Here is a 103,459-nt window from a genome sequence, read left to right on the forward strand (position 1 = left end):
GCCCGCTGGGTATCCCGACGATAGCCGATCGCATCGGGCAGACCGTGGTCAAGGAGCGGCTTGAACGGATTGTTGAGGGTATCTTCCATCCGGACAGCTACGGCTACCGTCCTGGCAAGTCAGCGCACGAGGCGCTGGCCAGCGCCCGTGTGCGGTGCTGGAAGTGGGATTGGGTCATCGACCTTGACATCAAGGGATTCTTCGACAACATCCCCCACGGGCTGCTGATGAAGGCCGTCAGGAAACATTGCACGGATGGCTGGATGCTACTGTACATCGAACGGTGGCTGAAAGCACCGCTCCACAAGGCTGATGGTACCATCGAGGGGAGGGACAAAGGGGTTCCGCAGGGTTCGGTCATCGGGCCCGTGCTGTCGAACCTTTACCTTCACTATTGCATGGACAGCTGGCTGGAGCGGCACTACCCGCAGAGTCCTTTCGAACGCTACGCGGATGATGCCATCATACACTGCCACAGCGAGCTGGAGGCAAAGGGATTGCTGTCGAGCCTAACGGTACGGATGCGGGAATGCGGCCTTGAGCTGCATGGGCAGAAGACCAAGGTGGTTTACTGCAAGGACAGTAACCGGAGGATGAACCACGCGAACGTGAGCTTCGACTTCCTGGGTTACACCTTCAAGCCACGCGAAGCGCAGAATAGCAAGCGAAAGGAGACGTTCACGAACTTCCTGCCTGCGGTGAGCCAGAAGGCGATGACCGCGATGACCGGGAAGATGAAGGGGTGGAGCATACTCCGGTGCAGTGATGCCACGCTACAGGACATAGCAGGGCAAATCAACCCTATCCTTCAAGGATGGATCAACTACTACGGTAGATTTTACAGAACGAAACTTAGGAACTTTATGCACATCGTAAACGTAAAGCTCGCCAAATGGGCGAGAAGCAAGTACAAGCACCTGCGTTCAAGCGAAATGAAGGCGATAAGGTGGCTTCACGGCATCAGCCGTGCAAATCCGGGATTGTTGTCACACTGGAGGTTGAATGCAGTCCCAACGGTTAATTAACAAAAGGTTAGATAATAAGAGCCGTGTAAACGGAGACGTTTACGCACGGTTCTGTGAGAATCTCGGGCTGAAATGCCCGGGTTTACTTGACAACAGGCCTCATAAACAAGACTGCATAGACCGGATGGGTTAAAACAAAAAATCCTGAAGCGGGGAGCTTCAGGATTTTTACTAACTAACCAATTATTAACCTTAATTATGAATTACAACTATAACGGCTGATTACATCATTTAGTTTATAAAGATCATGTGTTTAACAAATCTTAACAATTTCCATGACCGAGAGCGGTTTTTGTCAAGGTTTTCCTTCAGGAAAAGGTTGGAGCCTGTCGCGGCAAGCGACGGAAAGGCTGTGGGCAGGGCAAAGCGGTGATGATTTATGTAAACATTGGATCTCGCACGACCTTTCCGCCCCTAAAGCCGGGGCAGGGTTTTCTTTTGTCCTCTATGCAGTGATGGTCTTTCTTATTCGGTTTGTCCCTCGCACGACCTTTCCGCCCCTAAGCCCGGGGCAGGGGCGTTACTTTTGCTACCAAAAGTAACCAAAAGTCGTCGCTGGGGATCTTATGCATCCTTAGTAGCCTGTGCCAAGGCAAATTTCTACAGACGCAACGGTCCCAAGGCGACATTTTTCTGTTAAGGAAGGGTTGTTGCAAAGAGATGTAGATGAGCGGTTTTAAATTTTCTGTTAAGGATGGGTTGTTGCCAGGAAGCGTAAGAAAAATGGTCTGCTATCGTTTATTTTTCGTTCGCTAAGATGGCCTTGGTTTCGACTGCGTAGCGAGCCGTCGTCAATCGCCGTTAAGAACCATCCCCTGTTCGAACGGAGTGAGTTTGGGATGGTTTAGGCGATGACAGGCGAGGTAGCACCAAGAAACCTAGCCTTGAATCTTTAGTTCTTTGTTTTCAAGAAGAAAGAACAAGCCCTGTCGCGGCAAGCGACGGAAAGGCTGTGGGTAGGGCAAAGCGGTGATGATTTATGTAAACTGGCGACATTCTGTTAATCTAGGGAACTGCAAAGAGGTGTAAATAAGCGGTTTTAAATTTCCTGTTAAGGATGGTTGTTGCTCCATAATCGAGAGCGGTTTTTGTCAAGGTTTTCCTTCAGGAAAAGGTTAGAGACTGTCGCGGCAAGCGACGGAAAAGCGGAAGTCGGGAAATGTCTTTATCTGCTGTAGGCTATACATACGGAACTTCGGGTCGATACCCGGAATACGCCCCCTGCATGGTTGTCGTGCAGAAAGGCGCTAACAAAAAAAGCCCGCAACAAGCGGACTCCTTTTTCCAATATAGCCATGTACATCATTTTAGTCTGTACCTATTCCTCTTATTTCTCGGGGTAGCTTGTTACGACCTTACTCACCTTCCAGCCATCTTCCGTTTGATCTAACGTGATATAATCTACGCGGGTAAAGTTGGCGAACTTCATCGTTGCTTTGGCTACACAAGCCTGACCACTTTGGTCCAATATCTCGTAGGCCGTTTCGCAGTCGAAGGTTATTCCCTTGTGTGCCTTTAGGAATTTGGTGTATTCTTTCTTCCCGAACGTGTCCCCATTGGCTGTGTTGCGGTATTCAAAGTCCTCGGAAAACAAAAATTTGTTCATGTCTACACTGCCCAATGTCGTGGCTTCTAGATAGGTGGTTATGATCTTAGCCGATTCCACATTCTTCAAGGGGTTTGCTTTTTCTGCAGCAAATGCGTTCAAGGATGTGATCATGATGAGTGCTGCGGCGATGGATGTTACGATCTTTTTCATGGTTGTTGTAATTTTAATGTTTTTAATATTGTTAATTTCTTTTCTGCTGTTTTGATGACTCAAAGGTAGGGTAGGTTCGGCACCTACCGAATAGCAATTAGACGGATGAACCTATATTTTCGGCGAATCCAGAGAATAACTCGGCGAAAAGTGCAGATCGTTGTTGTTGTTGACCACCATGACCGTGGTGATCTGTTTTATGGTTTTGTTGCAAGGAAACGTAAGACAACGGTCTGCTATCGTTTATCCTCTGTTCGCTAAGATGGCCTTGGTTTCGACTGCGTAGCGAGCCGTCGTCAATCGCCGTTAAGAACCATCCCCTGTTCGAACGGAGTGAGTTTGGGATGGTTTAGGCGATGACAGGCGAGGTAGCACCAAGAAACCTAGCCTTGAATCTTTGGTTCTTTCTTTTCAAGAAGAAAGAACAAGCCCTGTCGCGGCAAGCGACGGAAAGGCTGTGGGGGGGCAAAGCGGTGGTGATTTATGTAAACATTGGATCTCGCACGACCTTTCCGCCCCTAAGCCCGGGGCAGGGGCGTTACTTTTGCTACCAAAAGTAACCAAAAGTCGTCGCTGGGGATCTTTTGCATCCTTAGTAGCCTGTGCAATGGCAAGTTCCTGCAGACGCAACGATCCCAAGGCGACATTTTCTGTTAATTTGGTGGGGTGCAAGGAAGCGTAAGATAACGGTCTGCTATCGTTTATTTTTCGTTCGCTAAGACGGCCTTGGTTTCGACTGCGTAGCGAGCCGTCGTCAATCGCCGTTAAGAACCATCCCCTGTTCGAACGGAGTGAGTTTGGAATGGTTTAGGCGATGACAGGCGAGGTAGCATCAAGAAACCTAGCCTTGAATCTTTGGTTCTTTCTTTTCAAGAAGAAAGAACAAGCCCTGTCGCGGCAAGCGACGGAAAGGCTGTGGGCAGGGCAAAGCGGTGATGATTTATGGAAACTGGCGACCTGTCCTCCGTTAATCCCTTTCCATAATCTTGCTTTTCCAAGACGAAAGCCCGATGAGAATATCGTAAATTTATCGTATGAAAAATGCAGAACGCAAAAAAGGATTTGTCTTTAAGCAATATGAACAGCCATTTCAGACACCCTTTGATAAATTATTTGACATTTTTAAAGAACTCATTACCCATACCTCGGGCGATTTTGATGAAGCCATCGACTGGCTGCGTCAGCTCGACCGGGAATTTCACCTGACCACCCCCGAATACAGCATCGATGATTTCATCGAGGATCTGAAGAACAAAGGCTACATCGTCGAGCGTCTTGCTCCGAATGGCAATGGAGGCGTTGATATCACCTCCAAGATGGAAAAAGCCCTGCGGCAAAATGCCCTCGAACAGATCTTCGGGAAGATGGAAAAAGGACGGTCCGGCAACCATAAAACCAAGTACAGTGGTCGCAGCGACGAGAGCACCGGCGACCTCCGCGCCTATCAATTTGGCGACAACCTCGACAAGATCGCCATGACCGAGAGCCTCAAAAACGCACAAGTCAACCACGGTATTGGCGATTTCAGCCTTTCCGAAAGCGACATCGTGATCGAAGATACCCAGTTTAAGTCGCAGATGAGCACCGTGCTGATGATCGATATCAGCCACAGTATGATTCTCTATGGCGAAGACCGGATTACCCCGGCCAAAAAAGTCGCCATGGCCCTCTCCGAGCTCATCTTGACACGCTACCCCAAAGATTCCTTGGACGTCATTGTTTTTGGCAACGATGCGTGGCCCATCGCCATTAAGGATTTGCCCTACCTGCAGGTAGGCCCCTTTCATACCAATACCGTAGCCGGAGTACAGCTGGCGCTCGACATCCTTCGGCGGAAGCGCCATGCCAACAAGCAAATCTTTATGATTACCGATGGGAAGCCAAGCTGTCTGCGTATGCCCGATGGTACCTATTACAAAAATCCCATGGGTCTCGACCCTTACATCACCAGTAGGTGTTACAGCATGGCGGCGCAAGCCCGCAAGCTCGGGATACCGATCACCACCTTTATGATCACGACCGATCCCTACCTCCAAGAGTTTGTCGACGAATTTACCGCCGCCAACAGAGGAAAGGCGTATTACACCGGACTGGACGGACTTGGAGAGATGATTTTTGAAGACTACGAAGAGAACCGTAAGAAACGCATACGCTAGCGGCGTACAACAAACAACAACAACAGGATGTAAAACCACGCCCCGTTCAATGGCAAGCAGATGAGCTGTTTGCGGCACAACAAGGGCACATAAAACGATAAAAACACTATATGGATTATACAACGATTAACACCTTTGGCGCATTAAAAGCAGCAGGTTACACCCCCAAAAGCATCAAGGAGGAGCTCCGTCAGAACCTCATCGAGAAGATACGTAGCGGCGAGACCGTTTTCGAGGGGGTGCACGGTTATGAAGACACCGTGATCCCTGAACTCGAGCGCGCCATCCTTTCGAAGCACAACATCAACCTGCTGGGCTTGCGCGGACAGGCTAAGACACGATTGGCACGGCTGATGGTCAACCTGCTGGATGAATATATTCCCGTGGTGGAAGGCTCCGAAATCAATGACGATCCGTTTCACCCGATATCCCGGTATGCCATCGAACGATTGACAGAACAAGGAGATAATACCCCCATCAGTTGGCTACACCGGAGCGAACGCTTTTCCGAGAAATTGGCCACGCCCGATGTGACCGTGGCCGACCTGATCGGCGATATCGACCCGATCAAGGCCGCCAATCTACGGCTTAGCTATGCCGACGACCGCGTCATCCACTTCGGGATGATCCCTCGTGCCAACCGGTCTATTTTCGTCATCAACGAACTGCCCGATCTACAAGCTCGTATTCAGGTGGCCCTCTTTAATATCCTGCAGGAAGGCGATATACAGATCCGCGGCTTCAAGTTGCGCTTGCCGCTCGACCTGCAGTTCGTCTTCACGGCCAATCCGGAAGACTATACCAATCGTGGAAGCATCGTTACTCCGCTCAAAGACCGTATCGGATCGCAGATCCTGACACACTACCCGCAGACGGTAGCCGTCGCCAAAACCATTACGCAGCAGGAAGCCGCGCTGGAAGCTGGACAGAAAGCTCAAATTTATGTACCCGAACTTGCCCGCGATATCCTCGAACAGATCAGTTTCGAAGCCCGCGATAGCGAATACATCGATGCCAAGAGCGGCGTGAGCGCGCGAATGGGCATCACCGCCTTCCAGAACTTGCTGAGTACTGCCGAACTGCGTATGCTGCGCAATGGCGATACGACGACGCGTGTCCGCTTGAGCGATTTTATGGGCATTATCCCAGCCATCACGGGTAAGGTGGAACTCGTGTACGAAGGAGAGCAGGAGGGAGCGCCGGCAGTAGCGATGCACCTCATCGAACGCGCCATCAAAACCCTTTTTCCGGCCCTCTTTCCAAAAATCGAAAAGCTCGAACGAGAAAATGAGCAATATCCGTACGACGACATTGTGCGTTGGTTCCTCGATTCCGAAGGTATCCAATTGCCGGACGAACTGACCGATGCCGAGTACGAGCAGGCGCTTGATCAAGTCGATGCCATACGGCAGCTGATTGACAAGTACCAGCCCGATACCCCAAAAGAAGATATCTATTTCCTTAGTGAGTTCGTCCTATGGGGGCTAACGCTAAACAACAAGCTCAGTAAGTATCGCGTAGGCAATGGGCTACAATTTCAGGACAACTTTCAAGGCTACCTGAGGGACAATTTATAACCACCGGCACACAAGCGGCAACACTGCGTTGCCGCTTGTATCGCGACGGACTTCCCATGTCGGTACCGATCACCGGACTGTTGAAGAACCTATACCAGTTTATCCGCCATGTGTTTGGCCGCAATGACCGCCCCTTCCATATAGCCGGGGTACGCTGTCGCTGTTTCCGTTGCGGCAAAAAATAATTTATCGTGTAGGTAGCCCCGTTGCAATAGTGGATGTCCATGGTGTTGGTGCGGGTGCTGTATAGCCGGATTGCCAGCGCCAATACCATCGCCAGTCCAGACCTTGTCGAAATACGCCGTAGGTGTCTGAGCCTGTGTACCAAATAAATTACCCAGCTGCCCGAGCACCAGTTCCCGTCTTATTTCCCTCGAATAGGCTGCTGCACCCGTCTGAAGAAAGCCTGTAAAACCAAATTTGCGTTTTTCTGCATCGGTTACAGGTGGAAGACACAGACCGGGCAAAAGCTGCTGCAGTCTACCAACGGTACAAAGCACCGTTTTTGGAAACAATCCCGGGTGCCACATCCAAGGAACTATTGATACGGGCGGAAGATGTACAAGTTTTACACAGTTTCGCGCGTATAGAAGATGCGCAGAACTACCTTTCCAGCGCACTGTTCAACCAGGATGTGGTCGTCGCTCTGACCCCCTATGTAAAGGACAGTCCCGAAATCCGGATCTATACCACAGCCTAGGAATCGGCCAGTCCATGCAGGCGCCCTCGGTATCGGTCGCGATAGGACGCCCGCTTTTACGGCCTGTACGTACCCGTAATGTTCCGTATAGCCTCTTGTTGTGCACGGCACAATGCGCGAGTTGGATGACTACCCTTATTACACCTATGGTAAAAGCATATTTAGAAATTACCCTTACGGTAGACGGAATAGACCGGGCGGGAGCAACGGCAGTCTACGCACTTTATAAAGAAGCGTTCCTGCACACCGTCCAAGGAGCTATATCCAAAGAGCTGTTGACTCACCCCGACGATGTTCTTGTCCTGCACGGTTTTGACAGTCTCGAACACGCTCAGGAATACCTGATGAGCGATCTTTTTAATCGCGATGTGCTTACTTCCCTGAAGCCTTACCTTCAGGGGCAGCCGAACATCAAGATTTACCGCGTGGTGTGACGGTGTATGGTTATGAGAAGGAGGGAGGAGCGCGGTAGACGCCGTTTAGACCGTTACCAAAATCAGGTATACATCAAGGATGTTACTTGGACGTTTAATCAAATAAGGCTACTTTAGCCACATGGACAACAGGACGATGACCAATATAGGTAGGAGGGGAAGACGGTACTTTTTGGTGCTGGCGGCCCTGCTATTGGTAGCGCTCACGTCCTGTCCCATCAAAAACGGCATCAAAAACTTGGCCGGTATACCCGCAAACACCGAGCAGGGTCCGGGCAAGAACACGGCTAGCGTCCAGGTGCATACCGCCGAACGCTGTGCGCAAATCGACCTTACCGATGTACAGCGCCTGGATTGGGGAGCCAATCAGGCATACAGTATATTGCCTGCGCTTCTTTTTACGGCTACCTTTCTGTTTTTAGCGCACTTTCGTCCGCGAAACCAAGGCAGCACGCATCCCCATTATAACGACAGTGCGAAAATCCGAAGTGCGATTCCACTCTTTTTGGAATACCGAAAACTGATCGTCCACTTTGCCCATTAACATCCTTTCCTTATCCGCCGGCATTTCAGTCGGTTAGGTTTCCACGAATTTCATGTAAGCTGATCGAAGTGATCTACTTTGATCCAAAATAGTAGAATACGATGATACAATCCATACTGGCACCCGCACTACTGTGGTTGGCCATGCTTGCTGTCTGTCCGCTCTATGCGCAGCAAGCCGAAGAACAGAACCTGGGCAGCCTATGGCCGAGGGTCGAAGAATATTACCCCGGTGTCGCCGCAAAGACATCGGCTATTGATGCCGCCGCCTACCACCAACAGGCGGTTCAGGGACGTATGCTCCCGCACGTGTATGCACAGGCACAGAACACCTACGGTACCTATGCAGGCAGCGCCGGTGCATTTTTTCCGCAGGCCGGCTTTTTCAATGTCAGCGGCTTAACCCAACCGTTGGCCGGCAGTACGACGGCCGCCAATACCTTTGCCTCTGCGCTGGTCCAGTGGGAGGTGTTCTCCTTTGGAAAGCTCCGGAAGGAACGCGAGGCCGCAGGAGCGTTGTTTCACCAATCCGTGAGCGACAAAGAAACATACCTGCTCCAGCTGAAAAAGATCTTGTCTGAACGGTATATTTCCCTGCTATACAACCACGCCAAATGGGCATGGACAGCGAAGAATGCCGAGCGTCTTGACGATATCCGTCACATCACGGCCACCTTGTCCGCCTCCGGTTTACGCCCCGCGGCAGATAGCCTACTGGCTTCTTCTTCGTATGTGCAAGCCCTGGGCGAGCACGATAAATGGAGCGGCCTTAGACAGGCCGCCTACATCCACTTAGCGGAACTCCATGGCACCGATACGGTCGATTATACGGCCTCTGCACAGCGATTTGGAAATCCCGCGGAAATGCCATCCCATCCGATGATACCCCGCAATGCACACCACCCCATGTTGGAAGTCCTGAACCAGCAGCAAGCCTATTACAAGGCGAGCGGCGAAGCGCAAAAAAGAGCATCCCTGCCGTCGATCCACCTGTTGGGAGGGTATGCTTACCGCGGTACGGGTATTGGCCCCAATGGAACCGTGTCGGGAGCGTGGGCAGACGGGTTCAGCCATACGACCAACAACGTGCTGGCCGGTATCGGTATCACCTGGAACCTGACCAACCTGCATATTAATCGTCTCCAAGGAGCACAGCGGTTCAAGGAGGCCGAACGTATCCAGTTTATGCATGCCCGGTACGAACGGGCATTGCAGGCGGATCTTTCAGCTTCCCAGGCCAAGATCCGGCAGCAGTACAAGCAGCTTCAGAAAACGAGCCGCGGAGTGCAGCAGGCGCAAGACGCCTACCGCATGTACCTCGCCCGGTACAAAAGCGGTTTGATCACCCTGAGCGAACTCCTGCAGATCCGTCTGCTGCTGGAGCAGGCCGAAAACACCCATATCGAGGCTTCCCGGGATTACTGGATGCTCCGTGCGGATGAAGCCGAACAAACGGCCGATTTTGAGTTTTTGTTTAACAACCTGTAATGAATCGTATATGAACATGATCAGATTTGCGTTGCGAAAGCCGATTGCGATTATGGTTGTCGTCCTGGCGATCGCTTTCTTTTCCTATACTACCGTAAAAAAAATAAACGTCGATATATTTCCCGAGGTGGAATTGCCGGCCATGTATGTCGCCATGCCTTACGGAGGTCTGTCCCCCGCCTATATGGACGGGTTTATGGCCAACGAGTTCCAAAAGGTGCTCCTGTTTGTCAGTGGCGTAAAAAACATCGATTTCAAAAGTGTACAGGGGTTGACCCTGATGAAGCTGACCTTTTATCCCGGAACCGATATGTCGCAGGCCGCCGGAGAAGTAGCCACGTCGGTCTCACGAGCCATGGGCTTCCTGCCCCCCGGAGCTGTTCCTCCGATGGTGGTACGGTTCGACGGCAGTTCGCTGCCAGTAGGCAACCTCGTGTTGGAGAGCGACCAGCGTTCCGTCAATGAAATACAGACATTGGCACTGACCAAAATCAGGCCCATGTTCGTGCAAATTCCCGGGATCACTTCTCCTGCACCTTTTGGTGGAAATATCCGTTCCATCGTCATCAAGATTGACCCCGAAGCCATGCAGGCGAACGGATTGAGTCCCGAGGATATTACCGTTGCCGTTACCAAGAACAGTCTTCCATCGCCTGCCGGAAATATCCGTATCGGCGATGAAAACCTGATGGCTCCCGTGAACTCCATCGTCAAAGGGCCAGACGAGTTATTGAAGACTCCTGTAAAAACACGTGAAAACCGTACCGTATATGTGGGCGATGTTGCCCGTGTGGAAGACGGCGCAGACCAAACCGTAGGTTACGCGTTGATAAACGGCAAACGTTCGGTTTATCTGCCTATTATCAAAAAAGCGGATGCTTCTACATTGGATGCGGTGGAGAGCCTGAAACAGGCCATTCCGATGCTGAAAGATCAATTGCCCGAAGATGTAACGATCAGCTATGAATTTGACCAATCCACCTATATCGAGCGGGCGCTGTCCACGCTGATCCACGAGGGGCTCCTCGGAGCGGTATTCACCGGATTGGTTATCCTGCTCTTTTTGGGCGATACACGGGGCGCGATCATCGTCGTATGTACCATTCCGATTGCCATTCTTTCGGCCGTTACGACATTGCACCTATTTGGGCAAACCATCAACATCATGACCCTGAGCGGTCTTGCCCTGTCCATTGGTATCCTCGTGGATGAAGCTACGGTAACGATCGAGAATATACACCAGCACATGGAAATGGGCAAACCCAAGCAACGGGCCATTCTGGACGCCCTGCTTGAAATCTCTGTCCCCAAGTTGCTGATACTGCTCTGCATTTTGGCCGTACTGACCCCTGCTTTTATTATGACCGGCCTTCCGAAAGATATGTTTATGCCGTTGTCCATGGCGGTGGCCTTTGCGATGGTGGCTTCCTTTTTGGCTTCGCAGACCTTTGTGCCCATCCTCGCCAACTGGATGATGAAGAGCAAGCAGCACACAGCAGCCAGTACACCCCGAAAACGGGCGTTCTTTGAAAAATTCCGTGTCCATTATTCCTACCGGATGCGTACCTGGTCAACCAAAGCCGTACCGCTTTTTGCGGTGTATCTGCTGCTGGCCGGTACAATCGTAGGTGTACTGTTGACCGTCGTGGGTACCGATGTGATGCCCGTTTCCAACAACGGCGATTTTCAGCTACGTATACAGGCTCCGCCGGGAAGCAGGCTCGAAAAGACAGAACAGATCGTCAAAGAGATAACTGGAGAGATAAAAGCAGCGCTGCCTGAGAACGGATTGCATATGACTGCTGCGTTTGTCGGGATGCACCCCGCAGGGTCGCCTATCAATCCGATATTCCTTTTCAGTACGGCTTCCCACGAAGCGGTATTGCAACTATCCGTCAATCAAGAGGTGTACGGGGGATCAATGGAAGACTTCAAAGAGAAGATCCGCCATACGATTATAGAGAAGCACCCCGACGTCGTATTCAATTTCGAGCCGATGGAGCTGACCGAAAAGATTATGGGACAGGGCGCCATGACCCCTATTGAAGTCAAAGTAGGCGCGAGTCAGGTAAAAGGTGCTTTTGCGCACGCATCAAAAATCGAAGCCAACCTGAAAAAGGTACCGTACCTGCGGGATGTCCGCATTGCCGAATCCATCGCCTATCCGAATATGGAAATCGAAGTAAACCGCGACCTTGCCGGACAGTTCGGGCTGACCATGCAGGATATCACCCGTAGCCTGGTTACGGCCACCTCATCCACCCGTTTCACCGACAAAAATTTATGGATTGACCCGAAATCGGGATTGGTCTTCCAAACGCAGGTACAAATACCCGAGGGCATGATGTCGGAAGAACGGTTGCGGTCGCTGCCCTTGAAAGCGGGGAGTATTCGCCCGGTACTGGAAGATGTGGCAACCATACGCCGTGTGACCGCCCCCGCACAGGTTAACCGTAAAGGACCGAACCGGTATGTGACCATCATTGCCAATGTGTACGGTAAAGATTTAGGTACGGCGTCCCGGGCTGTTGAGCAGGCTATTCAAGATGCCGGTGAGCCGCCCCGCGGTACCATCATTTGGACAGAGGGCATGTTGCAGTTGTTGGATGACACATTAGGAAGCCTTTTGGCTGGTTTGGGCGTCGCCATTATGGCCATATTCCTGATGCTTTCGGCGTATTACCAATCGTTCAAGGTGCCTTTGATTATTCTTTCGGTATTGCCTGCCGTGCTCGCAGGGAGCCTGACCCTCCTTTTTCTCACAGGCAGCACACTCAACCTGCAATCCTATATGGGTATTATTATGTCGCTCGGGGTGTCGGTGTCCAATGCCGTGTTGCTGGTGAATCAAGCGGAGTATTACCGTAAAACAGTCCTGCTGAAGCCTGCCAACGCTTCGAGGCTTGCCGCGTCATCCCGGCTAAGACCTGTACTCATGACTGCCGCAGCCATGCTGGCCGGCATGTTGCCCATGGCCATGGGCCTGGGGGATGGCGCAGAACAGGTCGCACCTTTGGGCAGGGCAGTAATCGGTGGACTAATTGCCTCCACCATCACCATCCTGTTGTTGGTGCCACATTTCTTTTCGTCCCTGATGTCAAGGACAAAAGTGGTTAGCCCGTCACTAGACCCTGATGATCGCGAGAGCCGGTATTATGCCGGACAATCCGGTAAACAAACCATAGCATAAACGTTAAAAATTAACAGAACCATGTATCATCGTATTTCCATCCATAGAAAATCAATCCCCCTACTGGTCTTGGCCACATTGCTGGTCGGGGTGCTTTCGGCTTGTTCCCAAAACGAACAGGATAAAGGGCAAGCGCAACAGGCGCAGCCAAAAACCGTGCATGATAAGACCGCCCCTGTACAGGTCATTCAACCCGTATACGAACTATCTGTTCCGGCAGAACTGAAACCCTTCGAGCAGGTTGCGGTATACGCAAAAGTTACGGGCTTTGTAAAGCAACTGTATGTCGATCGTGGCGACCGGGTGCGTAAAGGCCAGCTTTTGGCCGTGCTGGAAGCCCCTGAAATGCAGCAGCAGTACCTTTCCGACAAGTCGACAGAACAACAGGTACATAGTGCTTATGTATACGCGAAGCAGGCATATGACCGGTTAGTTGACGCCTCCAAAACACCGGGAGCGGTAGCCGATATGGAATTGGATAGGGCAAAAAGTGCCATGGAAAGTGCGAAATCTGCGTACGATGCTTCCAAAGCCGGCACCGCCCACGCGTCCCAATTGCAGCAATACCTACGCATCACCGCCCCCTTCGACGGCGTGATTACCCAGCGCAATGTATCCGTAGGTGCCCTGACCGGAGGGGCAGGCAATACACCCCTATTCACGATGGGCCAGCGCGACAGACTCCGCCTTACGCTCTCCTTACCGGAAAAACATGCCTCTTCGGTGCAGCCCGGGATGCACGCGACGTTTACGGTCAGCTCGCAGCCCGGCAAGACATTCGAGGCCACACTATCCCGTACCTCCGGCATGCTCGAGCCCCAAGACCGTTCCCTGACCTTAGAGTTCGACGTGCACAACGTCTCCGGCGAACTGCAAGGGGGCGACTACGCACAAGTCGAGCTTCAGTTAAAGCGTAAAAATCCTTCCCATTGGGTGCCCGCGACAAGCCTATTGCACACCCAGTCCGGCACATTCGTCCTGACGTGGGACAACCACGAGGTAAGACGGGTCGCTGTACAGGAGGGCATCCGTCTCGATACGTTAATCGAAGTATACGGTAACCTCGCTGCGTCTGACCGGATCCTGCTCAAACCGTCGGAAGAAATCCAGACCGGCAAGACCGGATCGGCTGCTGCTTTCAAAACAACACGCTAAGACAATACCCCATGACGAAACACGTTACATACATGAACATGATGAAAATAAGATGGATTAGAAAACCGGTGCGCAGGGCACTAGTTATGCTCGCCGGAGGCCTGCTGTGGGCAGGCTGTCAGCAACAGGAAAAACAAAACAGCACGCATGCCACCGATCTTCCGGCGCAGGCCGTGCCTGCCCATGAAGCGATGGCCCCGACCGACACCCGCGCCGATATCCTTTTCAAGGATACAAACGGAAAAACGCTATCGCTGCGTTCCTTAACCGGCAAGGTGGTATTTATCAATTTTTGGGCAACATGGTGCCCACCCTGCATACAGGAAATGCCTTCCATTCATCAGTTGAAGCAATCCTTCAACGACACGGCGGATGTGGTCTTCCTGATGGTCGACGTGGACAACAACATCGAAAAATCGAGCGCATTTATGAAAAAGAAGAAGTATGACCTGCCCGTATATGTGCCCGCCAGCGATATTCCACCCGACTACCTGGGCGGCGCCATCCCCACGACGGTAATCCTCGATAAAAAAGGCGAGGTGGTCGCACGCATGGAAGGAGGGCGGGACTACGCCCGTCCGGAAGTACAAAAAGCGTTACGCGACCTGGTAGAAGAAGACTATGGGTTTTAAGCGTCGACTTTTGGTTGCATCGCACAGATCTAAAAGCGCCTGCATATCGGCAGGCGCATAGATGTTTTCTTTGCCACGGAAACTGCACATAACCAAGACGGTGAAGCGGGATGAAGCTATTTAAATTTCAAAAAATATGTATATATTCGTGTAGCTCGCGGAGGAATAAAGCACGTGCGGATAGCTCCTAATCACTCATTTTTGGTAATGACATACTGATTTAATTTTATGCTGATTGTTAGAATGCTGGTACTGTTTGCCGCATCCATAACGTGGATGTCCGCCGGCTTGGTATATGGGCAAGACCGTATCCGCTTTACGATCAACCTCCACGGCATGGACAAAGAAAAATTAGTCGTGCATTTTGACGACGGTGTTGTGTTGAATGTGCTTGATCTGAGCCAAACCGATTCCGTTTTGCTGGTTGATCAACCCATTTATACGCCTTATCCTGCACTCTTCGCTATTTATGATGGGAAAAGTAGTGATAAATATCTCATAGAAAAGGACGGTGCGGTCTTGAACCTATTTTACGATGCAAGCCGTAGCAAAACCCCCGTTTATTCCAACAACAACACACGAGTCAGAGCAATTGATGATACCGTTTCAAACAGCCTTTACTGAGATCTGAGGAGGTTGCTACGGGACGACTTGCACCAACTGAACAACCTGTTTACCAAGCATGGGGCAGAGATTCGGACGAACGATTCGGTGCGTCATGCGCTTGATCAGGCCTGTAGATCCGCGAACGCGAAGTCCATGACCTTTCTGGCCAAGCACCCGAACGATTTTTTCTCTTTTTATTATTTCAAAGACCAGGTTTTGGGTTTGACAGACTTTTTTGTTGGCGATGATCCGGAATATGCTGCAGAACAGTTGGCGTATTACCGCGAGACATTTCCGGAAGCGTTCAGATCGACCGGTCAAGGAAAACAGATCGATGCGGGATTGGTACGTAAAATCTCTCCGGTAGTACTAAAAGAGCAAGCCATGATGCCCGAGGTAAAGTTCAACACTATCGACGGACATAGCATCGCTTTAAAAAATCAAAAAGAGCGCTTTATCCTGTTAGATTTCTGGGCGAGCTGGTGTACGCCCTGTATACAGCAACTGCCCGATCTGAAAGCGTTGCGCGACGAGTTCTCGGCAGACAGCTTGAAAATCGTCAGCATTTCCATTGATCGTGATTCCAGCAAATTTGTGGAGGGCATGAAGTTGCACGACATGAACTGGACACACGGACTAGATCGGGGTGGTGTGGAGCAGTAATTTGGGGATCACGTCGATCCCCAGGGTCCTGGTACTAGACCAAACGGGCAAGATTGTCTACTATAAAACGGGGGGCAGGCTTGATCTGGATCGGATACGTGCGATCCTACGGGATAGCGAATAATTCAATGCGTTTCTCCATCTTCATTTTCCGATGTCCGCCACCGCACACCCACTGTCCGTAATCGAACAGATTAAGGGTTGTGGATGTAGGTAAAATACTGATACACATATTGTTGTAAAAATGGCATCATCTTGTCTGCGCAATGCGTATAGGAATACGCCGCAAAGCGGAACACGTGGAATAACAGAGCCAATATGATTAGACAACATATCAAATACGCCATTCGATCCTTGAAAAAAGATAAAAAATCATCGATTTTTTTAATTTCGGGATTATCGATCAGCTTAGTTGCTGTCCTGCTGATAGCCCTCTGGGTGACGGATGAACTGACCTTCAACCGGATGTTTAGCAAATCCGGCCGGACCTATCAGCTCGTGGCTTCCTTTGACAGCCAGTCCGATCAGTTTATCCATTCCACACCCGCACCTATTGCTACCGTTGCCGCGGCAGAGATTCCAGCGATCGAAGCGGTATGCAGGACACAGCGCAGCAGGATGACCACTTTTGTCCGGGGAACAAGCCAGTTCGATGAAAACGGCCTGTTTGCCGATCCGTCCTTCCTGCAGGTATTCGATCTGCCCGCAACCTATCTGCATAACGACACCCCCTTTTCCCAAGTTCAGTCCATCGTGCTGACCAAGACGTTCGCTTCAAAATTTTTCCCCGAGGGAAATGCCCTGGGTCAAACCATTGAACTGGAGTTGGATTGGATCGTCCGATCGGGAAAAGAACCGTTTGTGGTTTCTGCCATTGTGGACGACTTTCCGGAGAACAGTTCGCTGAAAGGTAGCTTTATCCTGCCATATACCTTACTGAAACGGATAAAAGGCGAAAATTATGAGGCGGAGTGGGGCAACTTTCAGAATGACATTTTTATCGTATTGAAAGACGGTCACAACCCATCTACGGTTGCCCGGCAATTCACCGATATCCAACAACAGCAATTCGGTCCGGCGGAAGAACCGGGACAGAATGGGCTCTATGCCGATTTCGCCTATTACCTGCAAAACATCGAAACCCTTCACCTGTACAATCCGAAAGGCAAGCAGCAAGGCATGCTATTGGTATACTCCGTTTTGGGATTGGGTTTGGTCATACTGGCCATTTCCTGCTCCAATTACGTCAGCTTGGTTACGGCGAAGGCTACCAAACGCGGGAAAGAGATCAGCTTGCGGAAGATCGTGGGTGCCTCGAAAAAACACCTGTTTATACAGTATCTCCTGGAATCGGGCCTGATCTTTGGCGTGGCTTTGCTCTGCGCGATGGTATTGACCTACCTGACCCTGCCGTTCTTCAATGAACTGACTGAAAAAAACCTGAAAATCGATGTCCGGTCGTATGAAGTATACCTGATCGGTGCGGTCACGTTCCTTTCCACGCTGCTTTTGGCCGGTATGTATCCGGCCCTGCTATTTTCCAGCAATAAGCTGGTACAGTTGATCAAGTCGGGCAGAGACCCGCACAGCGCTTCGCAAAAAGTCAGAAAAGCATTGGTCATTGTACAATTTACCAGTACGATTATCCTTATCACAGGGACGCTGGTTTTTCAGAAACAGATTCAGTTTATGCGGCAAAAGGACCTCGGCTATTCGAAAGAAAATGTATTCCTGTTTGAGCAAAAGAACTTTCTCCCGCATTATGACGCGGTGCGGAGCGAACTCGAACGGCAGCCCGGTATCGCCGGCGTCACCGCGGCCAGCAGCGATGTGACTGATTTTGGCTCCGAAACGGCCGATATCGATTGGAAAGGGAAGTCCAGCAAGCAGTCAAATTTCTTTATTACACAAGTAGGAGTAGACCGAAATTTCACGCAGGTATTAGGCATCTCCTTGGCTTCGGGAGAAGGATTCTCGGGAACAGCAGCCGATAGCAGTAAGATACTACTCAATGAACAAGCCATTCAGGAGATGGGCTTGGCCGACCCTGTGGGACAAACCATTACGTTCCGTGGCAAAACCATGACCATTGCCGGCGTCATGAAAAATTTTAACTTCAAGGATCTGAAAACAGAAATCAAGCCCTGTGCGTTCTTCCTGGGCAACGGGTTTGCGCTGGGAGGGATGTACGTGAAAGCCCAGCCTAACAAGATCGACGAAGCCTTGGTCGCTGTGCAAACCCTGTGGCGGAAGTATAACCCGGAACATCCCCTGCGGTATCATTTCTTAGACGAGGCCTTTGCGATCATCTACAAAGAAGATCTGCTCAGCGCAAAACTTATTTCCATATTCTCCCTATTGGCTATCGTCCTGTCCTGCACCGGCCTGGCGAGTTTAATCCTATTTTCTACCGAACTGAAAGTTAAGGAAATCGGTATTCGCAAAACATTGGGCGCTTCTGTCCAAAGCATCATTCTACTGCTCACCAAGGAGTACATGCGTCTGATCGTGCTATCCATCGTCGTAGCATTTCCTATCGCCTGGCTGCTGGCCAATAGATGGCTCGAGAACTATGTTTATCGGACGACACTGGATTGGTGGATCTTCCTGCTCTCCGGTGCGGCCATCATAGCGCTTGCGCTATTGTCCGCAACGAAGATAGCTATCCAAGCTGCGCGGGCAAACCCTGTCCATGCCTTAAAAAACGACGATTAACAGGTCGCCGGGACAAGGAGGAAAAATGCGTATCTAAAAGCGTCGGTATACGGCGGGAAGCGTATTCATTGCTTCTAAAAATAACGTCTTGGCATTTATACGGGGCGCGAGGAGAAATCTAAAAGCCATACTGGTGGGGGCGTTTTAGGTTTCTCTTTTCCGTTCAAAGAGACGGTGTCAACACATTTCAAAAATACATCCCTGACATCTAATACATATAGATATTCCTCTTATCTGAAAATGTAGATCGACAGTTCAATGTAAATAGATGGCGATATTGTCATTCTTTATTAGTAGAACAGCAGAAAGGCGATATTAAAAGTCAAATGGCTTCGGTGGTACGGCATCCGCCGAGATATTATCAGTACACAAGTCTTGGAACATACAACGCTTTGCTTTCGTTTTTTTATATTTTGGCAGAAGAAGTTAATTTCGATTTGGGATTGTTAAGCCTGTTACCCGATGCACAGGGCGAGGATTATGGGGAAGAACGGTTTGCCAATCGGATGAAGAAAAAAAGAAAGGAAGGAAATTGTATTGATACGCTAACCACATCTTTAGCAGCAATATTTCATGAGCCAACGTTATTATGTTTAAATTTGCCCTATAAATTTTCTACCGTGAGCAAAGTTTTAATCATCGATGACGAAGAAAAAATAAGAACCCTGCTTTCCAAAATCATTACGTTGGAAGGGTTTGATGTGTTGCAGGCTGGCGACATCCAAAGCGGTTTAAAAAAACTGGAAACAGCTGATGTTGATGTCGTGATATGCGATGTAAAACTACCGGACGGAAGCGGTGTTGAAGCCATCAAAAATATCAAAGAGAAATATCCTTCCGTAGAAATCATATTGCTCACCGCCTACGGAAACATCTCAGATGGCGTTCAGGCAATGAAAAACGGAGCTTTTGATTATATTACCAAAGGCGATGATAACAACAAAATCATTCCCCTGCTCTATAAAGCAACCGAAAAAGTGACACTCGCCAAACGGCTAATGCAATTGGAAAAGCAGTTGGGCAATAAATATTCTTTTGATAACATCATCGGGAAATCCAAAACGCTTGGTGCTTCCATTGATGCAGCCAAAAAAGTGGCGGACAGTGAAACAACCGTTTTGCTTACCGGAGAAACCGGAACAGGGAAAGAGGTTTTTGCACAAGCCATTCACAATGCAAGCAACAGGAGTAAACAAAATTTTGTAGCCATAAACTGTTCTGCCTTTAGTAAAGAATTGTTAGAAAATGAATTATTCGGACATAAAGCAGGTGCGTTTACAGGTGCGTTGAAAGACAGTAAAGGAATTTTTGAGGAAGCGAATAACGGTACGATTTTCTTAGATGAAATTGGCGAAATGCCTTTAGATTTACAGGCAAAGCTGTTACGGGTGTTGGAAACGGGCGAATTTTTAAAAGTCGGCGACAGCAAATCAACCCGGGTAAATGTACGCATTGTAGCCGCCACCAACAGAAATTTACAACAGGAAGTAGAAGCAGGTAATTTCCGTGAAGATTTATTTTATCGTATTGCCATTTTCCAGATTGCATTACCTCCACTTCGGGAAAGAATTGTGGATATAGAAGAATTGGCGGCATTGTTCTTACGGACATTCACCAGTAAGACCAACAAAAAAATCAGTGTAATTTCAAAAGGCTATCTGGAAGCACTGAAACAGCACTCATGGAAAGGCAACATCAGAGAACTAAAAAACGTTATCGAACGCAGCGTAATCCTTACCGATAGCACCGAATTAACAGAAAGTAGTTTGCCTGCCGAATTACAACCATTCAACTCGGTAGGAACCCGGGAAAAAACACTGTCCGCATTCGACCTTGCCAGTGCCGAAAAAATACATATTCAAAAGGTATTAAATTACACAGGCGGCAATAAAACAGAAACTGCGAAGCTCCTGAATATTGCCTTAACAACATTGTATCGCAAGATGGACGAATACCAGATAAAATAATCCTTTCAAAACGATAGTATCCACCCTTTCAAAATGAAAGGGTTTTTTATTTTCCTTTTTTAACAAAAACGGTTTAATTGCTTATAATACAGCTGTTTAATATCGTTCCCAATTCTATTGGAATAGGGATTGTCTATCTCATGGCATAACAAAATAAATAATTGATTATGCTTACAGTCATTTTACTCCTTACCGGGCTTTTGTGCTTTGCCCTCTTTTTTTCACTCATTAAACTCTTTGAAAAGATATGATTGTGTTATTCATCATCGCCATGGCTGTATTTTTCTATATGTGCTATGTGCTGATTAAACCGGAAAAATTTTAAGAACAACAGGACGCAATAAACCGGAAAACAAGCCGAAAATAAAGACAGTATGAGAAACATAAACGAGGATATGAAAGAAGTTTGGAAAGTGGTCAAGATATTTCTACTTGTTTTTGGATTGGTCATGCTTATCGGCTGGTTTATTAAACTATTATTCCATTAAAAAATATGAACACAGACATTTTAGGTATTATAGCCATGTTCGGGATAACGCTTTTGCTGGCAATCCCTTTTGGCCAATACATTGCAAAAGTATATGCAGGTGATAAAACCTTTCTCGACCCCGTATTGGGTCCCATAGAACGATTTTTCTATAAAACATCAGGCATCAATCCCAATGAGGAAATGAACTGGAAAGAGCATCTGGTAGCCTTGCTGACCATCAACCTGCTCTGGTTTCTGATGAGTATGGGCATACTGATGAATATGGGAAGTTTACCGCTCAATCCCGATGGCAACCCAAGCCAGTCCGCAGATTTGGCGTTTAACACCACCATTTCATTTTTGGTAAACTGTAACCTGCAACATTATTCAGGCGAAACAGGCATTAGTTATTTAGGGCAGATATGGCTCATGTTTCTCCAGTTTGTAACCGCAGGTGTGGGCATGGCAGCAGCAGTCGTATTGTTCAAAGCATTTCGGGAAAAATCAGCCACTCAATTAGGTAATTTTTACCATTACTTTTTAAAATCCTGCACCCGCATTTTATTACCTGTATCGCTGGTTTTAGCTGCCATTTTTGTATTTAACGGTATGCCCATGACTTTTGAAGGCAAAGATACCCTAACCAACTTACAGGGCAATACGGTAGAAGTAAGCCGCGGTCCGGTAGCCGCTTTTGTGCCTATTAAACACGTAGGCACTAATGGTGGCGGCTTTTTCGGTGCTAATGGATCTCATCCACTTGAAAACCCTTCGTACCTGACCAATATGGTCGAGATGTTCGGACAGCTAATTATTCCTATGGCGATGGTATTTGCCTTTGGCTATTTTATCCGCAGGAAAAAATTTGCCTGGATGATGTTTGGTGTAATGACGGTCGGATTTCTGTTATTGGTCATCCCAAATATCACGATGGAAATGAACGGGAACCCGGCAATCGCACAGATGGGAATAGATAATGCGCTCGGAGCAATGGAGGGGAAAGAAATCCGTTTTGGAGCAGCGGCATCCGGCTTTTGGAGTATCGTGACCACCGTTATTTCTACGGGCAGCATCAACTCTATGCATGATAGTTCGATGCCCTTATCCGGTATGAACGAACTATTGGCAATGATGGTTAACGCATTTTACGGCGGTGTGGGTGCAGGCATACTCAATTTCCTCATCTTTATTATTCTGGCAGTGTTCATCAGCGGATTGATGGTGGGTAGGACACCCGAATTTATGGGGAAGAAAATTGAAGCCAGAGAGATGAAAATAGCGTTGATCATTGCATTAGCACATCCACTGCTTATATTGGTCGGAACTGCTTTCGCAGCTGCATTACCGCAATACACATCGGCAACTTTAGCCAATCCTGGCTTTCACGGTTTCAGTGAAATGCTGTATGAATACACCTCGTCGGCAGCCAACAATGGGAGTGGTTTTGAGGGCCTAGGAGATAATACCCCCTTCTGGAACATATCCACAGGAATAGTATTACTATTGGGCAGGTTTCTACCCATTATCGGTCCCGTTGCCATAGCAGGTTTACTTGCAGAAAAGAAATTTATACCGGAAAGTGCAGGAACACTTAAAACCGATACGGCAACATTCGGGCTGATGGTATTTGCCGTCATAGCCATCATTGCCGCACTGGCATTCTTTCCGGCTTTGGCATTGGGTCCTATTGCCGAATATTTTTCACTTTATTAATCCTTATCAACTTCAACAAAAATGAATAATAATAGCAATAAATTATTTGAACCCGCATTGCTGAATGAAGCTCTGAAACAGTCGTTCATTAAGCTGCATCCTGAAAAAATGTTCCGCAATCCGGTCATGTTTATGGTGTGGATAGGTACGCTGGTTATGGTAGGCGTATGTGTATGGATTACCACGGGCGAACAAAATCAGGGCGGTCTGCTCTATAATGTTATCGTAACGCTTATACTTTTTATCACTTTGTTGTTTGCCAATTTTGCCGAAGCCATTGCCGAAGCCCGAGGAAAAGCACAAGCCGACAGCTTACGTAAAACCAGAGAAGAAACACCCGCCCGATTAGAAAACGGAGAAACGGTTTCTTCCTCACAACTTAAAAAGGGCGATGTTTTCATCTGTGAAGCAGGCGATATTATCCCATCCGACGGCGAAATTATGGAAGGTTTGGCAACCATTGACGAAAGTGCCATTACAGGCGAAAGTGCTCCCGTAATCCGGGAGGCAGGAGGCGATAAAAGCAGTGTTACTGGTGGTACAAAAGTATTGTCCGATAGAATTAAAGTCTGCGTAACCACCGAAGCAGGCGAAAGTTTCTTGGATAAAATGATTACGTTGGTAGAAGGTGCAAACCGTCAGAAAACACCCAACGAAATTGCTTTGACTATTCTGTTGGCAGGTTTTACACTCGTGTTTATTATCGTAGTCGTTACGCTGAAACCCTTTGCAGATTATGCACAAACACCCATTACCGTAGCGGCTTTCATCTCCCTTTTCGTCTGTTTAATTCCGACGACTATCGGCGGATTGTTATCAGCCATCGGTATTGCAGGGATGGACAGGGCTTTACGGGCAAATGTTATTACCAAAAGCGGTAAAGCGGTTGAAACCGCAGGAGATGTGGATGTTTTACTGTTGGACAAAACTGGAACTATTACCATCGGTAACCGAAAAGCGACGAAATTCTACCCGGCAAATGGTGCGGATGAAAAGCATTTTATAAAATCAGTCGTGTTGAGTTCGATGGCAGATGAAACTCCCGAGGGAAAATCCATCATCGAATTGGCGGGCATTAATCCGTTGAGCTACCAAATTGAAAAGCCCCGTTTTATCAAATTTACAGCAGAAACAAGAAGCTCGGGAATCGATTACGATAATATCAAAATTAGAAAAGGAGCTTCAGATGCGATCAAAAATCTGGTTGAAAAAGCAGGAAACCATTTTCCACAGGAAACCGCTGAACAGGTAAAAACCATTTCAAGCAATGGCGGAACGCCACTCGTTGTTGCCGAAAATGACAGCGTATTGGGCGTAATTGAATTGCAGGACATCATAAAACCCGGCATACAGGAACGTTTTGAGCGATTGCGTAAAATGGGCATTAAAACCGTGATGGTTACCGGGGACAATCCGCTGACGGCAAAATACATTGCCGAAAAAGCAGGTGTAGATGACTTTATTGCCGAAGCAAAACCCGAAGATAAAATGAACTATATCCGCAACGAGCAATCACAGGGCAGACTGGTAGCGATGATGGGCGATGGTACGAACGATGCACCCGCCTTAGCACAGGCCGATGTCGGCGTGGCGATGAACAGCGGTACGCAAGCCGCTAAAGAAGCAGGCAATATGGTGGATTTGGATAACGACCCGACCAAGCTGATTGAGGTCGTGGAGATAGGCAAGCAATTGTTAATGACCAGAGGAACATTAACCACATTCAGTATTGCCAATGATGTGGCAAAGTATTTTGCCATTGTTCCAGCACTGTTTATTGCTTCCATTCCTGCCTTACAGGGATTAAACATTATGAAGCTGCATTCGCCTGAAAGTGCTATCCTATCGGCAGTTATTTTCAATGCTATGGTTATTCCGTTACTGATACCGTTGGCGTTAAAAGGAGTAGCCTACAAGCCTATCGGAGCCAGTGCATTGCTACGCAGAAATTTATTCATCTACGGTTTGGGCGGCATCATAGTTCCGTTTGTAGGGATAAAGCTTATCGACCTATTGGTTTCCGTATTTATTTAAAACATCAACAAAAATGAAACCGTCATGGTTTTCAAAAATCCCACAAAGGAATAATTAAACCATGACAGCTTCATCACACAATATAAAAAAATTAGATAGATGAAAACACATATTTTACCGGCTATCAAGCTAACGGTTTTAAGCATCCTATTACTTGCAGTAGCCTATCCGCTTATCGTTTGGAGTATGGCACAGTTCGCTCCAAATAAAGGAAAAGGAGAAGTGATTACATACAACGGCAAAACGTATTATACCAATATAGGACAGTCTTTTACAGAAGATAAGTATTTCTGGTCACGCCCTTCTGCGGTAGATTATAATGCCGCGGGTTCCGGAGGCAGCAACAAAGCGGCTTCCAATAAGGAATATCTTCAACAAGTTCAGGCAAGAATTGACACATTTTTGGTACACAATCCGGGTATTGCCAAGTCTGAAATCCCCGTGGATTTGGTAACGGCAAGCGGTAGCGGTCTCGACCCGAATATTTCCGTACAGGCGGCAAAAGTACAGGTAAAACGCATTGCCAAAATCCGTGGCATTGCCGAAGGAAACCTTCAGCAACTCATCCTTGCCCATACCGAAAAACCTTTGTTTGGATTATTCGGACCTGAAAAGATAAATGTTCTCAAGTTAAATATCGCTTTGGATACTTTAAAGTAAAGCAAATGAAAAATACAGTATTGGCGGTGTTGATTTTAGTAAGTATCAATTGTTTTGGACAATCAGATAGCACAAAATCAGCGTTTTCTTTTAGCGGATATTTAGAAATGTACTACACCTATGATTTTAATAAGCCCAACGACCATAATCGACCCGAATTTATGTACTCACATAATAGACATAATGAGTTTAACGTGAATTTAGATCTTGTAAAAGCATCCTATAACACCGATTTGGTAAGGGCAAATTTTGCTTTGGCTACCGGTACTTATATGAATGCAAATTACGCAGCCGAACAGGGCGTGTTCAAAAATATATATGAAGCAAATGCCGGAATAAAAATCTCGAAGGAAAAGAATTTATGGATTGATGTCGGCTTTTTCCCTTCCCACATCGGTTTTGCAAGTGCCAGAGGAATGGACAACTGGACGCTGACCCGAGGTGTTTATGCGGAAAATTCGCCCTATTTTGAGACGGGTGCAAAAATCTCGTACACGACCGATAACGGTAAATGGTTTATAAGCGGATTGCTATTAAACGGATGGCAGCGCATACAACGTGTAGATGGTAATAACACCCCTGCATTCGGTCATCAGCTAGCCTACAAACCAAATTCAAAAATCACGCTCAACAGCAGCTCCTTTATTGGAAATGACAAACCCGACAGCACAAGGCAAATGCGGTATTTTCACAACCTTTACGGCATCTTCCAAATTACCGAAAAATTTGCCTTAACAGCAGGATTTGATATTGGAGCAGAACAAAAAAACAAAGGAAGCAACCACTATAATACGTGGTACGCACCGGTTGTCATCGTAAAATTTAGCCCTGCCGAAAAACACAATGTGGCAATAAGAGCTGAGTATTATAACGACGAAAACGGTGTGATCATTGGCACAAATACACCAAATGGATTTAAAACTTGGGGATATTCCATAAATTACGATTACCTGATACGGAAAAATATCATGTGGCGTATAGAAGGACGAGGGCTTAGCAGCAAGGACAAGGTCTTTACGGGAAATGATAAACCAGACAATAACAATTTTTTCATTACAACATCATTAGCAATTGCACTCTGATGACAGATAAAGACCAAACCGTACAACAGTTTCTTGACCTGATAAAAAAGGCGAGGCGAGGAAAATTCAAAGTCTACATTGGCATGAGTGCCGGTGTAGGCAAGACTTTCCGTATGTTGCAGGAAGCACATTCATTGCTGCAAAATGGTATCGACATCAAAATCGGGTACATTGAAACGCATGGCAGAAAAGAAACACTGGCTTTGTTAGAAGGGCTTCCCGTTATTCCACGCAGAAAGCTGTTTTATAAAGGCAAGGAATTAGAAGAATTGGACGTTCAGGCAATTATCAATTTACGTCCTGAAGTCGTGATCATCGACGAATTAGCCCATACCAATATCGAAGGCAGTAAAAATGAAAAACGCTGGCAGGACGTATTGGATATTCTCGATGCCGGCATCAATGTGATTAGTGCGGCAAACATACAGCATATCGAAAGCCTTAATGAAGAAGTAAGAAACATTACCGGTGTTGAGGTCAAAGAACGAATTCCTGATAGCATTATTGCACAGGCAGATGAAGTGGTGAATATAGATCTTACCGCAGATGAACTGATAACAAGATTAAAAGAGGGAAAAATATATGAGCTTACAAAAATTGAAACCGCATTAAATAATTTTTTCAAGAGTGAACACATTCTGCAATTGAGAGAACTGGCATTAAAAGAAGTGGCTTCACAGGTCGAGCGTAAAGTAGAGAGCGAAATTACTTTACCAGGTTCTTCGAGAAGGGAAAAAATTTTGGCTTGCATCAGTTCCAATGAAAAAACCGCACGGAATGTTATCCGCAAAACCGCACGGTTGGCGAACTATTACAACAGCAAATGGTTTGTTCTGTATGTACAAACACCAAAAGAAAGTTCGGATAAAATAGCCCTTGGTAAACAAAGACATCTTATAAATAACTTTAAATTAGCTACAGAATTAGGCGCAGAAATCATCAAGGTGGAAAATGACCATGTTTCCAGAGCGATTATTACGCAGTGTGAGCAACGAAAAATAACCACCGTTTGCATAGGAAAACCACATTTAAGCCTGTTGCATATTATTTTGGCAGGCAATGTTTTCAGTGGTCTGTTAAAAAAGCTGTCCACAAATAACATTGATTTGGTGATATTAAGTTAAAGAATTGAAGTGATGAGAATAAAAACAAAATTAACGTTAGGTGTAGGGCTTTTATTTGCAATGATAGCCCTGCTTACCGTGTTAAGTGCAAATCAGATAAATAAGCTGTCCAACGATGCTAAAAACATTCTGGCGGACAACTACAATACGGTCGATTATTGCCGTCAAATGCTGGATGCGTTAAACGATGATATTTCAAATCCCCAGCAGCAAAAGAAATTTCGTGAAAGTCTGACAAAGCAAACAAAAACCATCACGGAAGTAGGCGAAAAGGAAATTACAGACAGCATACAAGCCGATTTTGCACAAATCATAAACAATCCCGATGATCGAACCTTACATAAAACCATACAGAAAGACATTACCAGTGCCATGCTGCTGAATATGCAGGCGATACAATTAAAAAATGGCGTCGCTCAAAAAACAGCTGAAAACGCCATTTATTGGATTGCTATTACCGGAACATTTTGTTTTATCGTAGCATTCACATTGTTCGTAAATCTGCCGTCGAACATTGCTAATCCCATCCGGGAACTTACAGAAAGTATTAAACAAATCGCAGCAAAAAATTACTCCAGAAGAGTGCATTTCGAGCAGCACAACGAATTTGGAGAGTTAGCCAAATCGTTTAATACCATGGCTGAAAAATTGGAAGAATACAGCAGCAGTAGCTTGGCAAAACTGATGATGGAAAAAAAACGTATCGAAACGCTCATCAATAATATGAGCGAACCGGTTATCGGTTTAGATGAAAATCAGACCATTTTGTTTATGAACGATGTGGCGTTAAAAATAGCCGGATTGCAAAAAGAAAATGTGGTGGGCAAGCCCATTCATACAATTGCCGAACGAAACGACCTCATAAAAACCCTGATACAGGATTTGCCCGAAAATGAAACAGCCGATAAAAGAACAAAATCCCTTCCGATAAAAATTTATGCCGACAGCAAAGAAAGCTATTTTGAGAAAGAAATTATCCCCATTAAGATTACGCCTACTGGCGAGCAGACAGAAACCCATATCGGGGACGTCATCCTTTTACAAAACATTACCCCTTATAAAGAATTGGATTTTGCGAAAACCAACTTTATTGCCACGGTTTCCCACGAACTAAAAACCCCTATTTCATCTATAAAGATGAGTTTGCAATTGCTGGAAAATAAGCAAATTGGCGAATTAAATACAGAGCAACGGAGCCTTTTAGAAAGTATAACAGATGATACCGCACGATTACTGAAAATTACGGGAGAATTACTGAATATGACGCAGGTGGAAAGCGGTACTATCCAGATAAGTATTGTTCCAGCTGAAGTCAGAGAAATGGTAGAATACGCTGTGAATGCCACCAAAGCAGCAGCCGAACAAAAGCAAATCAACTTTGAAGTACGAATAGCCGATAACCTGCCTCAGGTACTTGCAGACAATGAAAAAACCGCTTGGGTACTTACAAACCTGCTTTCCAATGCCATTCGGTATTCTTATGATAACGCAACGGTTTATATTGATGTAACAGCGGCAGATCACAAGGTGCAGTTCTCCGTCACCGATACGGGGAAGGGTATTTCTCCACAATATCTGGACAAGATCTTTGAACGTTATTTCCGCATTCCCGGCACAAAAAAAGAAGGCACAGGCTTGGGATTGAGCATCAGCAAAGAATTTATACAGGCACAAGGTGGAGATATTGCGGTAAAAAGTGATTTGGGAGCCGGAAGCACATTTTCATTTTCTTTGAACAGTTTGCAGAAAAATAAACCTGACAACTTATCAACATAGCCAGATGGGAAAATTGTAACGGCTATTTTCGTCCTTTTTTATCCGCTAATAAGGCGGTTAGACCATACGACCTCACCGACACGACAATGCAGTGAATAAGTTGAGTCATTTAAACCCGCGAAATGGAACAATCGATTGCATATAGGATTATTTTCGCAAGTTGATTTAAATCGCTTATATTTCAGGAATAAGAGTGTTTTATAAATCTAGATCATCCCATAGCCTATACGGGCGAATCGGTTAAAAACGATGCATGCTATGAAGTTCACGAGCGTTTTATCTGTAGCGATATTCTTCGCGCTGCTGCTGCTCCACATCCCCGGATTGGGACAAGCTGTAGCGCCGCAGCAACAGGACTGGACCCTGCAAGGCAATGGAGCCTATCGGGCGCAAATTGCGGTCAACGATCAGGATATTGTGCTGGAAAACGGACTGGTACGCCGATCGTTCAAGATCCACCCCAATGCCTTCTGTTACGATTTGACCAACCTGATCACGGGGCAGCAGCTGATCCGCGCGGTACAGCCCGAAGCACAGCTGCAGCTCAACGGCAAATGGTATACGATTGGCGGTGTCTACGGACAAAAAGAGCGCGCCTATCTGAGGCCCGAATGGATGCCGGAGTTTACGGCAAGCGCCGAAGATTTTAGGTATGTAAAACACGAAATTCAAGAGCTGCCACCCCTGTTGCCCTGGAAAGGAGAGGCATGGTGGGCGACACACCAAGCGGCAGCCACCGGCAAGCAGATCACGTTCACCTATGCGGCTCCCAGCGATCCCGTGGTAGAAGGACTCGAGGTACAGGTACATTATGCGCTTTACGATGGGCTCCCCTTGATCAGCAAATGGCTAACGATCCGGAACAACGGCACACAAACGGTGCAGGTCAATCAGGTGATCCATGAAAAGCTCGCCTTGGTGGAGGAGGAGAGCGCCGTCGTGGGCTCTGTGGCCGATATGCGCAAGCAGCATGGCCTCTATGTGGAAAGCAATTTTGCGTTTAACAACGCCATGCGCTACCACCTCAGCGATCAGTCCCTGCACTGGAAAGCCGACTCCACCTACACCTCACAGGTCAACTACAACTACAGCACACCAGCCCTTCTGGAGGTCTATCCCAATGTGGGCGTAGGCGTGCGGTTGCAACCTACGGCCAACTTCACGTCGATCCGCTCGTGGGAGCTGCTTATGGACAGCTACGACCGGGAGCGCCGAGGGCTGGCCATACGGAAGATGTACCGCGCCCTCGCGCCATGGACCACGGCGAACCCGATATTTATGCATCTGGTCAGCAAGACCGATGAACAGGTCCACACCGCCATTGACCAATGTGCCGCGACGGGCTACGAAGCGTTGATCCTGAGCTTTGGTAGCCATGTGAACATGGAGGATACCAGCGCCAACAACCTCGCACAACTGAAAAAACTAGCCGATTATGCGCATCGCAAACATATCAAGATCGGCGCCTATTCGTTATTCAGCTCGCGGAAGATCAGCGAGACCGACGACATCATCAATCCCAAGACCGGGAAAACCGGCGGCACCATTTTTAATAACGCCCCCTGTTTTGGTTCGGAATGGGGGATTGGGTATATAAAACGCATCAAGACGTTTTTCGAGCGCACCGGTTTTGATATTTGGGAGAACGACGGTCCCTTTCCGGGCGATCAATGTGCGTCGAAAAGCCATCCCGGGCATCAGGATCTGGAAGACAGTCAATGGGTGCAGTTTACGATGCAGAAAGAACTGTATCACTGGCTGAATGCACGAGGCGTGTACATCAACTGTCCCGACTGGTATTTTTTGGATGGAACGAACAAGACCGGCCTGGGCTATCGGGAGGTGAATTTTTCCCTTCCCCGCGAAAACCAGCGCATACTCAACCGGCAGAATATATTTGATGCCCTATGGGAACAGAACCCGTCCATGGGCTGGGGCTTTGTGCCGTTGACCGCGTACCAGGGAGGTGGCAAAGAAGCCGTCTTGGAACCCCTGCATGAGCACCTCGAAGATTATAAGCAGTTGATGATGCAGTATTATGGAGCCGGCGTACAGGCCTGCTACCGTGGCCCGCGCCTCTACGATACCGACGAGACGAAACAGGTGGTTATTGACGTCATCCAATGGTACAAGAAATACCGCAGCATCCTCAATTCCGATGTGATCCATTTACGCCGGGCTGATGGGCGCGACTGGGACGGCTTCCTGCATGTCAACGCCCATGAAGCTTCCGTGAAAGGCTTGGGGATGCTCTTCAACCCGTTGAAAACACCGATCACCTGCACTATACAGGTGCCGCTTTACTATACTGGATTGACCCATCAGGCCAAAATAACCTTCGATGATCATACGGCAAAAACAACACCGTTGACTGCCGGATCGAAAGCCACGCTCACGGTTACCATACCCGCCGAAAGCTACCGCTGGTTTACGGTGGAGTAGGGGAGACGGTAGGGATGTTTAAAACGAGATATACTTGTGAATAAATGGAACGAGGAAACGATTTCAGCAGTCAAAAACGTCGAAGATCGGAAATTGGGTAAACTCCTCAGGAAAATAAAAAAAGGCGATATTCTTAGTTTGCTTGGAGCCTTCCCGGTTGGGTAGAAGCTTATTAATTGTTATGGGTGTGCTCAATAAATGTGTGGATCAGGTATCCAAGTATGGATAATAAAAAATAACTATAGTCTGGGAATTGATATCAATTCCAAAGCTTTGGCTTATCGAAGATTTTCTGAATTTGGGTACTTCTAAAACCGTATATAAAGCATCCGGAAGAGTGGTAGAAAAGAAGAGTTGTCGCGAGTGTCTCATGGGATTTATTCCCGGTCAAGAATAGATCCTGTATTAGGGGGCAATTTCTCCGACAACGACGTTATCTACCCCTCTCTATCCAAGAAAGAACTCCTACATTACATAAACTCAAACCCGTTATTTGCCGCGATGGTCACCAGTGGATTGATCACATCAAAAAGATTTTTCTTTTGACAGGCCGTTCTTCAGGTCTGTTCCGATATAGAAATAATCCTGCAATAGCTTTTCATTTGGCCAAGCTGAAAGCTGTTGTCTACGCCCTCTGGGAGATGGGCGGGGAGGTCGAGTTGGTGATACGAAAGGGGTAAGGTTTTTTGTCCTCTGTGCCCGAAGGTGATGATCCTTCTTACTGGTTTGTCCCTCGCACGACCTTTCCGCCCCTAAAGCCGGGGCTGGGCTCGTACTTTTTTCTCTCAAAAAAGTACGCAAAACCGAACGAAGTGAGCTCATCGACTAGTTGATAAAAGTCGTCGCTAGGGATCTTATGCATCCTTAGTAGCCTGTGCAAAGGCAAGTTCCTACAGATGCAACGATCCCAAGGCGACATTTTTCTGTTAATCTAGGGGACTGCAAAGAGATGTAAATAAGCGGTTTTAACGGTCTGCTATCGTTTATTCTCTGTTCGCTGAAGATGGCCTTGGTTTCGACTGCGTAGCGAGCCGTCGTCAATCGCCGTTAAGAACCATCCCCTGTTCGAACGCAGTGAGTTTGGGATGGTTTAGGCGATGACAGGCGAGGTAGCATCAAGAAACCTAGCCTTGAATCTTTGGTTCTTTCTTTTCAAGAAGAAAGAACAGGCCCTGTCGCGGCAAGCGACGGAAAGGTTGTGGGGGGCAAAGCGGTGGTGATTTATGTAAACTGGCGACATTTTTCTATTAAGGATGGGTTGTCGCAAGGAAGCGTAAGAAAACGGTCTGCTATCGTTTATTCCCTGTCCGCTAGCGCCATGACAAGAAGACAAGCGACGGAAAGGCTGTGGGCGAGCCAAATCTAGAAACGGAGGACCAAGACCTGATCACCGTTCGATTACCCCATTATAAATCCATAGTAACACAAAAACATCATGAATCATATCATCAAAAAAATTAGCCGTGCGGTACAGTTGGTACTGCTGGCTCCCGTGAAATTACCGGGAAAAGCACTACATATCGTTAAGTATATCGCTCTTGGGTTAGGAATCTTGGAATCGGTACTGGACGAGCCGGAAGAGAAGAAGCCGGAAAAGGCAGAAAGGAGGGAAGAGCATGAGGACGCTGAGTAATGTGCAAGCAGGCACGCTTGGTGGAACGCTCTGTTCCGTATAGAGCACGTTCGATTGGACAAACCTGCTGCATATCGCCGTGATGGCTATGGTTGGAGCCGCAGTCAGCTACCTGATCAGCCGGCTGCTCGATGGCAGTCGCCGCCGCCGGAGGCGGTGGTGATAATCGCCATCACGGACTCCCTGAAACAACCCCGAACGGTATGCTGCCTTCGGGGTTGCATGGGCGCTGTTGCGCAAAAAATAGCATTGGTTTCGAGGTGTAGCGTTTACGTACGACGTACAAAATGATAAGAGGGGCATAGCCCCCCTTATATTTCGTTAATCGTTTTCCCAATATTCTTCGTCATAATCGTCATAGAAATCTTCGGGATGCCGATCGACCGGTACGTCATTCATGACGCGTATGTTGGCTCTTCCCAAGTCTACATTGATCATAAATGACGGGATGCTAGCCGAGAAACGCCAATTGCCGCCATCTAGGTATACATAGCCTCCACGATATGGATCATAAAAGGTGCGGTAATCTCTGAAATAGACATGGTGCCGCGCATCGTATCGGTGCGCTCGTGCCCAAGATGGGATACCGTGTTTACGACGCTCCTTATAGTATTCTTTCCGTCGTTTCGCAGATTCGCGGTAATACTCGGCTTCTTTTTTGTCGCGTTCACGATAATACTCATCTCTCTTCTTTTCCCGTTCTCGAATGTATTCGTGCCGCTTTTTATCTGCTTCTTTTCGGCGTTCCCAATATTTGTCGTCGCCTCCGCGCTGCGCTATGGCCTGGTTTATCCCGACAGTAAATAAGATAAGACCGGTAGCGATCATTAATGTAAACTTTTTCATAACATGCAAGTTCTACTCCAAAACTGTACCAAACTAATCGTTTATCTGTAGGACTTTTTACCGGTCTAAAAGTTTAATATGGAATCTTAGAAGAAGGTCTGGGGAGGGTGTTTTTTTGTCTTCTATGGCAGTGATGGTCTTTCTTATTCGGTTTGTCCCTCGCACGACCTTTCCGCCCCTAAAGCCGGGGCTGGGCTCGTACTTTTTTCTCTCAAAAAAGTACGCAAAAAAGTCATCGCTGGGGATCTTTTGCATCCTTAGTAGCCTGTGCAATGGCAATTTTCTACAGACGCAACGATCCCAAGGCGACATTTTTCTGTTAATATGGTAGGGTGCAAGGAAGCGTAAGACAACGGTCTGCTATCGTTTATTCTCTGTTCGCTAAGACGGCCTTGGTTTCGACTGCGTAGCGAGCCGTCGTCAATCGCCGTTAAGAACCATCCCCTGTTCGAACGGAGTGAGTTTGGGATGGTTTAGGCGATGACAGGCGAGGTAGCATCAAGAAACCTAGCCTTGAATCTTTGGTTCTTTCTTTTCAAGAAGAAAGAACAAGCCCTGTCGCGGCAAGCGACGGAAAGGCTGTGGGCAGGGCAAAGCGGTGGTGATTTATGTAAACTGGCGACATTTTTCTGTTAAGGAAGAGTTGTTGCTAAGAGATGTAGATAAGCGGTTTAAATTGTTTGTTCCAACTCCAATATGACGGATTTCTTGATGTTTAATTAACAACCTGTTAATATGTAAACGTCAAATTTACAGCGAAATTATTAATTCTGATGGATTATACGCAGGTTCCTGATATCGAGTTGTTCCGTGGCTGCAAAGCGGGAGATATGCGGGCATACAACGAGTTGGTCGATCGCTATGCTCCGCGTCTGCAACAGATGGGGATGCGTTATCTACGGGATGAGTTTTTGGTGGAAGAGCTTGCTATGGATCTGCTGTTCTATATTTGGGAACGGCGACAGGATATCATCATTAACCAGAGCTTATCGGCCTATCTATTTAAAGCTTTTCGTAACATGATCGTCCGGCAATTGCGTAAAGCACCGGTGTATACCAGTCCGGTTGATGAGCTCCCGGCGCATGAGCTGCCCCTGGCTACGGATCCGCCCGACGGACAAATCCTTGCGAAGGAAATGGAGGATATATACCGGAAAAACCTGGCAGAACTCAGCCCGCAACGCCGATTGGTTTTTGAGCTTAGCCGCGATCAGCAACTGAGCTATAAAGCGATTGCGAGCCATACCGGCCTTTCGATTAATACCGTAGAGAACTATATGAGCGCTGCATTGGCCGCCCTACGCAAAAAAATGGATAACGATACCGTGCTCTTCCTGTTGGCCTTGGTATTGCCTATATATTTCTAATCCATTTTATATCAAATTATTTTTCTGTTAATCAGTGTGTTGTAGTTTTTTTTGTGGTAAAAAAACTTCGCTCTAGGTGGTAGCCATAGGTGTTAGGTTACTATATAGATAGAAGGAACTGAACCATGAAAGATCACGATATTGAACTGCTAAAAAAGTTTTTAGATCGCCGCTGTTCGGACGAGGAGCAGGCCGATGTACAGATGCTCCTGCAACAGGAGGAAAGCCAACACGTGTTGGAGGAGCTAATAGCAGCCCAGTCGGCTGCCGATTGGAATGCGACAAGCAAAGCGGATCCCGAGCAGCAGCCGCTTATCAATCGGTGGAAGCTCCATCTCCAGCAACGGATAGCACAGGAAGCGCAGAACCGCTCCAAGCGGCTGCGCATGCACAGATGGCGTCAGGTAGCAGCTGTCATCGTGGGTGTATTGTTTATGGCCGGAGTTTCTTTTGTGGGCTACAAACAGATGGTGCCAAAGAGGGCCGTCATCGAACAGCGCAATACGGGTGGAGGGCCCATAAAATATGTACTTCCGGATAGCACATCGGTATATCTAGCTGCTGGTAGCGAGCTGCGCTATCCGGCACAGTTCTCGGGCGGCACACGGGAGATACACTTAAACGGAGAGGCTTTCTTTGATGTGACACCCGATGCGACGAAGCCTTTTGTCATCCATACAGGAAACGTCCGGACACGTGTACTGGGCACGTCTTTTCGGGTAACGGCATTTGATTCCACAGCCGTTGAAGTGGCTGTGGCTAGCGGTAGGGTACAAGTCACAGATCACCAATCAGAAGAACCTAGGGCGTTAGCTTTATTGACCAAAGGGCAGAAAGTACACTACGATGCTGTGCGTGGATCGGTTCGCAAGGGTCTGGTCGACGCAGCATCGCTGGAAAATTGGGCTTCGGGTGAGGTCTATTTTGATGGACAAGAGCTCGATAAAATACTAGCATCATTACAGCGTATATACGGTGTGGCTTTCCGCTTGGAAGATCCCCGTTTGGCAGCTGTTCGCCTGAACGCGACGTTTTCGGCGACCGAACCTTTGGACGATGTTATGGAGATGTTGGCTTTTGTGGGCAAGTTCACGTACCGCTACGATTCCCAACAACAGGTCATGATCCTATATCATACGCCGTAAGGATTGCCATGCCTGCTTCAACACGTTATGAACCTTAAATAAAATGCCTATGTAGATACGATAACAACACGGTTTACCCCATAAAAAAACGTTCCCATCTACCGATAGGAACGTGACAGTACAGATACCGTTTACGATTGGTAGTCCGAGCGGTAAGTGCACTTAACTTACAGATCAACTAAAAAATTAACCCATAAATATTTTACAATAATATGCAAAAAAGCACTCTTCTGCTTTATAAAATCAGATCAAAATATGGTTTTCGGCATTTGTCATGCGCTATATGTACGTTCTTTGTGCTTGTCATGATGTTGCCGATGGGAGCGCCCGGCCAGGATCTGACAACGATGAAACTATCTATCCGCGCGCAACATATTTCCATTAAGGCTGCCCTGAAGCAGATCCAGCAAGGCAGCCAAGTCAAATTCTTCTACGGCAACGATGTAGATCGATACAACGGAGTGTATGTAAACCTCACCGAGAGGGAAAACAATGTGAAGCTTGCAATCGACCGTGTGCTTAAGCCTACGGATCTTCGCTATACACAAAAGGGGTTGCATATCATGATCGATGCAAAACCCACTACCCGTGACGCTAGGTCTCCAGATCCAGGGGCTGTTCGTAAAGCAACACCCCAACGTCCGGGCCGCATCAGTGGTAAAATCTTGGACGAGCGGGGCGAACCATTGGTCGGAGCCTCGGTCCTCGTTATAGGGAATGGCAACCTGACTACCCAGACGGATTTGGATGGAAGCTATACGATCAGTTGCACGCCCGGCCGTTATACGTTGGAGGTGCGTTACCTTTCTTTCCAGACGCAGCGTATCACCGACGTGGTGGTTAAGGATAATACCCAGACACCGCTTACGGTGTCGATGAAGGCAGAAGCGAACACCCTTGGCCAAGTGGTGGTCACATCCGGCTATAAAAAAGCGTCTGTCGATGGTCTATACAGCGAACAGAAGAATAGGGCGGCAATTGGTAGCGGTATTGCTGCCGAACAGATTGCGGCTACACCTGACCGGCATGTGGGGGAGACTTTAAAGCGTATATCGGGCGTGAATACGACCGACAATAAATTTGTATTGATCCGTGGTATCGGCGAGCGGTATAATGCGGCGTTATTGGATGGTACAGTACTCCCGAGTACGGAGGCTCAGCGAAGAAGTTTCTCCTTCGAACTGGTACCGAATGCCTTGGTGGATAATGTGGTGGTCGTAAAGACCATAACGCCGGATATGAATACGGGTTTTGGTGGTGGTGCCATTCAGGTGAATACCAAGGATATCCCAACCGAAAATTTTATGGATCTTACGGTCGGCAGTGCGATCAACGATCAGTCAGCTGGGAAGAAGTTTTTAAGCCGGAAACGGGGAAAATACGATTATTTAGGGTTTGATGACGGGCGGAGGGCTTTCCCGGCCGACCTGAAGACCATGTCCACTAGTTCGCCTGTCGAAGAGTTAATAGCACAAACGAAACGGTTTACGCAGGATAACTTCACGGTACATCGGTATCGGGCAGCCCCAGCGCAGCACTACCAGTTCACGCTTGGCCGTCTATATCCGTTGGACGATTCCGGGCAACGTAAGTTTGGATTTACCGGTGCCCTGAGTTATCGGAATAACCAAACGGTCAATGCCATCGAAGCGATACGTCGGGGTAATTGGAATACCAACACCGAAATCGTGGCCCAGGGGCGGTCTTACGATTTTAATACTACGCTCGGCGGCGTATTGAATATGGGTTTGCAACTTGGGCAACATCGCTTGAGCCTCCGCAATACGTATACGCATGTATATAGCAACGCATTGACACGTATTAAAGGGGTAAGTTCAGCCAATGATTTTGATGGACAGCCGGAATGGATCCGTGAAGCCGATGATCCCACATTCACGACCTTACTACAGAATAAGCTGAGCGGACAGCATCAGTTGGGGAATATGAAAGTGGATTGGGATGTGGCTCGTACCGATATAGCACGCGAGCAAAAGGACATCGGGATTGCGACGCGCACTATACAGCTGATTGGCAAGGATACGATTTTTGCCTATTTCCCCAATCCAATCTCGGAGGCTCGGTTTACGCCTATTTCCAGGCAGCACTATTCGAACGACGAAAAACACTACTCCTGGAATGTATCCGCATCGCGATCATTCGATGCAGGCATCCTCAGCAATACGATCAAAACAGGATACTTCGGTACGCATCGCCGGGCGAGGTTCGACTGGAAGATCTTACCGCTTCTGAAAGGCTATGCGCCGCTTGACCCCGCACTCACCTATATCCCGATTGGCGACATGCTGAAGCCGGAAAACGTACGGGCCGATGGTTACCTCTTGCTGTTGGACGGGTGGGGCAACGATTACTATGCCGGCGAAAGCCAGAACCATGCGGGCTACCTCATGTTGGATAACCGACTGGCCAACCGCTGGCGCCTCGTGTGGGGCCTACGCGCGGAGTATTATGACTACCAAGAAATCCACAATGGATCCAATTCACCCAAACAGGGGGCATATGGAGCATTCGACCTGCCCGCTGATAAGGCGTGGCAATGGCTGCCGTCGGCCAACCTGACCTATAGTCCGCTTGGCTCACTGAATATTCGGGCGGCTTACTCCAGTACGGTGGTGCGCCCCGAAATGATGGACAACAGTCAGTTCTTCCGTTATAGTGCTTTTTACGATGGGCTTGTGGGGAGTGCGGGGATCAGCAGTACGCGTATCGACAGCTGGGATTTTAAGACGGAATGGTTTCCTGGTCTAGGCGAATTGCTTTCCATCGGGGGCTACTACAAATATTTCGACAAACCTGCAGAAATGATCGCTATGGAAACCCTCGACTTTGGGTTCCGGTATACGTTGAAAAATTCGAATTGGGCGAAGGTATACGGAATGGAGCTCGAAGCCCGTAAAAATCTAGGTTTTATAGCGGATGTTGCCGTATTGCAGCACTTGACCCTTTCCGGAAATTTGACCTATCAGCAATCTAAGGTAGAGGGTTTGTTTATGACAAACGACAACGATCCAGAGAACGGAAAGCCTATTATGGCACCCATGAGGCAAAAGCGAGCGCTGTATGGACAGGCTCCTTATTTGTTGAATGCCGGACTTCAATACCAGGATGACAAACTGGGAATGAATATCGTGTATAATAAGTCGGGTCGTAAAACATATTTCGTGACGACGTCGCCAGCGAATACAGAATATGAGCAGCCCCGCGAACAATTGGATGTACAGCTGAGCTACAGATTTTTCAAGTCCAAGTTAGAAGTTAAAATTAATGGAGGCAACTTGCTCGATGCGGCTTCGGTATTTTATAACAACCGCGGCAGCTATGAAGTCAATCCCGATTCCGAAGGGGGATCATTGGATTTTAGCAATGCCCAGCGGTTGAAACCTGGGTTTACCGACGATTATGAAGATGGCGACCTCTACACGTTCAAACAACGATTTGGCCGGACATTCAGCACCTCCTTGACCTACAGATTTTAAACGATTTTACGCATAAAGAAATATATGAAGCTATATAATCACATAAACAGACCGTTTTTATTAGGTATATGCATATCTCTTATGGCCTTCTTCTACGGATGCCAAAAAGGGGAGCTCTATTACGATTCGGAGCCACACGTCGTGCAGATCGCATTTAAAGGATCGACCGCTACAGCGCTCGAATTTGTGTACAACGGTAGGGTAGTGGACAGCACGCGGGGACAGTTTCATTCTTTCCCGAACGCGTTCCAGATGCTGATAGAAGAGGGTGAACAAAAACTCCATGTGCGCGAAAAGGGAAAAACCGATATATTGCGGACCTACGACATCGATCCAAAAGGATTTACGCATGAATTTGGGATTTTTTATGATAATGGGGAAATCTACGATGCGGGTATTACCTATAACCTGATGGTCTTTGCCGCCGACATCGGTCTTGATTTTTACGTGGATGATAAGTTGGTTTACCAGAACCCTTATGGCGGTGCGACCATGAATCCTTTGACAATTGCCCTCAATAAGGGGCAGGAGAGAAAACTCACGGTTACCCGGAAGGATGAACAGGAGGTTCTCGTGAGCCGGACGATCACCGAAGCTGACGCGGATAAGACGCTGAAGTTTTACTTGGATGCGTATGGTCTTATCGAACGCATGAAACTGCCGCCGCTGAAAGATCCCAAGGGTATGACCGTGATGTTACGATTTTTGCCAGATGTGCCATTTGGGCAGACCACATTCCTCGGCGGAGATGTCGATTTGGTGTTTTATACACGTGACAAGGCTACAGAGGCAGTTTCCGACGCACATTTGCGTTTCACGGTGCCGACGGACGGATCTTTTGGCACGCTGGAATTGCCGGCTATCGATGATTCTAAGTTCTACACCTTTGATATTTTCCGGAAAGGTACGAATCAGGTGGCTTATCAGAGTATAAACGGAAGCTATACCGTTAGTCCTGGACTAGGGAAATATGGAATCTTTTATTTCTTGACGGACGGTCTTAGTTTCTTTGTTCCCGGTGAACGACTGATCTGTATCGTATCGCCATTGGAAGAGATGGGAGGAGAAAATTTTGATCAGATTTTTATGACGCCCCAGACGACGTTCCAGATCAACGATTGGATTGAGCTTGTAGAATAAGGAGTTGGAGTTCGGAGGGCTGGTAAGTAACGGACAAACGATATTCCGCAACGATCCCAAGGCGACATTTTTCTGTTAAGGATGGGTTGTTGCAAAGAGATGTAGATGAGCGATTTTAAATTATTTATTCCGTTAATATGGTGGGTGCAAGGAAGCGTAAGACAACGGTCTGCTATCGTTTATTTTTTGTTCGCTGAAGACGGCCTTGGTTTCGACTGCGTAGCGAGCCGTCGTCAATCGCCGTTAAGAACCATCCCCTGTTCGAACGCAGTGAGTTTGGGATGGTTTAGGCGATGACAGGCGAGGTAGCATCAAGAAACCTAGCCTTGAATCTTTGGTTCTTTCTTTTCAAGAAGAAAGAACAAGCTCTGTCGCGGCAAGCGACGGAAAGGCTGTGGGCAGGGCAAAGCGGTGGTGATGTATGTAAACGTTGTCCCTCGCACGACCTTTCCGCCCCTAAGCCCGGGGCAGGGTTTTCTTTTTTGTCTTCTATGGCAGTGATGGTCTTTTTTATCGGTTTGTCCCTCGCACGACCTTTCCGCCCCTAGGCCTGGGGCAGGGTTTCTTTTGTCTTCTATGGCAGTGATGGTCTTTTTTATCGGTTTGTCCCTCGCACTGCCTTTCCGCCCCTAAGCCCGGGGCAGGGGCGTTACTTTTGCTGCCAAAAGTAACCAAAACCCGTCGCTGGGGATCTTTTGCATCCTGAGTAGCCTGTGCAATGGCAAGTTCCTACAGACGCAACGATCCCAAGGCGACATTTTTCTGTTAAGGATGGGTTGTTGCAAAGAGATGTAGATGAGCGGTTTTAAGTTTTCTGTTTAGGATGGGTTGTTGCCAGGAAACCTAAGAAAACAGTTCTTTCTTTTCAAGAAGAAAGAACAAGCCCTGTCGCGGCAAGCGACGGGGCACACCCAAAGAACAGCCATGCCTGCTACTGTTCTCTTTTTACCTCAGCTCCCATGAGCGGATCCGTTCGACTCAGTTTCCCGGTTTCTACATGTCCCGCATATTGATATCGGAAATGCGGGTCCGCATCGTGCGTGACTGCTATATCATACCAACCAAACGATTGCTCTAACTCCTGCATCCACTTGAAACGATTTGCCTGAAAGCTTTTGTCCGTGTAGCCGTACGACAGATCGCAGACGTGTAGCCGACCCTTGTTTCCTCCAACTTCTAGGGTAACTGCTGTTTTGTTCTTAACTTGGTGTAGGAGTTCTATCTTCAGATTAGGCGGCACGCCAACGGAGCCTTTAAACGATCGATAAAAGCCGTTTGGGCCGTGTATATCGATATGATATACGCCGCCTACGAAATCACTCAGGGGCCAACGATAGATGAGTGGTTCGCCTTCGCGTGCTGCGATATTCCATGTTTGTCCACCTAGTTTTGCTGTGCCTACGGGCACGCGCGCTATTGCGACGAAGGGAGCTCCAACCGTCTTTGTTTTAGACAATCGGCCATCCACCGCAAAGGTAATGCATAAGCTTTGCGTTCCGTCGTCTATATGCGCATTTACGGTAAAGTCGTAAGGTAGCGGACAGGCTTCTTTAGTGCCAGGCTCCTGCGGAGATGTCCACAGGTCGCTAAGTTTTAGATCTAAGGATGATGGTAGCGACAACGCTCTGAAACCGGTGGGCAAGGCCTTGTTTTTTGCGGCATGAATACGTTCTACATAGGCGTCGCGTTTAACAGCTTCGAACGACACGGTCTCCTGGCCATTTGCTGGCTGGAAAACGGATGTGAGATTGCCGCTAACGAGCCTCCGCCAACTACTTAGGTTGTCTTCTTTGACTTTTTTACGGTATTTCTTTTCGATGAAATATTCGAGAAACTGTAAAGGCGATGTAAGATCGCATACTTCCGAGTTGACGCGTCCGCCTTTACTCCATGGAGATGCGATAACAAGCGGCACGCGGAAACCAAACCCGATCGGGCTTTCCAACGTGCTCCGGGTGTCGCCGCTGCGTAAGCGTTCTTGTTCGACAGTGACATACTCGTTTTCGGTATGTATACCCCGGGCCACGACGCCTGTGTCAGGACGTTGGCTATGGGGCGGAACAAAGGGAGGTATGTGGTCGAAATAACCGTCGTTTTCATCATAGGTAAGAATGAATATCGTTTTCTTCCAGATCTCGGGGTTCGCGGTCAGGATATCGAGTGCTTCGGAAATATACCAAGCTCCATACCAGGGCGAACCTGGATGGTCAGAGAACCGGCACGGTGCCACGAGCCAGGATACCGTAGGCAGTTGGCCGCTACGCACGTCCTGCCGGAACTGATGAAAGACGTCGCCCTGAGGTACGGCGACTTCTTTTGTCCCTTCGGCATCCGTATATGCAATGGTTTCTAATTGATGGTAATGCGGATCGCCGGTATTGGTGACAAACGCACGACGATGGATTTCCTGGCTGTGTGTGTCTAGCTTTGAAAAGGCCTCCGGTCCATAGCGCACTACATCTAGACGGAGCTGTTGGGCTTCGTGCTGCAGTTTTTTATAAGATTCTGCGTCGCTGAAACGCGCTGTTTCTAGGGTATGCTCCACTTCTGCCAGTCTCTTTTGCATATACCGATGGTGTGCGGGATGGAAGCGTACCTGATATTGTTTGTGAAATTCGAGGTTATTGTCCGTAAAATTGGCTAGCCAATCTTCTTCTTCTCCTTCAAATCCGACAGGTATACTCAATTCGTTTTGGTAGACCTTCCAAGGTATCCCGGCTTCCTGTAAGCGTTCGGGATAGGTTTTCCAACCGACATTTTTGTAATTGATTTGTCCATTGTCGACATGGGCTGTGGATGCACCGTTGTGCGGTTCTTCGCGGATGGTGCCCGACCAGAAATACGAGCGGTTGGCACTGGTTCCGGTTAGCGATGAACAGAAATGTTGGTCACAAATAGTGAATGCGTCTGCCAGTGCATAATAAAACGGGATATCCTGCCGTGTGTGATAACCCATCGTGAGCGGGATATGACGGAACGCAGCATTACCTGCTTTTTTAGCTTCGAGCCAGGTATCCATTTTACCTTCATTGCGCGCAAAGACCATGTCTTTCCAACTATGCGGAAGAGATCCCATCCAGGTCGTTTTGCTATTTTCTATGTCGAGGCGGAAGGGTGTATACGTTTGCCCATCACGATTTTGCTGTAACCATACGGGCATGCCATCGGGCTTGTGGATGGCCCGCGGGTCGCTGAATCCGCGGACACCTTTTAACGTGCCATAACAATGATCAAACGAGCGGTTTTCCTGCATCAGGAAAACAATATGTTCGGCATCCAGAAAGGTGCTGCCCTCCGCGGCTTCGATGGCCAGCGCGCGCTGAATGGAACGGGGCAGCAGCTGTACGGTAGCTGTTGCCCCTGCCAATAGCGATGCTTTTTTTAGAAATGATCGTCTACTTTCCATCGATGTATTATTGTACCCACCAGGGTTTACTGCGGATATTGTCGTTGCCGCCAAATTGCGATTGAATGGCTGATCCGACATTTGCGGTATTGTTGTTATATTCCGATTGGGGGTACATCCAGCGATAGGCGGTCAGTACGTTGGCCGATTTACGTAAGCTCGGGTAGCCTGTTCGCAGATGATCGTAATAAGCCGAATAACCACCTTGGTGAAACGACCGTAGGTATTTCTGCATGTGGATGCGAGCAAGTTTTTCTTCCGTTGTAGATACTGCGTCCAGCCTGACGATATCTTGCTTCAGGTAGGCTTCTACTTTGCTTGCGTTGACGAACGTACCCAGGCCTTTGGCGTAATTTTCGTAAAATTTGAACGCCGATGTTATGCCGGCGTTATAGGCAGCTGTTGCATTGCCCGTAATCCATCCGCGTATCATGGCCTCGGCCAGAATAAATTGTTGTTCCGCATAGCCGATCAATACGTATGGCTCCGTAGTAGCATCTTTTGTGTAACGCTCCAATACTTTGGACAGTTTTCCTTGGACGGCCTTGGCGTTGACCTGCGCGTACGGTACAATGGGATCGCCTCCTTCGTAAGCAGCGAAATTGTCCAACGCTAAGCCGGCTTCTTCGGCCAGACGTGTGCGGGTCGCAATGACAAAAAGACGGGGATCTTTATGGTCTTGGAGTCTTTTGATAAAGGTGGAATCCATATACATTCCTGAACCATAACCGCTGGAGTTAAATTCGGGATAACGGTTACCTTCTTGATCGAGGAACACGAGCTGGGCATCGTCGCCTTCAGAAAGCAGGGGAGCCTGCTGTGCTATTTCCGCAAATTTCGCTTTGATTCCTAAATTGGAATCGCCATCTTTTTTGGAAAGGGTAAGTAGTACGCGCAGCCGGAACGCATTGATGGCTTTGATCCATTGTGTGGTGTTGCCCTCGTATATGATGTCGCCAGTAAGCACCTCTTGGTTTTCAGTCAGGATATTGCTCGCTTCCTCCAGTTCGCTCAAAATCCCGTTAAACACGTCTTTTTGGGCGTCGTATGTTGGCGAGTAAATAGCATTGCGTTCTCCCTGTAACGCTTCGGAATACGGAATGTCGCCAAACGTTAACGTCAAATTATAAAAATAATAAGCGCGGAAGAATTTGGCCAACGCCAAATAGCCGGGCTCGCCGATCGATTGGGCTTCTTCCTCGAGTTTGACAACGTTGCGCAGTTGTTCGTAGGGATCGAAACTTCCCCGCTGCCAATTGTAAATCTGATTGGCATTTTCGCCATCGGTCTGTACAATCATCTTCAAGGTATAAAGGGGCGATGTGCCGTGCCACGCACGGAAGGCTTCCCATTCTATTTTGGGCAATAGGGCACGGGGATGAGCGTTGCCTGCCCGGTTGGGATCCGTGTTGATATCTTCTAATTTTCTACAGGAAACGGTAGATCCAATTGCCACGCAGAAAAGGAGGAAGGTGTATAGTTTATGTGTTTTTCTCATGATATGTCATTCTTTTGTTGCCAATAGCCTTACACTAAAATTTAAAATTCAAGGATACACCGATGTAGCGGGTTGACGGATCTTGTAAGTTGTCGTCATTGCCGATACCGAAATCCGGATCCACGTAAGGGATATTTTTCCACATCAGCAGGTTATAGCCAAAAACGGAGGCATCCAAAGATTGCAGGGCTTTTGTTTTAATCACTTTGTTTAGGTCGTAGCCTACCGACAAGCGTCTCAATTTGACGAAGGTACGGTCGTATACATTAGCAAACATCTCGTTTTCGTCTTCAGTGACACGTGCCCGGTAGGGGTAGTTTTGGCTCCAGGTTTGCCAACTCACGGTACCGGTGTACGGTGCGTAGGTACGCGTGTCTGACGTGATATTTCCGTTCACGTCGCGTACGAGCTCGCCCCCGGTTACAACGACACCTATTGGCTTATAGGCGTTTTGCCCGGAATCGTATTCCTCATCGCGATATAGTGTAGACGAGGGATGCTTGCCGCCCCACCACATCTTTTCGATCGTTTGGGAGCGCATTACGCCGCCAATAGAACCGTCAATATCAACGTTGATTGTGAAATCTTTTACGTTAAATGTGTTTAAAAAGCCAAACTGCCAATCTGGGTTGAAGTAACCGAGGTAACTTGGGTAAGGATCTTGTATGGGCATACCGGTATTGGCATTTAGAATCAGGTCGCCGCTGGCGGATTTTTGCCAACTGGTATCGTAGTACGCATCTGCGCGATCGCCGACTTTACGGTTTTGGTATTGTGTGACACCATCATAAATGGCTTCGATTCGCTTGATGGAACGGCTCCAGTTAATGGCTGTATTCCAGCTGAACTTTTCGTTCTTTAGAATACGGGCGTTTAGCATGACTTCATATCCTTGTGTGCGATATTTCAAACCATTGACTTTGCGCGCGCTGAAGCCGGATGACTGAGACGTACTCAAATCAAATATGGAGTTGTCGTCCAGTACATTATAATACGTGAAGTCTAGCGATAACCGGTTATTGAAGAAACCTAGAGAGGTACCTGCTTCAAAAGATGCCGAACGCTGCGGTTGGATGGCTTCGTTCAGAATCACACCGGGGTAGCTGACGGAAGGGGTAGAGCCATAGGTAAGGGCTTTGTCATAGGCTGCCCGAATACTGTAGGGATCGAGGTCACTCGATACTTGAGCCCATGATGAGTATATTTTCCAGAAATCGACATGTTGCGGCATATGGAAATAATCCGATAAGATGGAACTGATAGATGCCGACGGGTAGAAGAACGAGGCATTGTCTTTGGATAATGTGGATGACCAATCGTTCCGACCCGTTAGGTTCAGGTAGGTAGATCGGAAGATATCAAAGGTTAACGATCCATAGACGCTTCGCGTGACACGGTCTTCTGTGAAATTGTTCGACTTCGCATCACCGGAGATATTGGTCTTGATAGGCCCCTGACTATTGTTGATGTTGTAGATAAATGGAACAACAAGCCCGTCGGTAGACATAAATGCATTCCGCACCGTGCGCCTAAAAGTGGAGCTACCGGCATTCAAGGTAACACCAAAATCGTTTGAGAACTGTTCCGTGTAGGTGGCCAATACGTCGGCATCGAAGTTCAGTTGCTTGTTGTCCCACGTTTTGTAATCGCCGTTGCGGGAGTCGCCATAGTTCATGTACGACTTAGGTACTTGCATATCTTCAAAGCGCGACCTTTGACGGGCAGAAACACGGCCCTGTACGGTGAATTTCGGCGATAGCCGCCAATTGAGTGTGCTCTGGCCGTGCAGTACGTCCATGTCATAGACCTGATTCAGTTCTTCCGCAGCAAAGTAGGGGTTGTTGTACCAGGCGTAGTTGTAATTGGCCTGACGGAATCCTTCTTGTCCGGGAACATAGAAGTGCTCGGAAAGTTCCTTTCCGTTGACGTCATTTCCCATCCAGAGGAGGATGGTATACATGTGGTTCTTTGGTCCATAGCCGTAACGTGGGTAGTTTGGTGATTTAACTTTATTGTAGGAGAGATTGAGGTCAAATTGTACGTTGGGCGTGAAACGGTAGGATGAATTGACGTTGGCGCCGCCATTCGTGAGCTGCGTATTGGGAACTTGTCCTTTTTGAAAAGCATATTTTCCGGAAGCGAAAATACTGAGCTTATCATTTTTATAGGAAATCGTAGCATTGTTTTCGGTAACCATGCCCATACCTAGAAAATCGCGAAGGTTATCATGTGCTACCCAATCGATTGGCACACGTTCGTACCGAGATTTATCGTCATACATCGTGCCACTGACATCGCCCCACCAGGGGATGACTTCGCCCGTTTGTTTGTCTCGGATCGGGCTGTTCCATTGGGGCACCAGTATGCCGGTGTTGAGCTTAGGCCCCCAGGCCATATCGCCGTCGGAGATACCGCCGTCGGCACCGTCCCAGAATTCATATTTGCCATTAGAGCCACTGCCGTATTCCATCTGCGATTCAGGAAACACGGTGAAGCCAGCGGAAAACATATTCGTGGTTCCGACGCTGAACTCCAAACGTTCGTTTTTTGCGCTTTTCGTGGTTATCAAAACAGCTCCATTCCGCCCGCGGTTTCCGTAAAGCGCGGAAGCTGCGGTACCTTTTAGGACGTTGATGTTTTCAATATTCTGACTGGGTATATCAAAGAAATCAGTCTCCACAGGAACGCCGTCGATAACAATAAGAGGTGTCTTCCCGCGTAGGTTAAAGGAAGGCGCTTGAAATATTCCCGTCGGATTGTTTACGTTTAAGCCCGCTACCTGTCCGGTCAAAGCATTACCAATGTTCATGGTCTTGGACTGTGTAAGGACTTCCGTCTTGACTTCCTGTGTAGCGTAGCCTACTTTTTTCTTTTCTTTCTTGATACCGATGGCTGTGACGACCACTTCTTCAATCGCAGACTCTTCTTTTTGTAGGATGATTTCCATGTCGTTGCTACCAACACGGACGGTGATCAACTGATAGCCTAGGCCTTTCACCTCTAACTCGTCGCCTTGTTGAGCGTCGATTGTGAAATTCCCGTTGAAATCGCTGGAAGCGACTTGTTTGGTCCGCAGGTTCCGTATGGTTGCTCCGGCGACGGATTCTCCTTCTGCGGAGCTGATTTTGCCACGTACTCCGGATTGGAAAATTTCCGTGTATGCAGGTGGGTGTTCAGCAACCGAGCGCATTGTCCGTGCTTGAGCGCCATGCAGGACCATAGATAGCGCTAAAATTACAGCCAGTTTCGAACTGGACTTTGCGAATCTAAATGTTACTTCATTCATTCGTTTTTGGATTAATAAAAGGACTCGTTATTAGTCGCTGCAAAACAAGACAACTGTTGTTAAGTTAGCATTGAGAGAAAAAGAATTAAATGTGAATAATTCGTGTAGCATGGGATTTCGGTCTGCTCGAAAAACAAATAAGCTTTTCGAAGATTTAGGAGGCGTCTCCCGTACGACCTGTTTGTCAAGCCCTTGGGAGGGTTGCCCAGTATGGAGGGGGCTTTCTTTTTTCCATCGAGGAAAAAAGAGAGAGCTCTATCGCAACAAGCGACGGAAAGGCGGGGGAGGTAGGCGAGTCAAGAATGTTCAATCCTCTTTCGGTGTGAAACGCAAGTTCGTAATGAGGCCGGGCACCTTTTTTATGTTTTTTCAAAAGTAAATGAATGCTTAAAAGCTTCTAATGTTTCATTGTTGTTACAAAACATTTCGTATAAATGATATTTGGTTTCGAATTGTTTTGTTTGTTAATGTTTTTTTGTTTCTTTGTTTACATAAATTTAATAGGATAACTGCATTTTTGCATCAATTCTAAATCGAAAACCCAGTTAAAATGAAAGGAGGTACCATGTTGAAATAGTCAGGGCATATAACCATTACGTAATAATTGATCAAAAACCTATAATTTCATGAAATCATTTACAATAAAAAAATATTTATTACCTATTATTATAGTGGGCTGCGTGTTATGCAATCCGCTTACCCTGTTTGCGCAACAGCGCACCGTTTACGGAAAAGTTCGGACAGCCGAAAACATATCGCTACAAAACGTAACCGTCTTGTTTAAGGGGTCAAATCTAGGTACAGTAACCGATAAATCCGGAGAGTTTCAAATCAACATTCCAAACGATGGGGTATTGATTTTCAGTTTAGTCGGTTTTAAAGACCAAGAAATAAGTACACAGAATAAAAAGAACATCAATGTCATTTTGGAAGAAGCCGACAATAACATTGATGAAGTGGTGGTGTTCGGGTATTCCTAGGTCGATAAGCAACACGTGGCCTCTTCGGTGGCGCAGTTGGATATGAGTAAGACGAAAACCAGACCAATTTTCAAAATGCAGGAGGCGTTTAGTGGTACGATACCGGGCGTAACCATGTTGCAAGGTAGCAATTTACCGGGGATGGTGCCAGGAACGATTTCTATCCGCGGTATCAGTACATTGAAGAATGCAGATGCTTTAGTGATCGTTGACGGGATGGAGCAATCGATAACCGATATCGATCCAAACCAGATTAAGAGCGTTACCGTTTTGAAAGACGCGGCATCAACATCGATGTACGGCTCCCGTGGCGCCAATGGAGTGATCATTGTCGAGACAGAACGTGGCTATACGGGACAGTTTAAGGTGGATATCAATACGTGGACAGCGATAAATTCGGCGATTGATAAGCCGGATTTTGTCGGCGCAGCACAATATATGAAAGTCAATAATTGGGCCCGGGAGCATCAGGGACAAACTCCGCAGTTTACGGCAGAAGATATTGCCAAAGCGGAGTCTGGCGAAATCCCGACGGTGAACTGGCTCGATGAAGTTATGCAACGCAGAGCGTATGCACACAATACATCGGCAAATATTTCAGGCGGTGGGGGTGTCGGGACATTTAATTTGATGCTTGGTCATGTTAAAGAAAACGGGTTAAATGCGATCGAAGGTACCGAGAAATTCTCAGCGCGCTTTAATACAAACATTAATATCGCAGACCGTTTTGTGTTATTGGCGGATTTCTATGCCCACCGCTTGCAGGTAGACCGCCTTATGGCCAACGATAATGGTCATGGGCTTTACCAGCTGGCTTGGCGAATGAACCCTACCCAGCAGATTTTCTATGATTCGGACCTGCCGGAACATTATATTTTGCACAACAATATAAATCCGCTTGCATCTATTGCCAAAGGAGGTATCAAAAACTATGTGCATGACCGCAGTACGATCAACTTAAGGCCACGCTACAACATCAATAAAAACCTGAACATCGAGGGAAATGTGTCGTATATCATGAATAAATCGGCCAATAAAGAAAAGCGGAAGACCTTTAAATTTTACGATGGAAATGGTGCACCTGTGACCATTTGGAACAACGCCGTGGCGGCAGAGCAAGGAGTAAGTACCAGTTTATTGACAGCGCGTGCGCTAGTGAATTATAACAGTACACTGCGTGGCGATCAGGATAAGATATACCTTACCTTGGGATCGGAAATTATGAACGAGATCCGTACAGACTACCGGGAGACGAGTAAGGCTTCCTTTTTTGGAAAATTAAACTATTCGTTTGACAACCGCTACTTGTTGGAAGTGACTGGACGTGCTGATGGGAGCAGTAAGTTTGCGCCCGAACACAAATGGGGATTTTTTCCTTCGGTTGCATTGGCTTGGAATGCACATAACGAATCCTTTATGCAAAGTTTGCGGGATGCGGGAACGATTAATAACTTGAAGGTGCGGGCCTCGTATGGTTTGATCGGAAACGAGAATGTAGACCCGTATTTATGGGAGGAAATCGTTAATAACTGGGGATGGACGATCCGCGTGCCGAATCCATTGTTTTCTTGGGAAAAACAAAAGCAGTGGAATGTCGGACTGGATGTAACAGCGCTGGACAACCGCCTGACGATGACCGCTGAAGTGTACAACAAATTTTCGTATGATTTGATCTACGACAGTTTTACCGTTCCGCCGTTGACCGGCTCCAATACATTGGAATCTGCGGTAAATATCGGAGAAGTTGAGAACAAAGGCTGGGAGCTATCGGCAAGTTGGTCCGACAAGATTGGCGCTGTATCCTACAAAGTAGGGGGAATGTTGTTCGACAACGTGAACAAGATGTTGAAAGCGGGGTATAGCCAGTCGGATACGTTGATATTCAAGGGGGATAGCGATAAGGTTTGGTACCGTGGTATTGCCTTGGATAACTACTACGGCTTTCAGAGTAATGGTTATTTTCAGGATCAAGCGGAAGTGGATGAAACAACGGCGAAGTTGCCCAATACGCTCCCCGGGGATATTCGTTACGTGGATCAGAATGGCGATGGCTTGATCAATGATAAGGACCGTGTCAATCTTGGCGACCCATTCCCACATATGAACTATTCGATAACGTTGGATTTGGGTTGGAAACGTTGGGATTTCGCGATGATCGGACAAGGCGTAGGACGGCGAACAGGGCGCATCGTTGGTCAAGAGGCCTACCCCGTGCTGATGGATGGAGAAAGCAACAGTCTGGGTGCACCAAGACAGTATTACGTGGATAACAGTTGGACCCCCGAACGGAGAGATGCCCGTTTTCCCCGGGTGTGGACTGGAAACACGGCTAATGAATACCTGAGCGATCTATGGCTAAGTGATGCATCGTATTTTCGTATAAAAATGTTGCAATTGGGCTACACGTTCCCGACGGCAGGTAGGTATTTTAAAAACATTCGCTTGTATGTGAATGCACAAGATGCCATCACCTTCACTAAATTCGAAGGACTGGAGCCGGAGCGTGGTTGGGACCTGTCGAAAACGGAAAATCAGGGTAACGGTGCTTATCCGCGTATGGCGGCCTATAGTTTTGGAATAAGAGCGACGATACTGTAACCTAAACCGAGAAATGATGAAAAATATAAAAAATATTGTTTTAGCAACGTCCCTATGTTCTTCCTTGTTACTTGGGGGATGTGAGAAATTTTTGGATAAAAGAGACCCGACGGCAACCTCGTTTGTCGAATTTTTTAATACAGAGGAAGACTTACGGCGCGTGGTCTACAGCAGCTATCGGGATGTTTTCACCCATCAGTCGGACCGCAGGCTGTTGTTTTATATGCTGGATGGTCGAAGTGACAACGGTTTTGCGCGTATCGAAACAGATCACCATATGCTGATGGCAAACGGTACGATGAATGGAACCTCGCGATTGGGCGAATACTATTGGACGCTTTTTAATAAGCACTTAGGGCGCTTGAATACATTTATTGCAAATGTGGAGGTTCCTTATGTGGAAGATGAGGCTGTACGACAGCGGTATAAGGCGATTTTGGAGGCCCTTCGTGTGTGGCATTATTTTCGGCTGACCTTCCACTGGGGAAATGTTCCGTTCGTACTGGAGCCGGTCGACCTGGAGGGTGCCGTACAACCACCCAAACCAAAAGAGGAAATCTTAGAAACGTTGTTCGGTATGTACGAAGATATCGCTAATCGTCTCCCGGAGAATGAAGGAACAACGAATGCGTATATGTTTAACCGATATTCGTTTAAGGCTATGGTAATGCGCTATGCGTTGTATAATGGTCGGTATGAGCTGGCCGCGAAAATAGCCAAAGAAATCATGGACAGCGGAAAGTACCAACTACACCCGGTGTATGGTGATATGTTTGGTTATAAAGCGGATAAGACTAACAAGGAATTTATTGTTAAGTTCGATATGGAAAGCCATGATAATTCGGCAACGCTGTCCTTCGAACACCTTGGACCGCATTACCGAACGGGTAAAGGGCAGTCGTATATGGTGCCGACTAAAGCATTGGTTGACGCCTATTGGACGCTACAGGGGCGTCCCATCGACAACTGTCCCTTGCATACGAAGGCTGAATACGAATTGGATCCACATCTGAATAGGGATCCCCGGTATAAAGCCAGTATTTTTGGACATGGCGATACATTTCAAGGGGAAAAAATCAATATATACGATGCAAACAACCCGATGTATCATGAGAATGTGCGTGCTAGTCGTTCGGGATTTTGGTTTAAAAAATTCGTAGACGAAGCAGATGCATTCCGTTCCGGGGGGAATATGCATTTCCCGTTGTTGCGTTATGCAGAGGTCTTGCTGACTTATGCAGAGGCCAAAATCATGTTGGGGCAGGTAGACGATCTGGCGAAGAAGTGCATAAATGATGTACGTAGACGCGCTGGATTGGATATGACCGTGGCTGATGTATCACTTGGTACCCGCTCTCAACAAGAATGGATCAAGTTGATTCAAAACGAAAGGCGGACTGAGTTCGCTGGAGAGGGAATCCGTTATGATGATATCATTCGCTGGAGGATTGCTGAAGACGTGCTGAACCAGCCCGCATTAGGGCATACCCGTTTGGTCGATGGGAAAATGGTGTCGCTGAAAATTGAAGATCGTCGGTTCCAATCGCATCAATATTTGTGGCCATTTCATGAAAGTACATTGAAGGTCGAACCGAATATTGTACAGAATCAGGGATATTAATTTCGATTCATTTGTTAAAGAAAATGCGGAAGAACACTCTTCCGCATTTTTTATGGTGTGTGCTCTGTTACCTTAAACCACGGTATTGGTTTCGAAGGTGTGATCACGTTTTTTTAAAGGTTTGTCTATCGCACATCCTTTTCTTCCTTATCGCAGCAAGCGACGGAAAGGATGTGTTACAAAAAAATTGCAGGAAGTTAGGGCTTCCTGCAGACGTGTTAAACCTTACCTCTGTAGCGGGGGATAATCTTTTGTGGGCTCTACCCGATAGGTGCTCTTTGCTTCGTGTACTTTCCCAAAATCATCCGTAGCACGGACATGAATATGGTGCTCACCGACAGCAAGATCTACGGGCAATCCGGTACGCCACAAATGTGCACTGATGGTTCCATCAGTTGGCCGACGACCTGGAAGTAACGTGTCTAGGTTATCCCATGGATATAGCAACGCCTGATAGGCCGGATCAATCGTTTTTACGGGCATCATTTTTTTCCAAGGCCCGCCATCGATCGCATATTCAACCGTATTGCCGTGATGGCCCATAAAAAAGTTCGCAAATATAGCAGCCCGGGTTCGTTTTCCTTGTCCGACCACTTGGGGATGAAACACGTTGATTTGATAAGTAGAGTCGTGCCCCGATACTTGGTACCGAATCTGATAGTCTGCTTTGTCAAAATCGATAAATGCGTAGCCGTGCGGGGTGCCATCACGCATAGTGGCGGTGGGTACTCCACGCTGATCGAGTTGCCCCGAATACCAGTCGCCCGAGGTAGTACCCGCATTGTACTCATGATGCGGTTTCTCTTGACGCCAGCCTTCATTCTTGTCGTAAAAATGTTGTGTTTGGGTATGCATGTGCGCAGAAAGTGATAGCGTATGCGGATATGCTTGCAGCAGGTCGAACAGGCGTTGCCGATCTTCAGGCCGGAAGGTATCGCCATTGCGATGATCCAGAGGAATATGGAAAGCCAGGACAATAAGGTGATCCTTCGGCACATGCTTGAGGTCATTCTCCACAAAGTCTAATTGTGATTTGCGGAAACCGCCCAGATAGCCTTGACCGCTGCGCGGATTGGGATAGCGTACATTATCTAATACGATGAAATGTACTTTGCCGTAATTAAAGGCGTAGTTCGCCGGACCGAAATTTGCTTCGAACGTTTCGTCGGAAAGACTGTCGGCGCTGACATCATAATTCATGTCGTGGTTGCCCTTGAGGTTATACCAGGGAAGGCCTATGCGCGCAATGCTCTCTTTATAGCTTGGATGCAGGCTGAGGTCGTCGCCGACCAAATCACCTAAGCTAAGGCCGAAGGCTACGCCTTGGATACCAAGAACTTCATCGACGATCGCCCGGTTGAAAAACGTCATCTCTTGCGCCGTGTAGGCTTGTGGATCGCCGAACAGCAGCATGCGGAACTGATCGGACTCCTTTTGTTCAGTAAGGGGAAAGTCTATGCTTTTCGGTAAAGGACCTGTTGGCGCAACGCCGGGATAGGTGAGTGCCTTTGGCGAACCCTGAGGTTTGTGGATGTAATACGACATGGGCAGATTGTGCCGATCAACAGGAAGTTGGTAGCCGCTCGGCTTGACGACAAAAATGATGTTATCATCGCCAACCGGTAAGCGGTAGCGACCTTGATGGTCGGTCAAGACAACGTCTACGCCGTTGCTGACTGCTACGCCCGGGATGCCGCTTTCTTTTTTTTCTTTCTTTCCGTTTTTGTTGTCATCGTGGTAAACGATACCGATAGCTTGTTGTTGCGCCATGCTGGTGAAGCCGGCTAGAAGCAAACTCAGGCTCAGTGCTGTTCTGAAGTAATGTTTCATGGTTTTATCGTTAGTGGTGAAAAGGTAAGATGTGGCTCGAAGATTTATTTTCGATTAGTATTTTATTCATGTCGTATGTCATGGTGACGATGCCCGAGGTGGTATCGTATGTGAAATCGTCCATACCGCGGTTTGCTGGGACAAAAGACGGTATGATCGCTTGCGTATGCTCCTCCGTGACATGCGTATTGGATAGCTGCTCTCGTTGGGATACGGGGAAACGGATACCGAGGTCGGTCATGCGACGCCCTTCTGCCAAAAAGATTTCCTGACGTAGGAGATAGATGAGGTAAAGCGTTTCATCTTCTGTCGCCAGGGCATCGATGTCCTTTCCGGTAACATGCGTGCCTGAAACCGGATGGGCTTGGATATTTCCTTTTGAACGATCCAGTACTAGGCCATCTTTCACTGCGCCCTGCTCATCAAATTTTACGGCGACGGCCTGTAATGGATAGTCCTTCCGGTTCCCTCCGTTGCGTGTTTCTTTGCTGTCGTCGAGCATGATCTTTGTTCTCTTGTTCACGCTATTGTTCAACAGCGCTTTCAGCACCTGCTTGCTGGCAGCCAGGTTCTGTTGGGCGGCATATGCCTCGGCCAGGATCAGGTAGGCTTCCTCGGCTTTGGCTATAGCGATAGGTTTTTCGTCTTCAAAAACAGTTGCCGTTTGATGAAAGTATTTTGGATCTAAAAAATCTAATCGCGGAAGCGGGGCAAAAGAATTGGTTGTTGCAGAGAAAATGGCGCTCTGAAAATTGTTGGAGGGCCCGTTTTCTGTCCCATACTGTACCTGTTTGAGGGAGAGGGGATTGGCTATGCCGAGTTGGGCATAACGCACTGCTTCTTCCAGATTTCCCAAACGGTGATGGCACCTGGCCAACAAAATCGTGCAGGCTTCTTGTTCTTCTTCGGCTGTGTATAGCGACGCAGCTTCTGTCAGCAAGGCGATGGCGCTTTGCAACAGGACATCCGGCGATTTTACTTCCCCGAGGGCTTCCGTGGGTAAACCGACGTATAGATCGGCAGCCAAGAGTTGAGCATAGGCTTGGTAGAAGAGCAGTTCGGCTTTTTCTTGACTACTGTCTTCCGTTTGTAGGGGAATAAGTTTAGTAAGTCCAAACGTGCTCATCTCCATTAATTTATGAATACTCGCCTGAATGTTTGCGACGTCTTGATCAAAATAGTTGATCTCTGGGGTGTCGAAGACTTTACTGCTTTGTGTGTAGTTGTTAAAGTAGTTGTCGGAGACCAGTTCGGTAAACTCCACGACGGTGCCTACCGTAACGCTGGCTTGGCGGCGCACGCCATTGAGCCAGGTTTGCAGCGATTGAAAGCTCGAGACAAAGCGATCTTCCGTGACATAGGGATTGGTCACCTCGGTAAGCTCGCACGAGCTCATTAGAAACAAGGTGCTTGCAAGGAGATATAAGGACTTTGGATATGTTTTCATGACAATCATGTTTTTAAAATGAAACTTTTACAGAAATTAGAAATTGACGGGGCGCGGAGTAGGTAGCGTAGGAGATTCCTCCGGTGGTAGCACCATCCTGCCCTTCGGCGCTTCCGCTGATCGTCGCTTCCGGATCAAATGTTGAGGAGGCGAAATTGAACGGATTCATGACCGTAGCGCCTACTACGACCTGATTGGCAAAAGAACGTATGGCGGTTTTCGGAAGGGTATATGTTGCGCCTATGGTTCTGATTTTGATATAATCGGTCTTTTCTATAAACTTATTTGTGAATTGTAGCCATCGCGTCCGTTTGTACGGGGAATTGATCTCTCCTTCGGGTATGCCTTCGTCTCCAGCACCGTAATTGTAGCGGAATTGGCTGTCCCAATTGTTCGCGTAGGCGCCTTGCTGATAATCGGCATTGGCATAAAGGTTCAGCCCTTTCCACTGAAAATCAACGCCCATGCTGCCAAATAGATCGGGAATAGTGGTTCCTAAGTATTGGAGGGGTGTCGTACTGGCTAATACACCGTCTTCGCCAAATTCGCCGTAGCTCCCACGTATAAAACCTACAGGATAGCCTTCTTGTACAACCGTTTGTATGGTTCGCTCGCTAAAGCCTGCAATATTGAACGGAGCCGCACCGCTCGAGGATAATACTTTGTTGTCCAAAGTGTTGACCGCTACGTTGAAACGTAGGCTGCTATGCTCGTTTTGCAGCGCCGTAATCTGTGTATGAAATTCCAAACCTCGGTTCATGATTTTTCCGACGTTGCGGAGGGCTTCATTTTCACCCGAAGATGGGGCTGCTGGCACACTGAATAGGGCGTCATTGGTAATGGCATGATAGAAGCCTGCGGATAGCGTGATGCGGTCGTTCCAGAATCCTAGATCAAGGCCCGCTTCGAGCGTATTGGTCTTTTCTGGACGGAGGTCAACCCCAGGGGTTCCAAAGCTAGCTGCTTGATTACCGAGGTAGCTCGGAAATTCCATCGTTCGTAGGTTCCGGAACGCGGGGGGGAAGTTTCCGGCTACACCATAATTTCCGCGCAGTTTGGCTGAGGGGATAAAGGAGAGCGTTTCGCTCCACCAGGTCTCAGCAGATGGAATATACGAAAATCCGACTTTTGGATAGTATTGTACTCCAATGTCGCTGCCAAAAGCACTGTTCCCGTCGCCCCGCAGTCCGAGGTCTAAAAAGAGCTTGTTTTTCCAGCCCAGATTACTTTGCAGGTAAACACCATAATTTACGACTTCGAAGTATACTTCATTACTGCTGGTCGATGTGGCGTCGGCTATGTTTCTTGCTCCGTCACGGATATTATTACCGATGTAGGCTACCTGACGGTCTTCGTTTCGGAAGAGCTGACCACCGAGGGTCGTGATAACGGATAGATCGCCAATATTGGCTTTATGCTGTGCATTCAGTTCCATGGTTAATCCCCAATATTTCCGTTCTCCGTTGTTGATGCTGCCACGGTCTGTCGTTAGGTTACCCGTAGTATGGGTCAAGTATTCATTCGTTTGGATGACTTGATTACGCAGTACGCGGTAGTCTAAACCACCGACAGCTTTGATGTTTAGGTTCTGCAAAGGACGGTATTGAAAACTTTGGGAGGTCTGAAACCGGTTGACGACGATCTCGTTATCCTGTAACCGTTCTGCCGTATGTACGTAATTTTTCATTTTGTCGAATTCGTCCGCCGACAATTCGTCCATGCGCGGATTGAATCGGGGCTGAGGACCTGTCACAGCCGACGCACCGCTTTCCGCAAACCACAGACCGGTATAGCCTCCTTGGTTGCCATTGCGGTTGCGTTTGTAGCTGTTGTTTACAAAGGTAAAGCTGCTTTCGTATGACACTTTCTCATGTAGATCAGCTTTGAAACCCGAACGCAGATCGATCCGTTTGTTTTGGTTTTGTTTAAAAATCTGTACACCGGAGCTGTTTAAATAAGCTCCTGTAACGCTATAGCCTACTTTTCCGCTGTTACCATTCACCGCGACATTGTACCGCTGGAATATACCGGGTTCAAAGAGCAGCTCTTTGGTGCGGTCGAAGTGAAGGTAGTCTGTTGTAGCTCGTTCGGCGCCTACCGTGGCCTCAGCAGTGACGGTGGTACGGTCGCTTCCTCCTTTTTTTGTAAAAATTTGTATGACGCCGTTTGCTGCGTCTGATCCGTAAAGCGTGGTCGCCGCACCACCGTTTACATATTCTACGCGTTCGATATTGTCGATCGGAATATCTGCAATGGAGCTAACGCCGGACCCTTGTGCGCTTCCGCCGCCAATAGCTGAAGCGGTGTTCAGGTTATCCATCCGGACGCCATCGACATAAATGACGGGTGTCGAATTTTTAAAGGCCGATACAACACCGCGCGCCCGGATAATGGATGTGGCTCCCGACTGTCCGCCTGTCAAACGGATTTGGGCGTTGGGTAGTTTCGATTGGAGCAACTGGTCGAATCGGGCCGCAGGCACCTTCTCGAGCTCTTTTCCGCTGATAGTGGCTACGTTTGTTGACAGTCGACGTTTGTTGATGTCTAGCCCCTGTCCGGTTACAACAACTTCGTCTAGACCAAAAAGATCTTCCTCTAAGGGAATGGTTACGATCTGATGAAGCATATGGTGGCTTAAGGGCATGCTTTTGGTCTTGTAGCCAATATAGCTGATCTGTAGGGTGATGTTTTCGGACGTCGACGGTAGTGGTAGTTTGAAGTTTCCGTCGATTCCCGTCTGTATGGTTCGATTGCTCCCTAGCAATTGAACCGTTGCGCCGCTGATTGGCTTTCCTGTGCGTTGTTCCGATACAGTTCCTGAAATCCATGCCTGCTGGGTATTGGTTTCGGTGCTGCCTTGTATGTGTTGTGTTTTTTCATGCAACACGATCATATCGCCACGCAATTGATAACTGATGCCTGTTCCCTGTAATAGGTGATCGAGCGCTTTTTCCAGGGATAGGGATTTAGGATATGGGTGTGCGGATTTCCCGTTCAGGATCTCCCTGTCGTAGACCAGTTTTTTGCCTGCACGTTGTGCGATTTCCTGTAAAGACAGGAGTAGTGAGCGTTCGTTTCCCTGATGCGCGACGTTCACGTACATCGATAGGGGTGTGGCCTGCGCCATCGGGCTGTTCCAGAGGCTGGTGCCCGCAAGTAAGATTAAATAGGGTTTCATGTGTGATATTTAAAGATGCGTATTCATATGGTCTTGCCTGTCGCTCAAGCCTAGTTGATTTGCGCGCCACTTGAGCAGGGCAGACCTGTAGTTAATAGAATATGATTTATTTGCTGTTTACGAAAATGGTGCCTCCTTCTTCGTAACAGCGCGTACCTGTCGCTAAACTGATGATTTCCAAGATGTCTGATAATGAGACGTCGGCATCGAATTCTCCTGAAAATTGATGCTTTGTAGGTAGGTTTTCGGAGATGTGTACGCTGCATTTATAGCGCGACGCCAGGATTTGCATGACATCCTGCAAATGCTGATCGCGGAAAACCAAGGGGGTAAGAGGCGTGTCCGGTTGTGCATACAGGACAGCGCCCGTTTCTTTAGTGTAGGCCAGGCTGTCGCCGGCAAATAGCATATAAGAGTGGTCGGCACGCTCGGTTTCTGATACACGGACTTTTCCCGTTTGGACCCGGATGTTCCATGTGTTTGTTTGGGCTGCAGAGGTAATGCGGAACGATGTACCTAAGACCTCGGTATGCATGTGCTCATTCTCCACAATAAAGGGCCGTTCTTCGTTTCGGTGTACTTGAAACAGTGCTTCTCCAGAGCGAAGATTAACGCGTCTGTTGTCACCATCTTGGAAATGCCGATCGATAGATAGCGTTGTATTGCTGCCTAAATGGATCGTGGTTCCGTCGTGGAGCGTGACAATTTTATGCTCATTTGGGCCAGTTATGTAGCGTGTTTCCTGTGCGTTGCTAATGGTTCTAAAAAGCACGACACCCGTGAGTAGTACCGCGGCAACACCGCCCAAGGTGCGCCATATTCTCGTCGCGCGGGATAGCGGGGCTACAGCAGGGATCGACGTCCGGGCTTCAATGTGCTGCCAGGCCGCGTCGCGTAGGTCCTGAAGTTTTTTGGTAGAATGGGGCAGTGGTTTTTTGGTAATGGCGTCCAACCAACTATCCACGGCCTTTTGTTCGGATTCTTTTTGGGATCCGGAAATATAGTGCTGTATAATTTCCTTTATTCTTTTTAACTGCATATACAAGTAAGCTGTTCACTTGTATGTCTCCTGTTTTAGGGGTGGGGACTAGCGTAGTTTGTTATGAAATGATTAACAAAAGGTAAAGTGTGACGGGGAGCTGTATACTGCTAACTTGCGCTCGAGAGGGTAATCACCAGGATGAAGTAGGCGACATCGCCTAAGCTTGACCGTAAGCGGCTACGCGCTGCCGCTAAGTGATTTTTGACGGTATCTTCCGAGATGTTTAAACGTGCAGCAATTTCGGAGATGCTTAATGAATCTTTAATTTTCAATCGGATAACTTCTTGCATGCGTGTTGGCAATGTCTCAATTTGCCGGTCTATTTCTTGTTGCAGATCTTTCAATACGAACGGATCAACAGATTCTGTAAAGCTGCTTTCGATATAGTTTTCAAGGGGGACATTGCGCTGTTTGAGATCTAGCTTTTTAGATAGGATCGTTAAGGATCGATAACGAACGGCTGTAAACAGATAAGATTCCATGGAGGTGTGGATGTCGATGTCGAAACGGCGATTCCACAGTGTTATGAATACATCTTGCACGGCGTCTTTAGCGTCGTCATCATCTTTTAGGATGTTGTAAGAAAACTGGAAGAGGGGTTGCCAATAGTGTTCGAAAAGTTGGTTTAGGGACTTGTTTGCTGTGGCTTTACGCAGCTCTACGATAAATGTTTTGCCGAAGAACTTTGGGCTGCCGTTTTTTGAGACTGTGCGATCCATACCGACAAATGTAGCGTGTAAAGATTAAGACTGTATTAAGCCTATATCATGCTTTTTTTATATGGTTTTCCGATCGTTCGGTCTTCCTGCCTTTAAGTCGCGGGCAGGCGCTGTTCTCCGTTTAAAAAACAGCGTCAAACCGTTTGGTTTCGAAGGCGTGATCACGTATTTTTAAAAGGTTGATGCCGGTACATTACTCGTTGCGTAAACTGTCGACGGGATTTCTCCAGGCGGCCTTAACAGACTGCGCACCTACGGTGAGGATAGCTATACTGATAGCCATTCCGCCCGCAAGGGCTAACATCCACCAGTGCAGATCGATTCGGTATGCAAAATTCTCAAGCCATGTCGTCATCGCCCACCAAGCCAGGGGTGCTGCCAAAATCAGCGCAACAACAACCAGCTTGACAAAATCTTTGGATAGCATCGTGCAAATGCGGGCTACGGACGCACCTAGCACCTTGCGGATACCGATTTCTTTCACGCGGGTTTCGGCCATATAGGTGGCCAGGCCGAAAAGCCCGAGGCAGGATATAAAAATGGCGAGTAGCGAAAACAGCAGTGCTAAACTTCCCATTTGTTCCTCTTCACGAAATTTCTTTGCATAGTGCTGATCCACGAATTTGTAGAAAAATGGATAAGCTGGATTGAACTGCTTAATGATTTTCTCTATGCCCTCGATGGTCTGCGCCATGGGGACCTGTGGATTCGTCCGGATCACGATATTATACAGGTGTTTATTTCCTGCTTCGACGAGTAGGGGTTGCACGTCTCCATAGGGGGAGTCAATAACGTAGTCTTTGATCACGCCGACAATCGTCAGGTCCTGATCTCCCCATTTTAGAAACTTGCCAACGGGATTCGAAAGTCCCATTCGCTCGATGGCGGTTTCATTCAGCAGGACGGCGGTACTGTCTGCGGGCAGACGGGCATAGTCGATATCGCGCCCGTCCACGAGCGTCAAGCCCAAGGTCTTGACAAAGTCGCTTTCGGTACGGACAAACTTAAAGAAACTATTGCTGACTTGTTCGGGAGTGGCTCCTTCCCAGGAAAAATTACCACCCGCCGACCCCCAACTCTCGGCAATCGACCATCCGCCGACACGGGCAACGCTGAGGGCATACCGGTTGTTGATCAGCTCGTCTTTGAGGGCCTCGTAGTTCTTATCTAATCCGCCTTCTGCTGGTATCTCCATCAGCTGGGAGGCTTGATAGCCCACGTCTCGTTGGCCCGCAAACTGCACCTGCATACGGATAACCAAGGTGGCGACGATCAGGATGACCGCAATAGCAAATTGCACGACGACCAGCCCTTCGCGTAGGCGGAACAAGCGGCGAGGCTTGTTGCTCGTGCCCCGGATGGTTTTAAGAGGTTGGTAGGCTGAAAGAACGAATGCCGGATAGATGCCGGCCAAAACGCCAGTAATCAAGATAAACGCAAACCCCGTGATCCAAATCATGGGATTCGACCAGTTGACCTCCAAGGGTTTGTCTAAAAATCGGTTGAACATGGGCAAAAAGAAAGCGGTCAGGACGATGGCCGACACGCCCGCGATAGCCGCCAACAGCAACGATTCAAAAAGAAACTGGCTAACCAGTGTTTTCTTGCTGGCGCCAATTACTTTGCGCACACCGACCTCCCGGCTTCTTTTTTGACTGCGTGCTGTACTGAGGTTGACAAAATTGATGCAGGCAATCAAGAGGATCAATAAACCGATGCCCCCGACAAGACGCACCTGTTCGATTTTACCGCCCGTGGCGATTCCATTTTCAAATTCTGAATAGAGATGTGCCTTGGACATTGGATGAAGAAAGATAGATGACCACCTGAGATGGGGATCATGCTGCTTGACTAAGGGTTTTATCTTTTGGTTGAAGGCGTCGGCATCGGTGTTGGGTTTCAACGCTACAAAGGTGACGAGGGAGTTGTTATTCCATGTAGTTAGCTTTTTTGCGCGCTCGGGACCAATCGGAATCAGATACTTGAAATTGAAATCGGTGTAGCTGGAGAGATCTTTGATAACACCTGTTACGGTGTAGGGGACTTCATTTTTCAGGATCACTGTTTTATGTAATGGATTTTCCTCCGCAAACAGGCTTTTCGCTAAGCTTTCCGTGAGGACGATGCTGCTGGGGTCATTCAGCAGTGTATGGGGATCTCCCTGCAAAATCGGCAGTTGGAAGATGTCCAAAAAGTCGGGGTCTACTTCGTTGCCCTTGGCTTTCAAATTTTTATCACCATAACTGAAAAGACGATCTTCGCTCCACAGCATGCGTGCGGCATGCTCAACCTCGGGAAACTGTGCAGTAAGGGCTGGACCGGCGGCGGGCATCGTGATATCGTGTACGTGTACTGAACCTTCTTTGTCTGTCTTGTTCATCAGCTTATAGATATATTCCTGATTCGGATAGAAATTGTCGTAGCGGTACTGGTTCTGTATCCATAAAGCGATGAGAAGGACGGCAGACATACCGATGGCTAGACCGATGATGTTAATGGCAGAAAAACTTTTGTTCTTCAACAGGTTGCGACGCGCTATTTTTAAGTGGTTCTTGATCATGTTACCTATGATTTGGTGTATGCATTGGAAATTGTTCGCGGAGGAGCCATGTGGTTCCTGCCGCCCTGCCAGCGTTTTGCTGTGCATATAAGTTGATGAGCAATAGCGTGGCCATTTTTTTAATATATTGTAAATAAGATATTTATGGTTTTGTCGCATGTTCAATATCGGACAGATGCTGTTTGATAGTGAACATGTTGCACGGATCATCTGTCCAACCATTTTTAGACGTCTGTGTAAGGATACTGGTCATTGACTTGAATGTGTATGTCCTATTTTTTTTATGGGGTTGTAACCTTTGGCGCCGATGGCTACTCTAGGGGTATATATGAATATCAAAAATAAAATCATAAGCCATGGAAACTCAAACTTTTAATCCGACATTTAAATCCATTTACAACGTGTTACGGCTGACTTACGGCATAGTGCCTATCGTAGCGGGATTGGACAAATTTACGAATATACTGACGCAATGGGATCAATACTTGCATCCGGGGATCGCAGGCATGTTGCCATTTTCAGCGTCCGTATTTATGATGATCGTTGGCGTGATCGAAATACTCGCTGGTATTCTCGTTTTGGTAAAACCTTCTTTCGGCGCGCCTGTTGTAAGCATATGGCTAACATTGATTGCGTCGACCTTGCTGTTCCGCGGACATTTTTTGGATGTCGCGGTGCGGGATTTGGTGATGGCGGTAGGAGCATTGTCCTTAAGCAAAATGGCCGTTTATTACAAGTGAGGATATGACAGATAATGTGTATGGCACAGATTTAGAAATTATTGAGCAGGTGCTGCAGGGCGACATTGAACAGTTTGCCCTGCTTATACGGCGCAATAATCCCTTTTTATATAAAACGGCCAGGAGCTATGGTTTCGGGCACGAGGATGCGCAAGATCTTATGCAGGATACCTTTGTGGATGCCTACTGCAATTTGCACAAATTCGAAGGACGATCGGCCTTTAAGACCTGGATGATCAAAATCATGCTGAACAACTGCTATAGAAAGTGGCATACCTCTGATTTTTCGAGAATGAAAGCGGCCACAATCGCTGAGCAATCAATACCGATGTTTATGAATGGAAATTACAACGATACAGGATCGACCGTGATCCGGAATGAACTCCGGCTGGTTGTTGAGGAAGCGGTACAGCGTATCCCATTGGCGTACCGTATGGTATTTTCCCTGCGGGAGATAAGTGGACTCAATGTGGAGGAGACGGCCGATACACTGAATATTACCGCCGCCAATGTCAAAGTGCGGTTAAACCGGGCGAAGGTGATGTTGCGCAAGGAGATAGAAAAGGTGTACAGCACGGGCGAGCTTTTTGAATTCAACCTGCGTTTTTGCGATACCATGGTGGAGGCTGTCATGGATAGGATAAGGAAACAGTAATGCTGTTGCCATCATGGGCTGTAGGCATGCTGCCTTTCCGCTCCTAACCACGGCAAATTTCTACAGATGCAACGATCCCAAAGTGACATTTTTCTGTTAAGGCGGGGGGCAAGGAAGCGTAAGAAAACGGTCGGCTATCGTTTATTCTCTGTTCGCTAAAGACGGCCTTGGTTTCAAGGGCGTGGCGAGCCGTTGTCCATCGCCGTTAAGAACCATCCCTGTTCGAACGCAGTGCGTTTGGGGTGGCTTCGGTCGACAGCACGTTAAGCAAGCTGCAGCAACTCGTTGCGCAGCAAGAGCGCGCCACCGAGCAACCCTGCATTTTCTTTTAACTGCGACGTCTCAAACTTCGTATCCGTATTCACCAAGTTCAACGTATACTTATGTACCGACGAGAGGATCGGCAACATAATAGCCGATTTGCAGAGCGCGATTTTTCCGCCTAGGACAACCAAATCGGGATTAAAAATATTCAAAAGCATGGCGATACCGCGTCCGATTTTCTCGCCAGCGGTCGAAATACGTTCTATGCAGAGCATATCATCCCGCAACGCCGCTTCGACTACATGCGCAAGCCGGATATCATCTATATCGTCCACAATCTGCGTGATAATACTACTGGTGCCTTGGCGCAATTCCTGCCGCACCTGTTGCACAATAGCGAAACCCGACGCCTCGGTTTCCAGACAGCCCTTTTTGCCGCAGTGGCAGATGATATCGTTGTCCAACAACGGAATATGTCCGAATTCACCTGCAAACCCTGACTTCCCGGAGTAAAGATGTCCATTGATGATAATCCCCATACCGATGCCTTCATCCAAGTTAAAGAACAACACGTTTTTTTCCTGTTGCGCCACACCTTTTGCATATTCGCCATAGGCCATAGCACGGGTGTCGTTTTCGATATGTGCGGGGAGCGCAAATCGTTTAACCAGGGCTTCTTTGAGCGATATGTTGTCAAAATTAAAGAAACTGTGGCTATTGCCCGTAAGATGGTTGACGCGTCCCGTTATGGTCACACTAAGTCCCAACAACCGATCTTGCAGGAAGTCGTGCGAGACCATGTACGCGGAGATCAGGTTGCAGAGTTCCTCGAATGCCTTTGGTGAATTTTCCAGCACAAAGGGGATATCTTTGGTCGCGTGAACAATCTGCTCGTCAAAAGAAACAATCGCTAGGTTGATGTGGGCCCGGGTGGTCTCGACCGATAAAAAATAACCCCATTGTGGGTTAAGTCCAAAGATATTAGGTTTTCTTCCGACTCCGTTGACAATTTTACCGTGATCCACTACCAGTTCCCGTTGTATCAACTCCGTGATTATCTCATTGACCTTCGGGATGCTTGTATGGGTATACTGTGACAGTTCCGCGATGGTAGCCCGTCCGTCACGCGTAAGCCGCGTAATGATTTCCTGCTTCAGCTGTACAGCCTTAAACGATACAGGATTCGCCCTATCTTCCCCTAGTTCCACAAAAAAATCGGCTGGTTTGCGCATAACGTTACCCATTATAAATACAATAATATAAATATTCATTAAGAATTCAAATTCATAACGATGTGCAAATATTTTAAAAAATATTCTAATTAATGTTATTTATTAAAAAAAATTAATAATTATGTTTGTTTATTAAAATTTGTTTTTAATTTAGCTTTTGAAAAACAACATCACTAACCATGAAAATTGTGCTTCCAACATTAGGTGTACCTTCCGCCATCTGCAATCTATCGCGAACGAATGACCGATACCGTGATTCCTTTTCATCTTCAACTTTTATCTTCTTAATGGATAACCAAGATGCGACGGATATATTATAGATTTTCTGGATCATACCGTTTATTGATGTACGGCATGTTGTTAATCACTGTCCTGGCGAGCGGCACGATACGGACAAGGGCTCAGGAGATGTACGATGTGTTGATTGTCGGCGGCGGGGCTAGCGGAACTACGGCGGCCATTCAAGCAGCGCGCTTAGGGGTGCGGGTGCTCGTGATGGAGGAGACGTGTTGGCTGGGCGGGATGTTAACATCGGCAGGCGTTTCGGCCATCGATGGCAATCACCGTTTGCCTTCTGGATTGTGGGGCGAATTTCGTGAGAAGCTGTATGCACATTACGGCGGATCAAAAGCGGTAGAGACTGGATGGGTGAGTAATACCTTGTTCGAACCGTCCGTGGGCAATAGGGTGCTAAAAGAAATGGTTGCGAACGAACCGAAGATAACTGTGTGGTATGAAACTGTTTGGACGGATGTGAAACGTACCGATGGCATTTGGACCGTAACGGCGAAAGGGCCTGACGGTAAAACGAGACACGGAAAGGCACCACTGTTGATTGATGCGACGGAGCTCGGCGATATTATGGCGTATATGCAGGTACCGTATTACCTGGGAATGGATGCACGGGCACAAACGGGAGAGTCTTTTGCGCTGCAAGAGGCAAATGATGTGGTACAGGACTTGACCTACGTCCTGACGTTACAGGATTTCGGACCGCGTGCCGATAAGACGATCAAACGGCCAAAGAACTACGACAAAAGGGAGTTCGAAGGTTGTTGCGACGTATCCGATCCGGCCACTTCGCACACGGACCAAAACGATTGCTTCCGCATGTTGACCTACGGCCGTTTGCCAAACAACAAGTATATGATTAACTGGCCGAAAAAGGGAAACGACATTTACTTAAATATCATTGAAAAGGGTAGGGAGGAACGTAAACAGATGCTGGAAGCCGCCAAGCAGATGACGCTCCGATACGTGTACTACCTCCAAACAGAATTGGGGTTTAAGAACTTGGGAATTGCCTATGATGAATATCCGACGAAGGATGGTTTTCCGATGATACCGTATCATCGGGAATCCCGTCGGCTAAAAGCGAAATCACTTTTTGCGTTGCAGCATGTGATGTCGCCTTATGACACGCCGGAGGCATACTACCGGACCGGTGTCGCAGTAGGAGACTATACCATTGATCACCATCACTATAAATATACAAATGCACCCGAAATTGACTTCGTCAAAATACGTGTGCCTTCTTACAACGTGCCGCTGGGGGCATTGGTGCCGGAGGCGCAACACGGGCTTATCGTAGCGGAAAAGAGTATCGGAGTAACCAATATCGTGAACGGGGCAACGCGACTGCAACCTGTTGTTTTAGGCATTGGTCAGGCAGCGGGTGCGCTGGCTGCGCTGGCTATCCGGAACAAAGTAGATCCTTCAAAGGTACGCATACGGGAGGTGCAGCAGGTATTGCTGGAAAACCGTGCGTACATTATGCCCTACCTGGATGTGGACACGAATGATCCTCATTTTGCCGTGGTACAAAAAATTGGTGCTACAGGCGTGCTAAAAGGTGTAGGAATACCCTATAAATGGGCAAATCAGACGTGGTTTTATCCGGAGAAAACGGTGAGTCAATACGACTTACTGGTGGGCTTGCGCCCTTACTTCCCAAATTTGGCTACCAATTGGACAGCATCGGGCGAAGATGTAACAATCGCTGGATTCCAGTACATCATCGGGCAAGCGGGAACAGAATTAAGTGTAGAGACCATTCAGCGTGCCTTGCGGCAGCGGGGTATGCAAGGACAGCTAACTCAAGAGACCGTGTTGTCTCGCCGATGGGTGGCTTGCTTGTTGGAAGACTGCTTACACCTCTTCGAACGACCGGTAAATTTTAACGGTGAATTAATGAATAACAGAAAATAAAACCTATCAAATTATGTATTTACTAAAGTTTAGGACGACCGTCTTTTGCCGGTTACTGGTCTTACTTGTGCCTTTGCTGACGGGATTGTCGGTAGCTGCACAGCAGACGCTACATGGGCAAGTGGTTGACAACCTGGGAAATCCGGTAGCAGAGGCCACGATCAAGGTTAAAAGTTCAGGGCAATCGGCAAAAGCCGATTTCACAGGTAGTTTTTCGCTCGAGGTACGGCAGCTTCCGGCTGTATTGGAAGTGAGTTCTGTGGGCTTTCTGACGATCGATGTGACCGTAGCTTCTACCGGGAAGCAGACAATCACCCTCACCCCCTCTGACACCCAGTTGGAAGATGTCGTGGTTGTTGCATACGGAACGCAGAAAAAAAGCACCTTGGTGGGGTCGGTGGCACAAATCGGTGCCGACGAGATCAAAAAGGCCCCCGCAATGAATATTACGAATACCCTGGCCGGACGTATACCGGGACTAACCGCCCTGCAGCAGTCTGGACGCCCCGGAGCCGACAACGCCAGCTTGTATGTGCGTGGTATCGGTACCTACGGTTCTAATCGCGGCCCATTGATCATTATCGATAATGTGGAGCGGCCATCTTCTACCTTGGCTTACCTCGATCCAAACGAAATAGAAAGCATTTCGGTGCTGAAGGATGCGGTTGCTACAGCGGCTTATGGTTCACGGGCGGCCAACGGGATCATCTTAGTGACGACACGCTCGGGGAAGCGGGAGAAAACTAAGGTGTCGTATGACTATGCGCTCAACGTAGGCGAAAACACGCGGTTTCCAAAGTTCTTGGACGGCCCGGACTATATGACTTGGTATAATAAAGGGGTGGAGGTGGACAACGATTACCTCCTGCACACCAACCAACCGCAGGTGCCATTGCTTTACTCACAGGAGTTGATCGATGCGGTGCGTAGCGGAACGAACACCAACCCTTTGTTTGGAAATACAGACTGGATCGGGATGCTCATGGATAATAAGAGTTATTCCCAACACCATTCAGCTACCGTTTCTGGCGGATCGGAAAATACACAGTATTTCGCGGCCCTGAGCCATATGGATCAAGGGGGCGTCGTGAAAAATACGGATTTCAAACGGTACAACTTACGGACGAACTTGACTAGTAAATTGAATGATTATCTGACGGTTGGACTGAATGTCGGACTTCGCAACCAGGTCTCGAACCTGCCGGGGATATCTCCAGATAATACGGCATATATGAATCCGTTTTATCAAGCGGTGCGGATGTTGCCGAATTTACCGATGTACGCTGAAAATGGCTTGCCCGTTAGCTACCAATCGAATGCTGGCTACGTTAACCCGATTGCGGCGGTCGAGCGCTCTGGCTTTCAGAAGTATAATACCAATGTGTTTCAGGGACAGGCGAATGTTGATTTTTATGTGCCTGGCGTGCAGGGATTGATGGCTAAGGTCGTAGGGGCATACGATTATAACGCACAGGACTATAAAACGTGGATCACGCCGTATGAAACGATGGGTAGAGCGCGGGAGCAGATATCGGGAGATTTTGTACACCTCACGAACGTCCCTGGGATTACAAAAAAGACACTCCGCCAAGGGTTCAGCAAAAACGACCGGAAAACATTACAGACCAGCCTGAACTACGCGAGGACATTCGATGCGCACACAGTGGGTGGTTTGGTGCTCTATGAATATTCGCGGACAACAGGTAGTTTATTTGCTGCCGGGGCCAGCAATTTTCCGATTGATATTATCAAGGATATTGATTTTGGCTCGCGCGCGGAGGAGGATATCATTGCCGCCACAGGCTCGACTTCGGCCGAAAATGCACGGGCTGGTGTGCTCGCCCGTTTTAACTACGCCTATAAAGAAACGTATTTGCTGGAAATGGTCTCGCGGTGGGATGCTTCCGTAAATTTTAAGAGGGAAAACCGTTGGAAGGCCTTCCCAGCAATAGGATTGGGCTGGGTTGTATCGAACGAAGAGTTTTTCAAAGAGCATATGGCTGGTATAGACTATTTCAAAGTGAAAGCATCGCTCGGACAGTCTGGCAATGACCGGGCCAACGAAGGGACGTTTCCTTACATGACGACATTCTCCCAAAATGCGAACCCCGTAGTCGTCATCGACGGTGTTCCTGTCTCAGCTATCTATACCAACCCATTGCAAAATCCCGATCTGAAATGGGAGACGTCAACGACGACGAATGTGGGATTTGAATCGACATTCCTGAATGGAAAATTCGGCGTTGATTTCGAGTGGTTCTACCGGTATACAAAAGATATCTTGGGCACGGTAGCCAACTTATACCCGCCTTCCATCGGAGGGTATTACCCGGGACTAGCAAATATCGGCGAAGCTGACAATCGCGGCTTCGATGCGCAGATCCGCTATCGGGAGACATTTGGAGATTTCCGCATTGGTGTGACGGGGAACATCAATTGGTCAACCAACCGTTATCTCAAGTTGGACGAGGCAGACGGGATTCCGTCTTGGCAAAGTTTGATCGGAAAGCCGATCGGCACGAAGATCGGATTTATTGCAGACGGTATGGTGCAAAGTTGGGAGGAAGCCGCAAATACGCCTTCCCCAAGCTCGGGCATTGTGGCGCCGGGATTCTTCAAATACCGAGATGTCAACGGTGATGGCAAGATCACACGTACAGAAGATATGACATATATTGGCCGGGCGAATGTCCCGGAACTCATGTACGGGTTAGCCATCGATTTGGCGTATAAAGGGTTTGATTTCTCGGCTTTATTGCAGGGAGCCGGCCGTTCGGCGGTCAGCTTGGCAGGTACTTACGAGGGATCGTCAGGCACGAGTGGGGTAGACGATAACACCCCCTTCACGCGTACCTTTTATGGCTATGGCAATAGCCCTTATTTCTTGGTGGAAAATGCGTGGCGCCCAGACAATCCCAACGCGGATTTTCCGCGGATGACATCTTACAAAGCGACGGGCTTGTCTTCGCACAATGCCCATATTAACTCGGGATGGATTCGCAAAGGAGATTACCTCCGGGTCAAATCGATTCAATTGGGATATACGTTGCCGAAATCTGTGCTAAGTAAAGCCAAAATCGAAAACATACGCTTGCACGTAACGGGATCCAATCTATTTACGTTCGATAAACTGAAGTACCTGGATCCAGAAATGCCGAACGTCAATAATGGTTTCTATCCGCAGCAGAAGATCTATGCGTTTGGGATCAACGTAACCTTTTAATCCTTGTTTCTATGAAAATTAGCACAAAAAAAATAAAACAGATCAGTATAGCGCTACTCTTGGCATCGAGCCTCACGAGTTGCGATATTGAGGTAATACCGCAGAACAGCTATGTCGAGGAAAGCGTTTGGGAGGATCCAGCTACGGTAGAGCTGTATATCAACGGCATGTATGCGGAATTTAAAAATTTTCAGTTCGGGGTTTTTCCAGGCCTGGGCTACGACAATGCGACTGACGCACTGACGGACATTATGAAATTTACATCTAACACGTTGGGTAACGGTACGGTGAATACCTTGGCCTCCAACGCCAACCAATTTTCGCCGGCGAGCGTGGGATTAAATTATTGGAGCACGGGGTATAACCGGATACGTCGCGTGAACGAATTTCTTAAGGGGCTAAAAACAAAGTCTAAATTGACTGCCGACGAACAGGTAAGATACGAGGCCGAAGCGCGTTTTATACGGGCCTACGTATATTCTTGGTTGGCGCGAATACACGGTAGTGTGGTGATTTTTAAGGATTTGGATCAGTATGCATTGAAGGATAATGAGCGGGCATCGGAGACGGAAGTCTATGATTTTATGATCGAAGACCTTTCATTCGCGGCGGCCAATTTGCCTAAAACGCAACCGTCGGGACGAGCTAATAAAGGAGCTGCCAACGCGCTGCTGGCTCGTGTGGCCGTGTATGCAGGGTCTATCGCGACCAACGACCGGAAATTGTACAACACGGATCCCAAAACGGGTATCGATCAAAATCTTGCGAAAGGATACTACGAAGCAGCGTTGCGTGCCACGCAGGAAGTGGATAAACTGGCGGCCGAAGGGATCTATGACTTGGATCCAGAGTTTGCCCACATCTTTTCGGATAAAAATACGAAAGAAGCTATATTCCGCGTGGACTTTGTTGCACCAGCTATTACGCACCAATACGATCTGGGGTATGTTCCCCCTAGTGACGCGCCGGGTAATGCGCTGGTGTACGGTGTGCCGACCGCAGAGCTTGTGGATGCTTTCCAAATGGCGGATGGAACACCCTTTAGTTGGTCGAATCCAACGCATGCGGCACAACCTTACGAAAATAGGGAAGATCGTTTCTATGCAACTATCTTGTACAATGGCGCTGCATGGAAAGGCCGTACAATTCGTACGTCCATCGAAGACCCTGTAGATGGGTTTGCAGCTTTCGGGTCGACGGGTGATCCGAAACGAACCGTGACGGGTTATTATGCGAAAAAGTTGCTCGACGAGTCCAACACGACGTTTGTGATGAACCGGAGCACACAAAGCTGGATAGAACTACGGTATGCCGAAACGGTACTGATAGCTGCAGAAGCAAAAGCACAATTGGGCGATTTTCCGGGCGCGACGGCCGCTATTAATAAACTGCGCGCAAAACGGGGCTTGAACAATGTGAACGTGACGAACCTCACGACGGCTATGCGGGCTGTGGAACATGAGCGTATCGTAGAATTAGCGTTCGAAGGACATCGCTTTTGGGATTTACGTCGTTGGCGTAAGGCGCATATCCAATTAAATAATGTGCAGTTTTCGGGACACCGGATCTCGTCGTCGGGCAACACGGCGTCGTTTGAAGTGGTGTCGGCTGATGCGGTCAACCGTAGCTTTACGGGAAAACTGTATTACTTGCCTATTCCTGAGGGCGAGGTGCAGGTAAATACGGGTTTAACACAAATTCAAGGATGGTAATTATGAAACGACAACTAACACAGTATATACATACGCTGACGGGCTTGGGACTTGTTTGCTTGTTTTTTGCAGCGTGTAAAAAGCCGGACTTTGTCGAACACAATGACAAAGCATTGATCTCGGATTTTTATGGTACGATCGATGGGAAGGGCCGTGAACGGCTTTTTACAAGTCAAACGAGCAAAGACACGATCTATCTGAATGTCGATTACTATTATCCGGTAGAAAGCGATAATGAAGTGGATCTTAAAAAACTCCTGCTTCGGGCTTCTGTTCCGGCGGACGCAAAGATTACTCCTTCCCTGGATGGTTTTATGGACGTTTCATCTCCGTTGCCTATCACGGTTACCGCGGGCACAGGGGAGGCCAAATCCTACGTCGTGGTAGCCCGAAAACGGGGGAATACGGATATCAAAACCATAAAATTGAGCTATAGGGATGAGGAGGATCAGGTGAACGAAGTGGAAGGGATCATCAACGGAAACAACGTGATTTTTTACATCCTGCCGGGGATAGACCTATCGCAAGCAACCCTCACCTATCAAATCAACAGGCATGCAACGGCCTCTATTGTGAACGGTGCACGTGTGGATATGAATGCGTTGAAAGTGCCTTTTACGATTACCTCCGCAGGCGATGCCCAGCGGACGTTTTCACTGGAAGTGCGGGAACCGGTCAAGCTGGACTATGGAATAGGTATAGATCGCCGACTATTCGTGAAAACGGATACGGAACTGGCTTTTGAAAATCACATGCAAACCTCCCTATTCGTGAGTGGCGACTATTTGGTTATTGTATCGCGTACGAACCCCTCGGTGTTTCGTGCCTATAACCGGTTCACAGGGACGTTTTCGCATACCATAGCGAATCCGTTTGGCAGCCGGCTGGTGTTTCAAGGGGTAGATGATGGCTCCGGCCAATTTTTATTGGGAACTTATACACCGTCGGGCTCTAACTTTGTGGTCTACCGCTATCACGATGTGTTTGATACAAATCCGACAAAAATTATCGACTATGGGTATACCAAACCGACAACTATTGCCGCTGCAGATGGTCACATGGGACGCCGTCTCAACTTTAGTGGGGATCTGTCTGGAAAAGGGGTGTTGATTGCATCTATTTCTTCCAGCCGTTTTTTCTTACGCTGGAAAATAGAAGGTGGTCAAGTTGTGAACAATACGCCGGAACTGGTTGAATACAGCAGCGGCAATGCGTCGTTGGGCTTTATACCGGAGTATGTGCCAGTTTCCACAGATCATGGAGCGAACTACTTTGCCAGTACAATCAGCGAGCTGGCTTACATCAGCGGGGCCTCCAATACGCGTATTGTTCCATTTGAGCCGACCGAAGGCGTGATCTTGCCGGGATCTATTGCCTATCAACGGTTTAATCAGGCAGATTATCTAGCCCACGTACGCTTCTTCTGGAGTTATAATATGGACCGCGCCCAATTGGTGCTTTTCGATGTGACCAATAAATCAAATGTGTCCTTACCGGTCTCTTCGCCCAATTATGGACAATTGCGTATGTACGAATCCGAACATTTCTTTGGAAAAGCAAATGGCAATTCCGGCAATGATGTGTGTATGGCGACTTCGGAAAACGGCGACCGCTTACAGGTGTATATGTTATTGACCAACGGTGGAGTCCTAGCGCACGAATTTACGCGGTATGCTTCCAATTAACAGTGGCAATCGTCGGCATATATCGCCGATGATTGTGCACATAAATGATAGATATGAAACAAATATTTTGGATAATAATGGTATTGCTGGGTTTGTCAACAGCAATGGCTGCGGTTTCGTGCTCGGATAAATCGGATCCGCCACCGCCGGTAGACAATGGAGGGGATGGTTCGGACGATGATGACAACGAGGTAGAGCCGGGGAAAAAGGTACTCGTCTGGGTGGATGCACGCTCAAACGTCTTCGGAACCTATGGGAAGTTCAGCGAAAAAACAGAGATCGTAAAGATTCTTGACGTGCTGAAGGATTGCGGCGTAACAGGACTGGTGGTGGATGTTAAGCCGAGTTCGGGCCTGACCATGTATCCCAGTGCATATGCCAAGGAGTTTACTACCTTTGACGGCAAAACGCGGCCAGTAGATTATGTAGACTTCCTGATATCGGAAGCAAAAAAGCGGAATTTCAACGTGTATTTATCGATCGTCACATTTGTGGAGGGGGATGGGGTGCGCCGTATAGGGCACGCATTTGATAATCCGTCGTTCAAAGATAAATACGAGACAATGGTGGTAAAAGATGTGCAGGGCAATATAGGCCGAATCTCGGAGACCGGTAAAAATGTTTTCGTTAATCCTGCTCATGCAGAGGTGCAGGAAAGGGCGCTTGCGATCATTAAGGAAATAGCGGGAAAATTCGATGTGGATGGGGTGATTCTGGACTATGCGCGGTATACGGATATTCATGCAGACTTCTCGGATTTGAGTAAACAACAGTTTATCGATTTCCTAAAAACAAAATACAACGATAGTCAGGCCGCGCAAATGCAATTCCCGAAAGATATTGTTGCCACATGGCGCGAAAGTGCGGGACAGCTGTTGCCGGCAACTACAGGCAAGTATTATCAGCAATGGTTGGTTTATCGAGCCTCGGTGATTCAGTCGTTCTTCAAAAAAGCGCGGGCGGCGGTAAAATCGGTTAAGCCGGCATTGGACTTTGGCGTATACGTAGGGGCATGGTATACGACCTACTATCAGGTCGGTGTCAACTGGGCCAGCAAAGAGTACGATCCTTTCCAAGATTACAACCTGCGTTTTGATTGGGCCTATCCAGGTTATGGCGAAACTGGTTATCTGGAAGAACTGGATTTATTGATGACAGGTAACTATTTTACACAGGTGATGCTGTCTGAAAATCCAGCGACAGCAAATCTCCGGTATCACTGGTGGAGTATTGAAGGTTCCTTGAACGGAATCGAATACATTACGAAAAACCGGAAACCGCTGTATGGTAGCCTTGATGTTGGTAACGTAGCGTATAGCAGCCCTGCGGAGATTTCAAGAGCCATACAGTATATCTTGTCTAGGACTTCGGGCGGTGTCATGATTTTTGATCTGGTGCATCTGTATGCGCCCCCATATAACCAGCTTAAGGTGGAGCTTTTCCCGGCCATCAAGCAAGGAATTAAAGGGAACGAATAGTTGATAATGTATAATGAGTAAGAACATACACATGAAAAAAAGAACGATATATACGACGTTGTTGCTGTGGGGTATAGTTAGTATTGCCCTGGGGCAGCAACAGCTTCCATCGAATTTACAATCGATATTACGACACGCACAACCGGGGGATTTGGTCGAATTACCGGATTTTTTGAGCACAGAGTTTCCGAAAGTAGCTTGGAAAAAAACGGTGGTTCCGGGGCCTCAATTTCTTATATCAGACGATCCAGAGTATATTCGTATACCGGAAGCCATCGCGATGCAAGAGGCCGTTTCGCCGGGCGCCGTGCGACTGTACGTGTACAACGTCAACGGGGTGAAGGAACCACAAAAGATTCCGCGTAAAATTACGGCTGTTTTAAAGAATACGGGGAAAGAAGAGCTCCACCTCCGTATGTTGAAGTATTCGTCGCAAAAACCAAGCACCAACTATTTCCAGATTGGCAAACAGGGACTAGCAGATTATTTTGGATCTCAGGTAAACGGCGGTATACGCAAGGTAAAGCCGGGAGAAGTGATTGCCCTGGATGAACAGCTGGAAAAAAACGTGGTGCAATACGACGAGCTGGTCCATGGTTTTTATGAGTTTATCGTTGATCAACCCGCTTTGATAGCTATTTTGCAAACGGATCCTGGAAAATCGGGACCGAAGGCATTCTCGGAAATTGATACCCTCATTCCACATAGCCACGTCAATGCCGGCCGGGGAATTTTTCCGATAGCAAATTATAAAATAGACAGTCGAGATACGCTATCGACGGCGCAGGGTGTACAGCAGCTTATCCTTGCCGATGGAAACGACGACCCGTGGATAACAGGAACGATCGGTGTGGACAGACAACCGGCTAAGAACGCGGGCAATTATGGGGTAATGTACGATACGTCAATTAAATGGAAAAGCACAGACGGTAAGGGCATGGCGCTCGTGACCTGGAATTCGCGGTCGGCAGACAATCAGTGGTGTGGAGGGATGGGGCTCACGGTCGAGCTGTTTGACGAGGCGGGTGTAAAAACAATTAAGCAAATGCCGGCTAAACACCTGATCACTAGGAAAGCACCCGAAGCCATCGTACTTGGCGTTTATAAGCCAGTGCCTGGAAAGACGGTGCAAGAGATTAAGCTGACCTACTCTCCTCCAGGTGCTTCTTGCTTGCCTACCCCGTTAGTGTTGGTTCCTGTTGATTTGGACGAATAGGAATTTGTGGGATGCGATACCAAGGAATCAAGAATAGATTATGAAACCGATAGCACAACGCAGTGCGAGTTTAGACGTGTTACGTGGAGTGTCCATCTTGTTGATGGTGCTCTCCTCGAGCATTGCTTTCGGCATTTTGCCGGGATGGATGTACCATGCACAGGTGCCGCCGCCGGCACATGTATTTGATCCGGACCGTCCGGGTATTACGTGGGTCGATTTGGTCTTTCCGTTTTTCTTATTTACAATGGGGGCAGCCATACCCCTCGCTATGCAGAAAAGACTGTCTGTGGATCATCCGCTTGTCGTAGGGATTTTCGCTATCGGCAAGCGCTTTATCGCCTTGTTGTTTTTTTCCGTGTTTACTTTTCAGGCGCGCGCGTGGGTGCTGCATAATCCGCCGGGTTGGGATACATATCTGGTTTCCTTATTTTGCTTCCTGTTGTTGTTCGGAATGTACACGGATTTTAGCCGCATAATTGGCAAAAAACAGACGCTGTTGCTCAAGACAATGTCATGCGTTGTAGGGGTGCTGATTATTGGGCCGAAGATACTGGATGGGGAAGCGATGACGGAAAATAGATTGGATATTATCTTACTGGTTTTGGCACATATGGCGCTTTTCGGTACGCTGTGGTGGTGGATGACTAGAAATTACCCGCTGTTGCGTATAGGCTTGTTGCCTTTTTTACTGACTATTTTGCTCGGATCTGGTATGTCAGGAAGCTTCCATGCCGACGTATTTGCGTGGACGCCATTGGCATGGGTATACAAATTTTATTATCTGAAATACTTGTTTATTGTCGTGCCGGCAACATGTGCCGGCGAATGGATCATACAGGAGCAGAAAAACGATAGGAATAGCCTGGCAAGATGGCGTTTACGCGGGGTCGTGGTACTGAGTATTGTGCTGGTCATTGCTAACGTCGCGAGCTTGTATGCGCGCGTCTTAAACTGGAACTTGCTCTTAAATTTCGGTTTGCTGGCGGGGATAGGGTGGTTAGCAGAAATCTTTAAAGATGCAAAACACAAAAGCTTGTTGCAGAAGCTGTTGCTTGCCGGCGCCTATTTGTTGCTGTTGGGTTTATTCGCAGAAGCCTTTGAAGGGGGGATTAAGAAAGATTATTCGACGTTCAGCTATTATTTTGTCTGCACGGGGTTGGCTTTTTTTGCTTTGGCCTTGCTTCATGGACTGGAACAGTTGCATGTCGGAAAGACGCTCATGCAATGCCTCGCATGGGTTGGGCGAAACCCGATGGTGGCATACACGGCAGGTAATCTTTTTGTCATCCCTGTATTGGCGTTGACGGGAACGCAGGTCTATCTTGACCAGTTAACCGCGTGGGGGCCCTGGATGGGATTTATGCGCGGGGTATTGTTTACAACAGTTGTAGCAGGAATAACGGTTTTTACTGCTAAAAAAGGGCTGTTTTGGAAAACGTAACGTAGATATGAACGAACTTTTAAATTATCCGGCGACGGATCAGGGGCATAAAAAGAAATGTCCTCCTATTTTCTGGATTTCAACAACGTGGTTTGCTATGGGACTTCCGTTCGTGGCCTTGTCGGGAGCTAGTTCCATTATGTATAAAAATTTGGGTGTTTCGGATGCGCAGATTGCGTTCTGGACCTCCCTGATTATGTTGCCTTGGACATTGAAACCTTTGTGGGGGCCATTTCTGGAACTGTACAAGACCAAAAAGTATTTTGTGTATGCGACGCAGATCTTGACAGGACTACTTTTTGGTTTGGTGGGGCTGAGTTTGCAATTGGACTATTTCTTTAGCATCTCTATTGCTGTATTGATGATCGTCGCGATCAGTGGTGCTACACACGACACAGCGGCCGATGGCGTATATCTAAATGAACTGAATGCAACGCAACAGGCGAAATATGTGGGTTGGCAGGGGGCTTTCTATAATATAGCGAAGGTATTCTCGGGTGGGGTGCTGGTATATCTCGCAGGTGAACTAGAGCAGCAAACGGGGGTGCGGACGGCGTGGATGCTAGTCATGTTTGCCTACGCGCTGATCATGCTGGGGATTGGTTTTTATAGTATAAAAATGCTGCCGGAAAGCGATTCGGGACAAGGGAAAGTGCATTCGTTGCGGGGAGGTATGGCGACTTTGAAGGATGTGATCGTCACTTTTTTTCAAAAGAAAAATATTGTGTTCAGTCTGCTGTTCATCGTGTTTTATCGGTTTGCGGAAGGACAGGCCATCAAAATTACTCCCTTGTTTTTTAAAGCGTCGCGTACGGATGGTGGCTTAGGCCTGACAACCTCGGAAATAGGTTTGCTATACGGGATTTTTGGCGCGGTAGCATTTGTGCTGGGTTCTATTGTGGCAGGTCATTTTGTGTCTAAAAAAGGGTTAGATCGTCGTCGCTTATTGATCTTATGTACGTTCTTTAATGTGCCCTTTGCGGCGTATGCGCTTTTGGCAATCTTTCAACCAACAGATTTATATGTGATTGCTGGGGCAGTGGCGGTGGAGTATTTTGGTTATGGCTTTGGTTTTATTGGGATTATCTTGTTTATTATGCACAATATAGCGCCCGGAAAATACAAAATGGCACACTATGCATTTGGCAGTGGCTTGGTGAATCTAGGCTTTATGATTCCGTCCATGATCAGCGGCTTTTTAAGCGATCATTTAGGGTATAAAGAGTTTTTTATATGGGTGCTTATTGCAACGATCCCCGCATTTATTGTCTCTTGGATGGTACCCCTACGTAAACCGGAACAACCCGATCCGCAACTTCAAAATAATGAATCATGAAAAGAATAAACAGGTCGATCATGCTAATGATGGGGCTCTTGCTAATGAGTGGGGTCGTCGCTGCGCAAGAGGTTGCGCCTATCGACTCTTCGTATTGGAATCAACACTACGCAAATCGTTTAGCATTTTTTAGGGCGATGCCGGATCACCATAAACGGATTGTTTTCCTTGGAGATAGCATGACGGAAGGGGCTAAATGGCAGGAGTTATTCGATGAGAAGCGCGTGGTAAACCGAGGCATTAGTGGCGACGTAACCTATGGGGTATATGCCCGTCTAGACGAAGTGATACAGGCTAGACCTTTAAAAGTGTTCCTGCTGTGTGGCGTGAACGATATGAAAAGGGGAATCGCGACAAACATTATTCTGGCCAATATCGAGCGTATCGTCCAACGGATAAAAAGGGAGTCTCCAAAAACACGGCTGTTTGTACAAGGACTGCTGCCTGTTAACGAATCGATGCTACCTGCCGCTTACGGGCAGGTGACTAATGCAAAAATCAGCACATTAAATACTGGGTTAAGCGCGTTGTGTACCGCTTACGATGTGGACTTCATAAACCTGCACCCGGTTTTTGCAGATGCGCAGGGGCGTATGCGGGGAGAACTGGTCATCGATGGTCTTCACCTGAAACAAGCATCTTATATCTTATGGGCAAATTATTTGAAATCATCGAATGTCATGTAATGGTTAAGAAACAGGATATCATGGTCTTACTCTTGGTTCTTTTTGCGCCATGGGTTAATGGACAGGTAGCGAAGGTGGACAGTAGCTATTCCAACTGGTACTACGAACAACGGCTGGCATATTTTAACGCCATGCCTACGGTGCACGATGCTATTGTATTTTTAGGCAATAGTATTACGGAGCGCGCCGAATGGCAAGAACTATTGGCGGATAACAAACGCCCTATTTTAAACAGAGGTATCGGTGGTGATAACTCGTTTGGGATACGGGCGCGCATGGAGGAGGTGTTGCGGGGCAAGCCGCATACCATCTTCCTGATGGACGGAATAAATGATCAGTTCAGGCTGTTGCCGCAAGAGGTGTCTATTGCGAATTACCGGCAGATCATACAGATGATCAAAACGAGATCGCCCAAAACGAAAATTATTGTGCAGAGCGCTCTTCCCATCAATGAACAGATGACGAATGAACCCTATACGAAAAATAGGAATGAGCTGGTTCTACGTTTAAATACAAAATTGCGACAGCTGGCGGCAGATGAGGGGGTACCATTCGTGGATCTGGTCCCGCTGTTTCAGGATGAACAAGGTAATTTGGATAGGTCGTTCACCACGGATGGGGTACACTTAATTCCGACGGCTTATATGAAATGGATAGAGGCATTGAAAGAAAGAAAATTTTTATGAAGATAACAGGAACATTTATCGATGAAATTTCGCACGATATCCCACACCAAAATTGGGGAAGAGCAGAATGGGATGCGGATTTTGCACACATGAAGTCAATCGGTATTGACACAGTCATTATGATCCGCAGCGGCTATCGCAAGTTTATTACTTACCCATCGACGTATTTAACGAAACAATTTGGTTGCTACGCGCCATCGACGGATCTAGTCGAGCTGTTTCTTCAGCTGGCTGACAAGCATGGTATGCGTTTTTATTTCGGATTGTATGACAGTGGGACCTATTGGGATACGGGCAACTTACAGCCAGAAATTGATACGAACCGATTTGTGATTGATGAAGTGTGGCAACGCTATGGACATTATACGAGTTTTGGCGGATGGTACATTAGCACAGAAATAAGCCGGCGAACAAAGGGGGCGATAGAGGCTTTCCGCACGCTTGGTTTACAATGCAAATCGGTAAGTAATGGTTTGCCAACGTTTATCTCGCCTTGGATAGATGGCAAAAAAGCTGTGTTGGCAGCATCTGCTACGCTAAGCAAAGCGGATGCAGTATCGGTAAATGAACATGAACGGGAATGGAGCGAAATTTTTGAAGGCATCGCCGGTGCGGTAGATGCGGTGGCATTCCAGGATGGACATATTGACTACGACGAGTTGCCCGCTTTCTTTGAAGTGAATAAAAAAATGGCGGACAGGTTTGGGCTGCAGTGTTGGACAAATGCGGAGTCGTTCGACCGGGATATGCCGATTAAGTTTTTGCCCATTAAATTTGATAAGTTGCGTCTGAAGCTGGAAGCGGCCGCAAAAGCCGGCTACGATAAAGCGATTACTTTTGAATTCTCTCATTTTATGAGTCCGCAATCCGCATACCTGCAAGCCGGACATTTATACAACCGCTACAACGAATATTTAGATACTTTGATTTAATACATTAGATGATACATTACGCTGAGAAATATAAGCAGGAACTGATACAACGGGTGTTGCCTTTTTGGGAGAATAATTCGGTGGACAAAAAACATGGCGGGTTTTTTACATGCCTAGACCGGCAGGGACGAGTGTTTGATACGGATAAATTTATGTGGCTGCAAGGAAGGCAGATCTGGACGCTGTCGATGATGTATGATAAGTGGGACAGCTACCAACCTTGGAAAGAGATGGCAATCTGTGGTGCTGACTTTATCTTGAAGCATGGACGGGATGCACAGGGTGATTGGTATTTTGCCCTAACGGAGGATGGACACCCTTTAGTGCAACCGTACAACATCTTCTCGGACTGCTTCGCGGGAATGGGTTTGGGAGCGCTGTATAAAATAACGGGTGCCGACGAATATGCTGAGGTGGCTAGGCAGACATTCTCCCGTATCTTGGGACGACGGAATAATCCTAAAGGGCACTACGACAAAGGGGTGGCCGGTACACGTGGATTGAAAGGGTTTGCGCTTCCGATGATTTTAAGCAACTTGGCCTTGGAACTGGAACATATTTTGGATCCGTCTATTATCCGTGAACTGACGGATGAGGTGATTCATGAAGTGACGGAGGTGTTCTACCAGCGGGAATACGGGCTGATCATGGAACACGTACAGCAAGATGGTACGTTTTCGGACACGTTTGAGGGGCGGTTGGTGAATCCAGGACACATTATCGAAGCGATGTGGTTTATGATGGACGTGGCGTACCGTAAACAAGACGCTCCCTTGATGCAGCGCTGTGTAGACATCGCGATTCAGGCGTTGGAGTTTGGTTGGGATGCCAGATATGGAGGTATCTTTTATTTTCAGGATATTCTTCAAAAACCCATGCAGCAACTGGAATGGGATCAGAAATTGTGGTGGGTGCATCTGGAAGCGTTGGTGTGTATGGCAAAGGGGCTGCACTATACAGGGGATGAACGTTGTAAAGTATGGTTTGAAAAGCTCGATGCTTATACTTTTCCGCGATTTTCGGATCCCAAATATGGGGAATGGTTTGGTTATCTAACTAGACAGGGAGAGCCACTCTTGACATTGAAGGGGGGGAAATGGAAGGGATGCTTCCATGTGCCCCGGGCGTTACTGAAGGTTTATGAAGCACTTACTGCCTATGAAAAGAGATCCTGACCAATCGAGGGTTTCATGTCTTCACCCTTGGTGGATACGTTTTGCGGTGGGCGGTATGGTTCTTTTGGTTTCTTTCTGCTCATGTTATGCTCAGTTTGCTGGTCGTCCAGTGTCCGCTGATGCAATGGAAATTGACTATATGGGGAGGGTGCTAAAGAAGGAGGATGGAGCAGTATCATTAGACTGGCCGGGGACGTCCATCCGTTTTGATCTACAGGGAAGTTGGTGTGCCATGCGCGTTTCAGATACAGGAACGAGCTACTATCATGTGTTTGTAGACGATAGCTTGCATCGGATAATACAGGTGGTGGGAAGAGACACACTTATTGTTCTAGTGGACGGACTGGAAAATAAGCGACATAGCATTCGCTTGCAAAAAAGGTCGGAAGCTCAATTTGGAAGGACGCGTATTTTCAGCTTCCTCCCGGGAGAAGGTGGTAAACTGTTTGCCACCCGAGGACGGAAAACGAGACATATAGAATTTATCGGAGATTCTTTTACTTGCGGATATGGAACGGATGGTTCGCACCGGGACGAATCCTTCTCGGTAGAAACCGAAAACGCCGACAAAACCTATGCCTGCATACTGTCGCGTTATTTTGATGCGGACTATACCTTACTGGCACACTCAGGGAGGGGGGCTGTAAGAAACTATGGAGATGCTGTTCGTGTATCGCACTATACGATGAAGGATGCTGTGAAATTTGTGCTCGACACGGACACATCCCAGCGTTATATCGCGTCGCACAAACCGGATCTAGTGGTGGTTTTTTTAGGTACAAATGATTTTTCGACACAGCCGGAACCTAAGAGGGCTGAGTTTAAGAAGGGGTATGGACAGTTGCTTACCTGGCTGCGGGAACAGTACGGCGAAGTACCGATACTCTGTGTCATTCCAGCAGTCGGCGAACGGGTGGAGGGCTATATCCGCGAACTGGTCGCTGAACGACAGGATAATCGGTTAGTTCACACGGCATCTTTGCGAAACGTTATCAACGATACGACTGATTTGGGAGCGGGTTGGCATCCAGGTTATTTGGGGCATCAAAAGATGGCCATGTTTTTACTTCCGTATGTATCAACGCTTATGGATTGGCCGTTAACCGAACGGCATGTAAAATGATGGAGCAGGCCTTGAACAAGACTTTTTTAACACTAAGGGCAAGGCAGCGTGCTTTGTTTGTCGGCTGTGTCCGAACCTTCATCACTTCGACGAGATCTGCGGAGAAATTTAACATCCATACGATTTTGTAATGTTGTTGGGTCTCTCCTCCGGTTGTGTCGAGATAATCTGTATTCTTGCTATGAGAGAGGGTCGTTTTTTCGGGCATGGCTAGGTATCGAGAGCGTAGCGAGCCGTTGTCCATCGCGGTTAAGAACCACACCTGTTCGAACGCAGTGCGTTTGAGGTGGCTTAGGCGATGACCTGCTAGGACTGCTTTCGACGAACCAGTTCCCGTGTCTTTCGGATACTGATCCGCGTATAGCTGTTCATGCGCTTATTGTACAAGAGGCGACCACCAACAATACCGATGCAGCTTCCGAGTGCGATATCAATGAACCGGGACAAAAACAAGGAATTGGTCTGTTCGCTAAGCTGATCCCCAGATTCGGCGAGGAAGATCGTCAGAATGGTCAGGAAAATGACGGCGACGGCGTAGTTGCGCACGACTAGGAATTCGACAATAACCTGCAGTACTGTAATACCTATGACAATAAAAAGTGGAGTTGGGTTGCACGTAAAAACAACCCATGTGATCCCTAGGCCGGCTAGTGTGCCAACAATCCGTTGTAATCCGCGAACCGATACCTTATGTATGTCGCTGCCCTGCATTACCGCGGCACAGGACACGGGAACCCAATATGGGTTCTGCAGTTCCAGTAGGAAAGCGACACCCAGGGACAGGCCTAAAAAAGCGCCAAATACGAGCGATTCTGTGAGGTTAATATGTGCCTTCTTGAGCGGAATATGATGATCGGCAACGGTAGATTTCCGGAGGGTGAGGATGCTGTATACGAGCCCCAATCCACACGTTAAGATCGCCCCCATACCGACATAGCCAATCTTTACGGGAATAGATGCAGGGTCAAAGGGGGTACAGACAGCGAACGACGCGATCATAATAAAGAAAAAATTTCCCGGAGGTCGTGTCAGCCCCAAATGATATAAGGAATAGTGCACACAGAAGCCATACAGTGCGATAAAGGCGGCAGCTACAGCCGGATGGAAAGAAAAAAATAGCCCCAGACTAAATGAGGTCAAAATACCGAAGGAGCAGGTCATCAGTAATGCCATACGTTCATTCAGCTTGTCGGACTGCATGTACAAGATGCCCAAACCGGCTAGCGAGGCTAACTTGCCTGCGCCAAGATTCCCGAAGTACCAGCCGAGTAGAACGGGGATCCCAACACATAGTCCGGCAACGAAGGGTAGGTGCCATTCCCGTGTCGTTTTGTTGAATTTGATGAGATCTTTCATACTGCTTAATGATAACAAATTTACGAAACGCTCGGCATATTCTATTTTTTTCGGTATCAAACCCGTTATGTAGATTCTATTAGGGAAGGTTGTGCAAGGAAGCGTAAGAAAAGTGGTCTGCTATCGTTTATTCTGTGTTCGCTAAAGACGGCCTTGGTTTCGAGAGCGTAGCGAACCGTTGTCAATCGCCGTTAAGAACCATTCCCTGTTGAACGCAGTGCGTTTGGGATGGTTAGGCGATGACGGGAGGTAGCACTAAGAAACCTAGCCTTGAATCTTTGGTTCTTTCTTTTCAAGCAGAAAGAACAAGCCCTGTCACGGCAAGCGACGGAAAGGTTGTGAGGGGCAAAGCCGTGGTGATTTATTTAAGCTTTATTTCCATATCCGCTATGTGCTTTAAGCCCCGGTTCAGCGTGCGCAACGTGACGCCGAGGTAGGACGCCATATCTTCTTTGGACAGGGTCATTCCTTGCTTGACCTGCATCGCTAAAAGTTTTGACAAGCTATGTTCTACGGTATGGAGCTGTTGGTAGGATGCCCGACTGGAGGTGTTGATGATCCGCTCGGCAAATACATCAAGCATAAGTCCGTTGAGCGTGAGGTCCTTCTGCAGCAACATGTGGAAATAAGCCACAGAAAATGCGTAGGCGGTCACGGAAGTCATGGCTTCCACATTGCATAGACAGGGAATGTGCCGAATAAGCTCAATGTCGCCGACAATTTCGCCAGCGCCTAGAAATTCAAGGATATACGCTTTGTCATTGCTCTCGGTAAAATAGCATTTTGTCACCCCCGCCTTGATAAGCAATACTTTTGTTGCCGTCTCCTGTTGCGACAATAACCGCTGCCCCGGAACATAGTGTCTGATTACGATGTCTTCTTTTCGTTCTTGCTTCGTGTACAACGTTTCAGTGTAGTCAAGAAATGCCTGATTTGTTCGTAACATAGTTCGTTTGGGACAAATGTCCTTTTTTTAATTCCTTCGCTTGCTCAATTTTACAGTTTTCCATCACAAAGGTAAAAACAAAGTGTAGAGATGAAAAATAGGATTACGACAATTGCGTTTGATGCAGATGATACCCTCTGGGTAAATGAACCTTATTTTCAGGAGGCGGAGCAACAATTTTGTAAGCTGCTGGAGGACGATCATTCGCAACAGGCTGTTGCACAGGAACTCTTTCGGACAGAAATGAAAAATCTGTCGTTATATGGATATGGCGTGAAAGGTTTTGTGCTGTGTATGATAGAAACTGCGAGTCGTCTTTCCGATCGTGCTGTTTCGGTAGCGCAACTCAATCGGATGCTTGAAATCGGTCATGAACTCCTGGAGAAACCGATTGAACTCTTGGATGGTGTGCAGGATACGCTGGAACAACTGAAGGGACGATACCGCTTAATAATGGCTACCAAAGGGGATTTATTGGATCAGCAGCGGAAATTGAAGAAGTCTGGTTTAGCACCTTATTTTCATCATATTGAAATCATGAGTGATAAACAGCCGGGTGATTACCATAAATTGATAAGACAGTTGGCCTGTGCACCGGGCAATTTTCTGATGTTGGGCAACTCGATGAAGTCAGATATCCTGCCTGTGCTGGAACTAGGCGGTTTTGCTGGTCATATTCCGTATCAGGTAACCTGGGCGCACGAACAACATGAAGAGACCCCCACACATACACATTTTGTGGAGTTGGCTCGTATGGATCATATTTTAGATTACTTAATTTGATATGAAAACACGAATAACGATAGACCAGTGGATTAGGAAGGAGCATTATCTTTTTTTCTCCCGATTTGAAGAGCCTTTTTTTGGAGTGACCGTGCAGGTGGACTGCACTCAAGCGTATACATGGGCGAAGCAACGGGGGCATTCCTTCTTTTTGTATTACCTGTACAGGGCCTTACTGGCCGCGAATGAGATCGAGAATTTCCGCTATCAGGTGGAGGATGGGCACGTCTATCTGTTTGATCGAGTTCATGCCTCGCCGACGATCGGCAGACCGAATGGGACCTTTGGTTTCGCTTACCTAGACTATGAGGAACAGGAGGCCTTGTTCTACGAAAAAGCTTCGATCGAGATGGACCAAGTAAAGCAATCAACCGCCCTTATTCCCGCATCGCCGGGCAAAAATGTCATTCACTTTTCGGCAATTCCCTGGTTGGACTTTACGGCTCTTTCTCACGCCAGGAGTTTTTCTTTTCCAGATAGTTCGCCGAAAATTTCATTTGGAAAAATGACGGATCACGCCGGCATAAAGACCATGCCCGTGTCGATTCATGTTCATCACGGATTTGCCGACGGATACCATGTAGGGTGTTTTGTAGACCGATTTCAGGAGCTGTTAAACACAGAATAAGACTGAGGGCCGACCAACGGGATATTTCGGACGCGTGCGTGATGGGAGCAACGTTATTGAAACTTGTTCGCGCAAAAAGCGCGAGCCTCCGATGGAAGGCTCTGCGCTCTACTAATTTTAAGACACCAATGGTATCTCCACTTGAGACAAAATTACGCAGTTCCTATGCGTAAGCTCTTATTCCGACAGGCTTTATTGCTTCATGAAATCGACGCGCCTGTTTTGTGCTTTGCCCACGGGGGTATTGTTCGATGCTAACGGCGCGGATTCTCCTTTTCCATCTGTCGTAAGTCGATTCCTGTCAATTCCATAAGCGGCGACCAGTAGTTCCTTGACGGCGGCCGACCGTTGTTTGCTTAACAGGAGATTGTGTTCGGCATCGCCGGTATTATCGGTATGTCCGACAATCAGTAGGCCTAGCGCGGTATTTTCCTTTAATATATCGGCTATTGACTTGATCACACCGGTCGACTCCGGTTTTATACGGGAGGATCCAGAGTCGAAATGTATGCCGGTGGTGCTGAATGATCCTCCTTCGAGCAGACGTTGTCTCGGTGATGCGGCACCTTTTGCTATTTTAAGGTGATTGATATACATGCCGATCTGTTCGTCAGCATACGGGCTACTGCTTACCTTAAAGAAAATCTGATTGAATTCCCCATTTTTAGCTATGCCTTTTGGCGCATCATAAAGCTTCTCGCCGTCGATCCAGATACGCACGCGTTCCTGTTGCACGTGAAGGGCGACGTGGGCAATACGCCCATACCAGTTTTTTACACGGGGATCTGTTTTTGCGGCGCTGTTAAAATAACGCGTGTATTTTTCATTAGATTCCAAGGTGTAGGTTCCCGAGGTAGACTGCGGCGAAATTTCCATATAGAGGGATTTGTCTCCTCGTTGTTCGTTCAGCAAGGCATTGGCAGTTGGAGACTTGTCGCCGGATGCGATTAGGCCAAACTGAAGGGAAGGGGGCATCCAACCCTTGAAATCTATGTCCAAAATGAGGTCGAATTCTACCGTGAAATTTTGGCCGAGCCCTTGTTCGTTGTCCGATAGTACAACGCTTCGTTGCGCCAAACGCAACCAATGGCCCGGCACCTTGTCTACACGAACTACCACTGAACTTCCGTTACTATTCCATCCTACAGGAAGCTCGCCGATAACGTCTGTCGCAAAATCGCGGGAATAGATCACGGAGTCGCCGGGAATGAAATCGTATTTACTGAACGACAGCAGCGGCGAGGTAGAGGATGTGGCCAACTTGGTGTCCTTCGCCGGTACCTGCTGTTGTGGGGTAGATGACTGATTGTTCGGTGAGGAGGCCGATTCAATGGCTTTATCGATTCCTTTGGAAACAGCCTTATCGGTTTCGTTTAAGATTTTCGAAGTGGCTGCGCTTTCTGCCCTTGCTTTTACTTTGTTGAAAAGGCTTTGGCAAAGGCTTGGAGCGGGTAATCCTACCATAGATACCGCCAGCACCAAAGCTGCTTTCGTCCATATGTGTGTGTTTTTCATGCGAAATAAACTTAATCTGCTAGGTGTAAATCTACGTGAGTTACCGACACGACAACCTTTTTTTTCGACAAGGTGCAGCCGGCATCGTTTAAGAGGGGCAACAACCGACGAAATGCACGGCCATCGGCTAACCAAGTAAAAAGCAAACCTGTTCGTTTAGTTTAGCTTGAACGTGACGCCGGCATTTAATATGCCTGCTCCGTATCCAATTTCAGCAAATGCACCAATTTTTTCCGAAAACCAATAGTTGGAGCCGATGTGTCCTCCCCAAAGAAAACCTCCGGCAGAAGAGGAGATCGGAGCTTCATCTTCACCGTCCCATTTCACCGAAGCGATGTTGTATCCGAGCATGATCCCCCCATAGGGATCAAATTTGGTCGAGTTGACCTTCAGGTGGTAAGATCCACGGGCGGCGGCTAAAATATGGGTATATTTCCACTGTCCGTATCCACCGAAGGATTCTTTTTTGGTAGAAAAAGCGGCATATGCACCTACACCGATGCGGTCACTTACCGCTTGCTCATAACGTATGCCAATGGGAACACCAAAGCCGCCTCCGATTCCCACACCGACGTTGACGGTCTTGTCTCCTTTTTGAAATGATTGCGCAAAGCTGTTGCTTGCATACATAAGGCATGCGATTGCTAGGCATGCCATGTTTTTGGTTTTAATCATGATGTTATACTAAGTTATCGAGACAAAAGTAGAGGAACCTGCTGGTGAAAAATTACGTGGTACTACGGAAAGAGATAAAATCAGTATGGCGTGCATATGGAATAATAGAGAGGATTTTTCGTTTGTCCTCTATGGCAGTGATGATGCTTCTTATTGGTTTGTCCCTCGCACGACCTTTCCGCCCCTAAGCCCGGGGCAGGGGCGTTACTTTTGCTACCAAAAGTAACCAAACCGACCGAAGGGAGCTCATGGACACAAAAAACAAACACGAGTCCATAACTCGTCGCTGGGGATCTTTTGCATCCTTAGTAGCCTGTGCCAGGGCAAATGACTACAGACGCAACGATCCCAAGGCGACATTTTTCTGTTAATCTAGGGGACTGCAAAGAGATATAGATAAGCGGTTTTAAATTTTTTGTTAAGGATGGGTCGTTGCAAAGAGGTGTAGATGGGCGGTTTTAACGGTCTGCTCTCGTTTATTCTCTGCTCGCTAAGACGGCCTTGGTTTCGACTGCGTAGCGAGCCGTCGTCAATCGCCGTTAAGAACCATCCCCTGTTCGAACGCAGTGAGTTTGGGATGGTTTAGGCGATGACAGGCGAGGTAGCATCAAGAAACCTAGCCTTGAATCTTTGGTTCTTTCTTTTCAAGAAGAAAGAACAAGCCCTGTCGCGGCAAGCGACGGAAAGGCTGTGGGCAGGGAAAAGCGGTGGTGATGTATGTAAACGTTGTCCCTCGCACGACCTTTCCGCCCCTAAAGCCGGGGCTGGGCTCGTACTTTTTTCTCTCAAAAAAGTACGCAAAACCGAACGAAGTGAGCTCATCAACTTGTTGATAAAAGTCGTCGCTGGGGATCTTTTGCATCCTTAGTAGCCTGTGCAATGGCAAATTTCTACAGACGCAACGATCCCAAGGCGACATTTTTCTGTTAATCTAGGGGACTGCAAAGAAGCGTAAGAAAACGGTCTGCTATCGTTTATTTTTTGTTCGCTAAGACGGCCTTGGTTTCGACTGCGTAGCGAGCCGTCGTCAATCGCCGTTAAGAACCATCCCCTGTTCGAACGGAGTGAGTTTGGGATGGTTTAGGCGATGACAGGTGAGGTAGCATCCAGAAACCTAGCCTTGAATCTTTGGTTCTTTCTTTTCAAGAAGAAAGAACAAGCCCTGTCGCGGCAAGCGACGGAAAGGCTGTGGGCAGGGCAAATCGGTGATGATGTATGTAAACGTTGTCCCTCGCACGACCTTTCCGCCCCTAAAGCCGGGGCAGGTTTTTCTTTTGTCCTCTATGGCCGGACAGGCCAGTTCTTTTTCCCAAAAAGAACCAAAAATCGTCGCTGGGGATCTTTTGCATCCTTAGTAGCCTGTGCCAAGGCAAATTTCTACAGACGCAACGATCCCAAGGCGACATTTTTCTGTTAATCTAGGGAACTACAAAGAGATGTAGATAAGCGGTTTGCTATCGTTATTCTCTGTTCGCTAAAGAGAAACCTAGCCTTGAATCTTTGGTTCTTTCTTTTCAAGAAGAAAGAACAAGCCCTGTCGCGGCAAGCAACAGATGGTATTTAGAACATCAGCTCCTTGATTGCGGGAAAATAATTTCTGCTGACGGTTAACTCGATCTGGTTTGGAAGGGTGAGAAAAACTTTTTGAACGTCCTTGTACATTTCCTGAATATGATCTACATTGACGATATACGATCGGTGGACACGTAAAAACTGTTGTGGATCCAGCTTATGCATGACCTGACCGATCCCGTAGCTACTTAAAAAAACGTCTTGGTGCACGGTATGTACCCAGGTATAGTCTTTATCTGCTTTCAAATAGGTGATCTCGGCTATGGGTATGCTGGTCATGCGGTTTCCTTTTTCGAGGAGCATGCGACGGGGATAAGCCGCCGGAGAATCCCGAAACGTATTGGCGCCTGCACGACGTTGGTTGTCGAGTTTTTGCAGGGAAGAGCGTAAGCGTTTGCTGTTCAGTGGTTTGAGGAGATAGTCGACGGCATCGTACTCAAATGCCTTCACGGCGTGGCTGCTACATTCCGATGTTAAGACAACGGCTGGAACGTGTTCCGTTCTATCCAAAACTTCGAATCCACTTATTCCAGGTAGGCGCACTCCAAGGAAGACAATATCGGGCTGCAGTGCATTGATGTAGCGAACGGCCTCCAAACCATTGCCAGCTTCCCAGAATACAGCTGGATACTGCTGTTGTTTCAGTTCTTCGATGAGTTGTTTACGAAATAGATAATCTCGATCTACAATAAGTAACGTCTGCTTTTTCATGGATTTATGGCATCATCAGTTCCTGTCAAAAATAGGCATATCGGGAAGGAGTTCGAACTGACATATGTCAGAAAATGCACAACCTGATTTTTTTTGTTATCTTCGTAGGAGAGTCCACGTTAACCGGCAGATCAGCATGCTTTTACGACACTATTTTGAACATGTATGTGCATTTGCAGCGGCCTATGATATTCATTTTACGGCGGATGAATTTGATATGATCCGTACCCATACGCGGCATGCTGTATGGCCAGCGCACACAATCTTGATGGAGCAAGGGAAACAGGTGGAAACACTTTATTTCCTGAATCGAGGGATTGCGCGTTTGTACCGTGAACATAAAGGTATCGACCATACATTAGGCATCGTGTCTTCCAACTACTTTTTGTCGACGCCCTTGTTTTTGCAAAGCGGCGAGCCCTCGACTTGTTCACTCGAATCGCTAAGCGAAATCGACGTATTGATTTGGGACAAGCCTACGGTATTGTTACTTAAAAGGGAGATTCCTAAAATGAATGATATGGACCTGGCGGTAATGGGCGCTTTGCTCAATTGGTTGCAGGAAAACCAAATTAATGCCATCTGTATGACCGCCGAAGAACGTTATGTGCACCTTATGGAAACACAGCCATTGGTGATACAAAACGTCCCGTTAAAATATATTGCTTCTTATTTAGCGATACATCAGGACAGTTTGAGTAGGATACGGAAACAGATCGCCAAAGGTACTAAATAAGGCCGCGAAGATACGCTTCTTTGACAAGTCCTGCCATCGTTTTGATTTGCAGTTTCTGATTGAGGCTATGCCGATGAGATTCGACCGTCCGGATACTTAAATACAACCGGTCAGCAATTTCTTGATTGGAATATTCATTGGCAATCAGGGCAAGCACCTCGAGTTCCCGGTTGGTGAGCTTGACTGGAGCCGTAAGTTTTTTGCCATGAATGGTTTGTTGTAAGATGTGTTGTTCAATTTGTTTATCAATGTAAACCTGTCCATTCTTTACCTGATGAATGGCATTGACTAATTGATCCTTTCCTGTGCCTTTTAGCAAATAGCCTTTTGCACCATTGCGGATCATTTTCCGTACATACACCCTGTCGTCGTGGTTGGTAAGTGCAATGATCGTTACAGAGGGATATAGTTCTCGGATGGTCGCGGTCAAATCGATGCCGCTGCCATCGGGCAGCTCAATGTCCAGCAGCAAAACATCCGGGAGCTGCAGGTGTAGGTGCCGCAGCAGATCGGCGGCGGTCTGTGCGGTGAACAATACCTGGAGATTCGGTTCTACCTGCAGCATTCTCTGCAGTCCGTGAATGATCAAGGAGTGATCGTCCGCGATTCCGACAGTGGTTATAGGGTGGGTGGTTGTTTCCATAAAGGGAATAAATTATATCTAGGATGTTTTAGCGTACGACGACTTAGAATAAGGGTATGGTCTCCAGTACACTTGAAGCCGCGTCCGATGCTTGTTTGTTTTGTGCGTCTCCATGGATTTCGACAAATATCGAGGTGCCCTTACCGGGACAGGATCGGATATCCAACGTGCCTTGGAGGAGACTAATCCTAGCTTGCAAGTTCGCCAATCCGATGCCTTTCTCCCAGCTCTTTTCGACGGCAAATCCTTTACCGTTGTCTTCGACGGTGATTAGTAATCGTCCCTGTTCTTCCGCCAATTGCACGATGCCCTCCGTGGCTTCGGCATGCTTGAGTATATTGGTGACACACTCCTGGATGATCCGATAAATGGCAAGTTGTGTGTTTTTATGCAATTCAGGGAGTGGGCCGATCACGTAGCAGTGCAAACGGAAATTGGGTTTCTGTATCCGTCGGCAAAAGGATTGTATCGCGTAAGCGAAACCTTCGCGAAGGATCATTTCGGGAGCCAGGTTGTGTGATATATTGCGGACTTCGCGCGTGGCGATTTCGATCAGCTGACTGATCTCTCGGAATATACCGGACCGATCGTGATCGGCAATCTGTGTATGAATCTGCATGCGGGCGGCGGATAGAATGCTCGCAACACCATCGTGCAGCTCTTTTGCTGTACGCGCCCGTTCTTTTTCTTCTCCTTTTAGCTGTGCTTCGATCAGCTGCTTTTGAAGCTCAGTGGATTTTGTCCGTCGCTTCTGGAGATGAAAAAGCCGTAACCCTCCCCATCCAAAAATGAGGATAACGACTGTCGAAATATAGATGACTAACCATTTATTCTTCCGATCGAGTTCGGCGGCTTGTTCTAGGATCTTTAAATCGCGCTCGGCGATACTATTACGATGTTGAGCTGTTTCATATTTGACTTCTAGTTCTTGTATCGTTTTTTGTATTTCTTGGTTGCGAAGCGAATCTTTGAGCAGGACGTGCCGCCGGTGCAGCGTCAGGGCCTCTTTGTAGTTGCCGAGCGCTTCCTCGATCGCGGCGCCCGCTAAGAACATATCAATCAGTTGCGGTTTTGCCAGTTCCGTTTCGGCTAATTTGAACGCTTTTTTAAAGTACAGCTTCGCTTCCTGAGGGTTTCCCATTTCTTTGAAAACCTGGGATATCCCCGATAGCGTATACACCTCATTACCGGGCATGGATTTGGGAGTAATGGCCAAGGCTTTCTGAAAGGTTTCGAGGGCAAGTGGATAGTTTCGCTGCATCCGGTAGACATCGGCGAGGTTGTTGAGCGCTTTGATTTCCATTTGCCGGTCGCCAAACGACTGCCCGATCTGGAGATACTGATGGCCGTGACGCACGGCGTCGCTCAGATTGCCAGACATAGCTTCGGCGACCATGACGTTGATAAGGCTATTGCCCATGGATATCGTGTCGCGCAGTTGCTCGGCGATCTCAAAAGACTGCCAGGCATATTGCAGTCCTTTGTCTAAATCGTCTAGGTCCAGAAACAAGGAACTGAGGTTGTTGAGGTATTTCCGTCGATCGGAGAGCTGGTGGCGCGTAGGTCGTTGAATCTCATTGGAGATGTTGAGCGCTTTGATAAGATGTTCGGCTGCAGCGGTTAATCGGCCGCGCGCCTGATGCTGTAATGCAATTGTATTATATGCGGCGGCAGTTTTCGGACGGTTTCGCAATCGCTTACTGATGCTTAGTGCACGTTCGGCATAGGTCATGGCCTCGTCGAAGCGGACCTGTTCATAGAGAAACACACTATAGTTTCCCGCAACAGCCAACTGTCCGTTGTCAAATGATAAGGCATCGGCCAGTTCGCCGGCACGTTTGAAATAGTATTCGGCGGAATCGGGCATCCCTTTTTTCTGCTGGTTTTTAGCTAAATCTATCAGGTGAAATACGTAGGTTGTATCACGCGCGCCTCGCGGCGCGTTGGTGAACGGAAATGCGATCAGCCAAAGGAGAAGATAGTGTGCATACATGGGGAAAGTGGGCTAGGTGTGTCTAAATCGTAAGAGATACCAATCGCCATTATACCTGCGACGGTCTAGGGACAACCATCCGGGAAAATCAATCATTTTTTTCCAAGCATTTACAGGCATAGCGACCGGATACGTGTTTGTTGTTCGTAAAAATATACAAAGGATACCGTCGGCTTTTAATTCGTCGGATAGTGCCGTTACGAGCTCAACCATATGGCTATATCCATGCACAAACGCATGGATATGGTCTTTTTTCGTTTTTCGGCCACGCAGGATCTGTAGCGTAGGTATGGTCGCCGATAGCAGCGACATGTACCCGGTAGGTGGATTGATCAACTTGATTTTATTTCCGGGCGTAAGCCCCAGTTCTCTGGTAGAAGGTGCAAATTTTTGTTTATGTGTTGTCATAGATTTTCATACCTAAATCGTTCAGTTTTGGTTGCTCAGGGTGTATGATCATCTTCGGAACGTGAATATAGGCCTCTTTTTGGGTTGCGGTTGCGGATTTCTACGAAATGCGGGATGTGTCGACGAACGGCTCAGCTGATCGACCAAAAGCAATGGGTCGGGCCGATATCGTCAAATCGGGAATGATATTCCGTAGCAGTACGGAAAACAGAAAAATGGGAGGTACTACAGTTTTTTCCGGTTGTACATCCCCGTAGTTTCGCAAAAGTTTTGGTTGATCGATGGACCGATGACTTACTGGGACATTGTTTTGGAGAGACGACGGATGATCGAAAAAATAACATACGATAAAAAATATGATGAAATCTATGCAGAAAATCGCAGCTATGCTGCTGTGTGTCTTGACGCTTTGTTCGTGCAAAGACGATGGAACGCCAACGTTGGACAGCCCGACGTTTCCATTTATGAAGGTAGGCAATCAATGGAACTATTGGTTGGTCACTGAAGAAGGACAGACCGAGGTCAGCTATAAAATCGCAGATAAAACGAAGGAAAGCTATTTTAAGGTGCTGTTGCAATTTGTGGAAGCGGAGTTTCCTCCGGTGGAACATTTTTGGTATGCGGATCAAACGTCTTTTGCCATGGCGACCGACTGGCCGGATAGTCCATTGAAGTTGCCCATGCTGAAAAAAGGGTGTAAGGTCGGCGATCGCTGGTCATTCGATGTACCAGCTTCTCCGGATCCTGACGACCTGTCCGGAACGTTGACTTACGAGATTATGGCGGTCAATACGTCGGTAGATGCGGCTGGAACAACCTATTCGGATGTCTACAAGATTCGGCACACGGCGACCTCCCACGCGGAGTTTTATGCGGATTACTACATAAGCTTATCCGCAGGGATGATAAAAATGGAGGGGATCGGATATGTTTGGATCGATGGGGATGAGGGAGGCGAGCTGATTTACTTCCCGTTAGAATGGCGCTTAAAGTCGAAAAACTTTTAGAACAGAAGATGAGCCTACGAACGATTTGTTTCGGTCTGTTCTTCCTACTACTGTTGAGCGGCTGCCAGCTATGGCTAGATGCGCAGCAGGGTGTACGGGCATTAGACACCAGCCTGATTTTGCGGAGACACTATACCGTGTATGGGGCGGTGTCGGTGAACGAATCCGATAAACCACGGAGGGGAGACAGATCGCCAAAAACAGCCCAGTTCCGTACCCAAACCTTTACAGATGGTATACTATCGGCAATTACCTTAGGGATGTATGTGCCAGAGGGGGGATGTATTCGCACACCATGAAGCGATATCGATATATGGGTAAGGATTGGCGGTTGGTGCGATGTGTCTTACAGCGGGTCGTATTGACAGTGTGTCTGACATTGGCGTTGATTGCTGCCGGGGAGGTGTGCCATACGTTGTATGTCAATGGAAGTAGGCTGAATGCCTATGGTGGTGGTTTCGTAGCGGGCAACAGTTTGCTGTTTGTGCTGGCATCAAGCGTGTGCTATGCTTTGGCAAATAAGATGCAGAAGGAAGCGCAGCAGGAGGATCACAAACGCTCATGATCATACGTATATGGAAGACATGACCAAAACGGTGGTGATTGCTGACCGGTATATCGAAGCCAGGGAAGCGATCCGCAGGTACGTGCATGGTGTCATGGGATTTCGGGTTATCCGGGAATGTTCGAACCGTTTGGAAACAATTCGGTCCGTTAGTTTATTAACGCCTGACGTGCTCTTTGTCGAAGAAGGTTTGTACCGCATGTACAAAGGCGAGATCCTGAGTAAAGGTGTCTGCCATCCATTGACGGTTATTTTAGCCGATAAGGATGCCTGCATCGAGCGGGTATTTAAGAAGGATGTGTTTGATTATTTACGCAAACCCTATACGCAAGAAGATGTGGAACGTACGTTGCACCGCATTTCCTATGCGGTACAGCGCGAGATCCCGAGTGAAAGGCCAAACACCGCATCTTCAGCAATTTTTGTGGTTGATGGCATCCGCTTCAAAAAGATTGCTATCGGAGATGTTATGCATGTAAAGGCTGCCCGAGACTACAGTATCATCTATACCGATGTTGGAGAATATGTAAGTTCGCATGGCATCGGCTATATCGCGGAACGATTGAACGCCGGTTTCTTTGTCCGCGTACATCGATCTTTTATTGTCAATCTCGCGTACGTAGACGAGTTGCATCGGGAGGGTGGACGTATGATCTTGGTTCTGAAGAATGGTCATGAGGTTACCGTCAGCAGGCGGTATGTGGATACCATGAAACGACTTATTTTATAAGCCGGAAGTCAGGCTACCGAAGCTATAGTGACTTCCGGCTTTTTTTGCGCATCAGACGTTCCCCGTTTTTTTCTATGGATATAGATTTTAAGATAAGATATTCCCTTTTTCGTTATATTTGGCTTTTGCGATCTGCCATGCAGCGACTGTGTTTTAAATAGTGGCGGCATACGGCGGTCGCCGGCTAACTTTATTACGTATTCATTATGAAATTCATGTACAAATTGTGTTACGGATTGTTGGGCGTTGGGCTCTTGTTCAGTGCGTGTAAAAAAGACCATGATCCGACACCGCGCGAGGAAGCCGTACCTACGGCAAACGATTCCATGTATTTTTTGTTTCAGGACCAGTATTTGTGGAACGACGTCATTCCAGATTCGGCAACCTTTAAACCGAGTAGTTACTCGAACTTGCCAGAAATGTTCAGTAAACTCATTTCGATAAAGAAGAAAGTGAACGGGCAGCCTATTGATAAATATAGCTTTTTAGACCAAGGGAGAGTGGCCAGCGCTATTCAGGAAGGTATGGCAAATGATTTTGGCTTTGAAGTAAGCTACAACGCGGTCAACGATTTGCGGGTGATTTATGTGCTGGACTCTTCGCCGGCGCACGTCAAGGGAATCCGGCGGAGCTGGAAGGTTACCTCGATCAATGGGGATACCGATATTGATTATGATGGAAGCCCATTGGGAAATGGAACAAATATCAATAAGATTATACAGGCTATTTACAACAGCGAACGCGTGACACTGGGGTTTACGAAACCGGATGGAGCTTCGGAGACCATCACGCTGGAAGCAGCGACCTATAAGCTGAACCCGTTGCTGTTTACACGAGTGTATACGTTTGATGCTAAAAAGGTAGGGTATTTGGTATTCCATCAATTTATTGGGCTAAAAAATGCGAAAGCCGGACTAGATGCTGCCTTCGATAACTTTATCCGCGAAGGGGTGTCCGATTTGGTGATCGACTTTCGGTATAACGGAGGAGGGTCTGTCGAAACAGCGGAGTATTTAGCGAATTTGATCGCACCGACGTCGGTGGGGGTGGGCAACACAACATTGATGTACAAAGAGTACCTGAATGCGACGTTGATGAATCACCAATCGAGCAGGTATCTGAAAACGAAACTTATTCCGGGAACAAAGTATAGCTGGGCCGAGTATTTCGATAGTTTTGTGGATGACAATGCCTTTTATTTCTCGAAAGCGAAAACACTCAACGTGCCACGAGTCGTATTTATTGGTACTGGATCGACAGCATCGGCCAGCGAGATGGTGATCAGTGTGTTAAAACCGTATATGGATGTGAAACTTGTCGGAAGCACCACGTACGGCAAACCTGTGGGATTTGTTGGGGTAAATGTAGGTGGTTACGATATGTATGCGACGAGTTTGTGGCAAAAAAATGCGGACGGCTATGGTGATTATTTTGATGGCATTAGACCGGATGGGCAGGATGTATATGAAGATTACACGATAACATGGGGTAATAGCAACGAACGGCTGTTGAAGGAGGCTTTTGCAGCGCTAGGGCTTAATTCCGGCCTCCGTTCCGACACGCGCAACGCACCGGCCAAACAGCCCGTGGTTCCTAATCCCTTTCCGGGGTTATCACCGAAGGGGATGTTTGAGACGCGTTTTTGATAGGTATACTTTTGCTATAAACGACGAGCACGGGCATGCCCGTGCTCGTC

77 protein-coding genes are annotated in these 103,459 nt (G+C 47.7%); 55 read left to right on the forward strand and 22 right to left on the reverse strand.

Translation table 11 applies throughout. The annotated features are described in order from the left end of the window. Positions 1-1,025, forward strand: a 1,025-nt coding sequence (gene ltrA / locus ACFSR5_RS18270; RefSeq protein WP_380905913.1) for a group II intron reverse transcriptase/maturase, incomplete at its 5' end; no start/stop codon positions are given. Positions 1,026-2,352: 1,327 nt separating this feature from the next. On the opposite strand, the gene ACFSR5_RS18275 is transcribed toward ltrA, so the two are convergent. Then, positions 2,353-2,784: a nuclear transport factor 2 family protein gene (locus tag ACFSR5_RS18275; RefSeq protein ID WP_380905914.1), complete on the reverse strand. Its 432-nt coding sequence runs from the start codon at positions 2,782-2,784 to the stop codon at positions 2,353-2,355. A 1,034-nt stretch (positions 2,785-3,818) separates the two neighbouring features. On the opposite strand from ACFSR5_RS18275, the gene ACFSR5_RS18280 reads away from it, so the two are divergent. Continuing rightward, complete coding sequence (locus ACFSR5_RS18280; protein WP_380905915.1) at positions 3,819-4,940, forward strand: vWA domain-containing protein; 1,122 nt, start codon at positions 3,819-3,821, stop codon at positions 4,938-4,940. A 110-nt stretch (positions 4,941-5,050) separates the two neighbouring features. Beyond that, positions 5,051-6,517, forward strand: a complete 1,467-nt coding sequence (locus ACFSR5_RS18285; protein ID WP_380905916.1) for a magnesium chelatase — start codon at positions 5,051-5,053, stop codon at positions 6,515-6,517. A gap of 89 nt (positions 6,518-6,606) precedes the next feature. Here the strand turns inward: ACFSR5_RS18285 and ACFSR5_RS18290 are convergent, their stop codons facing one another. Continuing rightward, positions 6,607-7,017, reverse strand: a complete 411-nt coding sequence (locus tag ACFSR5_RS18290) for an FAD-dependent oxidoreductase (protein ID WP_380905917.1) — start codon at positions 7,015-7,017, stop codon at positions 6,607-6,609. 5 nt (positions 7,018-7,022) lie between these two features. On the opposite strand from ACFSR5_RS18290, the gene ACFSR5_RS18295 reads away from it, so the two are divergent. The 20 genes from ACFSR5_RS18295 to ACFSR5_RS18390 all read left to right on the forward strand — a co-directional run bounded on the left by ACFSR5_RS18295 (position 7,023) and on the right by ACFSR5_RS18390 (position 33,543). Next, positions 7,023-7,217 (forward strand): hypothetical protein, encoded by a 195-nt coding sequence (locus tag ACFSR5_RS18295; RefSeq protein ID WP_380905918.1) that lies wholly within the window; start codon positions 7,023-7,025, stop codon positions 7,215-7,217. Positions 7,218-7,363: 146 nt separating this feature from the next. Next, positions 7,364-7,651, forward strand: coding sequence for a hypothetical protein (locus ACFSR5_RS18300; protein ID WP_380905919.1), 288 nt, complete (start codon positions 7,364-7,366; stop codon positions 7,649-7,651). A 121-nt stretch (positions 7,652-7,772) separates the two neighbouring features. Further along, entirely contained in the window at positions 7,773-8,195 is a 423-nt protein-coding gene (locus tag ACFSR5_RS18305; protein WP_380905920.1) for a hypothetical protein, read from the forward strand. A gap of 101 nt (positions 8,196-8,296) precedes the next feature. Next, on the forward strand, positions 8,297-9,682 hold the full coding sequence (locus ACFSR5_RS18310) for a TolC family protein (RefSeq protein ID WP_380905921.1): 1,386 nt from the start codon (positions 8,297-8,299) through the stop codon (positions 9,680-9,682). Between the two features lie 10 nt (positions 9,683-9,692). After that, a complete protein-coding gene (locus ACFSR5_RS18315) occupies positions 9,693-12,872 on the forward strand; it encodes an efflux RND transporter permease subunit (RefSeq protein WP_380905922.1) in 3,180 nt (1,059 codons plus the stop codon). A gap of 90 nt (positions 12,873-12,962) precedes the next feature. Then, entirely contained in the window at positions 12,963-14,027 is a 1,065-nt protein-coding gene (locus ACFSR5_RS18320; RefSeq protein ID WP_380905923.1) for an efflux RND transporter periplasmic adaptor subunit, read from the forward strand. Positions 14,028-14,065: 38 nt separating this feature from the next. After that, positions 14,066-14,659, forward strand: a complete 594-nt coding sequence (locus ACFSR5_RS18325) for a TlpA family protein disulfide reductase (protein WP_380905924.1) — start codon at positions 14,066-14,068, stop codon at positions 14,657-14,659. A 228-nt stretch (positions 14,660-14,887) separates the two neighbouring features. Further along, complete coding sequence (locus ACFSR5_RS18330) at positions 14,888-15,283, forward strand: hypothetical protein (RefSeq protein ID WP_380905925.1); 396 nt, start codon at positions 14,888-14,890, stop codon at positions 15,281-15,283. Between the two features lie 12 nt (positions 15,284-15,295). Then, positions 15,296-15,928, forward strand: a complete 633-nt coding sequence (locus ACFSR5_RS18335; protein WP_380905926.1) for a TlpA family protein disulfide reductase — start codon at positions 15,296-15,298, stop codon at positions 15,926-15,928. Between the two features lie 318 nt (positions 15,929-16,246). Then, complete coding sequence (locus ACFSR5_RS18340; RefSeq protein ID WP_380905927.1) at positions 16,247-18,643, forward strand: ABC transporter permease; 2,397 nt, start codon at positions 16,247-16,249, stop codon at positions 18,641-18,643. A 620-nt stretch (positions 18,644-19,263) separates the two neighbouring features. Next, entirely contained in the window at positions 19,264-20,610 is a 1,347-nt protein-coding gene (locus ACFSR5_RS18345) for a sigma-54-dependent transcriptional regulator (protein ID WP_380906157.1), read from the forward strand. Between the two features lie 247 nt (positions 20,611-20,857). Then, on the forward strand, positions 20,858-20,935 hold the full coding sequence (locus ACFSR5_RS18350) for a potassium-transporting ATPase subunit F (protein ID WP_380906159.1): 78 nt from the start codon (positions 20,858-20,860) through the stop codon (positions 20,933-20,935). Positions 20,936-21,103: 168 nt separating this feature from the next. Next, the gene (gene kdpA / locus ACFSR5_RS18355; RefSeq protein WP_380905928.1) at positions 21,104-22,792 is read left to right on the forward strand and encodes a potassium-transporting ATPase subunit KdpA; all 1,689 of its coding nucleotides are present in this window, start codon (positions 21,104-21,106) and stop codon (positions 22,790-22,792) included. 21 nt (positions 22,793-22,813) lie between these two features. Further along, positions 22,814-24,826 carry a potassium-transporting ATPase subunit KdpB gene (gene kdpB / locus ACFSR5_RS18360; protein ID WP_380905929.1) on the forward strand — a complete coding sequence of 671 codons (2,013 nt, stop codon included), beginning with the start codon at positions 22,814-22,816 and terminating at the stop codon, positions 24,824-24,826. Positions 24,827-24,925: 99 nt separating this feature from the next. Beyond that, positions 24,926-25,486, forward strand: a complete 561-nt coding sequence (locus tag ACFSR5_RS18365; protein WP_380905930.1) for a K(+)-transporting ATPase subunit C — start codon at positions 24,926-24,928, stop codon at positions 25,484-25,486. 5 nt (positions 25,487-25,491) lie between these two features. Next, entirely contained in the window at positions 25,492-26,568 is a 1,077-nt protein-coding gene (locus ACFSR5_RS18370; protein ID WP_380905931.1) for a porin, read from the forward strand. Then, on the forward strand, positions 26,568-27,692 hold the full coding sequence (locus tag ACFSR5_RS18375; protein ID WP_380905932.1) for a sensor protein KdpD: 1,125 nt from the start codon (positions 26,568-26,570) through the stop codon (positions 27,690-27,692). Before ACFSR5_RS18370 ends, ACFSR5_RS18375 begins: the two co-directional genes overlap by 1 nt. Positions 27,693-27,704: 12 nt before the next feature. Next, on the forward strand, positions 27,705-29,468 hold the full coding sequence (locus ACFSR5_RS18380; RefSeq protein ID WP_380905933.1) for an ATP-binding protein: 1,764 nt from the start codon (positions 27,705-27,707) through the stop codon (positions 29,466-29,468). Between the two features lie 258 nt (positions 29,469-29,726). Continuing rightward, positions 29,727-31,910: an alpha-galactosidase gene (locus tag ACFSR5_RS18385; protein ID WP_380905934.1), complete on the forward strand. Its 2,184-nt coding sequence runs from the start codon at positions 29,727-29,729 to the stop codon at positions 31,908-31,910. 1,435 nt (positions 31,911-33,345) lie between these two features. Beyond that, complete coding sequence (locus ACFSR5_RS18390; protein WP_380905935.1) at positions 33,346-33,543, forward strand: hypothetical protein; 198 nt, start codon at positions 33,346-33,348, stop codon at positions 33,541-33,543. Between the two features lie 321 nt (positions 33,544-33,864). Here the strand turns inward: ACFSR5_RS18390 and ACFSR5_RS18395 are convergent, their stop codons facing one another. Beyond that, a complete protein-coding gene (locus ACFSR5_RS18395) occupies positions 33,865-34,389 on the reverse strand; it encodes a hypothetical protein (protein WP_380905936.1) in 525 nt (174 codons plus the stop codon). 773 nt (positions 34,390-35,162) lie between these two features. Here ACFSR5_RS18395 and ACFSR5_RS18400 point away from each other — a divergent pair. The 4 genes from ACFSR5_RS18400 to ACFSR5_RS18415 all read left to right on the forward strand — a co-directional run bounded on the left by ACFSR5_RS18400 (position 35,163) and on the right by ACFSR5_RS18415 (position 41,535). After that, on the forward strand, positions 35,163-35,756 hold the full coding sequence (locus ACFSR5_RS18400) for a sigma-70 family RNA polymerase sigma factor (RefSeq protein ID WP_380905937.1): 594 nt from the start codon (positions 35,163-35,165) through the stop codon (positions 35,754-35,756). Positions 35,757-35,881: 125 nt separating this feature from the next. Next, the gene (locus ACFSR5_RS18405; RefSeq protein WP_380905938.1) at positions 35,882-36,901 is read left to right on the forward strand and encodes a FecR family protein; all 1,020 of its coding nucleotides are present in this window, start codon (positions 35,882-35,884) and stop codon (positions 36,899-36,901) included. A 347-nt stretch (positions 36,902-37,248) separates the two neighbouring features. Further along, positions 37,249-40,395 carry a TonB-dependent receptor domain-containing protein gene (locus ACFSR5_RS18410; RefSeq protein WP_380905939.1) on the forward strand — a complete coding sequence of 1,049 codons (3,147 nt, stop codon included), beginning with the start codon at positions 37,249-37,251 and terminating at the stop codon, positions 40,393-40,395. A gap of 81 nt (positions 40,396-40,476) precedes the next feature. Next, a complete protein-coding gene (locus ACFSR5_RS18415; protein ID WP_380905940.1) occupies positions 40,477-41,535 on the forward strand; it encodes a hypothetical protein in 1,059 nt (352 codons plus the stop codon). A gap of 931 nt (positions 41,536-42,466) precedes the next feature. On the opposite strand, the gene ACFSR5_RS18420 is transcribed toward ACFSR5_RS18415, so the two are convergent. Genes ACFSR5_RS18420 through ACFSR5_RS18430 form a run of 3 tightly spaced genes read right to left on the reverse strand, consistent with a single transcriptional unit; the run spans position 42,467 to position 49,725 of the window. Next, complete coding sequence (locus tag ACFSR5_RS18420; protein ID WP_380905941.1) at positions 42,467-44,941, reverse strand: phosphocholine-specific phospholipase C; 2,475 nt, start codon at positions 44,939-44,941, stop codon at positions 42,467-42,469. Between the two features lie 7 nt (positions 44,942-44,948). Further along, positions 44,949-46,439 carry a SusD/RagB family nutrient-binding outer membrane lipoprotein gene (locus ACFSR5_RS18425; protein ID WP_380905942.1) on the reverse strand — a complete coding sequence of 497 codons (1,491 nt, stop codon included), beginning with the start codon at positions 46,437-46,439 and terminating at the stop codon, positions 44,949-44,951. A 34-nt stretch (positions 46,440-46,473) separates the two neighbouring features. Beyond that, positions 46,474-49,725: a SusC/RagA family TonB-linked outer membrane protein gene (locus tag ACFSR5_RS18430; RefSeq protein WP_380905943.1), complete on the reverse strand. Its 3,252-nt coding sequence runs from the start codon at positions 49,723-49,725 to the stop codon at positions 46,474-46,476. A gap of 626 nt (positions 49,726-50,351) precedes the next feature. Between ACFSR5_RS18430 and ACFSR5_RS18435 the strand changes: the two genes are divergently transcribed. From ACFSR5_RS18435 to ACFSR5_RS18445, 3 genes are read left to right on the forward strand one after another with little or no spacing between them, the layout of a single operon-like run. Further along, the gene (locus ACFSR5_RS18435) at positions 50,352-50,705 is read left to right on the forward strand and encodes a carboxypeptidase-like regulatory domain-containing protein (protein WP_380905944.1); all 354 of its coding nucleotides are present in this window, start codon (positions 50,352-50,354) and stop codon (positions 50,703-50,705) included. A gap of 15 nt (positions 50,706-50,720) precedes the next feature. Beyond that, complete coding sequence (locus ACFSR5_RS18440) at positions 50,721-53,303, forward strand: SusC/RagA family TonB-linked outer membrane protein (protein ID WP_380905945.1); 2,583 nt, start codon at positions 50,721-50,723, stop codon at positions 53,301-53,303. A gap of 13 nt (positions 53,304-53,316) precedes the next feature. Continuing rightward, positions 53,317-54,924, forward strand: coding sequence for a RagB/SusD family nutrient uptake outer membrane protein (locus tag ACFSR5_RS18445; RefSeq protein ID WP_380905946.1), 1,608 nt, complete (start codon positions 53,317-53,319; stop codon positions 54,922-54,924). Positions 54,925-55,149: 225 nt separating this feature from the next. Here ACFSR5_RS18445 and ACFSR5_RS18450 read toward each other — a convergent pair whose 3' ends face one another. The 6 genes from ACFSR5_RS18450 to ACFSR5_RS18475 form a co-directional block, all read right to left on the reverse strand. After that, a complete protein-coding gene (locus tag ACFSR5_RS18450; protein ID WP_380905947.1) occupies positions 55,150-56,754 on the reverse strand; it encodes a calcineurin-like phosphoesterase C-terminal domain-containing protein in 1,605 nt (534 codons plus the stop codon). A 10-nt stretch (positions 56,755-56,764) separates the two neighbouring features. After that, positions 56,765-58,201, reverse strand: coding sequence for a hypothetical protein (locus tag ACFSR5_RS18455; protein WP_380905948.1), 1,437 nt, complete (start codon positions 58,199-58,201; stop codon positions 56,765-56,767). Between the two features lie 13 nt (positions 58,202-58,214). After that, positions 58,215-61,379 carry a SusC/RagA family TonB-linked outer membrane protein gene (locus ACFSR5_RS18460; RefSeq protein WP_380905949.1) on the reverse strand — a complete coding sequence of 1,055 codons (3,165 nt, stop codon included), beginning with the start codon at positions 61,377-61,379 and terminating at the stop codon, positions 58,215-58,217. 106 nt (positions 61,380-61,485) lie between these two features. After that, entirely contained in the window at positions 61,486-62,418 is a 933-nt protein-coding gene (locus ACFSR5_RS18465; RefSeq protein ID WP_380905950.1) for a FecR family protein, read from the reverse strand. 110 nt (positions 62,419-62,528) lie between these two features. Then, positions 62,529-63,140: an RNA polymerase sigma factor gene (locus ACFSR5_RS18470; RefSeq protein ID WP_380905951.1), complete on the reverse strand. Its 612-nt coding sequence runs from the start codon at positions 63,138-63,140 to the stop codon at positions 62,529-62,531. A 193-nt stretch (positions 63,141-63,333) separates the two neighbouring features. Then, positions 63,334-65,700, reverse strand: a complete 2,367-nt coding sequence (locus ACFSR5_RS18475; protein WP_380905952.1) for an ABC transporter permease — start codon at positions 65,698-65,700, stop codon at positions 63,334-63,336. A 356-nt stretch (positions 65,701-66,056) separates the two neighbouring features. Between ACFSR5_RS18475 and ACFSR5_RS18480 the strand changes: the two genes are divergently transcribed. After that, positions 66,057-66,440 carry a hypothetical protein gene (locus tag ACFSR5_RS18480; protein WP_380905953.1) on the forward strand — a complete coding sequence of 128 codons (384 nt, stop codon included), beginning with the start codon at positions 66,057-66,059 and terminating at the stop codon, positions 66,438-66,440. Positions 66,441-66,444: 4 nt separating this feature from the next. Then, a complete protein-coding gene (locus ACFSR5_RS18485; RefSeq protein WP_380905954.1) occupies positions 66,445-67,095 on the forward strand; it encodes a sigma-70 family RNA polymerase sigma factor in 651 nt (216 codons plus the stop codon). A gap of 263 nt (positions 67,096-67,358) precedes the next feature. Here ACFSR5_RS18485 and ACFSR5_RS18490 read toward each other — a convergent pair whose 3' ends face one another. Further along, positions 67,359-68,591, reverse strand: coding sequence for an ROK family transcriptional regulator (locus ACFSR5_RS18490; protein ID WP_380905955.1), 1,233 nt, complete (start codon positions 68,589-68,591; stop codon positions 67,359-67,361). A gap of 300 nt (positions 68,592-68,891) precedes the next feature. Here ACFSR5_RS18490 and ACFSR5_RS18495 point away from each other — a divergent pair, with 300 nt between their 5' ends. From ACFSR5_RS18495 to ACFSR5_RS18555, 13 genes are read left to right on the forward strand one after another with little or no spacing between them, the layout of a single operon-like run. Continuing rightward, a complete protein-coding gene (locus ACFSR5_RS18495) occupies positions 68,892-70,799 on the forward strand; it encodes an FAD-dependent oxidoreductase (RefSeq protein WP_380905956.1) in 1,908 nt (635 codons plus the stop codon). A 13-nt stretch (positions 70,800-70,812) separates the two neighbouring features. After that, on the forward strand, positions 70,813-74,022 hold the full coding sequence (locus tag ACFSR5_RS18500) for a SusC/RagA family TonB-linked outer membrane protein (protein ID WP_380905957.1): 3,210 nt from the start codon (positions 70,813-70,815) through the stop codon (positions 74,020-74,022). 11 nt (positions 74,023-74,033) lie between these two features. Next, positions 74,034-75,734, forward strand: coding sequence for a RagB/SusD family nutrient uptake outer membrane protein (locus tag ACFSR5_RS18505; protein ID WP_380905958.1), 1,701 nt, complete (start codon positions 74,034-74,036; stop codon positions 75,732-75,734). Between the two features lie 2 nt (positions 75,735-75,736). Next, a complete protein-coding gene (locus tag ACFSR5_RS18510; protein WP_380905959.1) occupies positions 75,737-77,419 on the forward strand; it encodes a DUF5018 domain-containing protein in 1,683 nt (560 codons plus the stop codon). A 53-nt stretch (positions 77,420-77,472) separates the two neighbouring features. Then, a complete protein-coding gene (locus ACFSR5_RS18515; protein WP_380905960.1) occupies positions 77,473-78,897 on the forward strand; it encodes an alpha amylase family protein in 1,425 nt (474 codons plus the stop codon). 31 nt (positions 78,898-78,928) lie between these two features. Beyond that, positions 78,929-80,113: a copper amine oxidase gene (locus ACFSR5_RS18520; protein WP_380905961.1), complete on the forward strand. Its 1,185-nt coding sequence runs from the start codon at positions 78,929-78,931 to the stop codon at positions 80,111-80,113. A 40-nt stretch (positions 80,114-80,153) separates the two neighbouring features. After that, positions 80,154-81,557: a DUF5009 domain-containing protein gene (locus tag ACFSR5_RS18525; protein ID WP_380905962.1), complete on the forward strand. Its 1,404-nt coding sequence runs from the start codon at positions 80,154-80,156 to the stop codon at positions 81,555-81,557. Between the two features lie 7 nt (positions 81,558-81,564). Then, positions 81,565-82,893, forward strand: a complete 1,329-nt coding sequence (locus tag ACFSR5_RS18530; RefSeq protein WP_380905963.1) for an MFS transporter — start codon at positions 81,565-81,567, stop codon at positions 82,891-82,893. Further along, the gene (locus ACFSR5_RS18535) at positions 82,890-83,579 is read left to right on the forward strand and encodes a GDSL-type esterase/lipase family protein (protein WP_380905964.1); all 690 of its coding nucleotides are present in this window, start codon (positions 82,890-82,892) and stop codon (positions 83,577-83,579) included. The genes ACFSR5_RS18530 and ACFSR5_RS18535 overlap by 4 nt, the downstream gene beginning before the upstream one ends. After that, on the forward strand, positions 83,543-84,265 hold the full coding sequence (locus ACFSR5_RS18540) for a GDSL-type esterase/lipase family protein (protein WP_380905965.1): 723 nt from the start codon (positions 83,543-83,545) through the stop codon (positions 84,263-84,265). Before ACFSR5_RS18535 ends, ACFSR5_RS18540 begins: the two co-directional genes overlap by 37 nt. Beyond that, complete coding sequence (locus ACFSR5_RS18545) at positions 84,262-85,197, forward strand: DUF4434 domain-containing protein (protein WP_380905966.1); 936 nt, start codon at positions 84,262-84,264, stop codon at positions 85,195-85,197. The genes ACFSR5_RS18540 and ACFSR5_RS18545 overlap by 4 nt, the downstream gene beginning before the upstream one ends. A gap of 8 nt (positions 85,198-85,205) precedes the next feature. Next, positions 85,206-86,372 (forward strand): AGE family epimerase/isomerase, encoded by a 1,167-nt coding sequence (locus ACFSR5_RS18550; RefSeq protein ID WP_380905967.1) that lies wholly within the window; start codon positions 85,206-85,208, stop codon positions 86,370-86,372. After that, on the forward strand, positions 86,356-87,495 hold the full coding sequence (locus tag ACFSR5_RS18555) for an SGNH/GDSL hydrolase family protein (protein WP_380905968.1): 1,140 nt from the start codon (positions 86,356-86,358) through the stop codon (positions 87,493-87,495). Before ACFSR5_RS18550 ends, ACFSR5_RS18555 begins: the two co-directional genes overlap by 17 nt. On the opposite strand, the gene ACFSR5_RS18560 is transcribed toward ACFSR5_RS18555, so the two are convergent. The 3 genes from ACFSR5_RS18560 to ACFSR5_RS18570 form a co-directional block, all read right to left on the reverse strand. After that, a complete protein-coding gene (locus ACFSR5_RS18560; RefSeq protein WP_380905969.1) occupies positions 87,458-87,739 on the reverse strand; it encodes a hypothetical protein in 282 nt (93 codons plus the stop codon). The genes ACFSR5_RS18555 and ACFSR5_RS18560 overlap by 38 nt on opposite strands. A gap of 62 nt (positions 87,740-87,801) precedes the next feature. Then, positions 87,802-88,851, reverse strand: coding sequence for an FUSC family protein (locus tag ACFSR5_RS18565; RefSeq protein ID WP_380905970.1), 1,050 nt, complete (start codon positions 88,849-88,851; stop codon positions 87,802-87,804). 361 nt (positions 88,852-89,212) lie between these two features. Beyond that, positions 89,213-89,797, reverse strand: a complete 585-nt coding sequence (locus tag ACFSR5_RS18570; protein WP_380905971.1) for a Crp/Fnr family transcriptional regulator — start codon at positions 89,795-89,797, stop codon at positions 89,213-89,215. A gap of 90 nt (positions 89,798-89,887) precedes the next feature. Between ACFSR5_RS18570 and ACFSR5_RS18575 the strand changes: the two genes are divergently transcribed. Both ACFSR5_RS18575 and ACFSR5_RS18580 read left to right on the forward strand, forming a co-directional pair. Continuing rightward, positions 89,888-90,580, forward strand: coding sequence for an HAD family hydrolase (locus ACFSR5_RS18575; protein ID WP_380905972.1), 693 nt, complete (start codon positions 89,888-89,890; stop codon positions 90,578-90,580). Between the two features lies 1 nt (position 90,581). Continuing rightward, positions 90,582-91,208, forward strand: a complete 627-nt coding sequence (locus ACFSR5_RS18580; RefSeq protein WP_380905973.1) for a CatA-like O-acetyltransferase — start codon at positions 90,582-90,584, stop codon at positions 91,206-91,208. 192 nt (positions 91,209-91,400) lie between these two features. Here the strand turns inward: ACFSR5_RS18580 and ACFSR5_RS18585 are convergent, their stop codons facing one another. Further along, positions 91,401-92,723: an OmpA family protein gene (locus tag ACFSR5_RS18585; RefSeq protein WP_380905974.1), complete on the reverse strand. Its 1,323-nt coding sequence runs from the start codon at positions 92,721-92,723 to the stop codon at positions 91,401-91,403. Positions 92,724-92,879: 156 nt separating this feature from the next. Beyond that, on the reverse strand, positions 92,880-93,380 hold the full coding sequence (locus ACFSR5_RS18590) for a hypothetical protein (RefSeq protein WP_380905975.1): 501 nt from the start codon (positions 93,378-93,380) through the stop codon (positions 92,880-92,882). Between the two features lie 607 nt (positions 93,381-93,987). On the opposite strand from ACFSR5_RS18590, the gene ACFSR5_RS18595 reads away from it, so the two are divergent. Beyond that, entirely contained in the window at positions 93,988-94,266 is a 279-nt protein-coding gene (locus ACFSR5_RS18595; RefSeq protein WP_380905976.1) for a hypothetical protein, read from the forward strand. A gap of 219 nt (positions 94,267-94,485) precedes the next feature. Further along, positions 94,486-94,815, forward strand: coding sequence for a hypothetical protein (locus tag ACFSR5_RS18600; protein ID WP_380905977.1), 330 nt, complete (start codon positions 94,486-94,488; stop codon positions 94,813-94,815). 143 nt (positions 94,816-94,958) lie between these two features. Here the strand turns inward: ACFSR5_RS18600 and ACFSR5_RS18605 are convergent, their stop codons facing one another. Further along, on the reverse strand, positions 94,959-95,681 hold the full coding sequence (locus ACFSR5_RS18605) for a LytR/AlgR family response regulator transcription factor (protein ID WP_380905978.1): 723 nt from the start codon (positions 95,679-95,681) through the stop codon (positions 94,959-94,961). A 136-nt stretch (positions 95,682-95,817) separates the two neighbouring features. Here ACFSR5_RS18605 and ACFSR5_RS18610 point away from each other — a divergent pair, with 136 nt between their 5' ends. Next, complete coding sequence (locus ACFSR5_RS18610) at positions 95,818-96,417, forward strand: Crp/Fnr family transcriptional regulator (protein WP_380905979.1); 600 nt, start codon at positions 95,818-95,820, stop codon at positions 96,415-96,417. Here the strand turns inward: ACFSR5_RS18610 and ACFSR5_RS18615 are convergent. From ACFSR5_RS18615 to ACFSR5_RS18625, 3 genes are read right to left on the reverse strand one after another with little or no spacing between them, the layout of a single operon-like run. Beyond that, the gene (locus ACFSR5_RS18615) at positions 96,410-97,060 is read right to left on the reverse strand and encodes a response regulator (protein WP_380905980.1); all 651 of its coding nucleotides are present in this window, start codon (positions 97,058-97,060) and stop codon (positions 96,410-96,412) included. The two genes, ACFSR5_RS18610 and ACFSR5_RS18615, sit on opposite strands and share 8 nt — an antisense overlap. 43 nt (positions 97,061-97,103) lie before the next feature. After that, positions 97,104-99,053: a tetratricopeptide repeat protein gene (locus ACFSR5_RS18620; RefSeq protein WP_380905981.1), complete on the reverse strand. Its 1,950-nt coding sequence runs from the start codon at positions 99,051-99,053 to the stop codon at positions 97,104-97,106. Between the two features lie 12 nt (positions 99,054-99,065). Beyond that, a complete protein-coding gene (locus tag ACFSR5_RS18625; protein WP_380905982.1) occupies positions 99,066-99,461 on the reverse strand; it encodes a hypothetical protein in 396 nt (131 codons plus the stop codon). Positions 99,462-99,817: 356 nt separating this feature from the next. Here ACFSR5_RS18625 and ACFSR5_RS18630 point away from each other — a divergent pair, with 356 nt between their 5' ends. The 5 genes from ACFSR5_RS18630 (at position 99,818) to ACFSR5_RS18650 (ending at position 103,409) form a co-directional block, all read left to right on the forward strand. Then, positions 99,818-100,468, forward strand: a complete 651-nt coding sequence (locus ACFSR5_RS18630) for a hypothetical protein (RefSeq protein ID WP_380905983.1) — start codon at positions 99,818-99,820, stop codon at positions 100,466-100,468. A gap of 8 nt (positions 100,469-100,476) precedes the next feature. Continuing rightward, complete coding sequence (locus ACFSR5_RS18635; protein ID WP_380905984.1) at positions 100,477-100,767, forward strand: Bor/Iss family lipoprotein; 291 nt, start codon at positions 100,477-100,479, stop codon at positions 100,765-100,767. Beyond that, a complete protein-coding gene (locus ACFSR5_RS18640; RefSeq protein ID WP_380905985.1) occupies positions 100,764-101,033 on the forward strand; it encodes a hypothetical protein in 270 nt (89 codons plus the stop codon). Before ACFSR5_RS18635 ends, ACFSR5_RS18640 begins: the two co-directional genes overlap by 4 nt. Before the next feature lie 10 nt (positions 101,034-101,043). Then, on the forward strand, positions 101,044-101,763 hold the full coding sequence (locus ACFSR5_RS18645; RefSeq protein ID WP_380905986.1) for a LytR/AlgR family response regulator transcription factor: 720 nt from the start codon (positions 101,044-101,046) through the stop codon (positions 101,761-101,763). 206 nt (positions 101,764-101,969) lie between these two features. After that, complete coding sequence (locus ACFSR5_RS18650; RefSeq protein ID WP_380905987.1) at positions 101,970-103,409, forward strand: S41 family peptidase; 1,440 nt, start codon at positions 101,970-101,972, stop codon at positions 103,407-103,409. The last annotated feature ends 50 nt before the right edge of the window (positions 103,410-103,459 follow it).

Origin of the sequence: Sphingobacterium suaedae, from assembly GCF_042684625.1 — a bacterium.
In the GTDB taxonomy this organism is placed as follows: domain Bacteria; phylum Bacteroidota; class Bacteroidia; order Sphingobacteriales; family Sphingobacteriaceae; genus Sphingobacterium; species Sphingobacterium suaedae.

Bases quoted from the DNA above. Each gene is read 5' to 3' on its own strand.
- ACFSR5_RS18485 (WP_380905954.1), top strand. From the start codon at position 66,445: ATGACAGATAATGTGTATGGCACAGATTTAGAAATTATTGAGCAGGTG.
- ACFSR5_RS18385 (WP_380905934.1), top strand. From the start codon at position 29,727: ATGAAGTTCACGAGCGTTTTATCTGTAGCGATATTCTTCGCGCTGCTG.
- ACFSR5_RS18605 (WP_380905978.1), bottom strand. From the start codon at position 95,681: ATGAAAAAGCAGACGTTACTTATTGTAGATCGAGATTATCTATTTCGT.
- ACFSR5_RS18330 (WP_380905925.1), top strand. From the start codon at position 14,888: ATGCTGATTGTTAGAATGCTGGTACTGTTTGCCGCATCCATAACGTGG.
- ACFSR5_RS18630 (WP_380905983.1), top strand. From the start codon at position 99,818: ATGATGAAATCTATGCAGAAAATCGCAGCTATGCTGCTGTGTGTCTTG.
- ACFSR5_RS18410 (WP_380905939.1), top strand. From the start codon at position 37,249: ATGAAACTATCTATCCGCGCGCAACATATTTCCATTAAGGCTGCCCTG.
- ACFSR5_RS18370 (WP_380905931.1), top strand. From the start codon at position 25,492: ATGAAAAATACAGTATTGGCGGTGTTGATTTTAGTAAGTATCAATTGT.
- ACFSR5_RS18405 (WP_380905938.1), top strand. From the start codon at position 35,882: ATGAAAGATCACGATATTGAACTGCTAAAAAAGTTTTTAGATCGCCGC.
- ACFSR5_RS18530 (WP_380905963.1), top strand. From the start codon at position 81,565: ATGAACGAACTTTTAAATTATCCGGCGACGGATCAGGGGCATAAAAAG.
- ACFSR5_RS18415 (WP_380905940.1), top strand. From the start codon at position 40,477: ATGGCCTTCTTCTACGGATGCCAAAAAGGGGAGCTCTATTACGATTCG.
- ACFSR5_RS18365 (WP_380905930.1), top strand. From the start codon at position 24,926: ATGAAAACACATATTTTACCGGCTATCAAGCTAACGGTTTTAAGCATC.
- ACFSR5_RS18615 (WP_380905980.1), bottom strand. From the start codon at position 97,060: ATGGAAACAACCACCCACCCTATAACCACTGTCGGAATCGCGGACGAT.
- ACFSR5_RS18445 (WP_380905946.1), top strand. From the start codon at position 53,317: ATGATGAAAAATATAAAAAATATTGTTTTAGCAACGTCCCTATGTTCT.
- ACFSR5_RS18390 (WP_380905935.1), top strand. From the start codon at position 33,346: ATGAATCATATCATCAAAAAAATTAGCCGTGCGGTACAGTTGGTACTG.
- ACFSR5_RS18575 (WP_380905972.1), top strand. From the start codon at position 89,888: ATGAAAAATAGGATTACGACAATTGCGTTTGATGCAGATGATACCCTC.
- ACFSR5_RS18395 (WP_380905936.1), bottom strand. From the start codon at position 34,389: ATGAAAAAGTTTACATTAATGATCGCTACCGGTCTTATCTTATTTACT.
- ACFSR5_RS18460 (WP_380905949.1), bottom strand. From the start codon at position 61,379: ATGAAACCCTATTTAATCTTACTTGCGGGCACCAGCCTCTGGAACAGC.
- ACFSR5_RS18550 (WP_380905967.1), top strand. From the start codon at position 85,206: ATGATACATTACGCTGAGAAATATAAGCAGGAACTGATACAACGGGTG.
- ACFSR5_RS18505 (WP_380905958.1), top strand. From the start codon at position 74,034: ATGAAAATTAGCACAAAAAAAATAAAACAGATCAGTATAGCGCTACTC.
- ACFSR5_RS18350 (WP_380906159.1), top strand. From the start codon at position 20,858: ATGATTGTGTTATTCATCATCGCCATGGCTGTATTTTTCTATATGTGC.
- ACFSR5_RS18465 (WP_380905950.1), bottom strand. From the start codon at position 62,418: ATGCAGTTAAAAAGAATAAAGGAAATTATACAGCACTATATTTCCGGA.
- ACFSR5_RS18300 (WP_380905919.1), top strand. From the start codon at position 7,364: ATGGTAAAAGCATATTTAGAAATTACCCTTACGGTAGACGGAATAGAC.
- ACFSR5_RS18285 (WP_380905916.1), top strand. From the start codon at position 5,051: ATGGATTATACAACGATTAACACCTTTGGCGCATTAAAAGCAGCAGGT.
- ACFSR5_RS18535 (WP_380905964.1), top strand. From the start codon at position 82,890: ATGAAAAGAATAAACAGGTCGATCATGCTAATGATGGGGCTCTTGCTA.
- ACFSR5_RS18570 (WP_380905971.1), bottom strand. From the start codon at position 89,797: ATGTTACGAACAAATCAGGCATTTCTTGACTACACTGAAACGTTGTAC.
- ACFSR5_RS18315 (WP_380905922.1), top strand. From the start codon at position 9,693: ATGAACATGATCAGATTTGCGTTGCGAAAGCCGATTGCGATTATGGTT.
- ACFSR5_RS18280 (WP_380905915.1), top strand. From the start codon at position 3,819: ATGAAAAATGCAGAACGCAAAAAAGGATTTGTCTTTAAGCAATATGAA.
- ACFSR5_RS18565 (WP_380905970.1), bottom strand. From the start codon at position 88,851: ATGAAAGATCTCATCAAATTCAACAAAACGACACGGGAATGGCACCTA.
- ACFSR5_RS18495 (WP_380905956.1), top strand. From the start codon at position 68,892: ATGCGACGGATATATTATAGATTTTCTGGATCATACCGTTTATTGATG.
- ACFSR5_RS18545 (WP_380905966.1), top strand. From the start codon at position 84,262: ATGAAGATAACAGGAACATTTATCGATGAAATTTCGCACGATATCCCA.
- ACFSR5_RS18640 (WP_380905985.1), top strand. From the start codon at position 100,764: ATGAAGCGATATCGATATATGGGTAAGGATTGGCGGTTGGTGCGATGT.
- ACFSR5_RS18625 (WP_380905982.1), bottom strand. From the start codon at position 99,461: ATGACAACACATAAACAAAAATTTGCACCTTCTACCAGAGAACTGGGG.
- ACFSR5_RS18400 (WP_380905937.1), top strand. From the start codon at position 35,163: ATGGATTATACGCAGGTTCCTGATATCGAGTTGTTCCGTGGCTGCAAA.
- ACFSR5_RS18380 (WP_380905933.1), top strand. From the start codon at position 27,705: ATGAGAATAAAAACAAAATTAACGTTAGGTGTAGGGCTTTTATTTGCA.
- ACFSR5_RS18560 (WP_380905969.1), bottom strand. From the start codon at position 87,739: ATGGACAACGGCTCGCTACGCTCTCGATACCTAGCCATGCCCGAAAAA.
- kdpB (WP_380905929.1), top strand. From the start codon at position 22,814: ATGAATAATAATAGCAATAAATTATTTGAACCCGCATTGCTGAATGAA.
- ACFSR5_RS18590 (WP_380905975.1), bottom strand. From the start codon at position 93,380: ATGGCATGCCTAGCAATCGCATGCCTTATGTATGCAAGCAACAGCTTT.
- ACFSR5_RS18585 (WP_380905974.1), bottom strand. From the start codon at position 92,723: ATGAAAAACACACACATATGGACGAAAGCAGCTTTGGTGCTGGCGGTA.
- ACFSR5_RS18515 (WP_380905960.1), top strand. From the start codon at position 77,473: ATGAAACAAATATTTTGGATAATAATGGTATTGCTGGGTTTGTCAACA.
- ACFSR5_RS18500 (WP_380905957.1), top strand. From the start codon at position 70,813: ATGTATTTACTAAAGTTTAGGACGACCGTCTTTTGCCGGTTACTGGTC.
- ACFSR5_RS18435 (WP_380905944.1), top strand. From the start codon at position 50,352: ATGAAATCATTTACAATAAAAAAATATTTATTACCTATTATTATAGTG.
- ACFSR5_RS18490 (WP_380905955.1), bottom strand. From the start codon at position 68,591: ATGCGCAAACCAGCCGATTTTTTTGTGGAACTAGGGGAAGATAGGGCG.
- ACFSR5_RS18635 (WP_380905984.1), top strand. From the start codon at position 100,477: ATGAGCCTACGAACGATTTGTTTCGGTCTGTTCTTCCTACTACTGTTG.
- ACFSR5_RS18480 (WP_380905953.1), top strand. From the start codon at position 66,057: ATGGAAACTCAAACTTTTAATCCGACATTTAAATCCATTTACAACGTG.
- ACFSR5_RS18450 (WP_380905947.1), bottom strand. From the start codon at position 56,754: ATGAAACATTACTTCAGAACAGCACTGAGCCTGAGTTTGCTTCTAGCC.
- ACFSR5_RS18455 (WP_380905948.1), bottom strand. From the start codon at position 58,201: ATGAAAACATATCCAAAGTCCTTATATCTCCTTGCAAGCACCTTGTTT.
- ACFSR5_RS18425 (WP_380905942.1), bottom strand. From the start codon at position 46,439: ATGAGAAAAACACATAAACTATACACCTTCCTCCTTTTCTGCGTGGCA.
- ACFSR5_RS18610 (WP_380905979.1), top strand. From the start codon at position 95,818: ATGCTTTTACGACACTATTTTGAACATGTATGTGCATTTGCAGCGGCC.
- ACFSR5_RS18340 (WP_380905927.1), top strand. From the start codon at position 16,247: ATGATTAGACAACATATCAAATACGCCATTCGATCCTTGAAAAAAGAT.
- ACFSR5_RS18540 (WP_380905965.1), top strand. From the start codon at position 83,543: ATGGGCAAATTATTTGAAATCATCGAATGTCATGTAATGGTTAAGAAA.
- ACFSR5_RS18520 (WP_380905961.1), top strand. From the start codon at position 78,929: ATGAAAAAAAGAACGATATATACGACGTTGTTGCTGTGGGGTATAGTT.
- ACFSR5_RS18645 (WP_380905986.1), top strand. From the start codon at position 101,044: ATGGAAGACATGACCAAAACGGTGGTGATTGCTGACCGGTATATCGAA.
- ACFSR5_RS18600 (WP_380905977.1), top strand. From the start codon at position 94,486: ATGACAGGTGAGGTAGCATCCAGAAACCTAGCCTTGAATCTTTGGTTC.
- kdpA (WP_380905928.1), top strand. From the start codon at position 21,104: ATGAACACAGACATTTTAGGTATTATAGCCATGTTCGGGATAACGCTT.
- ACFSR5_RS18510 (WP_380905959.1), top strand. From the start codon at position 75,737: ATGAAACGACAACTAACACAGTATATACATACGCTGACGGGCTTGGGA.
- ACFSR5_RS18305 (WP_380905920.1), top strand. From the start codon at position 7,773: ATGGACAACAGGACGATGACCAATATAGGTAGGAGGGGAAGACGGTAC.
- ACFSR5_RS18325 (WP_380905924.1), top strand. From the start codon at position 14,066: ATGATGAAAATAAGATGGATTAGAAAACCGGTGCGCAGGGCACTAGTT.
- ACFSR5_RS18620 (WP_380905981.1), bottom strand. From the start codon at position 99,053: ATGTATGCACACTATCTTCTCCTTTGGCTGATCGCATTTCCGTTCACC.
- ACFSR5_RS18595 (WP_380905976.1), top strand. From the start codon at position 93,988: ATGACAGGCGAGGTAGCATCAAGAAACCTAGCCTTGAATCTTTGGTTC.
- ACFSR5_RS18580 (WP_380905973.1), top strand. From the start codon at position 90,582: ATGAAAACACGAATAACGATAGACCAGTGGATTAGGAAGGAGCATTAT.
- ACFSR5_RS18310 (WP_380905921.1), top strand. From the start codon at position 8,297: ATGATACAATCCATACTGGCACCCGCACTACTGTGGTTGGCCATGCTT.
- ACFSR5_RS18650 (WP_380905987.1), top strand. From the start codon at position 101,970: ATGAAATTCATGTACAAATTGTGTTACGGATTGTTGGGCGTTGGGCTC.
- ACFSR5_RS18470 (WP_380905951.1), bottom strand. From the start codon at position 63,140: ATGGATCGCACAGTCTCAAAAAACGGCAGCCCAAAGTTCTTCGGCAAA.
- ACFSR5_RS18275 (WP_380905914.1), bottom strand. From the start codon at position 2,784: ATGAAAAAGATCGTAACATCCATCGCCGCAGCACTCATCATGATCACA.
- ACFSR5_RS18430 (WP_380905943.1), bottom strand. From the start codon at position 49,725: ATGAATGAAGTAACATTTAGATTCGCAAAGTCCAGTTCGAAACTGGCT.
- ACFSR5_RS18555 (WP_380905968.1), top strand. From the start codon at position 86,356: ATGAAAAGAGATCCTGACCAATCGAGGGTTTCATGTCTTCACCCTTGG.
- ACFSR5_RS18420 (WP_380905941.1), bottom strand. From the start codon at position 44,941: ATGGAAAGTAGACGATCATTTCTAAAAAAAGCATCGCTATTGGCAGGG.
- ACFSR5_RS18475 (WP_380905952.1), bottom strand. From the start codon at position 65,700: ATGATCAAGAACCACTTAAAAATAGCGCGTCGCAACCTGTTGAAGAAC.
- ACFSR5_RS18375 (WP_380905932.1), top strand. From the start codon at position 26,568: ATGACAGATAAAGACCAAACCGTACAACAGTTTCTTGACCTGATAAAA.
- ACFSR5_RS18525 (WP_380905962.1), top strand. From the start codon at position 80,154: ATGAAACCGATAGCACAACGCAGTGCGAGTTTAGACGTGTTACGTGGA.